The following is a 115,343-nucleotide window of genomic DNA, read 5'->3' on the forward strand; positions in this document are numbered from 1 at the left end:
TTCATTGTATTTGTTTTAGTAGTTTTTGGTATAGTTTAGAAGGATATCTACTAGCCTCTAACAAAGTTAATAAATACCTTTGGCAAAACATTATACACGTTACATGATATTTATTTCTTAATGGAATTTAGCTTCACAAATAAGAGCTGATCACTTATTAATGATAAATATTTTTCTCTACAACAACTATTGGAATTATGGAGACGCAAAAATTTAATTATGACAATACCATTGTCAGAGCATTTCTCTATGCTACTATCGCATTTGGTCTGGTCGGTTTTTTACTGGGACTTACGGCAGCACTAATGCTTTTCTACCCTGAGCTACCTGAATTTTTATTCGGAACCGATGACACAACGATTCAGAGTTTACGAAGCGGCAATATCCAGGGGCTGATCAATACACAGGGAGCAATGGGATTCGGAAGAATACGGATGCTGCATACGAGTGCCGTAATTTTTGCCTTTGTATGTAATTCATTTTTCTGTGGTGCCTATTACAGTATGCAGCGTTTACTAAAAACCAGAATGTATAGCGATACACTTTCGTGGATCCATTTCTGGTCTTGGCAGATTATGATTATCAGTGTGGTTATTACATTCCTGATGGGAATCAATACTTCAAAAGAATATGCGGAACACGAATGGCCAATTGATATATTAATTGCTTTCTCATGGATCATTTTTGGGTTCAATATGTTTGGAACCATTGCCAAAAGACGGGTACGACACCTTTATGTAGCCATCTGGTTTTATATTGCTACATGGATTGCTGTTGCCATGCTTCATATTTTTAATAACTTAGAAGTTCCGTTATCTTTCACAAGCTGGAAATCTTATTCTGTATATTCAGGAGTAAAAGATGCCCTTGTCCAGTGGTGGTATGGTCACAATGCAGTAGCATTCGTATTAACAACTCCGGTTTTAGGACTGATGTATTATTTCATGCCTAAGGCTGCTAACCGTCCTGTATTCTCATATAAACTGTCTATTATCCATTTCTGGTCTCTGATATTTGTCTACCTGTGGGCAGGTCCTCACCACCTTCAGTATACGGCACTTCCTGCATGGGCACAGGCAGTAGGAACCGGGTTCTCTATCATGCTTATCGCTCCGTCATGGGGAGGAATGCTTAACGGTCTTCTTACTTTAAGAGGAGCATGGGATAAAGTAAGAGAAAATCCTATCCTTAAGTTCTTTGTAGTCGCTGTGACCTGTTACGGAATGGCAACATTTGAAGGACCGCTTTTAGCCACAAAATCTTTAAATAAAATCGGACATTACACGGACTGGGTAATCGGGCACGTACATTTAGGTGCATTGGGATGGAATGGTTTTATGGCATTTGGAGTTATTTATTATCTGATTCCAATTATGTGGAGAACGGAACTCTGGTCTAAAAAACTGGCTAACTGGCACTTCTGGCTGGGGACTTTAGGAATTATTTTCTATGCAGTACCAATGTATATTTCAGGATTTACTCAAGGTTTGATGTGGAAACAATTCAACCCGGACGGAACCCTATTGTGGAAGAACTGGCTGGATACGGTAACTGCAATCATTCCTTATTTCAAAATGAGATTTATTGGAGGTATCCTTTACCTTTCCGGCGCCATATTAATGGTTGTGAATGTTATTAAGACCATTAAGGCCGGATCATTCCAAAGAGAAGTTCCTGCAGAAGCTCCTGCTTTAGCAAATATCGGAAGCCAGAGAAAGGAAGTTGAAGGCGCTCACCTTTGGCTTGAAAGAACACCAAAATTACTTTCTATATTGGCTTTCATTGTAATTTCAGTTGGCGGATTGGTAGAAATAGTCCCTACCCTTACCATTAAGAGCAATTTACCACAGATTACGGCAGTAAAACCTTATTCTCCTTTGGAGCTGGAAGGTAGGGATCTCTATATCCGTGAGGGATGTAATTCATGTCATTCCCAAATGATCAGGCCTTTCCGTGATGAGGTAATGAGATTTGACGGTAAAAACGGGCAATACTCTAAAGCAGGTGAGTTCGTGTATGACAGACCGTTTTTATGGGGTTCAAAAAGAACAGGACCTGATCTCCACCGGGAGGGAAGCCGAAACCCTGACTCATGGCATTTCAAACATATGTACAATCCAAGAATTACATCTGCAGGATCCATTATGCCTCGTTTTCCATGGCTGATCACCAACAAACTTGACCGCTCTGAAATGATCAGCAAGATGGAACTGATGAAAAATACTTTTGACATCCCTTACACAAAAGCGGAAATAGATTCGGCAAACCAATGGGCAGATCATCAGTCCCAGGCTATTGTAAAAAGAATTTATTCGGAGGCAACAGACGTAAGAGACCAGGTTCAGAAAGATAAAGCAGCAAAAGGCTCTGCCTTTATCCCGCTTGAACAGAGAGAAATTATAGCAATGATAGCCTATCTCCAGAGATTAGGTACTGATATTAAAACCACGGACATTAAAACAGCAAGTGCGGATTAATTATTAAATACATGTAAAAATGAAAACACGGACACCCATTTCTATATACATCATTGTAACCGTAGCATTAACAGTTATGGCATTCGAAATGTTTGCTCACGATTCCGGTTATTTCAGTTCCCCATTCTTCTGGGCATTATTACTGATTGCCACCATTCTCCTTTTGATCATGAACTCGATTGGAGATCTGGTGGAAAATGAAAAATTCAGCAGATTGAGTTCGTATGAAAAACAAGAATACCTTAGGGATAAAAGTACTCCTTATTTTCAGAAACTCTGGAATTCTGCTTTTAAAAAGCAATCACAAACTGAGGAAAAAGACATTCTCATCGATCATGGTTTCGACGGAATTACGGAACTGGATAATTCATTACCCAAATGGTGGATCGGACTATTTTATTTCGGAATTATTTTCTGTGCTGTTTATATGCTGGCTTTCGCCTTTACTGATTATGCACATCCGGATGCAGAATATGATAAAGAGACTAAAGTAATGCTGGCTTCCATTGAAGAATACGAAAAAAATGCTCCCACCATTAATCTGGAAACAGCAAAATACAGCGCTGATAACATCGCAGAAGGTGAGCAACTTTTTAAAACCAATTGTGTAACCTGCCATGGTGATGGTGGCAGAGGAGGTATTGGTCCCAATTTAACGGATACATACTGGATCAATATTAAAGAAAAAAGCCTGTTTAAAAATGTTTTCTGGATGCTTGAGAATGGTTCACCGAACAATCCAGCTATGAGGCCATTTATTAAAGAAGGGACAATTACCGGAAGGGATGCTGAAAAAATTGCCGCTTATGTTTATCACATCAATCAGGAAACCACACCCATTACTGTTACTCAGGGTGGCGCTGCATCCCAAGGTGAAGAAGTAAAATGGGAGAATAATAATCAGTAAAAATATAAACTAAACTTTTCAACTATGTCTCGCCCCCTTTTGAAAACTAACTAACATTATATTATTTTCGATACCTTTTTCATACTTGAAAATAAACAAAAGGGGGCTTTTTTAAAGAAAAAAATCAATCCTTGCTTTGGCTGTTGTCTCAATTATTCACTTCACTTCGACACAACTAAAATTCCATAAATGGCAGCCAAGGCAGGATTTTTGCATTCTCCAGAGGGTACCACACCAGGTAATTTTTTAAATAGTATTAATTATCTTTGTTCTAAACCCTATCACATTTGAAACTGAAAATCAATAAAAGAAAACTCCTAAGACGCACTGCCATTACCATTATATCGATATTGGTATTTCTTACCTTACTTATTTTAAGCTTGAGACTTCCGGCAGTTCAAAACTTCATCAAAGACAAACTTATTGTTTATCTTGAGAAAAAAATCAAAACAAAAGTAAGCCTTGAAAGGGTCTATATAGGTTTCCCTAACAGCCTGGTTATGGAAAATCTTTATTTAAAGGGGCAGAATATTGATACACTTCTTGCTGTAAAGAAACTCGATGTAGGCCTGAACATGCTTAAACTTATTAATTCTACAGCAGATATTACTTCTGTTGATCTTGAAGGGGTACAGGCCAACGTGGTAAGAAAAAAAGACGGAAAATTCAATTTTGATTATATTATCGATGCCTTTGCCACTTCTGATAAAGAAGAAAGTCCTTCGAAACCGTTTATTATTTCATTGGATAAAATCAAATTAAAAGATATCGGAGTTACTTTTAATGACCAGCAATCCCGAAACGATATTAAATTATATTTTAAATCTTTTGACACCAGGGTAAAAACTTTTGATTTAAATAAAAATAGCTACGCCGTTAATGATATCAACCTCGATGGACTGAAGCTCAAATTAAAGCAGGATATTGTAGAAGAGGTTTCAAAAAAAGTTGAAAAGAAAGTAGATTCTCTTAACCAGAAAAAATCAATGAGTATTGGATTAAGAGGAATTAAGCTGACAAATTTTGATATAGATTATGGGGATGACAATACCAAAACCTTTGCAAAAATTGTATTTAAAGAATTAAGTACTAAGGTCAATAAGCTGGATCTTGATAACAACTCTTACAACGTAGCCAATCTGTTTCTTTCCGGAGCAGATATTAATGCCAATCTTTATCTGCCGGCTCAAAACGCCAATCCCAAAAACTCAAAAGAAGAGCCTAAGCCTTCTGCGAATGCTGAAAAAGCAATGAAAATACTTTTGGGGAAGATGGTTTTGAACGATGTGAAAGTAGCATACAATAATACCGCGATTACTCCTACAAAGCAGGGAATGGATTTTAACCATCTTAATTTTTCAAAAATGAATGTGGAGGTCCGTAGTTTCAAGATGGAAAACAATACGTTTGCAGGAACTGTAAGCTCTGCGGAAATTAAGGAAAGTCGTGGGCTGGATATACAGAAATTCAATACAGATTTTGTATATGGTGAAAGACAGGCCTATCTGAAAGACCTTTATTTGCAGACTTCAAAAACAATTCTAAGGGATGAGGTTGTTTTGGAGTATAATTCAATCGAACAACTCAGTTCAAACCTAGGCGCAGTAAAAATATCAGCTAACATTAAAGATTCCAAAGTAGGATTTGCCGATATTTTAAATCTGGTTCCAACTTTAAGGACAACGGTTCCGTTTAATAAATATCCTAATGCAATACTTGCAGTTAATGCAAATGTAAAAGGAAATGTAAATGATCTGCTGATCCAGAATTTTAAATTATCAGGGCTTGATCAACTAAGGGTTTCGGCATCAGGAAGAATTAAAAACGCCATGAATCCCGATCAGTTATATTATGATCTGAAAATTGGCGAACTGTCATCTTCTGCAAAAACAATCTTTAACCTGGTACCTAAAAATACTATTCCATCAAATATTTCCCTTCCATCAAATTTCAGCATCAAAGGGGCAGCGAAAGGAACCACGAAGATGGTTGATACCAACCTCAACCTGTATTCCACTCTCGGAAATGCTGCAGTTATTGCCAAGGTGGATATGCGCAGAAAAAATCAGGAACTCTATGATGTAAAGGCTAATTTGCAGGGAATACAGGTGGGAAAAATTATACAGAATAAGGACATTGGCTCGGTTACAGCACAAATCTCTGCAAAAGGAGAAAGTTTTGACTTCAAAAAAGCAAAAGCAGATCTTAAAGGACATGTTGCTTCAGCAACCTACAAAGGATACCAGTACCGAGATATGAACCTGACCGGAAAAATTGATAATGGAGCTTATAATATCCTATTGGATTCTAATGATCCTAATGCCAACCTGAAATTAACAGCCTCTGGAATATATAATGAAAAAAATCCTACGGTAAAGGTTAATGGAAATATTATCAAAGTAGATCTCAATAAACTAGGCTTCTACGATAAACAAATGATTATCGGTGGAAAAATAGAGGGTGACTTTACGAATCTGGATCCGGATCATCTTAATGGTTATCTGAATCTCCAAAATTTCGCGTTCTCGGATACCAAAGAAGTTTATCCTGTTCAGGAAGTAACGCTGAAAGCAAGTTCGGCAAATGATTCAACAAGCATTGTCCTCAATTCTCAGATTGCTGATGTCGAGCTCAAAGGAAAATACAGGTTAACGCAGATCTTCGGATCTTTGGCTCAGACCATTAACCAGTATTACCAGTTTCAGAAACCTGATAAATCTCAAAAGATCGATGCAGGGCAATATTTTACCTTTAATGCAAAAATTAAAAATGATGATCTGATCAGAAAGTTTGTTCCGGATCTTAAAAGTTTTGAAACAATCAATTTAGCTGGAAATTATAATGCTGACTCCCATAAAATTGAAATCGACGGACAAATTCCTCAATTACTATATGGTGAAAACTCCATTGAAAATGCCTCACTTAAAGTAACGAATGAAAACGAAGCCCTGCAATATAATTTGAATGTTGCCGGATTGAAAAGCTCAAGTTTTGCTTTAAATAAAATAAATATTGGCGGAGATATTTCTGACAACACTATTAATTATAACATCACGACCAAAGATCAGAAAGATGTGACGCAATTCCTGATAGCCGGAAATGCCAAATCACTGAATGACATTACAGAAATCTCGTTAAATCCAAACGGCCTCAAATTAAATTATAATGACTGGACCGTTGCGGAAGGAAATAAAATACAGATCAGTAGCAAAGGAATTGTAGCAGATAACTTCAGACTTTCCAACACGGGAAGCGAAATTTCCCTTCAGTCCGAAAGCACATCTCCTAACAGCCCTTTAAATATTTCATTAAAGGATTTCAAGATAGAAACAATCACAGAGATCGTTAAAAAGGATTCTCTACTGGCGAAGGGAACGATCAACGGTACAGCTCAGTTAAGGGATCTTACAAAGGACATGACATTTACCTCAGACCTCAACGTTTCTGATCTTTATGTATTTGGAAATCCAATCGGGAACCTTGCTGTAAAGGTTAACAGTACTTCACCTAAGCTTTTAAATGCCAATATCGCATTATCAGGCAATGATAATGATGTAAAGATCATTGGAGATTATAATACATCATCAAGCACATTTGATTTAGACATGGCTATCAATAAGCTTCAGATGAAAAGTGCCCAAGGCTTCTCAATGAATGCCATTACCAATACGGAAGGATACCTTTCCGGAAATCTTAAGATTACAGGAAGTACGGATAAGCCTAATATCCTCGGTAAGGTAAAATTTAATAATGTTGGGCTTGAGATAGCAAAGACGGGAAGTGATTTCAGAAAACTGAATGATGAGATCGATTTTACCAGCCGTGGAATTGAGTTCAATCAATTTAAAGTGAATGATAAGGATGGAAATGCACTTGTCGTAGACGGGCAGGTCCTTACACAAACCTATAGAGACTTCGGCTTCAATCTTGATGTAAACGCTAAAGATTTTAAGGTTGTAAGTTCTGAAAAATCCAATGATGCCATGATGTACGGGATTCTTGCTATCGACGCAGGACTGCATATCCGTGGTAATCTGGATCTTCCGAAAGTAGATGGAAGATTAGCCGTGGCGGATAATACTGATTTTACATTTGTCCTTCCTCAATCCAGCCCGTCATTGCAGGAAAGAGATGGAATCGTGGAGTTTGTAGATCAGGATCAGGTGGTTTTAAACAAAACAATCAAAGCTGACTCTTTGAAAGCTCAGAGCCGCATTAAAGGCATGGATGTAAGTGTCAATATCGAAGTAAGTAAAGAAGCAAAAATGTCAATTGTTATTGATAAGGCCAATGGTGATTTTGTAAAACTGCAGGGAGAGGCGGAACTCACCGGAGGCATTGATCCATCCGGAAAAACTACCCTTGTGGGTGTTTATCAGGTGGAAAAAGGATCTTATGAGCTTTCTGTAAGTGTACTTAAGAGAAAATTTGATATTCAGAAAGGGAGTACCATTACCTGGACAGGAGAGCCTACTGCAGCCATTATGGATATTACGGCCATTTATAAAACCGAAACGGCTCCGATTGACCTAGTTGAGCAACAATTCACGGGCGATGCTGCTACATTGAATCAATTCAAACAAAGAATTCCTTTCAATACGTTGTTAAAAATGAAAGGTGAATTACTGAAACCACAGATTACATTTGACATCACTACAGATAAGAAAAATAATGCTGTTTCATCTACTGTAACTGATGCAGTTGATCAGAAACTTACCCAGCTCAGAACCCAGGAATCGGAAATGAATAAACAGGTCTTCGCTTTGTTATTATTGAACCGTTTTATTGGAGAGAATCCATTCCAAAGCAGCGCAGGAATGTCTGCGGAAGCAATGGCAAGACAAAGTGTAAGTAAAATCCTTTCGCAGCAACTGAATAACCTGGCTTCAGGACTTATTAAAGGAGTTGATCTGAATTTTGGGCTGGAATCTTCCGAAGATTATTCTACCGGGCAGAAAAATACAAGAACCGACCTCAACGTAGATATTAGTAAAAAGCTACTAAACGATCGTCTTAAAGTAACGGTGGGAAGCAATTTTGGCCTGGAAGGTGATGCCAGACAAAATGAGAACACAACCAATATCGCAGGAAATGTTACTGTGGATTACAGTCTTTCCAAAGATGGCAGATATATGCTGAGGGCTTATCGTAAAGATGAATATCAGGTAGCCCTGCAAGGACAAATTATTGAAACAGGTGTCGGTTTTATTATTACATTGGATTATGACCGATTCCGGGATATTTTCAGGAAATCAAAACAGGACAAACCAAAAAAAGAAAATAAAAATAACCAAGTGGTAGAGTTTAAATAAATGGGAAATACATTCAAAATATATCTTACATCTTTATGTGCATCGGGATTCGCTGCCATTTCATTTTCGTGTAGCAATACAAAGTTTCTGAAGGAAGGACAAATGCTATACACCCGTGGTGAAGTAAAAATTGAAAATGATACCATCTCCAAAAAAGAGAAAAAAGAACTTCAGGCCGCTTTGGAAGAAAATCTGGTTCCCAAACCTAATTCAACCATTCTGGGTCTACGACCTAGGTTATATTTTTATAATATTGCCAGAGAACCTAAAAAAGAAAAAGGATTCAATTACTGGCTTAAATATAAGGTGGGTGAGAAACCTGTATTATTAGGAGACGTTGACCGTGAATTCAATAAAGACATTATTGTTAATTACTCAGAGAATAAAGGATATTTTAATGCTAAAGCCACTTATGATACCATTTCCAAGAACAAGAAAGCAAAAGTCATTTATACGTTAAAACCAGGAGCCCAATATCTGATCAGCAACGTAAAATTTCAAAAAGATTCTACTCTGGTTAATCGCGAAATTCAAAATTTAAAAGATAAAAGCTTACTGAAAAGTGGAAACCCATTCGATCTTGGTGTTATTAAGTCGGAACGTGACAGGATTGATAACGGATTGAAGGAAAAAGGATTTTATTATTTTCATCCTGATAATATTATTGTTCAGGCAGACAGTACAGTAGCCAAAAATCATAAGGTTGAGCTTAATGTAAAATTAAAAGATGATACACCTGAACTTGCAACACAACAGTTCGGTATCGATAAGGTTATTGTATTCCCCAATTATAATCTTCAGGATGTAAAGCAAGGAAAATACAGTGTCCCTATGAATCCGGATTCACTATCAAAATATGTTTATGATGATATCTACGTTATAGATCCGCAGCATAAATTCAAACCTAAGATCTTTGACAGAGCATTATATTTTAAAAAAGGAGATCTTTATAACCGGACAAATCATAACCTTTCATTAAACAGGCTGATTAGTTTAGGGGTTTTTAAGTTTGTGAAAAATGAGTTTATCGTTTCGGATTCTTTGCAACACAAATTTGATGCATATTACCTGTTAACACCTCGGGAAGTACAATCTTTACGCCTTGAGGCTTTAGGGAGAACCAATTCAGCAAGCTACGCGGGTAGTGAGCTCAACTTAAACTGGACCCACAGAAATTTTTTCAAAGGTGCTGAACAATTCAAAGCATCTGTATACGGAGCATTTGATGTACAGATGGGAGGGCAATCCGAAGCTAAGAATATGTATCGGGCGGGAGCCAATGTACAGTTGTCAATTCCTAGAATTGTCGCTCCTTTCCGCTTTAATTCTTCGAGTGCTTTTGTTCCAAGAACAAATATCAGTTTAGGATATGAATTCCAGAACCGTACGCAATATTACACATTGAACAACTTTACAGCATCTTTCGGCTATGTATGGAAGGAAAATGCTCGCAAAGAACATGATCTGAAAGTGATTGATATTACGTTGGTTTCCCCTGCCAATGTCACTGAATTATATAACACAGAGAGTGACAATTATCCTTATTTAAAAAGAGTGGTTGAAAAACAACTTATTTTTGGTCCTACCTACTCTTACACTTATACTAATACAATGTTGCCAAAAGCCAATACTATCTACTATAAAGGTACGCTAGATTTGGCGGGAAACATTACAGGTTTAGTTACCGGAGCTAATGCTAAAAAGGGTAAGCAAAAAGAAATCTTCGGTGTGCCATTCAGCCAATATGTAAAGATGGAAAATGATTTTAGATTCTATCACAAGTTCTCCGAGAAAACCAATTTTGCATCAAGAATTATTGCAGGTATAGCCTATCCTTACGGAAACTCACAGGAAATTCCATTTTCCAGACAGTTTTTTGTGGGAGGAAGTAACAGTATCAGAGCATTTAGGGCGAGAACTCTAGGTCCTGGTAGTTATGATCCAAGGAATTTAAACTCGAATTTTGCATTCGATCAGTCTGGGGATATTAAACTGGAGATGAATGCTGAGTATCGGGCTAATCTTTATAAGTTTCTAAATGTTGCAGCATTTGTAGACGCGGGAAATGTGTGGTTAATTAATGACAAAAAAAATCAGAGACCAGGAGGAAAATTCTCCAAAGATTTTTTAAGCGAAATAGCTGTAGGTGCAGGAGTTGGCCTAAGACTTGATTTCTCTATTTTAATTCTAAGGCTCGATTTAGCAATGCCGATACGTGTTCCTTATTATGAAAAGGGGGACCGATGGACTTTTAACAGAATTAATTTCGGGGACAGCAGCTGGAGAAAAGATAATCTTGTATTAAATATAGCAATCGGATATCCATTTTAATATGATCAATAATATAAAATTTTTCTGGGAAGTTTTAAAAGAAACGTTTAGTGAATGGAATAGTTCAACCGCATCAAGGGATTCGGCAAGCTTAGCTTATTACGCTATTTTTTCAATCCCGGGACTATTAATTATTATTATCTGGATAGCCGGAAACTTTTTTGGTGAAGAAGCCATCCGCGGGCAGATCAGTACTCAAATCAGCGGATTAATGGGGGAAGATGTTGCTAAAAGTGTAGAAAATATGATTGCCGGAGCATTGATCGATAAGCAGAATATTTTTATGAAAGCAGTGGGGATCGGTTCTTTGGTTTTTGGTTCTACTACTTTATTTTTTCAGCTGCAACATTCGTTAAACACTCTTTGGGATGTTCAATCAGCGCCCAAAAAAGCATTGATCAAATTCCTTCTTGATAGAGCGAACTCACTTGGAATGATCCTTATTCTTGGATTTTTATTAATGATCACGATGATTCTTTCATCAGCGATTAGCCTTTTTAATACATGGATCACCAATTATTTCGGGTTCGAGACGTATATGCTGGTTGAACTGGTCAATTTTGCCGTTGGCTTTGCACTCGTTATGCTTCTATTTGCTTTGATGTTCAAATTTCTCCCGGATGTACAGATCAGCTGGAAACCCGTATGGAAAGGTGCAATTTTAACAACTATTTTATTTACATTGGGTAAATTTTTATTAAGCCTGTACTTCAGTAATTTCAAACCGACTTCGACCTTTGGAACGGCAGGAACCGTGATCCTTATTATGATGTGGATTAATTATTCCTGTATGTTGATATTTTTCGGAGCTGAATTCACTAAAGTATACTCTTACAAAAAAGGCTATAAAATTGTTCCTTCCAAACATGCCAAATGGAGTGATGCAAAATTATATGAAGACAGTCACAGAGATGTATCAAAACAAAACCAACAAACTTAATAAAAAAGCCTCCCGAATCCGGAAGGCTTATATTTTACATTCTGTTTACGGTTCCTATTCCCAGTAACCCTAAAGATTTTTTTATAGTTTTTGCCGTCAGATCAGATAAATTTAAACGGGTTTGTTTTAAATCTCCTTCTTCAAGTTTTACAATCGGTGTACTTTGATTCTGATAAAATGAATTATAAGATTTTACCAAATCGTAAACATAATTAGCGACAAGAGCAGGACTTAATGCCTCGGCAGCTCTTTCTACAATAGTTTTATAATTCGCCAGTAACATGATTAGCTCTTTTTCAAATTCATTCAGCTCTACTGCAGGAGCTTCTTTATATTCATAGTTAGCTTTTGACAATAAGGACTGAATACGGGCATATGTATACTGAATGAATGGTCCCGTGTTTCCATTGAAATCAACACTATCCGCCGGATTAAATAGCATTTTTTTCTTTGGATCTACTTTAAGCATAAAATACTTCAATGCACCTAACCCAACAGTTTCATAAGAAGATTCTTTTTCTTGATCCGAAAGCGTTTCAAGTTTTCCTAATTCCTGAGCCTTTGATTTAGCTGTTTCGTACATTTCCTGCATCAGATCATCAGCATCCACTACAGTTCCTTCACGGGATTTCATTTTTCCTTCCGGAAGTTCCACCATTCCATATGATAAGTGGAACAGCTGATCAGCCCACACATAACCCAGTTTTTTCAATATCTTGAACAACACCTGGAAGTGATAATCCTGCTCATTCCCTACAGTATAAATTAGTTTCTGAATATCATTCTGCTTGAATCGTTCTACTGCGGTTCCCAAATCCTGAGTCATATAAACTGATGTTCCATCCGAACGCAATAAAAGCTTTTGATCCAATCCCTCATCCGTCAAGTCACACCAAACCGATCCGTCTTCTTTCTGATACAAAATCCCTTTATCAAGTCCTTCCTGAATAAGATCTTTACCTAAAATATAAGTATTGCTTTCGTATTGAACCTGGTCAAAATCAACTCCCAATCTTTTATAGGTTTCATTAAAACCTTTATAAACCCAGCTGTTCATTTCTGCCCATAAACTTCTTACCTTCTCATCACCATTTTCCCAATCCTGCAACATTTTTTGAGCTTCTTTCATCAAAGGAGCTTCTTTTTTAGCCTGATCCTCTCCTATTCCCTGTTCTACAAGATCAGAGATTTCTTTTTTATAGTTTTTATCAAATTCTACATAATAGTTTCCAACGAACTTATCTCCCTTGGTATGAGTGGTCTCAGGAGTTTCTCCATTTCCAAATTTTTCCCAAGCCAGCATTGATTTACAAATATGGATTCCCCTGTCATTAATGATCTGCGACTTGATCACATCATATCCGGCCTCCTTTAAAATCTGGGCCACAGAAAACCCTAACAAATTATTTCTGATATGCCCCAGGTGAAGAGGTTTATTGGTGTTTGGCGAAGAATATTCTACCATAACTGTAGCATTTTTCTTATCAATATTTGAAAAGTCTTCACTTATTGATTTGAACTGATCTACAAAGAATTGGTTTTTAACCTTTACGTTCAAAAATCCTTTAATAACGTTAAAGCTTTCAAACAAGTCGGTCTGTGCAGTAAGTGATTCTCCCAATTCTACTCCGATACTTTCAGGATTTTTTTTCAACTGCTTTACCAATGGAAAAGTGACAATTGTAAAATCTCCCTCATATTCAGTTTTATTTTCCTGAACTTCAAGGTTGATATCTTTCAATTGATATACATTCAAAATGACCTCCGAAAGTTTTTCCTCTATTATATCTTTAATATTCATGTAATTATTTTTATTTTTCCGCTATAATACTAGCTGTAACAAATCATGAGCAAATGAAACACTTCTGAGGTGATTCATTTCAAAATTTTGAAGTACAAATATACGGAAATAAAAAAACCGCCCGAAGGCGGCCTAACATGAATGTGAAATATATTAAGGTGTTAAAATTTATCCCAGAATAACTTTGTTTGTAACTGATCTCCTCCAATTGCAGCTGCTGCCTGATTATAATTACTTCCATTCAAAGTAGTTTCACGTACAGGATAAGTAAACCTGTTTGGCACAGGTGCTTTTGTTGCTGCAGGTAATCTTAAAGCAGGAGCATCATATTTTCTCCATACAGTCCAAGCTTCGAATCCTCTATTATACATCGCAATCCAGAATTGCTTACCAATTTTTTGCTTCCATGTGCCAGATGCTGTAGCATAATTTACATTAGCCTTAGCAAGATAAGCCGCTATATCCACAGAATCTATGCCCCAGTACTGCATATTTGCAGTAATCGCTTGTGTATAATAAGCCGCTGCAGGTAAAGGGACATTATAGCCTCTCTCTTTCGCTTCAGCAAGTAGAAATGAGATTTCGGAATAATCCATTAAATCTCCTTTAAGGTCAGGATTAAAAAAAACTTTCCCGATATGGCTGTAATCTGTATAGGTATTAAAACTTCCATAAATACCTCCAACATAAGGAGTTTTATTATTGTCAAAAAATACATTCCTTCTTGGGTCCTGTAAATCATTTAGGTAGTCTACCAAGGTATCCGCAGGAACAAAGTCCTGTCTTCCGCTTAAAACCAGATCAGCATACAATGGATTAGCATTAGCAATATTACTTTCGTACCTTAGAATAAAGTTATCCTGATTAGAAGAGATGAGCCCCTGTGTGAAAGCGGCTTCTGCTTCTGTCTTTGATAATGAAGGATCGGCATCTGCTATTCTCATAGCAAGTTTGAATCTTATTGAAGCAGCTAATTTTTTCCATTTGGTATGGTCTCCATCAAAAACAAAATCTTTTTCAAAACCAGTCGACTTAGGATCAATATCGCTATAAGCTTTTGTTATCTTTAATAACAGGTCTTTATAAATAGTAAAAGCATCATCATAAGCAGGCAAAGTTCCTTCTACCCCTTGTAATGCTTGTGAGTAAGGAACATTTCCAAATAGATCAACCAATTGCTGCCACGTATAAACCTCAATGATTGAAATGTAGGCAGTCTGATTTTTTTTCTGTCCCAATGTAAGTTTAGGATCTTTATTAATAGATTCCTTGGCTTGCTTTAAATTATAAAGAACTTTAGTATAAAGAATGTTCCAATGATTATCCGGAATACTTCTGTTTCTTATACTATAATTGGTTTCATCAACATATTGAGTCTGTGTCCATTGCTGAGCAAACAACCGGAATACATTTCGATTAACATTGGTATTACCCATTTGATCAAAAAGGCTTTTCACCCCATTTGTAAAAAGAAAACTCCCGGGAACTTCTGCTGGATTTTTCGGATCTTTATTTAAATTTTCGTAGTCTTCATTAGTACATGAAAACAGGGATAAGCTTAAGAATGAGCCTATAATTATTTTTTTCATTTTCTTAACTTTAAAATTCAACTTTTATACTTGCACCAATTTCTCTCATAGATGGATGTGCTCCATTTTGAAAACCTAATGCATTTCCTGAACTCATTAAGGCTTCGGGATCGGCGTACGGTAAATTCTTATGAATAATCCATAGATTCCGTCCAATTAAAGAAAGTGTCATGCTGTCAATGAAAGAATTTCCAAAAGTTTCTTTAGGTAATTTATAGGAAATTGTTACATTTCTAAGTTTTACAAATGAGCCATCATAAACATGCATTGCCTCTGGTCCACCATAGTAGCCATATGGATTTCTATAGTTTGTAAAGCCAGCCCTTATATCATTAGGTATTCCGTCAGCCTTCACTCCTGGCAAAATAACTCCACCTCCATTTGCAAGAGTATTTCTTAAAGGATTACCCAGATCATTAAGTCCTGCTGTTTCTTTGTACAATCCTGTAGCAAGACCAAACGCCATATCTTGCGAATACACATCACCTCCCTTCTTCACATCAATTAAAAAGCTTAAACTTAAATTTTTATACCGGATTGTATTGATAATACTTCCTCTCCAATCCGGCACTGCATCACCAATTTTTTCTTGTGGATTTGTGCTTATCATATATTTACCATTACTATCAACTACACGTTGCCCATTTAGGTAAACATAATTAGTTCCTCTGATAGTCCCAGTAGATTCTCCCAACATTGCTCCGGAAGTAACATTCCACATTGAAGCAAATGGTAAGAAATCTGTTTCTCCATAAATCTTAGTAACCTTTGATTTGTTTTTAGACCAGTTGGCAGTAACTTCCCAGGAAAATTTAGTAGTTTTTATTGGGACAACAGTTAACCTTGCTTCAATACCTCTGTTTTGAATATCACCTGCATTTATCCATCTGCTTGTAAAACCTGATGCTCCTGAAATATTGGTTGGGGTAATCAGATCCTTGGTTTTCTGTTGGTAAACCGAAACATCAAAACTTATTCTATTTTTAAAGAAACCCATTTCTAAACCTGCTTCCATCTCATCCAGCATTTCAGGTTTTAGATTTGGATTTGCCGCTACATCTCTTGCACTTGCATTGAAAGAACCGTTAAATGCAGGATTAAAAGCATAAGTATTTAATAAATTATAAGGTCCTGTATCATTCCCTACCACTGCATAATTTAATCGAACTTTACCAAAGCTAATTTTATTTTTACTAGCTAAAAGTTCAGAAAAAACAAAGCTTACAGAACCGGAAGGATACCAATATGTATTGTTACTAATCGGCAAGGTTGATGATCTATCTCTTCTAATAGATCCGTCTAAGAATAACATATTTTTATATCCTAAACTAGCCTGGGCAAAGATTCCGTCAACACTTTTATTTTCATCGAAATCGCCAACATTCACTTCTGTCAAGGGCTCCGCACTGTTTGTGATAGAATATAACCCAGGCACCTTTAGGCCTCCATTGGTTAGTCCTGAATTACCATACCTTCCGTTTCTTCTAAGATTAAAACCTACATTTCCATTCAGGCTAAAATCTGCTCCCAAATTTTTATTAATGTTTAAAATAGCATCATAATTCATTTCATAAACCTTGTGGGTCATAAAATAATATTCACCTTTACCTCCGTTACTGCGACGCCCCTGATTAGATGAACCGGTTGCTACTCTTTCCTGCCTAAGCTCGTCGAAAGTATCAAATGCATATCTTCCCATAAAACTTATCCAATCAGTAATCTTATAGTTAAATCCAAAGTTTCCGAAATATCTATTTCTTGTATCTGACTGATAATTCTGGTTTCTGTTAAAGAAATAATTATCAGTATATCCTACTTCTTGCTTTGTATAATCTTTAATATTCCAGGTTATATTTTGACCTGTAAGGTTGTAGGCTTCTCTTTGCTTATCCATGTCTACAGACATATTCCACCACTGCCTGAATCCCTGCATAGGATTTCTGGATTCATATCCTGTGTATACTCTTCCCCTCCCGTTAGTATTTATATAATTTATATTACCAAAAATATTAAGCTTCTCTGTAAAATTATAGTCCGCGGAAAAGTCAATTGTATTTTTTCTTATTTCGCTATTATCCAAAGCTCCCTCTTGTAGAAAATTGGTATACCCCAATCTATATTTTCCTTTTTCATTTCCTGCAGAAAAGGCAATGGAATTTTGATATGTTGCTGCAGTATTCCAGATCGAATTAGGATCTTTGCCTGCTACCCAGGGAGTAGGCTTAAGATATCCCGGTAATTGAGGATATTGGGAATCCCAATTATAAACATAAAGATTAGGATCAAAACGGGTTCCGAAAGAAGCATCATCATAGGTGTAAACAATATTATTCTCCACAACACCATTCCCTTTAATGTCACCACTATAAAAAGAATTCCCTGTATAGCCACCACCATATTCATGTTGATACTTTGGAAGTGTAGACTTATCTACAAATCCTAAAGTTGTTGAGCTGTTAAATTCTATTCCAATTTTTTTGCTCTTTCTTCCCTTTTTTGTCGTAATCATGACCACACCATTCATCCCCCTTGATCCGTACAAAGCACTTGCCGCCGCACCTTTCAATACATTGACACTTTCAATATCATTAGCATTAAGATCTGCTAATCCATTGGAATAATCATACCCTCCACCTCCGGAGCCAATCCCACTTTGATTAAATGTTTCATTATTAATTGGTGTTCCATCAATTACAATTAATGCCTGATTACTTGAGGTTAATGATTTAATGCCCCGTATAACCATATTGGTGGATCCTCCCATTGTGCCAGACTGAGTAATGTTTAAACCTGCAACTTGTCCTGCTAATGCATCTGAGACATTAGCTACAGGTACTGCGGAAATCTGGTCTCCCTTCACTTCCTGTGTTGAATATCCTAAGGATTTTTTCTCTCTTTTAATTCCAAGAGCGGTAACAACAACTCCTTCAATGTTTTGTGTTCTTACTGTATCACTTTTCCCTTTTTGTGCATATGATACAGCTAGGGATGAAGACAATATAAGTAAGAGAACACCAGCAGTAGTTTTCTTCATATATAATTAATTTTTTAGCCTCACAAATTTGTTAAACTTTAATTAACAAGACAAAAGAAAACGACACAAAATTACCGATTACTCAAAAACAATGAAATTAATCCATTATTTTGTTAATATTTTAAACCAAAAATTAGCAAATAAATAAATATAAGTAAGCTAAAAATTAGCATATCCCAGTAAAAAAGAATATCAAATTGGATATATACACTACAAAAAGAGCGAATATTAACATCTTTTATTTTAAAATAGTTATAATCTGGCAATATGATTTACATCTTGTATGTTTATTACTATTAATTGGTAAAAAATGAAATGGCCGGGATAAATCCCGACCATTTTGACACAAAGTATTGTTTAATATGAATCTTAAATATATTATTAAAACTTGTCCCAGAATAATTTTGTAGTTGCTTTATCGCCACCAATTTTATTCGCAGCTGCCTTCACATTTGCACCGTTTAATACATATTCCTGATCGGAATAAGGCATTCTGTATGGTACAGAAGACAAGTTTGATTTTGGAGGGTTCACAAGAATTGGATTATCTAAGCGTCTTGTAAAGTTCCAACTGGCAAATCCTTTATTAAACATGGCAATCCATGCCTGAACTCCAATCGATTGCTTCCAGTTAGCCGCATTGTAAGGATTAATTGCCAGATATGTTGCTATATTAGCAGTACTAACACCATTCTCTCTTAAAGATTCTGTAACAGCAGCTGTATAAAGATCTACTGCTGTACCCCCAGCTGAATAATGTCTGGCAGCTGCTTCCGCTTTAAGAAAAGCAACTTCTGCATAGCTCAATAAATTCGACGAAGCAGTTGCAGATCTAAAATAGGGACCTAATTGAGAAAAATTAGTATATGGATCATTTAACTCACCAAAAACACCTCCTTTATAAGCACCTGCAACTTTTGTAAACCATACATCCATTCTTGGATCTGATAAGTTTTTCATCGTATTCACTACCAATTCGCTAGGTAAGAAGTCATTTCTGTTGGAAGCCACTAAATTATCAAATACGGGATTTGAAAAAGTATTTCCATCATATTTAAACTTGTAGGCTTCATCATCTGAAGAAATAACACCACTAGCAATTGCAGATTCAACCGTAGTTTTTGATAATGTAGGATCAACATCTGCTAAATTCATCCCTAATCTTAGTTTAATAGAATTAGCAAATTTTTTCCATTTGGCCATGTTACCTCCGTAAACCAGATCAGCATAACCAGTAGATGCAGGCTTTATGGTAGCTGTAACAGCATCGATTCTGTTAATCAAATCAAGATAAATTGTTTTCGCGTCATCATATTTCGGAGTTAGAATTTCATCAGGCTTAAATGCTTCTGAATAAGGAACATCACCATATGTATCCACCAAATTTTCCCAGATAAAAATCTCTTCAATTTCCAGCGTTGCTAGTTTATTTGTTCTGATATCGTCTGTCTCCACCTCGTTTTTCAGATTCAATTTTGCTTGTCTCAGGTTATTAATACTGTAAACATACATCCTATTAAAATGGTTACGAGGCTGATTACGAGTCACTAAATTATACTGAGTTTCATCTGGATATTGAGTTTCAGCCCACTGCTGTGTAAAAAATCTGTAATTATTAAAATTTACACTTGGATTATCCATATAGTAGGAAGACTGATACATTGCAGTAGCTAGCAAATTATCAGATGGAAGAACTGAAGGATGCTTAGGATCATCGTTAAGAGACGTTAAATCACTTTGACATGAACTTAAAGTCAACCCAATACATACAGATACCAAACCTAGTTTTATAATATTTTTCATTTGTAAAGTAATTTAGAATTTAAATGTTACATTAACACCAATATCTCTTGTTGTTGGCATCGAACCGATAGACCACCCATAAGAGTTAAGGCCTCCACCTACCATCGCCTCAGGATCAGCATATGGCAAATTCTTGTGAATAATCCACAAATTCCTTCCAACTATTGAAATTTTAGCATCATAGATTTTAGTCCCTGCTAACAGAGATTTAGGAAGCATATATCCGATGCTTGCTTCTCTTAGCTTGATGAAAGATCCATCATAAACAAAGGCGCTTGCCGGTTGTGTTTTGTATCCCATAGATCCATTGTTATCAACCGGCGATAAAGCAATAGTATTTGGGCTGCCATCAGGAAGAACTCCCGGCAGAACAATAGGCTTATCCCTGTAATCTCCGACAGCTGTTTCTTTATAAAGACCTGAAGAAAGGCCGTAATACATATCCGTTGAAAATACATCACCTCCTTTTCGCATATCGATCAAGAAACTCAAGGAGAATCCTTTATAACTGAAGCTATTTCTAATTCCTCCAATCCAATCAGGTGTAGTGTTACCAATAATCTGATTAGGATTTTGTAAATATTTACCTGTTTTAGGATCAATAACTTTTTGTCCGTTTAAATATGTGTAATCAGCACCAACCAAGGTGCCCCAAGCTTCTCCTTCTCTTGCATTTAAAGAAACACCACCCTGGAAACTATTTACTAAAAGATTAGAAATTCCTGGATATATACTTACAACCTGGTTCTTATTTTTTGACCAGTTTGCATCAATATTCCATGTAAAATCTTTAGATTTTATTGGAACCAATCCTAGCTGTACTTCAACTCCACTATTATCAATTCTACCTGCATTGAATACTTTACCTAAATACCCAATAGCTGCCGATGTAGGAAGTGGTGAAAGAATCTGATTTATAGTTCTTGTTTTATAGTAAGCAAAGTCAAGCGTTATTCTATCCTTTAAAAAATGAGCTTCTGTTCCGATCTCAAATTCTTTAGCTCTTTGAGGTTGTAAATTAAGAAAAGGCTGATTGATAATCGGATTATATATTCCTATTCCAGATAAGATTCCAGAGGCTCTATAATTATTAACTAATTGATAAGGATCTGCCGTACCTCCTACCTCTGCGTAGTTTGCTCTTAATTTCCAAAAGTTCATCCAGTTTTTCGTATTAAGAATTTCCGACATGATTAAAGAGCCGGTTACTGAAGGGTAATTATATACATTATTACCAGCTAATAATGTTGAACTCTGATCTATTCTCCATGTTGCATCCACGTAGAATTTTTTATAAAAATCAAATGAAGCAGTAACGTATCCTGAATTAGTTTGTGTGGTATATTCAGTTTCATCTGATGCTAATGGTGATTTTTTGGAATTTGATAATGCATAGATCCCAGCAACGATTAATCCTCCCTCTGTTGAAGCATACACAGAATTATAGTAATTTCTTCGAATATTTCCACCCACAACCCCGGAAACATTAATATTATCAGTTATATCAAATTTATAATTTACCATTAAATCATAATTGGTCTCTGTTCTTAGCACATCACGTCTCGCGTAACCTGAACCAATAGAATTATTTGATTGCCCGAAAGCCTGTGGTAAAGATCCAACAGCTAATCTATTCTCTGCTAAAAGATTTGATCTGTCATATGAAACCTTTCCAGTAATAGAAATATTATCTAATAAATCATAATTTAACTGTGCGTAAGTAAAGTTTCTATATCTTTTATCTGATGTATAATTTTGATAGGCCTGGAAATATGGGTTATTCCAATATGCAGGTCGTCCATCAGCGGCTGATTTTCTACTCCAGGTAACATTTCCATAATTATTTGCAGCACTGGCAACACTAGGATCAACATTTGCAAAATAAGCCCTTTCTAGATCGGTCACATCTACGTTAGTTTGCCACCATTGTCTGAAACCTGTTGCTGTATTATTTGAATATCCTGTAATACTTCTACCTTTAGTATCCTGCAAAGTCATTGTAGAATAAAAAGTGGAATGCAATTTTGGAGTCAGATCGTAATTAATTTTTAGGGAAAGATTATTTTTGTTGAGATGAGAGTTAGGCATTAACCCATCGGACATCATATTTTCGTAGGTAAAGCTTATGTTTTTCCCCTTTTGTCCTTTTTCCAGTGTTACGCTATTAATGTATGTGGCAGGGTTCTCGAAAAATTTAATAGGTCCATTTTTTGCAGCCACCCATGGTGTCGCTTTTTTATAGTTAGGAGAAGTTGGATCAAAAGAATCCCATTGGTAAACCATTAGATTAGGGTCAAATTTTGGCCCCCATGATGCATCAGCTCCATAATTAGCATTATTAAGACCATCTGCTGCCTGCGATCCAAACTTTTGAGAATAACCTGCTCCATATCTTGTCTGATATTCAGGGAAGGTGGATTTATCAATAAATCCTACTTGTATAGCAGATGAAAGTGTAATTCCCCAAGACCCATCATCCTTTCCTTTTCCATTTTTGGTTGTGATAACAATAACCCCATTTAATCCTCTTTCTCCATATAATGCGGACGCTGCTGCTCCTTTTAATACATTAATCGATTCGATGTCATCCTGATTGATATCAGAAAGAGCATTACCATAATCAATATTTTTTTCCTGAGTATTGGAGTTATTAACAGGCGATCCGTCAATAACAATTAACGGGTTACCTCCTCCTAATGTTTTCATCCCTCTGATAAGCAGGTTGGAGGACCCTCCAAAATTATTATTGGTAGTAACGTTAAGACCAGCTACTTTTCCAGATAGCTGAGCTGCAATATTACCCGTATTTGTAGTACCATCGGAGAGTGCACTCGCTTTAATCTCCTGGGAAGCATACCCCAAAGACTTTTTCTCTCTCTTAATACCCAAGGCAGTCACAACGACTCCCTCAATGTCCTGGGTCTTTACCGTATCATTCTTCTTCTTTTGCTGAGCGTTTATAACAGCTAGGGATGAAGATAACACCAGTATAAGGATACCCGTAGTTACTTTCTTCATATCAAATTATTTTTAGCGTTACAAATTTGTAAAACTTTTTCTACAACACAAAAGAAATAGACGAAAAAGTAACGATTAGACAAAAATTAACAAAAATTAATGAATAGAAAAATGCCAAATATGTTAAAAACATGCATTTTAACAAAATATAGATAATTATAACATGTATTAATTACAAAAATAGAATCAGTCTATTAAAAAGCCATACTAAATCATTAATTGGTGATATTTATGTATGAAAAAATTCAAAATAAATACACAAACAACTGTATATCATATATTTAAGAAAGAACAAAAAATAAACACTAATCTTTATAAGCTATATATTAAGTACTCATTATGAAGTAATCAAACGATAATTATTATGCATTACATAATTTATTTTTCTCCCTATAACCTTAAATAATTCATCATTCTCTGAAATTTAGAATAAAAAAAACATTATAGTTTAAATCAGATCAGATGATTTGTAAAAAAAATAGCCGGAATAAATTCCAGCTATTTATCTATTGCATTTCTTAGTTTAAAATTTATCCCAGAAAAGTTTTGTTGTAAGCCTGTCACCGCCAATTGCAGCACTTGCTGCAGCGTAGTTCGTACCATTGGTTGTCGCCTCTGCAGCCGGATACTGAAGTCTTACCGGTACTTTTCCATTAGCATTTGGAATTGCAGTTGCAGGCGCAATCAACTGTGGATAATCTAATCTTCTATAGAAATTCCACGAAGTTACTGCCTGATTATACATAGCTACCCACGCCTGCTCACCAATAGACTTCTTCCAGTTGGACGCATCATAAGGATGAGCAGCTATATATGCAGCTGCGTCAGCACCCACACCCCATTCAGTAAAGGAAGCAGTGATTGCTTCACCATATAAAGTAGCAGGATTTCCTCCTATACCCCATCTTGCAGCAGCTTCAGCGAGATAGAAGGCAACCTCTGTATAGCTTAAAATAACACCAGGAGTAGTTGCAGTATAGGCAAATTCACCAGCATTCGAGAATTCAGAAAACTCACCAGGTGCCCCAATAACCTGACCTACATAATTACCATCAACATCAGTATAGTACTTAGCAATTCTCGCATCATTAGAATTATTCATATAATCTACCAACGTTTTACCTGCAATAAAGTCATCTCTTGAGCCTGTTTCTTGAAACATAGGGTTCTCATTTGGAGATGCTGCTAAATATTGAAATTTACAATCATCCAGAGAAGAAGCCAGTACTCCACCAGTAATCGCCTTGTTAACTGTTGATTGAGCCAAGGCAGGATTAACATCAGCAAGAGCAATTCCCAACTTTAAAAGCAGCGAATTTCCAAACTTTTTCCATTGCGCGTTATTCCCTTTATAAAAGATATCTCCGGAAGCAAACGAACTCCCTCCAACAACTAAATTACTTAAATCACTTTCTAATTTACTTATCAGAGAAGAATAAATATCAGATGCTTTATCATATTTAGGAAGAGGATATACATCAATATTTAAAGCTTGCGTATAAGGAATATCTCCGTAAGTATCAACCAATACCTGATAAGTATAGATCTTCATCATATCCACTATAGCTAGTTGATTTGTTTTTTTTGCAGGCCAGGTAGACAATTCCGAAGGTGGTGGTACATATGCTTTAATTATCTGCTCTGCCTGGTCTAAATTTTTCAAAACATTTACATAGTTATCAGTCCAGACATTATTGGATACATTCCGATTGGTAAAATCATAATTACTTTCATTCACATAAATCGTTTCCTGCCAATATTGCATCGTCAATCTGAAATTATTCTCATTTACACTTGGCGTATTCATGTAATCACTAAGTTCTTTTTGTGCAAAAGTAACTAAAGACTCCTGAGTCGTATTATAAGCTGCATGTGGATCCAAATTTACATCATCTCCCGTTGTACATCCTACAAATAAAAGAGCTAATATTGGTGTTATTATATATTTTTTCATATTCTTTAAAAATTAACTTTTACATTAAACGAAATGTTTCTTGTTGCTGGCATAGGACCAGATTGATACCCTTGAATATTACCTGAAGACAGCCCTGCTTCCGGATCTGAATATGGTAAATTCTTATGCATAATCCATAGATTATTCCCAATTAAACTCACTGACATTCCCTGTATAAATTTAGAATTGAAAAAATCTTTATCAAATCTATAGGTGATAGAAACCTCTCTTAATTTTATAAAGCTGGCATCATAAACAAAAGCAGCTCCCGGAAGATCTGTTCCCAGTACCTGGCTTGATTGTGATTTATCCAATCTTATTGTATTTGGAATATAGCTACCTGGGTTATTAGGATCTTGCATTACACCTGGTAGTATGACCCCTCCACCATTTGCTAAAGTATTTCGAATTGGATTTCCAAGATCATTTATTCCTACAGAATCAGGATAAACACCTGTTCCATATCCATAGAACTGATCTAATGAATATACCTTACCTCCTTTTTTCCAATCAATTAAAAAACTTAATGAAAAGTTCTTATAGCTAATTGTATTATTCAAACCTGCAGTCCACTTAGCCTGAAAACTTCCCTGATTATATGTCGGCGTATCCGTAACTAAATAAGCTCCATTTGCACCAACAATTGGTTGTCCATTCGAATCTCTCACATAATCAGAAGTCCAGATTGAGCCATAATCTCCATTTAAAGGAGCATTAATACTTACACCGCCCTGTGATCTACCCATCGTTATATTTTCAATTCCCGGGCTAAGAGCCGTAACTTTTGTCCATGGATTTGACCAGTTTAAATTAAGATCCCATGAAAAATTACTTGTTTTAAGTGGTGTTGCATTAATGGATACTTCAAAACCTTTTGTCGTTAATTCTCCTGCATTTTGAGTTTTAGCAATAGCTCCGTTTGCAAAAGATACTGGTAAAGGTAAAATTTGATCGAAGGCTTTATTACGGAACCAGGCAACATCAAAGCCTAGACGGTTTTTAAACATTCTTGCCTCAATTCCGAATTCTATATTTTTCAAACTCTGAGACCTCAATTCAAAATTTCTTAACGTTGTATTGTATGCATAAACAGGAATATCTCCATAAGAAGGCTGGCTGAAATATCTATTCAACAGTTGATCAGCTTGAGTATCTGAACCCACTTCAGCATAAGCAGCTCGAATCTTACCAAAGTTAAGCCATTTAGCATTGATAAGATTAGAAAATACAACACTGGCAGATAATGATGGATACCAGTACACTGCATCATTTTCAGGCAATGCCGTAGACTGATCTCTCCTGTATGTCCCTTCTAAATAATAGGTATTTTTATAACCTAATGAAATCTGAGCAAAAGCACCATAAACATATTTGGAAACATCTGAAATCAATGGTCTAACTGGGGAAGATGCTGAATTGGCGATTGTATAAATACCTGGAATGTATAATCCTCCTGAGGTCGATTGTTGATTTGAATATACTTTCTGAACATTAATATTTCCTCCTAACAACGCATTAATATTGAAATCATCGGTAATATTCTTTTTATAGGTACCAATGAAATCATAATTTGTTTCAGAAAATTTATATTGACTTGTGGCATAACCTGAAGGTTGATCAACAGTCCCATTGAGTCCAAAATCATTTCCAATATAAGACCCTACAGCTTTCCTATCTTCCGTTATCATTGTATAACCATCTCTTCCCATACGGAACAGTAAATTGATGTCCTTTGTAACATCATAATTTAAACTAAAATTTCCAGCAAACCTATCTCTTGAATCATTCTGATAATTCTGGTATCGCTGAAAATAAGGGTTATCCCAAAAAGCCGGAGTTAAGTCCGTAATACTTTTCATGTTCCAAGTATAATTTTTATACGATCCCATATAGAGATTTCGCAAATCATTTATATCAACATTTGTTGGCCACCACTGTCTAAAATTGGTCATAATATTATCATTATACCCCGTAGTATTACGCCCAACTGTCTTTTGAGTTACATAATTTGCATAAAAATTTGCCGTTAGCTTATCTGTGAGTTTGTATGATGCATTTCCACTAAAGTTATTTTTTATCAGTGAGCTATTAGGCATAATATCTGTGGCATCAGTATTTGCATAACTCAATCGGTAAGTTGCTTTTTCGTCACCTCCACTAAAGGAAAGGGTATTTACATAATTGGTTCCGGTATTAAAAAATTTAATAGGACCATTTTTTGCGATTTGCCAAGGGGTTCTTTGTCCTTCAGTTGGAGAACCTGGTATAAATGCACCATATTGCCAAACCATGGAACCATCATATGCTGATCCGTAAGAAGCATCATTTCCGAAAACAACCCTTGGACTTCCCTGATATAAAGCACTGCTAAAACTGTTACCTGTATAACCTTGCCCATACTGTGTTTGGTATTTAGGGAAAGTAGATCTGTCAACCGTTGACATAGTAATGGAACTTGAGAACTCCATTCCTATACCTTCCTTATTTTTCTTTCCTCTTTTAGTTGTGATAATAATAGCTCCATTTTGGGCCCTGGAACCATAAAGAGCAGTCGCTGCAGCTCCTTTAAGGACATTTAAAGTTTCTATATCATTTGGATTAATATCCGCAACTGAGCTTCCGTAATCATACCCACCGCCACCAGTCGCCTGATTGGCCGTGTTTATATTTTTATTTAAGATAGGAACCCCGTCTACAACGAAAAGAGCCTGATTATCACCTAAGAGCGATTTATAACCTCTTGTAACAACGTTTATAGACCCCCCAAAGTTTGTACTCTGTTTGATTTCCAGACCTGCTACTTTACCCGATAAGTTGTTTAGGAAGTTGGTGGTAGGATTTTTATTTACAGCATCTCCTTTTACTTCTTGAGTTGCATAACCGAGAGATTTCTTTTCTCTTTTGATACCGAGGGCTGTCACTACAACACCTTCAATATCTTGCGTTCTTACAGTGTCACTTTTCTTTTGCTGAGCATTGGCAACAGCTATAGATGAGGACAATACCATAATCAGAACACCTGATGTTATTTTCTTCATATTAAATTGATTTTTGTGATAATACAAATTTGTAAAACTTTCTTAACAACACAAAAGAAAATAGTAAAAAATTAACAATACTTCAATAATCAATAAAAATAAACATCATTAAATAGTTAATTTTTGTTAAAAATTAACTATTTAATAAAAACCACTTAACCAATAGCTCAAATAATTATTGAAATACAACAAGTCTACAAAAACACTATACTAAATCAATAAAAAGTGATATAAATGGAATAAAAACACAAGAAATACAAAATAACTATTTAATAAACAAATACTTATAAAAAAATTAGAAAAAAATAAAAAAAAGAGTAATACAATTTAAAAGATAGAAAAATAAGCAATCATACAGATCCAATGATTTGCATAATAATATTTTTTTTCAATTAATTTATTAATATTAGCATAAATTATGAAAATAATAAACTAAAAAAACCGCCAAAAGGCGGTTTTAAATATATCAAAAAATGTTCTTAAATTAATTTTGATTCCAGAATGGAGTATATTGATTCTTAACAAATACTTGTGCACTTGTAATATTTGGTACATGCGCGGAGTTTGCAGCATATTCAGAGAATGGATATACTAATCTGTAAGGCTTGTTAGGGTACTGTGCTGTTGTTGCCATTGGCGTGTACGGATATCCTGTTCTATTGTATTCAATAAACATTTCTGTAGGATTAATATTCGTTAAAGCAATCCATTTTTGCGTCATAATAGCCTCCAACTTCTGAGCATCACTACCCATCCACCCAAGTCCTGGCCTTGTACTAATGCCAGTTAAATAAGTTGCCATCTGACTAGTATTTGCTCCTAACCAGTTTGCATTTGATGTAATTGCATCAGTAAATTTAGCTTGACCTACTATTCCAGTAAAAATGGTAGGCCAACGAAGAGCTGCTTCAGCTTGCAGTAAATCACTCTCTGCTTTGGAAAAGAGTACTCCCCCTCTCGCATTATTATTAGTAAGTATCGTAAGCCAAGAAGTTGTAGCAGCAGAAGTAAAGTTACCTACTCCTAATTTAGAAGTATTAACATTATTAACTGGCACACCCGGTTGCCCAGGTATATTCCCTTGTCTAATCCCTTTTAAACCAACAAAAGGATTCCCATTTGCGTCAACAGAATTTACATTCGTAAACAATCTACTTCTTCTAGGATCTTTAAGCCCCGTAAACTTTGCATAATCACTGCTATTCAAAATAACATTTCCTTCTAATGCATTTGCCATATGCTCGGAGACAACTATAAAACTATAGTTCTGTACTGATGTATTTGCCGAAGTCCTAGCCCACGTAAGAACATAAGGATTCATTTGATCATCATTTCCAGAAGAGTATCCAGGATTAACAGTCACTTCCGATTCAATAAATCCACCATGCTGATCCGGATTCGAAGGCGAAGTTCTAGCAGCAAGCGCTTGCAATTTCTGGTTTCTATAAGTCTGCAAATCTCCCGTAACTTTAGACATCCTAATCAAAAGCCTCAGCATTACTGTATTAGAAAATCCTTTCCATTTATCCATATCTCCTTTAAAAACTATATCAGGAGCAGTTATTGGCAAAGCATCTGGATGCGCCGCATCCAGCAGAGCATTAGCTTCTTCTAGTTTAGAAATTAAGCTTTTGTAGATATCTACATCATTATCATACACTGGCGAGGTATTTACCTGTCCTTTGAAAGCCTCACTATAAGGAGCATCTCCATACAAATCTACAATATACTGCATATAGTATGCCTTCATAATTTTAGCAACAGCAATATAATTATCTTGTTTATGATCAGGATTTGCAAATTTTTCCATCTGGTCGAAATTAGCAATCCTAGGATACAATCCCCAGATTCCAGTATAAAAAGTATTATCTACACTATTAAGATTAAATTCTCTCTGAAAAGGACTGGTGAAAGTATAAGCATTTCCAGCCCAGCTGTTCATCATTAAATTACCAAACTGCACCATTGTACCAGCCTGAGTTCTATAAGCAGTACTAATAGCACCTGGAAGCATAAGTTCCGGAGTAATATCTTCCGCTTGAATTGCATTCGGATTGTCATTGACATCCAAATAATCATTGGAACAAGAGGTTGCTGTAAGACCTAATGCTGCAACTAAAAGTATTGTTAAAAATTTATTATTCTTCATGTTATTCAAAAATTAAAAAGTTACATTTAGGTTAAAACCAAAATTTCTTATACTAGGATACTGTCCATTAAGAGCAATACCAGCTGCATTTCCAGAAGTTGAAGCCGTTTCAGGATCTGAATAATTTCTGTTATCCTTAGCATAAATGAAGAAAGGATTTCTTGCATAAACACCAATTGATAGCGAATTAACAAATGTGTTGCTTAAGATTGATTTTGGAAGGTCATAACTTAAGGCAATTTCTCTTACTTTTAATGCCGTCCCATCAACAACAAATTCTTCCCCAACAGACCTGTATGGCCCAGTGAAATACGCATTTACACCAGTATATGAAGGATCATTACCTACCGGCGTTGTATTAGGAACATACTGCCCATTCACTAACTGAACAGAATTCGGAACCACATACCCTTTTGATCTGTCAAAATCAGCAGTTTTCTCCGATGAACCCATACTTCCTAATAATGACTTATTGAAAGCAACAAAGCTATTCCCAGTTCTATAATCAGCCACCGCACTCAAGGTTATTCCTTTAAATTTGAATGAAGTACTAAATCCTAAAATATAATCCGGATTTACTTTACCTAATACTTCAAAAGTAGAAGTCGCCAAAGGAGTACCGTTTGCATTTACTATAATATTTCCATTAGGATCTCTTTGATATTTAGTTCCCTTAATTACCGGGAAATTTTCTCCTTTAACAGCAAAAATACCCACACCAGGCGTTCCATAGGTTGATAATGCTACTTCATCAGCACCATCAGCCAATCCTAAGATCTTAGTTTCATAAGTAGTATAAGACCCTCTTACTTTCCATTCAAAATCTTTCGTTTTGAATGGCGTAAATCCTAAATCCAATTCAAACCCCTGGTTTCTGCTATTCCCAATATTATCTTGGAATGCTACAATACCAGAAGCTAGAGAGGTAGTAATTGTTGTAATCAAGTTATCTGTATCATTTCTATATACGGAGCCATCAAAGGTAATACGATCATTAAATAATCCTAAGGACAATGACGCCTCTTTAGATTTAAGGAATTCAGGCTGAATCCCTTGATTATATAAAGTTGTAGCTGGTAGATAAGATGATAAACTATTAAAAGGATATCCAGTCGGGAAAACCCCAACACGATCCAATCCATAAACAGGCACAGTTCCCGCGTTACCCACTTTACTATAAGATAAACTCACTTTAGCATAATTCAACACCTTTCCTTTAATGGAGGCAAACGCTTTAGTAGGAATGAATGATGCACCGAAAGAATAGTATGGGTAACCTTTATTACTAAAGCCCAATTTCTCTTTGTTAGGACCTACCGGATTTTGACTTAAAACAGAGTTTTTCTCATATCTGAAAGTAGAGTTGAAATATAAGAAATCTTTGTAGCCCAAATCCAAGTTAGCAAACCAAGCATAAGATCTTTGCTGGTTCTTACTATTATCAAGGTTATAAAATTTATCCGGCTGTAGTACATTATTAATATGATACCAACCTGGTACCTGCAAATTCTTACCCCCAACAGAAGTTATTGAAGAAGAAGTATCCTGAATATTATGCCCAACATTAAATTTCAAGTTCAGATCATCAGTAAGGTCATAATTAAAATTAGCCATCAAATCTCCATAATATCTAAAGCTAGATGCAACGCTTTTATAATATTCAGAAACAACCGGCTCCGGACCATAATCTGTAGGATGGGTTCCGTCGATAGGAGTTCCAGTTCCGTCATATAATCTATCGTATGCGAAATCATTTAAATGACTTTCCGTTACAGTAGACCCCATTACCGCAGTCCCAGCATAAGTAAAGGATACATGATCATTTAATTTATATTCTAAATTAATCAAACCAGAAAATGTTCTGTCTTTTGTATCCGTTCTATCATTTTCAATTGTCCAATATGGATTAGTTGCATATATTGTATAACTGGCATCCGGTAAAGCATTTTTAAATTGCCTTACGTCTACATTGGTAGGAGTTTGTATTAACTGACCATATAAACCCGAGGAAGTTGTTGATGTTTTCAAGTCCAGGTAATTGATATTACCATCAATTCTAAATTTACCAAGCTGCTTACCTGCTTTAAAAATAAAATTATTTCTTTTCAAATTATCACGCTCAACTACGAAGTCATTTTCCGCTCTGTTTAATGACAAGAAAGCATAAGAATCAGCTCCACCAGCTGTAACCGATAGTCCATTCTGGATCAGTACACCTGTTTTAAAAAACTTGCCAATATGATTATTCTTTGGACTAAAAGTCTCAGTCTTCCAAACATTATTAGCATCAGGCATACCCACTATTAAAGTCTGACCTCCTAATGCTGATGAATAAGCAGGCCCCCAGTTAGAGTTCTCATAAGGAGTCCAGTTTGTTCCCCCAAAATCAGTAGTGTCAAATGTATCACCAGGATACCCTTGTCCATATTGCTTTTGGTAAATAGGCAGTTTAAAAACAGAAGAAAAGTCTATTGAGTTAGTAAGACTAAATTGAAGTTTTTCTGATCTACTTCCTTTCTTGGTAGTAACAACAATTACCCCATTACTTCCTTTTTCACCATAAAGAGCTGCTCCTTGCATCCCTTTGATAATATTCATATTATCAATGATTTCAGGAGGTAAATTTTGCAATATCCCTAATGTAGAAATTACACCATCTATAACAACTAATGCCTGGTTATTTCCAGAAATTGATCTAGGCCCTCTTAAAACAACTCTAGTAGTTGAGTTTACCGAATTATTCGTTGTATTAATTTGTAAACCAGATACTTTACCTGTGAGAGATTGCACTGCATTCGGGTTATTCGCCTGTGTAATCTCCGCATTATTTACAACCTGATTAGCAGATGTAATCGCATCCTGTCTTTTCTTTAATCCAAGAGCTCCGGTCACAACGACTTCCCGTATGTCCTGAGTTCTTATAGTGTCAGTCTGCTTTTTTTGCGCGTTCACGACCATAAAAGAGGAAGTAAGAACTATAGCCAAAACACTTGTAGTTAATTTCTTCATATTTAAACTGATTATTTTTTTTATTAAATGCAAATATGTAAAACTTTCTTAAAATAACCAAATAAATTGTTAAAAAGATTTAAAATAATAAATGATCAAATACACATATGAATTATATTTAAAGATTTAATAAAATTAAGCTAAATTTAACATAAATCACTAATTCGTGTTATTTTTTAAATATGATAAAAATTTTATAACTCAACTAGAAATATTAAATAAATAAGATAAATATACTGCCATTTACACATATTGCCCCAAAATATATTTTTCTTTATTTTTACAAAATATTATAGTGTTTTATATATTATTTTAATGGATTTATTACAAAGTTGGTCAGAGAGTTACATAGAAGCAGGATGTGATGAAGTTGGAAGGGGGTGCTTGTCAGGGCCTGTGGTTGCTGCAGCTGTCATCTTAGACCACAGCTTCAAACAAAGCTTAGTAAATGATTCTAAAAAATTGAATTTTAAAACCAGAATGGATCTGGATAATTATATAAAAGATAATGTTAAAGATTATGCTATCGCAGAATTACCTCCAGCATTCATTGACTTACACAACATTCTTAATGCCAGCATCCATGCAATGCATCTGGCATTAGATAAATTAACAACAAGACCGGAACTAATTCTGGTGGACGGAAACAAGTTCCATCCTTATAATTATATTCCACATCAGTGCATCATTAAAGGAGATTCTAAAATCCTTTCAATTGCTGCAGCTTCTATCTTAGCTAAAAATTACAGAGACCAGCTGATGATTAAATTACATGATGAGTTTCCCGAATACGGATGGGATACTAATTTTGGATATGCTACTAAAAAACATCAGGACGCACTTATAAAATTTGGCCCCACAGTACACCACAGGCAATCTTTCAGACTTAAATATGATTAAAGAGGTGCAATAAAAAAGAGGTGCAAATAATTTGCACCTCTTTTTTATTATCATGATAAGATTATTTCTTCTTATTTCTCTGTTGTTCCTGAGCTCTTTGTTGTTCCTGAGCCTTCTCCATCATCTCCCGCATTCTTTTCTGGAATTTACCTTCAGTTTTTGGTTTTTCCTTATTCGCCTGGATCTGGGCATGAATTTTCTTTTCATCCAGGATCACATATTTAATAACAAGGATAATCAAGATGTTAATTGCATTGGATACAAAGTAATACCATGAAAGACCAGATGCAGAAGTATTCAGGAAAAATAAAAATGTAATTGGGAAAATGTACATTAATACTTTCATATTTGGCATTCCCTCCTGTTGAGGTTGCTGGATATTTCCTGATGTCATGATAGTATAGATTAAAATTACCACCGTACACGCTAAAGCAAAAACACTCAAATGATCTCCCAGGAAAGGAACTTTAAATGGTAATCTGATTAAATCATCATAAGCGGTCAAATCTTTTGCAAACCAGAAACCTTTTCCTCTTAAATCAATAAAGTTCGGGAAGAAACGGAATAATGCATAGAAAATAGGAATCTGTACCAACGCCGGCAAACAACCCGCCATTTGATTAACACCAGCCTTTCTGTAAATTTCCATTGTAGCTTGTTGCTTCTTCATCGGATCCGCATCCTTTAACTTCGCATTAGCCTCATCAATTTCAGGACGAATTACCCTCATCATAGCACTCAATTTATGTTGCTTGTACATAATTGGCGATAGGATAAGTTTAACAATGATCGTCATAAAGAAGATCACCCAGCCTGCTGTTAATCCCCAAGATGCAATAATATTATACATTGGCATGAAGAAATAGCGGTTCATCCCACCGATAAATGACCAACCCAAAGGTAATATCTCATCAAAGTTTTTATCATATGATTTTAATAATGGTAAATCTAATGGCATAAAATACCATGTAAAATCCTGATTCAATTCACTCCCTGTCATCTGAACAAATCCTTCATAGTTGAATTTCTTCAAATATTCACCCTCTTCTATTGATTCCTGATTTCCTTTACTTTGTGTAAATCCGTTTTTAGCTTCAATCACAGAAGAGAAGAATTGCTGTTTTACACCAATCCAGTTAAGAGTTTCTTTCTCTTCTTCCATGGTCGTTCTTCCATCATAATCATAGCTCTTATAGTTATTAAATGCATAAGAAAATTCTGAGTGGGATTGTTCCTGAGCTCTACCTTTTTCTAAATTTCTCACATTATAATTCCAAAGAAAATCAGCCTTGGTATCAGAAGTTACTGAAGCCAACCCCTGAGTTCTTACTTTAAAGTCTAATGTATATTTAGGAAGTAATGTATAAATAAACTGAATAACAGCACCATTGTAATTAGCTGTCATCGTTACAGCATTTCCATTCACTGTCGGAGAGAAAACCAGGTCTTTCGTATTAATAACCTTACCCGTTTTATCCTTAAACTGAAAACCGTAGTTTGAGTTATTCTTATTGATTAAATAAAGAGGGAGATCAGCCTGATCACTTTTGTGATCATACGCTTTGTATTTTAAAAGTTCTACTTTAGAAACTTGCCCTCCCAAGCTGGAAAATTCCAATTTCAATTCATTATTTCCTAAAGTAGAAACCTGAATAGCGTTAGGAGTTACATTTGGATTGATATTACTTGCCTGAGTTTGTTTTACGGCAGTTTTTACCTGTTCAGTTTTTTGTTGCTGAGCTTTCAACTGTTCCTCTTTCTGCTGTTTATTCTGAAAATAAAACATGAATCCGAAGAGAACCAAACATAAAACCGCAAAACTAATCATTTGACTTTTATCGAGTCCGTTGTTCTGTTGCATTTTGATTTTATTAAAATTATTTTTTCATAATCCACCGTAAAATTCAACATTAAATTCCACCCTGGATTTCGAGCTGACAAAAATACTGATTTTTTATCAAAACTCTATCTTTTACTCTATTACAATATGATAAACTCAGGCTGATAATAATCAACCTGAGTTTAAATATGACGTTTAATCGATATAAATTCCTTTATTTCTTCTCACATGCTTTAATAAAAGCTCTGAATAACGGATGCGGTGTTGCAACCGTACTCTTATATTCAGGATGATACTGCACTCCTACATAGAACGGATGATCATTAAGCTCAAGAGCTTCAACCAGTCCGGTTTCAGGATTAGTACCTGTTGCAAAGAATCCGTTTTTTTCAAATTCTTGTAAATAATCACTGTTGAATTCATAACGGTGACGGTGTCTTTCAGCTATATTCTTACTTCCATAGATATTGGAAAGTTTAGAGTTATTCTTCACAGAACACTTCCAAGAACCAAGACGCATCGTTCCTCCTTTATCAACAACATTCTTTTGCTCTTCCATTAAAGAAATCACAGGATGCTCTGTAGCAGTATCAAATTCCATAGAATTTGCTTTAGAATACCCTAAAATATTTCGTGCAAATTCAATAGTCATAATCTGCATTCCTAAACAAATTCCCAACATAGGAATTTTATTTTCTCTTGCATATTGAGCTGTCAATACTTTACCTTCAATACCTCTGTCTCCAAAACCAGGAGCAATAAGAATTCCATTAACTCCTTTTAAAGTTTCTTTGATATTTTCCTGGGTGATATCCCCACTATAAACCCATCTCACTTTTACTTCCGTCTCAAGATCTGCTCCGGCATGCTTAAATGCTTCAGCGATAGAAATGTAAGAATCCTGAAGAGAAACATATTTACCTACTAAAGCAATTTCAACAGTCTTTTTTGGATTCTGGAATTTCTTAAGGAAACTCTTCCAATCTTTAAGATCCGCTTCTTTATCACTCTTAAGATCCAATTCTTTTAGAACTACATCATCAAAGTTCTGTTTCTGAAGGTACATAGGGACTTCATAAATAGTTTCCAAATCTTTGCACTCAATTACATTATCCAAAGGAACATTACAGAACTGAGCTAATTTAGCTCTCTGATCTTTTGGTATTTTATGCTCTGTTCTGCAAACCAAAACATCTGCCATAATTCCGCTTTCCATCAATTGACGTACGGAATGCTGAGATGGTTTTGTCTTTAATTCTCCACTGGAAGCCAGATATGGCAACAGGGTTAAGTGAATTACCATAGAATTCTTTTCTCCCAATTCCCATTTTAGCTGACGTACAGTTTCAATGTATGGCAAAGATTCGATATCCCCTACAGTTCCTCCGATTTCAGTAATAATGATATCGTAGTTCTGCTTGGATAAAATTTTAATCCTACGTTTGATTTCGTTAGTGATATGAGGAATTACCTGAACTGTTTTTCCTAAAAAGTCGCCTTTTCTTTCTTTTTCAATTACAGTCTGGTAGATTTTTCCTGTAGTAACGTTGTTGTTTTGAGAAGTGGGAGCATCTAAGTATCGCTCGTAATGACCTAAATCCAGATCCGTCTCCGCACCATCTTCGGTTACATAGCATTCTCCGTGTTCATAAGGATTCAAAGTTCCTGGGTCAATATTAATATAAGGATCTAGTTTTTGGATCGTTACATTAAAACCGCGTGATTTCAGCAATAGTCCCAGAGAAGCAGAAACAATTCCTTTTCCCAAAGATGAAGTTACACCTCCTGTCACAAAGATGTATTTAGTATTCTTTTTACTCATTAGATTAGGTTTGTGCAAAGTTATGGGAAAAAGAAATACGAGGCAATTTATTTGCTAAGAAATAAAAAAAAGGTTCCTCAAAATTACTTGAGAAACCTGTAACCAAACCAAATTATATTTAAAAAAATTATTGCTTTATTAATTCAAAATACAAATTAACATCTACATCCTTTGCAACACCCGCTCCTGTTGGATCATATTTAATATTATAATCTAAACGGTTTACTGTAAATTTTGTTTGAAAGCCTAAAATTTCTTTCCCTTGCTGATTTTTTGTTACACCACCATACGTTACCGGAATGCTGATTTCTTTTGTCACATCTTTAATGGTAAGTTTTCCTTTAAGGATGTAGGTATTATTTTTATCTTTCGTAATAGATCCGCTTTCGAATGTCATGGTCGGAAATTTCTCTGCATCGAAGAAGTCTGCACTTTTCAAATGCTTATCTCTCATTTCAACGCCTGTGTTTACCGATCCGGTTACCACATTAAAATTGAAGGTTGCCTTATCCAGATCTTTCCCTGAAGAAACCACTGTACCATCGAATTTATCAAATCTTCCTTGCACAAAACTAATCCCCATATGCTTGATATTGAAGTTAACTGAAGAATGCATAGGATCTACTTTCCAGGTTGATTGTGCAAAGCCTGCGATGCTTAAAAAAGCAAACATAAAAGCTAATAGTATCTTTTTCATTGTAATATATTTTATTTTTTACCCATCAAAGATAAAGTGATAAACCCATTCATCTCTTGACCTATGATAATTTTTTCTTTGATTTTATTTTCACATACATAAAATGAATAGCAATAACAATCAGAAAAACGACAACTGCATTCATATACAAAAGTACATTCAGAAGTTTCGCGTTTGTTTTTTCAGAAAAATAAGTGAAAGGATTAGTTCCTGATATCATCAGCATAAAAAGATAGAGTACTTCAAATAAAATAGCAATCCTAACCACCGATTGATATGTGCTTTTAAATAGGATAACCGTTACAAGTCCCACTCCGCTGCTTATTATACACCCAATAAGAACAGCCAACGAAAGCATTCCAAAATCACCGCCGGGTAAATGCAAATATCCTACGAGCCAATCTGCAAGCCATGTAGTAAGGATTGTCATTATAAAGAATATAACCACGCTTTTTATTAAAATATTTTTCATACTAGAAAATTAACCAAAAATTCAGAAGTAAAATTCAAAAAAAATTTTGAACTTCGCAGTATGGCAAAACTTAAAACAGCATATTTCTGTCAAAACTGCGGAACCCAATACTCACAATGGATGGGTCAATGCAAAAACTGCGGGCAATGGAATACATTAGTTGAAGAGGTCGTGGAAAAGGTATCCAGCAGAAGTCTTCCTTCCTCGAAAACAAAGCAACACGTCATTAATATCATTGAAGTTGAAGCAATTGAAGAACCCAGGATTAAAACACCCTCCGAGGAGCTCAACCGGGTAATGGGAGGTGGAATTGTTTTAGGTTCTGTTACTTTGATCGGAGGAGAGCCGGGAATCGGAAAATCGACATTGCTTTTACAGCTGGCATTAAAAATGAAGAAGAAAATATTTTATGTTTCAGGAGAAGAAAGCGCCTCACAGATTAAAATGAGAGCAGACCGGTTATCTGAAGTTCAAAACCCAAATTGCTTCCTTTACACCGAAACTTCACTGGAAAAAATATTACATGAAGCCAAAAAATTAGAGCCTGATTTTATCATTATCGACTCCATTCAAACTTTACAGTCCCAATTGATAGAAAGCTCACCGGGAACCGTTTCCCAAATCAGAGAATGTTCGAATGAGATCATTAAATATGCTAAAGAGAACAATACTCCAGTTTTTCTGGTAGGTCATATTACTAAAGACGGACAGATTGCCGGTCCAAAGGTTTTGGAACATATGGTAGATGTAGTTTTAAATTTCGATGGGGATAGAAATCATCTTTTCAGATTATTACGGGCTAATAAAAACCGTTTTGGCTCCACCTCGGAAATTGGAATCTATGAAATGATTTCCCAGGGTTTAAAAGAGATCAAAAATCCATCTGAAATTTTAATTACAAAAAAATTCGAGGAGCTTTCCGGAAACTCCGTAGCTGTAACGCTTGAGGGAAATCGCCCTATGTTATTGGAGATTCAGGCACTGGTAAGCACGGCTGTTTATGGAACACCTCAGAGGAGTTCTACCGGATTTGATGCTAAAAGATTGAATATGTTGCTTGCCGTATTGGAGAAGAGAGCCGGATTTCAGCTTGGTGCTAAAGACGTTTTTCTCAACATTACAGGAGGAATAAAGACAGATGACCCGGCCCTTGATCTCGCTGTAGTAGCCTCTATCCTTTCATCTAATGAAGACATTGCAATATCCGAACATTTTTGTTTTGCCGGGGAAATCGGACTTAGCGGCGAAATCAGACCTGTTGCTCAAATTGAACAACGCATCTCGGAAGCTGAAAAATTGGGATATGAAAAGATCTTTGTCTCCAACCTCAACAAAATACCTAAAAGAAAATTCGGGATTAAAATTGAGGAAGTCAGTAAAATTGAAGATTTCCATGAACGAATCTTTTAATTAAAAGACAGTCCTAAAACATCCTTATTTAAATTTACCAAGAAAACGTACTAGTTTCCAATTTATCGCCAAAATCCAGGCAGGGATTAAATAAACATCATCACTCTTTATCAATATGAATATTCGATAGAGAGTGATGATGTTATTAAAAACAATCTTCAACCGTGGTTTCTTAGATCAATTTAATAGCAACAAAGCGCTGAAATTAAATATTTCGCAGAAATTTCTATCATCCATTGAAAAAAAATCACCACATGTTGATATTTTATATATATTTGTATATCACCATACTAAATCACATAAAATGAAAACAAAATTCACTATTTTCGTGTTGTTTTGCGCCGGCATGCTATTTGGGCAAAACAAAATTTTTCAAACAGCTATTAATGAGAATAATTTAAAAAGTAACCAAAAAGTAAGCAGGGAGCTATCCTCTTCTTATTTAGTTACAAAATACTATTCCCAAGCTCCCTTTAATTTAAAATCCGATTTACAAATCAACCTCCCGACCGGTAAAGAGATCACAGCCAAATTCAGCCGTTCTTTAACGTACAGCAATAAGAGTGAATCTTATATTTACACTATTGAAAATGATCCCAGAGCCGAACTTGTACTTTCACAATATGATCGCGTGGTAACAGGAATGTACGCTTCAGGCACAGGTGAAAAAGTAATATTCCACCAAACTGATGCAAACGTTTTTGCATTATCCGAAGTGAGCGATTCGACAATCCTCAATCAGGACTCGATTGATGATTATGTAATGGACAAAAACGAAAACTTTAATAAAGCAAATTCCAACGTTTGCTTATCAACAACCCCTGTATGCTCTGCTACCAGAGTAGATGTGATGGTAGTTTTCACTACCGCAGCAAAAAACGCATGGGGCGGGCTTTCACAGAGTAATTCGTTTGTAGCAACTGCTATCACCAATTTCAATACTGCATTAACCAATTCCGGGGTTTCCAATGTCACCATTAATCTTGTATACTCAGGAGAGATCAGCTACACTGAATCCGGAAGTTTGAGTACGGATCTTCCAAGGCTCAGAAATAATAATGATGGGTATATGGATGATGTACATACACTAAGAACCACCTATGGAGCGGATCTATGCGCTTTAGTTACCTCAACACCAACTAACACTTGCGGCTTAGGCTATGTAAATACAAGTTCTACCAACTACAGCAGTAATTCAGGGTTTTGTGTAAGCCTATACAATTGTGCTGTATCCAACTACTCACTTGCCCACGAACTTGGACACAATATGGGATTAAGACATGACTGGTACGTAGACACCAGCACCACACCATGTGATCATCATCATGGATACACCAATAAAAAAGCAATAGATCTTGGAACTTCGAGCACTTCTTCTCAAAGATGGAGAACTATAATGGCTTATAATGATGAATGTTCCTCTAAAGGATTCAACTGCACCAGAATCAACAGGTGGGCAAATCCGGACATTAACTACAATAGTGATCCTACGGGGGTAGCAATAGGAAACACCAAGCCGGCTAATGAAGCTTTTGGATTTGCACGTTTCGCTTGTGTCGTTTCTAATTTTATGCCTGAAACACAATCTTTCCTCGCCACAAAGGAAGCTATTCATGAAACACAAGAGTTCTTACTATATCCTAATCCTGCTCATGATATGATTCAGATTTCAGGAAACAGAACCGGCAAGTATTCTTTTAAAGTATACAATTCTGCAGGCCAAAACGTAATATCAACTACGGAAACTACCATCCACCTCAAAGGATTAACTTCCGGAGAGTACTTCCTAAGTATTTATGATGACAAAAATTCTTTGATAGAAAGTAAAAAGTTTATTGTTAGATAATTTCTTTTAAATAGTTAGTTTATAAACCTTCAAATACCTTAACTTTATTTGAAGGTTTTATTTTTATAACCTGATATCCTATGAATTATTTAGCACATTCTTTTCTCTCTTTTACAGATCAGCAAATTGTCGGACAGTTTCTCGAAGATTTCATCAGAAACAAAGAGCGGTTCTCATTTCCAAAAGAAATTCAGGATGGGATTACCTTACACCGAGCTATCGATACCTTTACAGACTCCCATCCGGCTATTCATGAAGCTAAAAAAATATTCAGCCCTTTGGTTAGACTATATGCAGGAGCATTTGTAGATGTATCTATGGATCATTTTCTGGCTAATGACTTTACTCTTAACTCACTGCAAGGCTGGAAAAACCATTCCCTCCGGGTTTACAAGGCTCTTAATGAAAATCAAGAATGGCTTCCTGAAAATTTTAAGAGAATGTTAGTAAAGATGGAAACAGAAGATTGGCTATATAATTACAGAGAAGATTGGGGAATAAAATTCAGCATTCAAAATGTTCTTAATAAAGCACAATATCTGGAGAAAGATATTCCTGTATTCGAAGCATTTTTAAAAAATAAAGATCTTCTTCAGGAATGTTACAATAATTTTTTTCCGGATTTGCTTGAGCACACAAGAGGAATCAATACCCTATTACAAATAGACAAATAACGCTTAAAATAAAAAAGCACTTACGTGAGTAAGCGCTTAATAATCTTCTGTATTTCGCTAAAAATAATTTGATATGAAGATTATATTTTAATTAGTCAATTTTATTGCCAAAATGTTACAAACAAACATTTGTTAGTTACAAAATAAAAACATTTATCCCATTTATGCAAAGAAAAACTAATATTGAAATCCATACAAAAAAGCACTTACCATTAAGATAAGCGCTATATATATGTCGAATTTGTGTTGTTAGAATTTTTTGTGCCTGATCCTATCCGGAGTTTGTGGGAACTATTTCTCCAAATAGCAATAAAATAAAAATATAATGTTCTGTTTTACTATTTCCAATTTTTATAATTACGTTGAATCCATCGATAGCCCAATTGTGTCATTTGGAGGATTACCTATTTTCAGAATCCGGGTTAAATAATCTTTTGCTTCATCTGCATAAAAAACACCTGATGTCTTTATTGTATTAACCCCTACTTGTTCTTTAATTAAAGTACATGCGGGATAAAAATGCAAGAAAAAATTACTTTCTTTATTTTCCATATGCAATATTGTTATTTCTAACAACTAAGAATTAATACAATTTTTAAAACTTCTTTAAATCCAATGCAAAATATATAATATATATAATTTTATAAAAAATTAACATATCTAAACCCTATCAAATATAAAAAAAATTATTTAATAAACACACATAAAGATCAAATATTAAAAAATATTAATAATATTAATTAGTCACTATTAATAGATTTAACAAAATATAGAAAATCCTTAATTTGCAAATATTTAAGACCTTTAAATATCTAAAATAAATGTTAAAAAAAATAAAAATCCTTTATTTTAATATTTCTCAAATATATAAATTTAATATTTATCACGCAATGGTGTATTAATTTTCATCAAAAAAGAATATTATTAGAAAAAATACACATGTACAATTACATATACACTTGAAAGCGTATTAAATACATCATTGGAACTGTTGATACAGATATCGATTGGGATAGGATAATTTTTCACTTTTCCTTTTCCCATTCAAAATAATATGGACAATGTTGATCTGATCATCAAACAGATTATACAAAAAACTAACTGCAGCTTCAACTTTCTTAGGCATATTAACAGATTCCGTTTCCAAAAAAATATTCACAGACTCATTATCCTCTTCATATCCCAGATAATTTACCCTTAAGAACTTACCGTCGGACTTTAGTTTCAGATATTCTGCACTATAATTTTTTAAAGCGTCATCTAACTGAACCTTATAATTCGGATCATTAAAGTGGAAAGACTTGTTGTATTTTTTACCTAGGGCATTTTCCAGATCATCCAGAAAAAAACGCCCGGTAACCTCGAATGTCTTTGATTTTGTATTATAATTGATTTCAACGGAACCTACATGATAGGGATGCTTTATAATAGTAAAAGAATACAAAAAAACAAGAGGAATAAACAGTATCCACAAACCTTTCATAAAAACAGACTTAATTATTTTTCGAAATTAATCATTATTTTCGTACGTTTTACAGTACATTATATCATGCAGGACTTTTTATTCTATTTAAAACTTGGTTGGGAACATATCATTTCTTTAGATGCGCTTGATCACCAACTTTTTGTTTTAGCTTTAATTGCGGTTTATTCTTATAAGGATCTCAAGAAAATTCTAATCCTGGTGACAGCATTCACAATAGGTCATTCCATAACATTAGCATTAAGTATCCTTGATATAGTAAGAGTGCCTTCAAATTGGGTAGAGTTTTTAATTCCGCTAACAATAGTCCTTACAGCATTAGGTAATATTATTATGAAGAATAAAAAGCAGGCCCTGGACAAAACAAATTATTACCTGGCTTTATTTTTCGGACTTATTCACGGAATGGGATTTGCCAATACTGCAAGAGTGATGATTGCAAAAAGCCAGAGTATTGCGATTCCTCTTTTAGGATTTAATATTGGTTTGGAAGTAGGACAGATTGTAATTGTTTGTGCTATTTTAATCTTGCTGTTTATTGCATTAACATTATTCAAAATTAATAGAAAAGATTGGATACTCTTTATATCGTCCGGTGTTTTTGCCCTGGCATTAAAAATGACAATAGAAAGAATTCCATTTTAAGACTTATTGATTGATATTTTTTCAAGTAGTTATTGTTATATTTGAAAATTATTAAATCATTTCGGTCATGAGACTAAAAGTAACCCTACTTTCTGTATTCACATTTGCAGGTTTAGCAGCCCAAAATATTCAAAATAACCCGGGAAGTAATCACGGAAATAAGTTTGAACAATTAGGAACCATTTTACCTACTCCAAATATTTATAGAACTGCTTCCGGATCTCCGGGACATGGTTACTGGCAAAACAGAGCAGATTATAATATTTCCGCCTATCTGGACGAGGATAAAAGAAACCTGAAGGGCTCCGAAACGATTACTTATTATAACAATTCTCCTGACGACTTAGATTATATATGGTTACAATTGGACGAGAACGAGGCATCAAGTATCAACAAAGCCAATTATCCTACTTCTACAACCCTTCCTAAAACCATAAATGACCAGAAGTTAAAGATAACGGAACTTCCGGAAAAGGACAATGGTTACGGCGTTCATCTGGAAAAAGTAACCGACGAAACCGGTAATGCATTACGGTATACTGTAAACAAAACCATGATGCGTATTGATTTGCCTAAAATCCTGAAAAAAGGAGAAAAATTCACGTTAAAAATAGACTGGAATTACAATATCACCAACAGAATTAAAATGGGTGGCCGTGGTGGTTATGAAAACTTTCCTGAAGATGGAAATGATTTGTACACAATGACACAATGGTATCCAAGGATGTGTGTGTACAGTGATTTTCATGGATGGCAGAATCACCAGTTTACAGGAAGAGGAGAATTCGCCCTGGCCTTTGGAAATTTTAAAGTTTCAATGAATGTTCCTGCAGATCATGTTGTAGGAGGTACCGGAGAGTGTAAGAATTATGAACAGGTATTATCTTCAGACCAACTATCCCGATATAGAAAAGCCCAAAGCTCATCAGAGCCTGTAGAAATTGTAACGCTCGATGAAGCGAAGAAAGCAGAAAAAAACAGATCGAAACAAAGAAAAACCTGGGTTTTTGAAGCCAATAATGTAAGGGATTTCGCATGGACGTCATCCCGAAAGTTCATCTGGGATGGAATGGGCGTGGTAATACCGGAAAACAATAATAAGGTAATGGCTATGAGCTTCTATGGAAAAGAGGCTTACGGACTTTACAGAAAATTCTCTACAAAAGCTGTTGCACACACAATAAAAACTTATTCGGAATTCACTATCCCCTACCCTTATCCGGTTGCTCAGTCTGTAGAAGCGGCAAATGGTATGGAATATCCTATGATCTGTTTCAATTTTGGAAGAACTGAGAAAGATGGAACTTACTCAGAAGGAACAAAAAATGGTATGATCGGAGTAATCATCCATGAGGTGGGACATAATTTCTTCCCCATGATCATTAACTCGGATGAAAGACAGTGGACCTGGATGGACGAAGGATTGAACACCTTCACAGAATATCTTACGGAAGAAAGATGGGATAACAAGTTCCCTTCAAAACGTGGACCGGCGTGGACTATTGTGGATTACATGAAATTACCAAAAGATCAGCTGGAGCCTATTATGAGTAACTCTGAAAACATTGTTCAGTTTGGCCCTAATGCCTACTCAAAACCGGCAACTGGCCTGAATATCCTTCGTGAAACCATTATGGGCAGAGAACTTTTTGATAAGGCCTATAAAACTTATGCAAAAAGATGGGCTTTTAAACACCCGGAACCTGCCGATTTCTTCAGAACAATGGAGGATGCAAGCGGAGAAGATCTGGATTGGTTCTGGAGAGGATGGTTTTACGGGACAGATCCTGTTGACATAGCTATTGATAAGGTAACTATTGCCACTCCCGATTTAGAGGCCGTACCTGCACCTAAAGAAGTAAAGTACAAAGTCGACAAGGCTCTTGTTAATGACTTTGAAGACCTTTCCAAAATCAGAAACAGAGAAGATAAAAATATTACGTTCTATGTAGACAAGGATAAAGAAGCTCAGGATTTCTACTATCGTTACGATCGTGGCCAGGAAAAAGTGGATCAGAATAAAGAATATTCCCTTACACAGGACAATGATATGGCTCTTGATAAACAGCAAAAAGAAAAGTTCAAAAACATTCAAGCTTATCAAATTGACTTCATAAACAAAGGAGGACTGGTGATGCCAATCATTCTGGAATTTACTTTTGAAGATGGAACGAAATTATACGATAAATCTTCCGCTCAGATCTGGAGGCTCAACGAACAAAAGGCCACAAAGACTTATTATTTTGAGAAAAAATTAAAATCTATTCAGCTGGACCCAATGCGTGAAACAGCAGATATTGACACTTCAAATAATTTCTGGAGCAATGATGGTAGTACGTCTGAGACTTCCAGATTCCAGGTATTCAAACAAAAACATGAAGGGGCAGTAAGAGGCGGTGCCAATGGAAAAGTAAATCCGATGCAGGCCGCAGGAAAAAATAAAAAACCGCTTTAAAAGCGGTTTTTTATTTTCCCAAATGCTCTTTCAGTATCTTTTTATAAGTTCTTCCCAGAGGAATTTTATCTCCATTTTTAAGGTAGACGCTTTTCACATCATAAGATTCAATATGAGAAGCCAATATGATATAAGATTTATGCACTCTGATAAATCCAAAAGCCTGAAATTTTTCTTCAAAATTTGACATCCTGTCGAGGATCATATATTTTTTCAAAGAGGTTACTAAAATAATATACTCCCCAAATCCCTGTACCCAAAGAATATCTTTAAGAAAAACCTTATTCATGATATAATTGGATTTAAACATGATGAAATCTTCTTTTTCTGAGTGTTCTGCAGAATTTTTAAACTGTAAAAAATCTTTGGCTTTGTTGATGGCTTTCCTGAAGGTTTCAAAATCTACAGGCTTTACAAGATAATGCACAACATCAAGCTCAAAAGCTTTTACCGCATGTTGGGTCTCCAGGGTCATAAAAATACAGAGAGGTTTATAAGGAAGCTGTTGCAATAGCTCTACTCCATTAATACCCGGCATATTAATATCAAAAATAACAAGATCCACCACATTCTCTTTTAAATATTCCAATGCCTTCTCCGGTTCCTGAAAAGAGCTTTGGAGATCTACACCTTCTATTTGATCACAATATTGCCGGACAAGTTGCAACGCAGGATATTCATCATCCACATTAATCACGGAAAGATTAGCCATTCAGATCAATTTTTAAAGTTGTTTTGTATCTGTTATTTTCAATCATTTCTGAGGAAAGGGTATATTTTCCCGGATAGTATTTTTCCAGTATCTGGGTGATTGCTTCATTTCCCAACCCGTAATATCCGGTTTCTCCCAAAGCTTTTTTTTCCGGAACAGAGTTGATCATTTCGAAGAACAAATCACGGTCGTTAATAGCATATATAACTTTTATGAAGCTATTGGGATCCAGACCGATTCCTGAATGTTTCAAAGCATTTTCAAAGAAAGTCAAAAAAACGGAAGGTGGAATTTCAATTAATTCCAGTGTTTCCTCATTCCGGATATCAAAATCTATATTCAGTTGGTTATCATATTTCAACTGGTACAACATGGTAAGAGAATGAATCGACGAAAATTCCTGGGCCAGACTAATCCTTTCTTTTCCGCTGTCATAGATAATATATTGAAGGAGCTTACTGAGCTGCAGGATGGAATCTGAAGTTTTTCCCGATGGGATAAAACTGTTCGCATATATATTATTTAAAGTATTCAATAAGAAATGAGGATTCATCTTTGATTTTAAAAGATCAAAATAAAGCTGTTCTTTTTGCTCCCCAAGATCCACAACATTCTGCTCTATAAGGAATTTATCTTTTGTAATCCCTAAAAAGGAGGCAACAAGAATCACAATTCCCTGCGCCGTATATACATTAAAAAGGAAATTGGTGTTGGAAAGAGTTTCACTAAAATTCATTTTAAAAATGGTAGGCTGTAACAAAATCCTGAAAAGACTTGACATCAAAAAACAGATCAAGGCATACAGGATAAACTCCGGATATTTATTCGATAGGTAAAAGTGAGGAACCAGATAATAATACACCAGATAATAAATCCCAATATTAAAAATCATTACAGATAAAACACTCCAAATAAGCTCCGGGGTATCAAGAAAGTAATTTTCCGTAAAAAAAGTGATTAAAATAAAGACAAAAAAGAAGAAAACATGCTGAAACCTCAAAAGAAAACCCCAACGGTAGTCCATCAGTTTTTTCAGAATCTTATCACTAAATAAAACCCTGAAAAACAACAGTATAAGTATAATATTTACAATTAAAAACATTCTAAAAACGTGATTTCTTGGGTTCTCAAATATAAGATGTTTTTTAACAGAAAATGCAGTTCGCTGATAAAATAGGTCATTGATTGAAAAATTAAAAACCCGGTAAATCGAATAAATATATTTGAGAAGTAACAATATTAACCCAATATTATATGAAAATTAAGAGAAAATTAATTTTTATTTTTTTATTAGTGCTTCATCATTTTTATCAAGGTCAAAGCACTGATACCTACAATATGTGGTTCCAATATATCATGACTGCCAAGGTGTCTGACAAAAGTACTTTAACAGCCCTTACACAATACCGTTCTTTTGACCTGGCTTACGACAAAAGACTCTTCCTCGTCAATGCATATATGGATTATGAAGTAACCAAAGGAGTAAGACCTGCCGTAGGAGGTATGTTTCTCATTTTGGATTCCTACCAGACAGAAGATCAGAAAAAGACCCGCTATGAGAAAAGAGCCTTTCAACAGGTAACCCTGGACCATGATATCGGCAGATCTTCCGTTTCCAGCAGATTCCGTGTAGAAGAGCGTTTCCTGAATAATCCTGACGAATTTGTATTAAGGGTCCGGTATCTCATCTCTATGAGAATCCCTTTCAACAGAAAGGGTGAAAAAGAAAGGCTGTATGGAATTCTAAAAAATGAGATAAGGATGAACATCAAAAAGGAAGACCCTTTCGACAGTAACCGTATCACCGCAGGGCTTGGAATAAAAACAGGGAAAAACTCGGCAATTGAACTTGCTTTCATTAATCAGTTATCTCCGGGCAGAACCAGTAATTACGGATACATAGGGTTCAGAAACAGTTTTGATTGGAGAAAAAAACAAAAATAACCAGACATCAATTTAAAAAATTTAATATTTAATATAATGCTATGCTAACATTTCTTGGGTTTCTGATGATCTTTATTTTCATGGTTCTCATCATGAATAAAAAAATGACACCACTTACTGCTTTGGTAATTGTTCCAGTAGTGATTGCTCTTATTGCAGGATTTGGCGATGAGCTGGGTGACATGATGAAAAATGGGGTTAAAGAAATCGCACTTACAGGCGTAATGCTGATTTTTGCAATTCTCTATTTTAGTTTAATGATCGATACCGGATTATTTCAGCCTTTAGTTAACCTTATTTTAAAAGCAGTCGGAGATAACCCAATCAAAACAACCATCGGAACAGCGATCCTTACAACATTAGTTTCTCTGGATGGAGATGGCTCTTCTACTTATATTATCGTAGTGGCAGCCATGCTTCCCCTATATAAAAAACAGGGACTGAATCCCCTGATCCTTACCTGTATCATAATGCTTGCAGGAGGTATCATGAATATCCTTCCATGGGGAGGCCCCACAGCAAGGGTTATGAGTTCCCTCAAACTGGGTCACACAGAGATTTTCGTTCCCATGATTCCGATTATGGTCCTTGGTATTTGCTGGGTAATCTTTGTGGCTTATATTTTAGGACTGAAAGAAAAAAAGCGTATTGCAAAATATGGAAAATACACAAAGTACAGCAATAGCGATATCGCAGGTGAAACGGATCCGGCCCTTCTTCGCCCTAAACTGATCTGGATTAATCTTGTCCTTACCATTGTATTGCTAACGGTAATGATTTTAGATATTGTTCCTTTGGGAATTGCTTTTATGATTGCTTTCTGCATAGCATCTGTTATCAATTACCCTAAATTAAAAGACCAGCAGAAACTCATGTCCAAACATGCGGGAAATGCATTATCTGTAGCAGGAATGATCTTTGGAGCAGGGATTTTCACAGGGATCCTCAATGGATCGGGTATTATGCAGGCTATGGGAAATAGTATGATAGAAATTGTTCCGAAAAGCATGGCAGGCTCTTTAAATATTATTACTGCTGTCTTCAGTGTTCCCCTTACCTTTTTCCTGACTAATGATGCTTATTATTTCGGGATATTACCCATTATTGCAGCAACCGGACAACAACTGGGAATCCCACCTGATATTCTGGGAAGAGCAAGTCTTGTCGGACAGGCTTCTCATCTTCTGAGCCCATTGGTTCCGTCAACTTACCTATTGGTCTCTCTCGCCGGTGTGGAATTTTCTGATCATTTGAAATACACATTGAAATGGGCTATCGGATCTTCCATTATCATGTTATTAGGAGCTTTGCTTCTTGGGATAATATAAAATTTATATATATTTATATTGAATTGTCCGTTTATCCAGCGAAAAAAAACTCAAATGAATCTTTTCCATACAAAAAAAACATTCACCAGCCGATATTTAAAGAATCTTTCTTTGTATGTTTTCGTGGCTATTATCTGTGGTGTTTTTACAGGACAATACCTTCCCGAGATAAGCAGTAAATTAGGGATAATCAGCCAGTATTTTTTTTGGGTTCTGGAGTCTATCATCCTGCCTATTATTTTTATGGCAGTTATTTACGGGATCTGTCACCTGGCAGATATAAAAAATGCAGGGAGCATTGTATGGCAAACAATTCTCTACTTTTTTATCATCAGCTCTGTGGCTATTACCATAGGATTTATTTTTGGACTTGCCATTCAGCCCGGTTCCCATACGGGAATTCAGATCGTTAAAACAAAAGTAATTCTTCCCAGTAGGTTTGAAATCAATGACCCCTCCCTATCTTCTGTAATGTATCGCAACAGGTACGCTATTTTCCTTATAGCTTCAATCATTATCGGCATATGCATGAACCTTTCAAAAAGACGAAAGAGTTTCCTGAATATCCTTGATAAAGGACTTGTTGTTTTTTATCATATTATTAAATATTTATATATCATTCTTCCGGTTATCATTTTCTGTAACATTGCTTACGGTATTTCTGTATATGGAATTAATACCCTGCTGCCATTAAGCAAAGTTGTGGGAACCGTATACCTTGCCGATATTGCTTTTATCTTCGGAGTTTTAGGACTGGTTTCTTATATCTTTAAATTCAATTTGCTCAAATTTTTGGTAAGCATTAAAGAAGAGATCATTTTGGTTATAACCACTTCTTCTTCCAAAACAGCTTTTCCGATCATTTTTGACAAGATGGAATCTGAGGGATACAGCAAAAAAATTTTAAGATTTATTATTCCCCTGGGGTACAATTTCAACCTCGCAGGTGCCTGCATTTATATTTCTGTAGCCTGCTGTTTTCTGATTCAGTTTTATAATATTTCATTAAGCCTCAATGATTACTTATGGCTTTTTGTTATCATTTCTGTTACATCTAAAACAGCTTCCGGGGTTCCGGGATCAGGTTTTCTTGCTCTTATTTTTACTTTGAACAGGTTTGGAAAGATCCCTGCGAATGATATTGCATTGCTTTATAGCGTAGACCGTTTCATGAACGAGGCGAGGTCAGTAACCAATTTTATTGGTATTGCCGTTTCCGGAGCCATTATTTCAAAAATAAATCAGCCCGTAGAAAAAAACGCCCCATAAAAATGAAGCGTTTTTTATATTAGTTGTGTTTTGTTTTTTCAAGCTGATTCTTTCAATTTCCCCAATTATTTCTTGCCCAGATCACAAGTGCCGGCAACATATCTCCCCCTGAAGCCACAGAATGAAGATCAGATCCGAAAAGTTCCCAGTCGGTTTCATTGCCATGATGAACGCCTATGGCATACATCTGTCCATTGGTGAACCAGCTATATAACGGTGATCCAGATGCACCACTTGCCTCGTCTGCATAGCTTTCTATCTGTGTACTATCCACACTATTTCCATCCGGAAGCTTTACATCATCTCCGTCATCATCATCCACAACACTGATGCTGCTCTGATAAGTAGGTCGGTTTTCTCCTTTATCATAAGGATATCCCGTCATGGTCCACACATTCATATCTTCCCAATCGTCGTTATAACTTTTTGCCCCGAAATAACCTGTTGTATCTCCGATATTATCATACAGTTTCACCACCATAATATCATTTCCCACGTCACTTTGGTAAGCCACATAGCTTTCTCCATAAGTATAAAATGAATTTCCATAAATGGATCGTCCATCGTAATATGCAGGAATCACTTTGATCATCCATGATGCATAAGGCTTTTGAGGCCTCATATGTCCGGAGGTCATTAGAATTTTTCTGCCTACCATAAATCCGGTTCCCCTGCCCTGATAATTCCATGATGAGGCACTGGTTAATTTGGTATATACTTCTACCCTGCACACACAGCATTCCGGATAGGTATTAGGATAAATATTTACCCTGTCATCATTTCCGAAAATAGTTACGTGATTGGCACTTTTCGTAACCAATCTGTTCAAACGGTTTCTCTTCACAGACTTCGTATTCGGAAAAACCACTTTAGGATGAAGTCCCAGTATATGAGTTTCCGGCACAAAAGCTTCAGCTTCGGTCACTTTTATTTTCTTAGTTTTAATTGTAGCACGAAGCTTTTCTACGGTAATGATCTCTTCGGATTTCCCGGGAATACCCCAGTCAAAAGGTGAAATCTGGTCCAGCTGGTAAAATTCCCGGTTCAGCTTTGATACTGAGATTTTTGCTGAGTCTTTTTTTCCGGTTAGTCTGAAGTTTTTGGCAGAATCCGTAATAAATAAATTGCGATCCGGTTCTTTAGTCGGAAGCGGATTCTCATACTCCAATAGCAATTCCCGGGGAACCGGTGAATCAGCCGGAGCATCCCGAAAGATTTTTTTTAATTTTTCCATTGTTTCAGTTTTTATGATATTTGGTCTCACAAAGTTGAAGGAATGCATCACCAAATACCATAGTAATATCCCTGTTTTTGCACAGTATTAACCCTGCTGCCCTTTACAGTATAATCCACTGGTTATCAAAATACAAAATACCAAAAACTATCTACAAACAACATCATTTTGATTGAATAAAAAGCTTATATTTGATCATGTCAAAAACTCCTGATTGACAATAAATGTTCAGGAACATCAGAAAAACAAAATATTAACTTATGAAAAATGCTAAATTATTAAGCAGAGATGCTCAGAAAACCATCCACGGTGGAGCTGCAAGACTTGTTTGCTGCGAACGTGATGAAAACGGAAAATGTACATTATGGATCGGACCGGGACAATATTGTCCTTAGTCTCATAAATTGATCAGTAAAGTAAGCCGGAATTTTTCCGGCTTTATTTTTTTAATCTGCCAAAATTTCACACCAAAAATAAAATTCTGCCATTTTTAACCATGAAGCATCGCCTGACAAGTACCAACCTCATTTGGCACACATTTAGAGAATTTGAAAGCAGAAATAATTAAAAAAACAGATATATTATGTCAGTAAACTTTAAACCATTAGCAGACAGAGTTTTGATCGAACCCATCGCTGCAGAAACTAAAACAGCTTCAGGTATTATTATTCCGGACACAGCAAAAGAAAAACCACAAGAAGGTACAGTAGTAGCAGTAGGTCCTGGAAAAAAAGATGAGCCTACAACTGTGAAAGTAGGTGACAAAGTTCTTTATGGAAAATATTCAGGTTCCGAATTGAAATTGGAAGGAAAAGATTACTTAATCGTAAAAGAAGGAGACTTACTGGGAATTATCGGATAAGATTCCAGATATAAGACACCAGATTTCAGATTTAAAACTGAATAAAAAATAATTTTCAAATAATGCTTGGCGTCTAACATCTGACGTCTAACATCTAATATCTAAATAAAATGGCAAAAGAAATAAAATTCGATATCGAGTCAAGAGACGCTTTAAAAAGAGGGGTTGATGCATTAGCAAATGCAGTAAAGGTAACTTTAGGACCAAAAGGTAGAAACGTAGTGATCGAAAAATCTTTCGGTGCTCCACACGTAACGAAGGATGGTGTTTCTGTAGCGAAAGAAATCGAACTTGAAGACAAGGTAGAAAATATGGGAGCTCAAATGGTAAAAGAAGTAGCTTCCAAAACTAATGATATTGCAGGAGATGGTACAACTACCGCTACTGTATTGGCACAGGCTATCGTAAGAGAAGGTCTTAAGAACGTAGCTGCAGGTGCCAACCCAATGGATCTTAAAAGAGGGATCGACAAAGCAGTAACTGCAGTTGTTGAAAACCTAAAATCCCAGTCTCAGGAAGTGGGAGATTCTACAGATAAAGTGAAGCAGGTTGCTTCTGTATCTGCCAACAACGACGAAACTATCGGTGCTTTGATCGCTGAAGCTTTCGGAAAAGTAGGTAAAGAAGGTGTAATCACTGTAGAAGAAGCTAAAGGTATCGATACAACGGTAGATGTTGTAGAAGGTATGCAGTTCGACAGAGGATACCAGTCTCCTTACTTCGTGACTAACCCTGAGAAAATGGTAGCTGAAGTAGAAAACCCATATATCCTTTTAGTAGAGAAGAAAATCTCTTCAATGAAAGAATTGCTTCCTGTTCTTGAGCCAATCGCACAAGGTGGTAAGTCTCTATTGATTATCTCTGAGGAAGTGGAAGGCGAAGCTTTAGCAACTTTAGTGGTAAACAAACTAAGAGGTTCTCTTAAAATTGCTGCTGTAAAAGCTCCTGGATTCGGAGACAGAAGAAAAGCAATGTTAGAAGATATCGCGATCCTTACAGGTGGTCAGGTAATTTCTGAGGAGCAAGGTTTCACTATGGAAAACATCTCTCTAGATATGTTGGGAACTGCTGAGAAAGTAACAATCGATAAAGACAACACAACAATCGTAAACGGTGGTGGTGACGAAGCGAAAATTAAAGGAAGAGTAGCTCAGATCAAAGCTCAGATGGAAACTACAACTTCTGACTACGACAGAGAGAAACTTCAGGAAAGATTAGCTAAGTTAGCTGGTGGTGTTGCAGTTCTTTACGTAGGAGCAGCTTCTGAAGTGGAAATGAAAGAGAAAAAAGACAGAGTTGATGATGCACTTCACGCTACAAGAGCAGCTGTTGAAGAAGGTATCGTAGCTGGTGGTGGTGTTGCTTTAGTAAGAGCCATCTCCGCTTTAGAAAACCTTTCAGGAATCAACGCTGACGAAACTACAGGGATCAAAATCGTAAAAAGAGCGATCGAAGAGCCATTAAGACAAATCGTTGCCAACGCAGGGGGTGAAGGTTCTGTAATCGTTGCTAAAGTAGCAGAAGGTTCCGGAGACTTCGGATACAATGCTAAAACTGACGAGTATGTAAACATGCTTGAAGCAGGAATCATCGACCCTACGAAAGTAACAAGAGTTGCCCTTGAAAATGCAGCTTCTGTATCTGGAATGCTTTTAACAACTGAGTGTGTAATCACTGAAGTGAAAAAAGACGAACCTGCTATGCCAATGGGAGGTGGAATGCCAGGAATGATGTAACAACGTGTCGTTGAGACAATTTAATATACTAACCGTTCTACTTTGTAGGGCGGTTTTTTTATACAGAAAATCCAAGGAACTTCTCATTGAAATTTTATTTGCAATTGTATACATGGTATATGGATGTAATATGTAAATTTGGATCTTAGTGGCAATCCGATGAACCAATGACAGACAAAACTTAATAATGAATTGAATGATAAAAAAAATAGTAATCTTGGTAATAATCTGGTTAGTTTTTGTTTTTGTCGACTACTTTTATCTTCCCTATTTTATTCAACCCTTTTCTTGGTTTTTAGTATGTATAATCTTGCTAATTTTAACAGTAAGACAAATAATAAAATTAATTAGGGAAAGAAAGTACATAAAGACAAATAGAATAGTAAATCTTTCAGTAACATTAATTTTATTAGTTCTAACGTCTTACAATTTCAACAAAATCCCAAACTCCATTATTGAAAAAATTGACTGGCGTATTTCATATAATAAGCGCAATCAAATAGTAAAAGAAGTTTTGACAGAAAAATTGAAACCAAATACAAAAACGAATAATGGTATCTATAAACTTTCATTTGACTTCCCGATTATTTCAAATGGAGGAAATGATATTTGGATTTATCAGAATAAAACTGAAGGCACAAAAACTATCAAATTTTGGATTTCTCGTGGCTTTTTCGAATCACCACAAACTTATTTTATATTCACAAATGATAAGGAGACACAAAAGCAATATGAAGAACTAATAAAAGTAAAACCAGAATATAATTGGAAATTAGAAAAAAACTGGTACCGGATAATGGAAAGGGATTAAAATTTCTTTCTTACAGATAAAATTATATTGGACAATTTATATACATCGTTCTACTTTGTAGAACGGTTTTTTGTTTCTCGAAAATAACATTGTTAGTATAATTAAACGTACATAATATTTCTGTAATTCGTAGATTTGGACCATCTACAATATCATGAAAAAAATATTCCTCATAAGCATTATTCTATTTTTAGCACAATTACAGGTATTTGCCCAAAATAAATTACCCAAAAACTTAAAACAAGTTGTAATGTATTTAGATAAAGACTGCCCGGATAGTATTAAAATACAAATTAAAAATACTCATCAAGACAGTTTAATTTATACTGTTTATCCATTTGCAAAAACAAAACCGTATAAAAACTATGAAACAATTTTTAATTGGACAAGTGAAAATGGTAATCCAAAAATCACTAAATATTTAGATAAAAAAGGAATTTTTGATCATCACTCTCAAGTCTTGCTATATAGTTTTAAGCAATATCTTGTAAATGGTAAAATCAAAGAAAAAGATATTCTTAACAAGTATATTAAACTTCAAAAACAACTAGATGATAAAAACAAGATAAAATATATTACAGACACCATTGACAAAGTTTACATTCCCAAAGACTTGGAGGATTGCTTTGCTCAGATCAATACATTTTGGAATGATAGTATAAAAGCAAAAGTTAAAACCTTGGAAGAAAAAGAGTTTACCGGTAAAGTTCATTTAGGATTTGGAATGTGGATGAGGAATAACTGGCAGCTTTGGGGAGGCTCAAGACTATCAAAATATTTTAATGATTTAAATATTTATCATCCGGATAATATGTCGGGAATTATTTTGGTAAGTTATCACAGACATTTAAACAATAGAGAGATTAGGCTCGAAGAGCAGGTAAAATACTATCAGGATTATTGGGAGAATGCTAAAAAGACCGAATTGAAAGGAAAAACAGAAAGCTTTTCAAAATATAAAATTGGTGATACAATTAAGTTCAACTATCAAAAAGGATTTGTGAGTAAGGAACAGGAAGATAAATATGATAATGATATTTGTATTGCAACAGGAATAATTACCGAACGTAATGAAAAGGACTTTCTCATTAAAGTAAAAATCATTGAAACTTGCGACAAAAAAGGAATCATCTATTATGACAATGATGGAGATATGATATATGATCCAAAAACCAAAAGGTCAAGCAGACCTTCAAAAAGAATTATTAAAAAAATTAAACGTAATAAAGAACAATGGTTTGACTATAAAAGTTGGGAACCCTTTGAATAATAAAAGCACCATAAATAATAAGTCTTTGCATTCATTTTCTCTATAGAAGAGTATGTTCACATTCTTGAAGCAAGGATCATTGACCCAACTAAAGTAACGAGAGTTGTCCTTGAAAAAGCAGCTTCTCCCGCAACTTTACTTATATTTGTTTCGAAACCACATTAAATATACATAACCTGAAGATTAATGGAATGAGAAAAATATTTTGGGTGTTAATTGTTGTTCTTTTTACGGTGAGCTGCTCCAAAAGTAAAAAACAAGAAGAAACAGAACTAAACAAAATAGTGAGTGCTGTTTTGAAATACGAATCCAATCGTAATCCTTCAAAAGAGAATCCCTATTTAGTTGATCCTAAATTGCTACAATTAAAAATCTACACTCCCAGTCCAAAAGAAATGCTGGGAGAAGAGCCGGGACCGCCACCGTTTTTTAATAAAAGTGTTGTTCACTTACTTGATTTAAAAAATAGTAAATCAGGAGAAAGAAAATCTGATTCGCTGCATTTATTAATACAAAATAAATATATCCTGGATTCTTTGAAGATTGATGATAAAATAAATTCCAATATAAGGCTTGCTCATAAGGAAGAGGTTGATCATCCTATAAAACTGTATCAATTCTCAAATCCGTTATATTTCAATGATAGATTTGCTTACATAGAATATAAGTATCATGACACTTCTTTTGTAATTGGTTTTGGTTATCTGCTGGAAAAGCAAAAAGATGGAAGCTGGGAAGTAAAAAGGGTAACTAATACTTTTATGACGTAAAAGGCTGCAACCATCCCGAAAACAACTCTGCCATTCTAATACATTTACTCTTACCCCAGACTTATGAAATTCAAATTTTTAGTTCTATTTCTAATCATATCTATAAAAATTTTTGCAACTGGCCAGCAGTCTAATTTTATCACAATAGACGGAAAAAACCATAAATTACTGAATGATCCTTTAGAAGGATATTTTGTGAAACATCCAGAAGATCATCCTGTTTATGGAGAAAAGTTTGTAAGAAAGAATGAAAACGGAGATGAAACATTTTTAATGACTACCTCAAACCATCGTGGGTATATTGCCTATTTTGAAATAATAGATAATGAGTTATTCCTGATTGATCTTACAATAGCAGATCCGGACAGTGATTCAGAAACACAAATTTCTGTATTCAATAAAATCTTTCCTGATAAAAAAACTAAATTGAATTATTCAGGAATTCTTACCGTACCGAATGGAGATTTTATTGATTCTGATAATTTTGGTTTTTCAAGCTACTATTCAAGTTATCTGATTCTTACTTTAAGTAATGATATTTTAATCAAAAGCAAAGAGTTACAAAAAGAGGATTACATAAAGTTTAAAATAAATCAGTTCAAAGCATTTCAAAAAACCGAGGAATATAGAATTGAATATAAAAACTATCTCAAGCGTCACAAAGAAGACAAAGAATGGGATCTATCCCATGAAAACACAAAAGAATTATCAAAAGAGGAAATTAGACAAATAAGGAAACAGTATGCAAAAGAACCTTCAAAAGATGAGATTGATGGTTTCTTATTTATGATGTCGAATTTGGAAAAAATATATGTTGATTATTAATTAACTTCATAGCATGAAAACAAAATTATTACTTCTTTCATTTTTTGGCTCATTGCTAACGCATGCACAAATGCTCAATTTTAAAAATCTCAGGAATATGTCCATTGGCAGAGGTGCTATAACCAGTGTAATCGTGAATGATAATATTTATGTAAGCAATGGGTATCAGGAAAAAGCAAGCGATGCCAAGTATATTGAGAAATACAATATTACCGATAACAAATGGAGTGTTTTCAATTCTACCCTACTTCCTAAAAGATTTGCTAATTCAGAAACTTACAATAATAAAATTTATATTTTTAACGGTTGGGGAAATAGCCATCTTGAAATTGTAGATCTTGACACCAATACCATCACGAAGGGTGCGACCAATCGTTCCTATACAGGAAATTCAGGTTCTGCAATCTATAATGGCAAAATATATGTGTTTGGTGGCAGCGGATTAAACGGAGCCGCAACCACTGTATTTTCTAATAAATTCCAGTATTATGATATTGCTTCAAACACCTGGAATTCATTACCCAATATGCCTACGGCCAGGGAAACAAAGGGGAAAATTGTTAATGATAAGCTGTATGTAATTGGCGGTTTTAATGGCACTCCATCCCGCCTGATCAATGTTTACGATCTCAAGACTAACCGTTGGATCGATCAATATACGATGCCTGTTGGTATATCCGGACATTCACTAGCTGTATCCGGCAATAAAATTTTTATTGTTGGGGGCTATAATTATCAAAATTTCATTGCCTATTTTGACACGACAACCAATAAAATCCATCGGTTATCCTCCAATATGATTCCGAGAAGACATGCTACAGCGGAAGTATATAATAATAAATTATATATAATCGGTGGAAGTACAACGTCTCTAACCAGTTCAGCTATTAAAAGCATACAAGTGGCAGATATTAGTGAAAATATACTTTCTGGAGATACACCTGCGGAAGATCAGGCATTGAAAACAAAAGCCTATGTCAATTCTTATAGAGACGGCTTTATAATCAGTAATAAAAATAATAGCAATCAATTTGAATACTCCATTTTCTCAATAGATGGAAAATTAATCTCTAAAGGTTTTACCAACTATAATCAAAATATAGATTTATCAAAGTTCCGAAAGGGAAATTATATTTTCCGTTTTAAAAATGAAAAAGGGGAGTTAGAAAGCATTAAAATTGTGAGATAATGGATCTTTGCTGAAAACCTCTCGATTTGAAAATGCCATTAAAATAGTAAATAGAGAAATTTATTCTGAACATTAATAGTGCAAACAATTAAAAAAACAATTAAGAGCATTGTATTAGGTTTCTTTACTACAACAGTTGAATTAAAGGATTATAATACATTTAACTATGAGTTTTCCGGAGATTTGCAGCACACTGAACTTACCGGCGTTTATGAGGTAAAAGGAAACGATCTTTATTTAAGATTCAATAAGAATAAAGGAGAGGTAGAATCCGAAATTGATTCATTAGCAATAACAGATATATTGTCGGGTAATTATCATAATTATGATTTAAAAACTGATAACAATATTAATTATCATTTAAAATATAAAATTAAAGGAAACAAATTGTTTTCTTATAGGATTAATAATACAGGACTCGTTAAAAAAGCAAAAGTATATGGTACCCAAAAGAAATTTTTGTTTTTTGGTACCAGGTGGAAAAATAAAAGAAGCTATCTTAAAAAATTTAATTAATTGAATTCCTGGCTATTCATACTTTATCACTATGAAATATTTTACAATTATTTTAATGCTCGTATTAGCAAGTTGCAATAAAACAACGACTCAGCCTATTGTTGATTATAGTACCAATCATGCAGAAAATGAGCGCATGCTTTCGTTTTTGAAGGAACTTAAAAGGCAAAATAAACACACCTTAGTGCTTATAAATCAAAAAGAATCTGATCTCAAAAGGCTGACAGATCTTATTCAGAGGGATAAGATAAACAACGTTAAGGTAATAAAGGACAGCTCAGAAATAAAACGATTGAATTACTCCTACAACACAATAAAGACCATAATTTTCGCTACAAAAAAATAAGAAGGATTATATAAAAAAAGATACTGCTTAAAAAACCCGATCTCATTAATCATCCTGATTTTCAGAACAGTTTTTCTTGTCCTTTTAAATTTATGAATGTATTATTGCAAATAAATTATTATCATGTACATTCAGGTTTCTGAGGATTTCAAAAAGAAAAGTAAATCTGCTGTTTCAGCCATTGTTGTATTCATCCTCATATATCTTCTCATGTTCCTTTTTACCATAGCCTTGGCAGTAGGATGCATTATCGGAGGGATCGGATTAATTGCTGTAAAACCCATGTTTATTACCATCATGCTGGGAGCAGGGCTTGCAGGCACAGGAGTTTTCGTATTCTTTTTTATTATTAAATTTTTATTTAAGAAACACATTAACGACAGAAGCTTTCTGACTGAAATCAGAAGATCAGATGAACCTGAGCTTTTTAAAATGATCGATGAAATTGTAAAGGAGGCTGAAACTGATTTTCCTAAAAAAATATATTTAGCATACGATGTCAATGCAAGTGTTTTCTATGACTCCAGCTTTTGGAGTATGTTCTATCCTATTAAGAAAAATCTGACCATCGGACTTGGGCTGATTAATACTTCGACAAAACAGGAATTGAAAGCTGTCCTTTCCCATGAGTTTGGGCATTTTTCCCAACGCTCGATGAAAGTTGGAAGTTATGTGTATAATGTGAATCAAATTATCTTTAATCTGGTTAATGATGATGAATCGTACCGTAACTCTATTGAGAAATGGGCAAATATGAGTGGTTACTTCTCAATTTTTGCAGCATTAGCACTTTTTATCACAAATAAAATCCAGTGGGTGCTCACCAAAATGTATTCTTTTGTGAACATCAGACATATGGCACTTTCAAGAGAGATGGAGTTTCATGCAGATGAAGTAGCCGCGAATATTGCAGGATCACTGGCTTTGGAGGAGTCTTTATTAAGAATGGAACTGGCTCATAATTCATACCAGAATGTTATCAATTTTTATGACGCAAAGGTTTCAAAGAACCAGGCAAGTCCAAATATTTACAAAGAACAATTTTTTGTAATGAATTTCCTCGCAAAACAAAGTGAACTCGAAACCCAATATGGGCTTCCTTATGTAAAACTTTCTGAATCCGGACTTTTCAACAAGTCAAAACTGAATATTGAAAATCAGTGGGCTTCACATCCCTCCAACGAAGACAGAATCATAAGGCTTAGAAATCTTAATATCATAAAAGATAATGAGAGTACACCGGCTAAAAACCTTTTCAGGGATTTTGAAAAAACAGAAGAAAAGTTGACCGCAAAACTTTTTTCCAGAGTAAAGTACCAGAAGGAAAGAACCGAACTTAATTTTGAAACATTTACTACAGAATTTGAAGAACAATATAACAGAGATTCCTTTGATAAAATCTTCAATGGTTATTATGATAATAAAAACCCTGATTTCACTGTTACGGAAAATTCCAATGACAATCTTTCTTTCGAAGAGCTTTTTTCAAAAGACAAAGTAGAACTTGTTTATACTTTGCTTGCTTTGGAAAATGATAAAAAAACAATAGAAGCCATCGCTAAAAAAGAAATCATTCTAAAGACTTTTGATTATGACGGGAAAAAATATAATTCCGGAGAAGCAGGAAAACTTGTTCCACAATTGAATGATACCATCTCTGAAATCAAACAACAAATCCACCAGAATGACTCGGATATTTACACCTACTTCCTGAAATCTTCCACTGTTCTTAACAGAAAAAATGAATTTGAAAATGGCTACCGTAATTTTGAAGAATATGATGGTAAATATGAAGATAAATATATCTTATATTCTGAATTAATCAATGCAACATCATTTATTAATGAAAAAACTCAATTTGAACAAATCAAAAAGAATTTTACCAACCTGAAACCTCTTGAAACAAAATTAAAAAATGAAATTCTCCCATATTTAGAGAATACACAAGTAGTTGATGATATTGAAGAACAAACCTTAAAAGATCTTAAGTATTACATCGAGAATGAACTCGTCTATTTCAGCAGCGATCAGTATATCACGGCTAATTTGCAACTATTAATAACGGCAATAAACATACTTCCTTACTTTCTCCATAGACAATATTTTCTGATAAAAAAGGAATTCCTGACGGTTATAAAGGATATTGAAACTATCAAATCAGTTTCAGAACCAATCACTATATCAACCACTTCCAATTTTGCCCCGTAAATTAATGTTCATACAATGCTCTTAAGTCTTCAGACTTCAAAGAGGATTATTTATTCAATCTAAAACCGCCTTGTTTTTTCAAAGTGGTTTTTTTATTTACAAAATTAATTTATCTTTGTAACTAAGATATTTAGCAAATAAGAATAATGGAAATTAGTGAAGAAGCAATTCAACTGAGAAAACTTAGTCAACAGTTTGCCTATACTTCGATCCAAATGCACGAAAGTATCGGTAGAAAAATAGGCCTTAGCGGAACCGATCATAAGTATCTGGGATTTCTTGTGCAAAAGGGATCAATGACTGCCGGAGAACTGGCTGTCATCACAGGATTGACAACAGGTGCCATCACGGGCCTGATCGACAGGTTTGAAAAGAAAAAACTCGTCCGCCGCCAACCGGATAAGGATGACAGGCGAAAAATAATCATTGTCCCGGACAACGCCAGAATAGCCCAACTTATTATTCCTCAATATCAGGATTTCCAGGATAATACAGATCAGCTTTTTGCCTCTTTTTCACCGGAAGAATTAAAAACCCTGGAAAAATATTTCCGGAGTGCCCTGGAAATAATGAATACCAAAATTGAAAAAATAAAATCTTAAGTAAAATATGAGTATCATGGAAATGAATAATAAAGAACCTGAAAATAAAGTTTTAGACAAAGGGCCGTTTTATCATGGAACAAAGGCGGATCTGAAAACTGGAGACCTGCTGACCGCCGGATTCGCATCTAATTACTATCCGGAAATTATTATGAATCACATTTATTTTACCGCTTTAAAAAACGGAGCAGGACTTGCCGCCGCATTGGCAAATGGAGATGGTAGTGAAAGGATATACATTGTGGAGCCAACCGGTGAATTTGAAAACGACCCTAATGTAACAGACAAAAAATTTCCAGGTAATCCTACCCGTTCTTACCGCAGCAAGGAACCTTTAAAGATTATCGGCGAAGTAAAAGAATGGATCAAACTAACAGATGATGAACTTCAGAGATGGCGTGAAAACATTGCAAAAATCCGTGAGAACCCTGATGCAGAAATTATAAACTGACAAGCAGCACTACTTGATCTTTGACTTCAGGTCATCACTTAACTCGCGGATAACACCTATTTTGTCCTGTTGGATTTTTTTCCCCAGCTCTTTTCGCGGGCAGTTGGCATTGTATTTTGCTCCCCAATCCATCAGTTCAATGACGATTGGTAACAAATCTGCCCCTTTTTTTGTGAGGCTGTAGATAAATTTTGATTTGTTGAGCGGTGATACTTCCTTAACAAGGATTTTCTCTGCTTCCAGAACACTCAATCTGTTAACCAGTATATTTGATGCTATCCGCTCTTCAGAATGTAAAAATTCGCTGTACGACATTTTACCTCTCAGCATAACATCCCTGATGATTAAAAGTGACCACTTATCCCCGAAAATATCAAGGGAACAACTAATTGGGCAATCTGATCTCTGTTTATCCATATAAAAATAAGTTATTGCAAAATGCAATAACTTTTATATCTTTGTTATTGCATTTTGCAACAACAAAGATAATCACAAATTTTAATACAATGGAAAATCAAACAAACACAAGGCAACTTCTTGAAACTTATTACAAGGGATTTGCAGCAAAAGCCAATTGGGAAAGTACATTAGCCGACGATTTCGAATATACAGGCGGTGACATGACCAACACAACTCCTGTTGTTGGAAAGCAGGCTTATATTGAAATTATAAAGCGGTTTTCACAACGTTTTGAAGCCATGAGAGTGAAACAAATGGTAATTGAAGATGATAAAGCCAGTGTCATCGGAAATTATGATTTCCAATTCCCGAACGGTGCTAAAATTAATGGTAATGTTTCTGAAAACTGGACCGTGAAAAATGGGAAATTACAATCTCTAACCCTGTATTTTGATACCTTAACTTTTATGGAGAATATGAAGCCATAAACCATCCGGCTTTCATGGATATTTTATATCAAAAAAAAACCATTCTATTTTCAGGAGTGGTTTTTTGTTATATTTATCGTTGTTAAAAAGAGACCAATGAATGTAAAATTTGATACCTTGATCTTATATGTTCAGAACATTCCATTGATAAAAAAATTTTATACTGAAAATTTTAATCTCCCAGTGATTGAGGAAGACGCCAGCTGGCTGCTCCTTAATGCAGGATCGGTCCAAATCGGATTTCATAAAATTGGAGACCGTTATCTGGAAAAAATTAATGCAGGTCATCAATTCGATAATAATACAAAGATCGTTTTTGAAATTGACACAGACATCGAACAGGCAAGAGATGAGTTCGTATCGAAAAATATCCTGATGAAAGAAATTAAAACCTTTGAAAACTATGATTATTGGTTATGTGACGGAACTGATCCTGAAGGAAATGTATTCCAGCTAAAGTCTAAACAGTAATTACACAACCTCTTTAAATTCTCCGCTTTCATGAAAACAATAATCATCATGTGCTGTCTTGTTGTACTGTGGGTTTATATGTATTATCCGGTTTTTGACAGTGAAGGGATATCTTATTTTATCATTTTTTCCTGTTTTACAGTTCTTTGTTTTTCCATTGCTAAAATATATTCTTCTGACACTAAGACAGATTATGAATCAATTGAAAAGGAAACCGACAGATTAGAGAAATTAGATGGGAATTTTAAATACACTGCAGATGGTTTTTACCATAAGCACAAAAATCAGCCAGAATTTATCCGATGGGATGAAATTGTTTCTGTCTATTCATTCAGCATCCCTTTTTTTGACGACAGACAGACAGGCCTTGAAATCATAACCGACAAAAATCAGTATGAATTCGATCAGGAAATACCCGGAATCACAAAACTGACGCACATGCTCGAGCAAAACCTTCCGGATTGGGATTCAAATGCACCGACTCTTAGGATCAATAATTACGGGCTTGAAAAAGCAAAGCTATACGAACGGAAGATATAGTTGTAAAATAAGAAATAAGAAATAATAACATCACATGGATAAATATATCCCGGCATCTTTGATCTCCTGATTTTCACGTATATTTATCAAAGCATCATCAATCACAAAATGTACTATGAAAAATATTGTAGCAGTATCAGTTATTTTATTAATGCTATCCTGTGAAAGCAAGGAAGCAAAAAAAGAAAGGATTTTTAAAGAGTTCCAGGAAGAGGCAAAGGCCATGAAGAAAAATCAGATCGATCTGTTTGTGGGTTCAAAGCCCATACCTTTTTCAGCTAAAACGATCAGTGGGACTTCTTTTAATTCACGGGATTACCTGGGGAAAAACCTTGTTATTTTTATTTACGATAAATCTTATCTGAAAAAGAGCGAATCCTATGATATGGCGGAAGAATTTAATGCTTTATACAGTAAATACAATAAGGAAGCTCATTTTATTGGTATTGTAGAAGGGTTTGTGGAAAATGAAAAAGAGTTTAAAGATTACCTTGCCCACTCGAATGTTCTTTTTGAACAAATTGACAATACAAAGTCGTACAATAAATCTGAGAAATTAAATTATAATGTATTTTGCAATCCGGCAAAAGTACTTATTGGCATAGATGGCAAAGTCCTCCATTCTTCATGCGGAGGAGGAAATATTTCGGCTATTGCCCAAAAACTTGACAGCATAAAAAGCCAATAAGAAATAAGCTCATTGATGAATCAATAAAACAAAAAGATGGAAAACACAAATTACGAAAGGGTTTACAACATGTCGTTCGCCGGGGTTTATCCTCACTATATTACCAAAGCAGAAAAGAAAGGGCGCACAAAAGAAGAAGTACATGAAATTATTTTTTGGCTGACGGGCTATACTGAAAAAGATCTTCAGGAAATAATTAAGAATAAAACTAATTTCAGGGATTTTTTCGAACAAGCCCCACAAATTAATCCCAGTGTTACTTTGATAAAAGGAGTTATTTGCGGATACCGTGTGGAAGATATTGAAGATGACCTCATGAGAAAAATCCGTTATCTCGACAAGCTGATTGATGAGCTCGCCAAGGGAAAAGCAATGGACAAAATTTTAAGAAAATAATTATCTTAAAAGTCTTAACTCCACTTTAAGCTACTATAAAATTTTAATTTCTCCATAAAATAATCTACATTTGCATTATAATTAAATGAATATTCATTTAATTATAATGAGCTGAAAATAAATAAAATGAGAAACAGGGATCTTACTAAAGAAAATACAATTAAACAAAAAGCAATAGAAATTATTGTACAAGATGGATTGGACGGCTTTACAATTAATAAACTCGCAAAAGCATGCAACATTTCTGTGGGAACACCTTATGTATATTATAAAGATAAAGATGATCTCATTGTAAAATTGGTTATTGAGGAAGGAAACAAAATGGAAACCCTCATCAATGAAGGATTCGATCCTAAATCCAGTCTGGAAGAAGGGTTGCGCGTACAATGGGCAAACAGATACAACTATGCTATTAAAAACCCTTTGCTCCTACCCTTCTTTGAGCAAATCAATAATTCTCATTACAGTCAGCAATTTGCTCAAATGTTTAATGAGAAACCGGGAATGTTTATGAGTGAATTTAAAAATAACCTTTTGAACTTTATTTCAAATACGATACAGCGGGGAGAGATTGATGATACCCCATTTGAAATTTATTGGTCAATTGCATTTGCTCCTCTGTATAATTTACTACGTTTTCATCAACAGGGAAAAAGCATCAGCGGATTACCTTTTGCTCTCACAGATGAAATGGTATGGACAACTTTTCATAAAGTGTGTAAAGCTTTAAAAAAATAATTAAATCAAATAATAATTACAATGACACATTCATTTTTAATGATAGGTCAGTCTAATATGGCCGGACGTGGATTTCTAAAAGATGTTCCTCCAATCCTTGATGAAAAAATTAAAATGCTAAGAAATGGGAGGTGGCAAATGATGGCAGAACCTATCAATTTTGACAGACCAACTTCAGGAATCAGCCTGGCTACAACATTTGCTTCATCATGGCGGTTATTCCATAATCAGGAAGATGATATCGGATTGATTCCTTGTGCTGATGGCGGAACAAGCCTGGATGACTGGTCAGTGGAGGGAGCATTATTTCAAAATGCTATTTTTCAAGCTAAAGCGGCACAAAAAATCAGCACATTAAGTGGCATTCTTTGGCATCAGGGGGAAAGTGACAGTCATGGACAAAAATACAGGTCATATACCGAAAAATTAAGCTACATCATAAATACTTTGAGAGAAGAGCTTAATACTCCGGAAATTCCATTGATCGTTGGAGGATTAGGAAGCTTTTTAACGGAAGGTATGTATGGACAATACTTTAGTGAATACAGTAAAATTAATGAGGCTTTAGTTCAATATGCGAAAGATAACGAGCATGCCTATTTTGTATCTGCAGAAGGTTTAACAGGTAATCCGGACAATATCCACTTTGATGCTGTTTCTCAAAGAAAATTGGGCATCAGATATTTTAAAGCCTTTCAGCAAAAAAACAATATTATAGGAATATTGTCTGATGAAGAGCAGATAATGAACAAGATTCACAATCGTCCGTTAACAAAAAATGAAAAATACGAATTGCTTCAATATGATTTTGCAATGGGATTGGTGAGTGCGAATGAATTTCAGGTACAATTTGCCCAACTTAAGTAACATTACTTTTTAGCTATCATAAAAATGGAACCGGTTTTTTAACCGGTTTTTCAATTTGAAAAAATTCAATCAGTATTTTACTTATTTTTAGTGCTTAATTATACAGTAAAAAAACACCATAACAATAAAACAATAATTATGAGCTTAAAAACATTAGTCACGAAAAGTGTTCAGTACAACAACTGGGTGGTGAACAAATATATTGACTGGCTTTCTACCAAATCGGATGAACAGCTTAATCAGGAAACGATTTCCAGTTTCCCTACCATCCTGAAGACCCTGCATCATATCTGGCAAACTCAGGAATATTGGTGGAGCCATATCAATGAAAATAATGACTTTGATTTCGCTAAAATTTCCAACACCAATACTAAAGATGAAGTTTTCAGTGCAATCAAAAATAACTCTCAGAAACTTGTAGATTATGTAGAAAGCCTATCCGAAGAGGATTTAGCAAAAAATGTAAAAATAGAGTCTCAATGGTTTCAATGTGATTTCTCTAAATATGAGTATATCCAGCATGCAGTTATCCATGGAACTTACCATAGAGGACAGATTGTAACCATGGGAAGGAACATAGGTATCACAGACGCCCCCATGACAGATTATAATTACTGGAATATTTATAAAGATCAGCAATAATTTCAACCTTAGCATATTTAAAATTATTATGTCATTCAATTTAGATAAAGCAACAGAAATTCTTGAACGTACCCCCGATGTTTTAACCTCATTACTGGAGGGATTAAGTGATGAATGGATCTATACCAACGAAGGAGAAGAAACATGGAGCCCTTTTGATATAATCGGCCACTTGATCCACGGAGAAAAAACAGATTGGATGATCCGGGCAGAAATAACCCTATCTGACGGACCGGAGAAAACTTTTACTCCGTTTGACAGATTTGCACAGTTTGAAGAGAGCAAAGGCAAAACACTATCCCAATTACTGACAGAGTTCCGTGATCTGAGAAAGAAAAACCTCATCACTTTACAATCTAAGAATATAACTGATGAAGATCTTGACAAAACCGGAATTCACCCGGCATTTGGTGATACAACTTTAAGACAGTTGTTATCAACATGGGTTGCTCATGATCTTGGCCATATTGCACAAATATCAAGGGTAATGGCAAAACAATACAAGTATGACGTTGGCCCATGGAGAAACTATCTGCCTATATTGGACCGGTAATATCGGATAGTATTTGGAAATATATTACCATTAATAAACTGTCAATACATTACAATGGAAATCATCAGAAAGTTGTTGACTTCAAATAAAATTTATAAAATCACAAACCCATAATATGGAAAAATATGCATCATCATCGGATGGACAAAAAATTCATTACAAAGAAACAGGCACCGGAGATACAGCCTTAATCCTGGTTCACGGATGGCTGGGAAATGCGGAATGGTGGGAAAACCAGAAGGAATATTTTAAAAATAAATACCGTATTGTTCAGATGGACCTTGCAGGCCATGGAAAATCTGACAAATCCAGAAAAAACTGGTCGAGTGAGCAATATGCAGAAGATATTAAAGCCGTTGCCAGCCAGATCGATTCAAAAGACATTATATTAGTTGGCCACTCAATGTCGGGAGCGTATGTTCTGGAAGCTGCCCTGAAAATTCCCAATTTAAAGTCAGTGATTTTGGTGGATACCATAAAAAACCTGGACGAAACTTTCCCAATGGAACAGGTGGAAGAGGTTCTATTTGTTCATTACCGGAATGATTTTAAAAATGCGGTCGAAAATATTCTTCCCCAATTCCTTTTTGTGGAAAAAACTCCGGAAACAGTAAAGGAAAGAGTACAAAAAGAATTTCTTCAGAATACGGGAGAGATGGCAATAGAACTGCTCATTCCCTTATACAAAACCGATTTCCGGAAAGCCGCATCGCAGATTAAAGTGCCCGTAAGAGCAATCAACTCCGATGCTTCACCTACAAATGCTGATGCCAACCGCCAATACTTACAGGATTTCGATTATGTAAATATAAGTGATGTAGGCCACTACCCTATGCTTGAAAAGCCTCAGGAATTTAATATACTCTTGGAAAATATATTGGAACAAACAAACTGAGCATCAAAATTAATACTAAAAGATCACTAACAATCCATTCAAATAAAGTCTTGAATGGATTGTAATTTTAGAGCACAGAACGCGCTACAGAAACAAGTTCTACCCTATGAAATACCATTTGTAAGCATTCTTTAATTAGCAATCGAAAAGTAGTAGCGTTCCTTATAGGATGATCTGTCCTAAAAAAAAATCTTTTCCATTCAAAAAGGACCGATTTATACAATTTTCAATGTCCTCTATGAAATAATTTTGTTTCATAATACCATACTTTATTATGAAGCTTTTTATTTTATATCTCTACATCATGATCGGAAGCGGAATATTATTTGTTAACCTTTACAATTCCCTTGTCGATGCCCCGAACTGGGGTAGAAACATTCCCGATTCCCTTGAAACGGCAAAAAATTATTTTCAGCAGAAAACACCGGCAAATTTCTTTAAAATAACAGGACCTCTCCACCACCTCATCGGATTAGCGGTGATCATTTTTTTGTGGAATCCATATCCTCAGATCCGGGGGTATATAATTTCGGCATTCATCCTTTTTGTTCTTGCTGATGTATTTACAGTAATGTATTTCTTTCCGAGAAACAATATTCTTTTCGGACAAAAACCTGTCGATCCCAAAATTGCTTTGCAAACGTGGAAAGAATGGAGCCACATGAATTGGATCCGTTCATTGATACTTCTTTCCGGAGTTGTAATTGCGTGCATTTCTCTATATAAAATATACCGGTAAAACATCCTGATACTCTTAATTAATTTCAAAAATCATTTCCCATTTCAAAAAACTTCCCGAAATTAGCAGCCTGTGCGTTAAATACTAATTAATGAATTAAAAACAAGTAAACAAGACATACAGTAAAACTTAGCATAAGTTTTCTTCGGGGCAGGGTGAAATTCCCTACCGGCGGTTATAGTCCGCGACTCCTTTTTCATTAAAGGACTGATTTGGTGAAATTCCAAAACCGACAGTTAAAGTCTGGATGGGAGAAGAAAATGAAACGATCAATAAGCTTGCCTTATGGACTTATTGGTGCGTATTTCATTTCCATGTACCGAAGTGTATTTTAACTTTTAAAGTAAAATAACATGGAAAAATTATTAGAAAAATTCGGAGTTTCCTCCAGAGAACGTGTAGAAAATGCACTTTTAAAATTACAACAGGGCAAAGGCATCCTTCTTGTGGATGACGAGAATCGCGAAAACGAAGGCGATATCATCTTCCCTGCCTCTACCATTACAGAACAGGATATGGCACTTTTGATCCGCGAATGCAGCGGAATTGTTTGTTTATGCATTTCGGAAGAGAAAAGCAAACATCTTAATCTGCGACCAATGGTAGAGACCAACAACAGTAAAAATCAAACCGCATTTACCATTTCCATTGAAGCAAAAGAAGGAGTGGAATCCGGTGTTTCTGCAAAGGATCGGGTAACCACGATCAGAACTGCCATAGCAGAAAATGCTTTGGCGGACCATATTGCAAGCCCGGGACACGTCTTTCCTCTTGTTGCCAAAAAAGGAGGCGTCTTTGAAAGAAGGGGTCATACGGAAGGAAGTGTTGATCTGGTAAAGATGGCAAATCTTGGGGATGATGCGGTTCTTTGTGAACTCACCAATGAAGACGGCTCTATGGCAAGACTACCCGAAATTGTAGATTTCGCGGAAAAAAAAGGAATGAGTGTAGTCACTATTGAAGACATTCATGCTTATCGCAGAATGATCGCGCAAAATTAAAACAGAAAATATTTAACGTACAGAAAACAGCTCCGGATTCTCCGGAGCTGTTCTTATGATAAAAATATGCATGATTAAAAAGTAGCCGCAGGAGCTGTAGAATTATTAAGTTTTTTCTGCATATCCGTTTTCTTTCCTTTTGAGAAATCATAGCTGAAGCCCAGAACAAACATCGACTTATTATTCATAATCTGGCTATTTCGTGAATAGTTGACCACGCTTTCAGGAAGACTTTTTGTCTTGTATTCCGAAGGCATTCCTATCCAGTACAATCCTGTAGAGAATGTCCAGTCTTTGTGTTTATAATTGACGAAAACATGATTCGCATTCTCATTGGTATTGAGAAATGCACCACTAAGTAAATACACAGGAATATTGACCTGATATTGTAGTGAGAATGATTTGTACTCCGAAGATAATTCCAGATTATTGGCGATATAATTATTTTTGATCAATGCGCCCTTGCTCGTTCTTACGGTTTCAGATGAAGGAGCAACCATAGCTTTGATCACAAGAAGATTATTCCCAAAAGGCTTATAGGATCCCGTAAGCTGCAGCCCATATTGTTTCGAGCTTTTTGCATTTTCGTAGGTAAGGGCATATCCTCCAAAAGTATCGTCCATCACATAAAACTGGTTGATCGTACGTCGGGTATCTGAATAAAATAAATTAGCATTAAAATCAAAATACTTATTGTTCAGTGAATAGATCAGGTTATTTCCCCATGTCAGCTGTGACTTAAGAAATGGATTTCCTTTTTGCACAATGTTCGGTGCCATCTGTACCACATTACTACTTAATGCAGCACTCCATGGACTCTTTGGTTTATAGCTGCTTGTAAAACGAAGACTCTGATTTCCTTTCAGCTGATATCCTAAAATAACTTTTGGAGTAATAGACCATTCATCAAAAGTAGTTTCAGCACTTTTATTATGAATGTTGGTAAGGCCTGCACCAACACGGTATGTAAACTTTTCAATTTTACCGGAAAATTCTGTGTAGAAATATTGCTCTAAATAATTCACTTTGTACTGTGAAAATCCTGCAAGGTTTTGGAGATCATTGGAAATAGAGGTGTTCGAGATACGATACCCTGAAGAAAGTTTTCCACCTTCAAAATCATGAGTATGGGCAATCTCTCCAACAAAACCCGTCTGTTTAGCTGTAAGATTCATATCATTATCAAAAACTGAATTCCCTGAAGAGGTGATCCATTCCTTTGTAAATTCTGAAGTATCTGTGGTAAAATGGGAACCCACGACATTCAAACTTAATTCATCTTTTTTACTCAGTTTTTTTGAAAAGTAAAGATCAAGTGTCGGTGTTACGTAATCCGTCCCTCCCCTTTTCATCATGGTATGCCCTTCCGTAACATCATCTTTTGTGAAAGTACTTTCTCCCTTACCATTCACGAAAGTATGAAGGATATCCATATTCAGTTTTGCCTGAAATGAATAATTATCAGGCACCATACGGGTATACCTTAAAGCAATATTTTGAGAGGTATATCCAAAATGATCTTTCTTCTTTTCATCGGAAAGATAATGTGAATTATCAAGCTGATAGTCATAGATACTGCGTACTCTCCGGTTGTCATAATCTCTTAAATTCATGGAATATTCCAAACCGAAATTATTTTTGCCTTTTGTAAAATTGGCATATGCTGATCCATTTACGAATCCTGTATTCAATGCGGTCATTACATCGGTTCCAAAAACATATCCTGTCTCTGTAGACCGTGTAATCACATTAATAACCGTATCCGCTCTTGTTGCCCACCTTGCGGGTGGAATATCATAGTATTCAACTTTTACTACTTCACTGGGTGCTATACTCCGGATCTGCATATCCGTTGCTTCAATTCCATTAATAAGAAATAAAGAAGTTCCTCCTTTCGTACTTTTCAAAGTATTCGAAACAGGATCCAACTGTAATTCCGGTAATGTCTTTAATAGGTCCTTTGCGTAACGGGCCTTTTCTAACGCTGCTTTATCAAAAGTATATACTGCTTTGTCTGCAAACTGTTTTTTACGTTGGGACTTTATAATCACCTCCTGGATTTCTGCCGTCTTTGTTTGATCAATAGTATCGCTTTTGATGTTTTCCTGCGAAAACACAAAAACTCCACAAAGAAAAAGGGCGGCACATACTGTTTTTTTCATGTCAGAAATTGAATAATATAAAATAGGACAAGCAGAATCTGATATGTATTACATGGTATACGGATTCAAGTCATCAATAAATTCCTAACTAACTTTATATAAATAGTTTATTTTTCATTTAATTATTCATTTCTATACACTATTGCCCATTTTTTGCTGCTATTATTATAAACTCCAGTATTAAATTTAGAATCATGAAAAAATATCTCCTGCTTATCCTCCCTTTTCTTTTTTCGAAAGTCTGTTCACAGGAGGTCACTCCTGTTTCTGAAGAAAAAATGAATATCATTAAAACCAATGTCACAGCATATGCATTCAGGAACATTAATTTGTCATATGAAAGAGCCTTCAATCAGTGGTTCTCTGTGAATGTAGGATTTGGAACAATGCCTGAAGGAAAGGTTCCGTTCATTAATGCATTTTTAAAAGATAAAGATGAAGAGCGGTTTCAGAATTTAAGGATTAAAGCAACTAATTTTACTTTCGAGCCTCGTTTCTATTTAGGAGCAGGATACGGAAAAGGCTTTTACGTAGCCCCGTATTACAGATATTCAAAAGTAAGTTCTAATACTTTTGATTTCTATTATGATTTTAAACCCACCAATGGAGTTACTTATCAGATTCCATTGAAAGGATCAGGAGATACCAATGGTAATAGTGGTGGATTAATGGTCGGGGTACAATTCTTTCTTACCAAAAGCCAAAATCTTGTTTTAGATCTCTGGATTGCCGGTGCACATTATGGTAGTGGAAAAGGTGACTTTACGCTGACAAGTGATTATCTGCTGACCCCTGAAATGCAACAACAGCTAAAAAAAGAGATCGAAAATCTGGACATCCCGTTTGTAAAATATACCGTAGAAACCAATCCCAATGGAGCCCGGATAAAAGTAGATGGTCCCTGGGCAGGCTTCAGAAGCGGATTATCATTAGGATATCGTTTTTAAAACCTGGATACATAAAAAATGATTGATCAGGTAGTGTTCTGAAAATTAGAACACTTTTTTTATATCTTTAAGCCCTAATAATGTATTTCGGATTATAATTTTATGAAAATCCTTATCATCGAAGACCATAAAGATCTTGCTTCCAACATCACAGATTATCTTAAAAAAGAAGACTATGTTTGTGAAGTGGCGACTAATGCAAAAGAAGCTTTAGAAAAAATTGAGCTTTTCGAATATGATTGCATCCTACTTGATCTGATGCTTCCGGATGGAAATGGATTGGAAATCCTGAAACATATTAAAAATGATGCTCCGGAATCCAGCATCATCATTGTATCCGCCAAAGACTCCCTGGATACCAAACTGACAGGTTTGGACGAAGGAGCCGATGATTATATGACCAAACCTTTCTCATTACCGGAACTGCATTCCAGAATAAAAGCCGTGCTCAGGAGAAAAACACCGGAAACCAACCGCATCTTAAGTTTCAATGAATTTACTATTGATCTGGAATCAAAAGAGTGTAAAGTGAATGAGCGACTACTGAATCTCACCAAAAAAGAACTCAACCTGCTGATCTATTTTATTAATAATCAAAACAGAATGCTTTCCAAACAGGCTATAGCAAGTCACCTGTGGGGAGATTATACTTATAGTGTGGATAATATAGATTTTGTATACCAGCATTTGAAAAATCTGCGAAAAAAGATTATTGACGGAGGAGGCAAAGATTATCTGCAGACTGTTTATGGGTTGGGTTATAAATGGATTGATAAATGAATTTAAGCTTTCGTTTTGCCAGAGCATTTACTATCCTGGTTTTCTTTGTCCTTACCACAGGCTTTACGATTTTGTATTTTGCCTTTGAAAGGGCAACGATGCGTTCAGCGATCCTCAAACTTGAAGATCTTAATGCTTATGTGGCCAATAAGTTGGCACAAGATTCCACATACGATTATCTTACCATACACCACAGACAAACCCAGGTTAAGATCCTACCGTCCGATTACAAGAATACCAAAGAAAAAATTATTGAAGAAAAGTACATCTGGAATAAAAGTGTACAGTCTTACATCAATAAAATTACCGTTATTACCTACCCTGTCATTCATAAAAAAAGATATGCCATAACCAGCGTAAGATACATCACCATCATTGAAAACCATTTTCTGATAAGTATTATTATGGTGGTTGCCTGGATCATGGTGTTCCTTATTATTCTTACGATCATTGTCGGGGTCCTGGTTTCAAAGAAGATTCTTGAACCGTTCTATCATGCCATAGAAGAGATCAAAAAATTCAGTCTTAAGAATAACAGGCCTATGAGCCTTATGAAAACAGAGACCGAAGAATTTAAATCCTTAAACAGGTTTTTGCTAAAAATGTCCGAGAGTTCAAAAAAGGACTATCATTTATTAGAAGAACTTTCGGAAAACACTTCCCACGAGCTCCAAACTCCACTGGCTTCCATTAAAGGAAAGATCGAGTTACTGATGGACAGTGATCTCTCAGAAAAACAACTGCTTACCCTCTCCTCGATGAACGATGAACTGGACAGGCTCTCTTCTATTAATCAATCCCTTATTCTATTAGCTAAGCTGGAGCATTTTGAAAAAAGCGAATCGAATCATATCAACTTTTCAGAGCTGCTTAGTGAACGACTTCAGTATTTCGAGGATATCTTTGAAATTCAGAACCTATCATTAACCAGAAATATCCGGGAAGAGGTTTACCTTAATTTCGATGAGAATTTGGCTATTATTGTGATCAATAACCTCATCAATAACGCAAAAAGGCATAATATCGAAAATGGAAAGATCAGAGTAACTCTTACCGAAGATTATTTTGAGATTTCCAATACCGGAAATCCTCCAACTATTCCTACGGAAGAATTGTTCAAAAGATTCAAGCGCGGAAACCCTGATCAAAACTCAATTGGGATCGGTTTGGCACTCGTGAAGAAGATTTTGGAGATTTATGACACTGAAATTACTTATCATTTTGAAAACAATTTTCATACTTTAAAGATCAATTTCATAAAATAAAAGATTGAAATTCAAAAACATAACAACAAATATTCAATTCTGATCAAAACTTCAGAAAAACTTCAGAATTTATGTATTGTTTAGGTGCAAATAATAGCATCAATGAAAAAACTTTTCATCATTTTCGGCCTGGCTGCCTTACAATTACTATACAGCCAGGATACTGCAAAGGTCAGTACAAATCCTGAAGAAGTTATATCAGAAAAGAATCCTTTAGATATCGGAGAGCTTAAAATCAACCTGAATCCCAAAGGAGACAAATGGCTGAAATTCGGTATTTCCAGTCAGATCTGGTTGCGAAGTATTGACAATAATCCGGGAACACTCGTGAATGGCGTTCCCCAGCAGCAAACATATGATGCAGGAATCCGAAGAATGAGGCTAACTATTCAGAGTCAGCTTACACCATTTTATTCAGTTTTTCTACAAATGGGAATTAATAACCAGTCTTTTATTTCCGGAGGAGGATCGGGAACAGGAAATAATGGAGCCGGAAAGAAAGCCCCTTTTTTCTTTCATGATGCTTATAATGAGCTGGCTATTATACCACGAAATGATTTTCAGACCGGAAAACCCAATAAAAACAATTTGTATCTGGGTGCCGGGCTTCACTCCTGGAATGGCGTAAGCAGATTGACTAATGCAAGTACTACAAAAATGCTTGCCGGTGACATCCCTGTTTTCAATTTTCCGGCCATCGAAATTGCAGATCAGTTTTCAAGACAGTTCGGTATTTTTGTACATGGAGAATTTGATCGGTTAAATTACAGATTCAGTGTCAACAAGCCTTTTGCTACTAATCTGAAGCCCGTTGTAGGAGGACCTGCTGTGGATAATAACCAAAGCGGAAAGCTATCTTACTCAGGTTATGCATTCTATCAGTTTTTCAATAAAGAAACAACGGTAACTTCTTTTCTACCGGGTAATAATCTGGCTGCCAGAAAAGTTTTGAATATCGGAACGGGTTTTTACAGTACTAAAGATGCAACACAATCTCAACCCTCAGAAAATGTTTTCGAGTCTCATGCTGCCAATGTCTTCGGAGCAGATATCTACTCGGAGCTGCCTTTGGGAAATAAAAGTAAGGAAATGGGACTGACCTTGTATTCTGTATTCTATAATTATAATTACGGACCCAACTATTTAAGAGTAAGCGGACTCCTGAACCCAGGAACTCCTGATCCACAATTTACAGGGCAAAAAGCACTGGAAGGTGCCGGAAACAACAGGATTTTGATGGGTACGGGAAATATCTGGTTTTCACAGGTAGGATTCGTTCTTCCTAAATTCAGTAAAATACTGAAGGTTCAGCCTTTCTTCAATTATGCTTTAAAGGACATGAAAGCATTAAATCAGAACGGCAGCTATTATGACGTGGGAGCAAATTTTTACTTATACGGCCAAAATGCCAGAATTGTTGTACAATACAGCAGCAGACCACTCTATGATCTCGTTTCCAAAACAATTTTTGACAGAAAAGGAGAATTTTTACTATCACTTCAGATTATACTTTAAAAATTTAATATATTACCCCTATGAATACTACTCAAATTACAACAGCCCAAAGGATTAAAGCCATTGTGGGTGGTTCTATCGGAAATCTAGTGGAATGGTACGATTGGTATGCTTATGCTGCCTTTGCCATCTATTTTTCCAATTCATTTTTTCCTGATTCGGATCTTAATGCACAACTGATGAATACTGCCGGAATATTTGCAGTTGGATTCCTGATGAGACCTATCGGCGGATGGTTATTCGGAAGTATTGCAGATAAAATAGGGAGAAAAAGAGCGATGACCCTGTCAGTTTTACTAATGTCATTCGGATCTTTACTTATTGCCCTTACGCCTACTTATGAAACTATAGGAATTCTGGCTCCGATTCTTCTTTTAATTGCAAGGCTACTGCAGGGATTGAGTGTAGGTGGAGAATATGGTGTTTCAGCCACCTATCTCAGTGAAATGGCGACAGAAGACAGAAGAGGGTTTTACTCAAGCTTTCAATATGTAACCCTGATCGGAGGGCAGTTAATTGCATTGGGGATCCAGTTGGTTCTACAAAAGGTACTTCTTACAGAGGCACAGCTGGAAGACTGGGGCTGGAGGATTCCTTTTATTATCGGCGCAGCCCTTTCCGTTATTGCATTATATCTGAGGGCTAACCTTCATGAAACGGAAGCTTTTGAAAACAAAAAGGAAATGAGTGAGAAGAAAAAAGGAACTATAAAAGAATTGCTTAAACATCCTAAAGCCCTTCTCACCGTAGTAGGTTTAACATTAGGCGGAACGTTGGCTTTTTACACGTATACCACCTATATGCAGAAATTTTTAGTAAATACGGTTCATCTGACAAAAGAACAGTCTACCCTTATCTCTTTCGTATCATTATTTATTTTTGCCTGTCTTCAACCTGTTTTTGGTGGATTATCAGACAGAATAGGAAGAAGACCTTTGCTTCTGGGATTTGGAATTTTAGGAACTCTTTGCACAGTACCTTTGCTTACAGCATTAAGCACAACAACCTCAATGTGGGGAGCCTTCTTTTTAATTATGGCAGCATTGATTATTGTAAGTGGATATACTTCCATTAATGCAGTTGTTAAGGCAGAACTTTTTCCTTCGGAAGTAAGGGCACTTGGTGTTGGCTTACCTTATGCTTTAACAGTAGCTATTTTTGGAGGTACGGCGGAATATATTGCCCTTTGGCTTAAGCAGGCCGATATGGAACCTTATTTCTATTGGTATATTACAGCATGTATCTTCTTTTCGCTGATTGTTTACGCCAGAATGAAAGATACCAAAGAAACATCAGCATTAAATAAGGATTAAAAAATATACTGACCCTGAATGAAACGCGCCGCAGAAATCTGCGGCGCGTCTTTTATTTTAGCTATAAGCTTGTCTGAATTTCACAATAAGATCATCCAGATTATGACGCTGTACATAAATTGTTTTCACCTCTTCATATCTTGGCGATTTGTAGAAAACCTCATGAAAGTCCATGCTTCCGTTTCCTACTTTTACTACTTTCTTTACTTCAATATTCAATTTTCTTAGCTCGTCCTTCAGAACTTGAAATTCATCTTGTATATTATTCATTGGTATTTTGGATTTAATTAAAAAACTACGATTTTATCTCCAACACCCCTATCATTATAAGGGGCAATTGTAAATATTTATTAAATTTAGTGAATTTTCGAATACAAACAACAGGCTTCACAAAATTTTTATTAATTTCTATAGTCTGCAAAAACCGTACCTATTATAATAAGTAATGCATAATATTTTAAAAAAAATAACCGATAACCTCCACAAAATGAGGACCAACCGCAAATTCAAGGGTTTAATCTGATTTCTTTCAATTTAAAATACCCTTTATTAAAGGGGTATTCCGGAAATTATTCATAAGATTTAAAATTATTTTAAAAATTTTGTAACATTTTTTTCAGGCCTGTATCTAAAAGGTAAATTAACCATTAAATCTTAAATGAAATGAAAAAATTGACATTCCTTGCCGTGATATTATTATTTTTAGCTCTATGTGCTAATGTGTTCGGACAAACAAAATCCTATCCTTTTGAAGTTAAAAAATCAGGAAGTGGGAAACAAGCCCTGATTTTGATCCCCGGTTTTGCCTCTTCCGGAGATGTATGGAATGAAACGACCCTAAAGTTTGATAAGAATTTTACTTGCTATACTTTAACAATGGCAGGATTCGCAGGTGCAAAGCCTCAGCCCGGCGCCAGCTTTAAAAACTGGGAAAACAAAATTGCAGAATTCATCAGTGACCAGAGAATTGACAAGCCTGTTATCATCGGGCACAGTATGGGTGGAGGCCTTGCCCTCGCTCTGGCTGCAGATCATCCACAATTAGTGGGTAAGATTATCGTTGTAGATGCTTTGCCGTGCTTATCGGCATTAATGAATCCTTCTTTTACATCTAAGGAAAACAATGATTGCTCTGCTACCATCAATAAAATGACAGCCATGACAGATGATCAATTTCGTCAGATGCAGCTGAAATCTATCCCCCAGCTTTTGGCGGATACTTCCATGCAGGAAACTGTGATCGGATGGAGTCAGCAATCAGACCGTAAGACTTTTGCAGAAATGTATTGTGACTTCTCGAATACTGACCTCCGGGAAAAAATAAAAAATATACAATGTCCTTCACTTATATTATTAGAGTCTTATTTTACTAATTTTAAACCAGCCATGGAAGATCAATATAAGAATATGAAAAATGCAAATTTACAATATGCTACTAAAGGTTTACACTTCATCATGTATGATGATAAGGAATGGTATTTCAACCAGTTGAATAACTTCTTATCTGCAAAATAATGGTATTTGAGGAAATCTACGAAGTATACTGGCAAAAAATATTCCGCCTGTGTATGGGATATGTAAACAATTCCGAATGGGCACAGGACATTGCTCAAGAAACATTTGTCATTGTATGGCAACAACTTCCTAAATTCAGAAATGAATCTTCTGTGGGAACCTGGATTTTCAGGATCGCCTCCAATAATTGCCTGAGACAGATTGAAAGGGAGAAAAGATTCACAAAAGCTGATTTACCAGGTAATTTAGAGGAAAAGAAACAGGAATCCATGGAATCTGAGATACAACTTCTTTATAAATTCATCTCCGAATTGCCGGAAACAGACCGTATTATTATTTCTTTAGAACTGGAAGAATTAAAACAGGCCGAAATAGCCAATATCGTGGGATTATCAGAATCCAATGTCAGGGTAAAAATCCACAGAATAAAAGAAAAATTAACTCAAAAATTCAGGGAACATGGAACCTACTAATATAGATTTTAAAAATATCTGGCAACAACAAAAAGTAAATAAGCCCGACCTTAAAGATTTGCTTGCTAAACTGGAGTCCTATAAAAGCAAAAATCTGAAAAAGCTTATATTAACCAATATAATGCTACTTTTAACCAGTATATTTATAGGTCTGATATGGTATCACTATCAACCTCAGCTAGTCACCACAAAAATCGGAATCGTACTGATTATTCTGGCAATGGTAATTTTCCTGTTTGCTTACAACAGGCTGTTTACATTCTTTTATAAAACCAACACCGACCAATCCAACAGTGAATATTTGCATAGCCTGTATGTTTTGAAAAGCAAACAGGGTTTTGTACAAACGTTCATGACCAATCTTTACTTCACTATGTTATTGGCAGGAATCAGTCTCTATATGTATGAATACACTTCAAGGATGACAACATTTATGGCTGTTTTTGCCTATTCATTAACTTTTATATGGATTGCCTTTAACTGGTTTTACATAAGACCTAAAACCATAAGGAAAGAACAGTCAAAACTCCATGAGCTTATTAAAAAATTCGAAGAAATCAACAAACAGCTGGTTGAATAAAAATAAATCAATTAAAATATTTTCTTTCATCAGGTCTTTTGTAATTTAGCCCTGCTAAAAACAACACTCCTTATGGATTTGTCAAAGAATAAAAATCACTGGGATATAGTATACGAGACAAAAAGTCCTGATCAGGTAAGCTGGACGCAGGAAAAACCTGAAATATCACTGGATTTCATTGCATCATTTGACTTAAAAAAAGACGCTAAAATAATAGATATTGGCGGAGGTGAAAGTCGTCTTGTAGATATTTTGATTGACAAAGGATATCAGGATATCACGGTGCTGGACATTTCTGCGAATGCATTGGAAAAGACAAAAAAGCGTTTAGGAAAGAAATCCGAAAAAGTGAAATTTATTGTTACGGACATTACTAAATTCGAACCTGAATTCCAATATGATCTTTGGCACGACAGGGCCACATTTCATTTTTTAACCGAAGAAGAACAAATCTCCAGCTATCTGGATATTGCAGGGAAAAGCATAAAAGAATTTATGGTGTTAGGAACTTTTTCAAAAAACGGACCTACAAAATGCAGTGGTCTGGAGATTAAGCAATACGATGAGGAGTCCATGGAAAAGCAGTTCGCCAACCATTTCGAAAAGATACAGTGTATTTCATCAGATCATACAACTCCTTTTGACACGATTCAAAATTTCACATTCTGTAGTTTTAAAAAAAAGATCCCCTATTGAAATCCTTAATAGACCCGATCGTCTTTTTTGCTAATTTGAAGTAAGCCTATTAAAATGAAAAATTTCCTCACTGTCTTTCTTATATGTATATTTTGTTTATTTTCTGCACAAGACACCATAAAGAAAATGCCTCCCATGACAAAAGACACAAAGTTTGGGTTAGCGCTTAGCGGAGGTGGTGCCAAGGGCTTTGCACATCTGGGAATTTTAAAAACAATAGATTCACTAGGGATTAAAATAGATTATATTACCGGGACCAGTATGGGTGGAATTCTTGGTGGATTATATGCTATGGGATATAATGGTGAAGAATTGAAAAAAATGGTGTATGGCATGAACTGGAAAAGGATCCTAAGTAACAAAATCCCCTACAACAAGGTCAATATCAGCGAAAAAGATGAGTACAATAAATATATTCTTGAATTTCCGGTAAACGATGGCCGGCCTTCCCTACCGGGATCCTTTATAGAAGGGCAATACATGGGTGAAGTTCTCAATACATTAACGTTTCCTGCAAAACATATCAACGACTTTAGTAAACTTCCTATTCCTGTTCAACTTACATCATCCGATATTGTGAATGGTGGATTGGTTATGCAGAAAAAAGGTTCTCTTGCACTGGCGATTCGTTCTACCTTAGCCATACCTGCCGCTTTCGCACCGGTCTATATTGATGGAAAACTTCTTGTAGACGGTGGCCTCGACCGTAATTTTCCGGTAAAGGAAGTAAAAGATATGGGAGCTGATTATATTATCGGAGGCTATACAGGATTCAGGCTTTTCACAAAAGATGAGATCAAAAATCCGATGAAAATGATCTATCAGACACATGCATTCCATTCCGTACAGGATTTCAATGAACAAAAGAAGATGTCGGATATCATGGTGGATTTTGTAACTCCGCTTAATGATTACACCACTAAAGACTTCAGAAAATACAAGGAAATCATAAAAATAGGAGAAGCAGAAGCTAAAAGACACCTTCCGGAATTTATAGCCTTAGCCAACGAGCAACGCAGACTGGGAATTATTTATAAGCACAAACTTGTTGAAGAGGTTAAAAAACCGACCATACAGTTTACTTATAGTGAAGATAATGGTACACCGATCACTAATCCGTCCGAGATTGAAACTATTAAAAACCTGATGGGATTAAAGGAGGGTGTATATTACGATGCCAAAACTGTAAATGCTGCTATCGACAAGGTTTTTGGAATTCGACAGTATGACAGGGTGTATTATACTTACACAGATTCGGAAAACGGTTTAATTATGAACATTTTCGTAAAGAGATCCACACCAAGCATGCTTAAATTAGCCCTACACTATGATAATGAACAATCCGTAGGGATCATCCTGAATTATACCTACCGGGATTATGCAGAAGCAAAATTCCGGGCCATAGCAACTGTAGATATTTCGGAACGTTTCAAGGCCCGTTTGCAGTTTCAGAAATTTCTGGATACGGATTACCGCTGGTGGTTAAGTACAGAAGGAAATATTTCTTTTCTTAAAAGTAATGACCTCCTGTTGAGATTCTCAGAAAACAATGATGTTGAAAATAATTTATTTTTCCCCAACTATATTTACAGAAGCATTAAAGCGAATACAGCGGTCAATTATTCGATTCATCCGAATACAATGGCTTCATTCGGCTTAGAGTTCAACGCTGAAAAATTAAACCGGTCTGTAGACAGGATTAGCCAGACCTTTACAGACTTGTACAGCAAAAAGGTATATTATCATACCAATCTTGACCTGTATTTTAAATTCAATCAAAATAACTTCAATACCAGATATTATCCTACTTCAGGAAACAATTTTCAGTTCATCACGAAGTATTATTTTGGAGATCAATACAACCTTTATGATCTGAAAGAAATACAACCTACACTCTATGAATACTTAAATCCCGGGGCTGAAGGATATTATAAACCCAAGAATCTGATCACATTAGCGCTCAATGAAAATTATATTATTCCAATCAATAAAAAGGTATCTGTTAAGGCAAATGCTTTTTTAGGAACAAACTTCTCTCCTCAAACTCTTGGATCTTCAGAGGGTATCCCTTATCTTTTTCTCAATCAGAAATTCAATCTGGGAGGAAGTGAATATAATTTTGACGGAATGAATCCTGAATTTAACGGGTTCAGGCAAAAAGAAGTTCCTATAAATTCAGTTGCCAAGCTAGGACTTGAGGTTCAGTACCGGATTTATCACAGGATTTTCCTCACTCCCTCTTTTCACTATGCTGCAATAAGTGACGAGCTATCCCCTTTCAAGAGCAATTCCAAACTTATTGGTTATGGACTTAATCTGGGATATGAATCAATTTTAGGTCCCATTAACGTAAATATATCCAGAAACGATGCACTTAATTTCTGGCGGGCTTATTTTAGTATCGGATTTAAATTCTGATTTGTATCCACAAAATAATGGACGATGAAATTAAAGAAATAGGCTATTGTGAAATATTCAATATCATCTTTTTCGAATCCTTCAAGGTCTTTATAAAAGCATTAAATTATTTCCCACACTATTGATATTTTTGTTTATTTTTAATATGAATATATTAAAACCACTAACAATTATATTATGAAAAAACTACTATTAGCTATTATTTTAGGCTCTTCATGCAGCCAGTTTTACGCTCAAAAAACTGAATTAATAGAATGCGGTACCGACGAATTAATGCGAAAACATTATGAACGGCATCCCGAAGAAAAGGCTCGGGATGATGCTTTTAACTTAGAGTTATCCAAACTGATTAAAAGTGGAAAACTAGCATCTACCCTTAATAAGAATCAGGTATATGAAATTCCCGTTGTTGTCCATGTTGTAGGGGACGGAAGCGCGGTCGGAACAGTAAACAACAAGTCGGATGCCGACATTATTGCATGGGTTAATTACACTAACGGAGTATTTTCCGGAAGTTCTTCAAGCGGCATGTCATCATCCAGTGCCATACTCCCTGTAAAATTTGTTTTTGCGAAAATCAGTCCCACCTGTACAGCGACCAACGGGATCAACAGGATCAATGCTTCCCATCTTCCAAAATATGTAAGCGGTGGTGTAAACAATGATAATACGACCAATGCTGTAACGGCATCCGAAATTACAGCCCTTGGAATGTGGGATACCAGTAAGTATTATAATATTTATGTGGTAAAAAAGTTAGCCTCTAATTCAGGAACCCTTAATGGCTTTGCCTATTACCCGGGTGGCAGCAATGATTATGCATTTATGTCTACAAGCGCATCATCTGTAAACGCGCAAACACTGGCACATGAATTCGGACATGCGTTAGGACTCCGTCACACCCATGAAGGATTCAACGACTCTACCGGGGCCTGTCCTGCTAATACCGATTGTACATTACAAGGAGACCTGGTATGCGATACAGAACCAATGAAAAGCCTTTACCACTCTTCCGTTCCCTATACATGTCAGACCGGTCAGATCAACCCATGTACAAGCGTTACCTATGCAGGAGGTGAAAGAAATGTAATGTCTTATACTTTCTGTTTCAGAGATCTCTTTACCCCGGGACAATCCGACAGAGCTACAGCCCAGCTTTTACAGTACAGACAATCTTTAATCAATTCTCCGGTCGCAAGTAGCACTACACCTAACAACAATACATCTTTAACCACAGCTTGCACCCCAACAACAATAACGAATCCAGGAAATTACAACATAGGAATCACTTCTGTCAAATTTGGAAGCATTAATAATTATTCAACCAATTACAAGGCTGCCACTAATAATTTCTACGAAAATTTTACGGGAAATTATTGTCTGGGAATTTCCAAAACCACAATACCTTCAGGCACCTCAACGACCCTTACCATTACTCCCGGAACAAACAATCCTCATATTATAAAAGCATACATCGATTACAACAACGATGGACAATTTAATGAAACAACGGAGCTGGTTCTGAACCAAAGCAATATAGCAGCAGGTTCCACTGCAACAGCATCAGTAACTCCACCTTCAAATGCTGTAGCCAATACTCCTTTAAGAATGAGGGTAATTGGTGAATATAACGGAACAACCGTTACCGCTTGTTATACTCCTAAATACGGACAGATAGAAGATTATTCAGTGATCATTGAACCAAGAACCCTGTCCGCTAAAAATGCAATTGAAAACAAAACCTTTATTACACAGGCAGAAAATTCAGTGTACATAAAAAGTGACCTGCAAATTACCTCGCTGGTAATCTATGATGCCTCAGGAAGAATTCTGGTGAACCAAACCAATATGAAATCTACAGAAATTACCGCTCCATTAAATGTCAAAAATGTAGTAGTAACAGTCCGGGCAACATTGGAAAACGGAAAAGTGATCACCCAAAAACTAAAATTCTAAAAACAAAAAAGAGAGCAACTTCAGCTCTCTTTTTTATTTCTGTTATCTATGACGATTATTATTTTGACGCCCGGTTTTCTTCTTCCATTTCTACTTCATGTCTCAGCTGTGCTTTATACAATGTGGAATAATACCCATTTTGATCAAGCAACTCCAAATGCTTTCCTTCTTCTACAATTTTACCATGTTCCATTACGATAATCTTATCCGCTTTTTCAATGGTTGAAAGCCTGTGTGCAATAATAATCGAAGTCCTGTTTTTCGTGATTTTCTCCGTAGCCCTCTGAATCAGTTTTTCACTTTCATGATCAATTGAAGAGGTAGCTTCATCGAGGATCAAAATTTTCGGATCGGACAGATAAGCTCTCAAGAAAGACAATAACTGCCTTTGCCCTAATGAGATCGACGAGCCTCTTTCACTGACTACATAATCATAACCACCCGGAAGCTGCTGAATGAATTCATCTACTTCAATTTCTCTGGCCCCTGCTTTTATTTTATCCAGGGTAATACTTTCATCTCCAAAAGAGAGATTTTCAAAGATACTTCCATGGAAAAGGAAAACATCTTGTAATACCACCCCAATATGACTTCTGAGATTATATAATTCATAATCTTTCAGCTCTACATTATCAATAAAAATCTCCCCGGAATTGATATCATACAGCCTCGTGATCAGACTGATGATCGTAGATTTACCTGCTCCTGTAGCTCCGACAATAGCAACTGTTTCTCCCGGATTCACTTTGAAATTGATTCCTTTCAGTACTTCCTGCTTTTCATCGTAAGCAAAACGAACATCCCTGAATTCAATTTTACCATTGAAGTGATCTTTTTTTACTGTTCCGTGATTAGGCATCGCATAATCCTCATCCATTAATCCCAGTACCCTTTCTGCACCTACAATTCCACGCTGGATATTATTAAATCGGTCTGCGATCTGGCGTAAAGGTCTGATCAGCATTGAAATATACTGGATAAAAGCAATAACCACCCCCGCACTAATGGTAATATATCCTCCATAGAAAAGGATAAACCCAATAAATAGGGATGAGATAAGTTCTACTACAGGAAAAAATAATGAAAAGATAAAAACGGTTTTCAGCAATGCAGCCTTTAGGGTAATATTGATATCATCAAATTTTTTAAATTCAGCTTCCTGTCTGTTGAACACCTGTATAATTGGCATTCCGGCTAATCTTTCCTGAACAAAGGAATTCTGATTCGCCGTCCAGGTTCTTTCATCTCCAAATGCTTTTTTCAGCCTCTTTTGAAAAAAACGGGTAATAACCACCATCAAAGGAAGTATAGCCAGTGTAATATAGCTCAGATGAACATTAGTACTGAACATCATCACTAATACAAAGACGATTCTCAAAATATCCCCGAAAACCATAAGGAATCCGTCCGTATAAACTGTAGCAATGGTTTCCACATCCCCAACGGCACGTGTTACCAGTTGTCCTATAGGTGTTTTATCAAAAAATGATGTCCTGAAATAAATAAGTTTAGAATACAACCTCTCTCTGATATCCCTGATTACATTCTGAGAAATATAATTGGAGAAATAGACCAGGAAAAAGTTTAAAACAGTTTCTGCAACAACCAATCCTACCAAAATGTAGATATGCTTCATCATCAGAGCTTTATCCTGCAGCCTGGTGATATCATTATCTACAACTTCCATGGTAAGGTAAGGTCTGTAAGTAGAAACGATGGAAAGTAAAACGGAAATGATTAAAGTAAGGATAAACCAGGACCGGAATTTCATTCCGATAAAGAAAAGCCTTTTAATAATTCCCCAGGTATCTTGTTTTTTCATTGTACAAATTGAAAGAAAGAATTAAATAAATTCCATGCAAAAATAACACTTTATAATTTGAAAGCGAGAACAACTTATCCAAATACCAATAGAAAATAACGGATATCAATTATTTAAAATATGAATATCCTATTGTTATGCATTTTCCTTACTCCCTATCTCCTCAATTTCCAGGCTTGGTTTATGGATGGTTTCTTTTGTAAACTTTTTTTCAAGAAACTGGTAAATTCCCCACACAACAGCTATTGCACATAGCCAGCTTATTACATTCACAAGGCTATATCCGGTATAATCGTTATCATGTAAAGAACCTGGGTTAGTAAGTGCGATATAGAAACCATAGCAAAATAAAAACGCAACCTGAAACCCCAGATAGATCCCTATACCCAACAGTCCAAAATGCCATTTGGTTTTCCCAAATCTTTCTGCCAGTGCAGCATAGTATCTGTACGCTCCAATCAGGATAAAAATAGACATCATAATGATTATAGTTTTTTGTTTTTTAAAATTCGTAGCCTACATCTACGAGAAATAATCCTTGTGCCGGAGCAGAAGTGCCGGCCGAGTTACGGTTTTTATTTTCAATAACTTTTCTCAGATCTTCGGGCTTCATTTTTCCTGCACCGATTTCCACCATTGTCCCCACGATTGCCCGTACCATATTCCTGAGAAAACGGTTGGCAGAAACGGTAAATTTAAGTTCGCTTCCTTCCTGTTCCCACTCTGCTTTGTAAATGTGGCAGATATTGGTCTTATTATCTGTTTTCAATTTGGCAAAACTCGTAAAATCCTTATACTCGAATAAAATTTTACAGGCTTCATTCATTGCATCGATGCTCAAAGGTCTTTTCCAATGTTGCCATGCAGATTCCAGTGTAAATGGATTTTTTTCTAAAGAAATATAATATTCGTATGTTCTGTAGGTGGCATCAAACCGGGCATGAAAATCATCTTTTACAGGAAAAATCCTCTTAACAGCAATATCAGGCGGAAGAAAGCTGTTCAGCCTGTGACTGAGCTGATCATTAAAAGCCACCTGGGTATCAAAGTGGGCGAATATTTTTTTTGCATGAACACCGGTGTCCGTCCTTCCGGCTCCTGTAATTTTAATCTCTTCCCGTAAAATAGTGGATAGTGCTTTTTCCAATTCTTCCTGTACAGAATTGGCGTCCGGCTGGATCTGATAACCGAAATAATTTTTACCGTTGTAAGAAAACTCTATAAAGTACCTCAATGTAGTATAATAACTCCACAAAAATACTTTAATTTTATGAAATATTTGTTGAAAAGTCATTGAGAATATTCAGCCAAATCCTCTTAAAAATTACTATTTTTGCAATCGTATGAAAAGATGGTACCTTTATCCCTTCTCTGTAGGTTATCATTTGGTAACGGGTATCCGAAACACAATGTATGATCTGGGGATCTTTAAATCTACGAAATTCAAAACGCCGATCATCAATGTCGGCAATTTGTCCGTTGGCGGAAGTGGAAAATCGCCAATGGTGATGTACCTTGCTCAGTTTTTATCCAAACATTACAGAACCGGTGTCCTTTCCCGAGGTTACGGAAGACTTACAAAAGGTTATGAGGTGACCAATTATGACAGCAACTACAAAATGGTAGGTGATGAAGCGATGCAGCTTTTTGAACGTTTTAAGAACCGTTTCGTTATTGCAGTTTCTGAGGAAAGAGTGCCTGGAGCCAAAAAAGTCATTGATGACATGGACCTGGATGTTCTTGTACTGGACGATGCTTTTCAGCATAGGGCGATCAAAGCAGGATTTAATATTCTGATGACGGATTTTAATGACCCGTATTTTAGGGACCACCTTCTTCCGGCAGGGGATCTCAGGGAATCAAGAGCCGGGGTAAAAAGAGCCGATCTTATTATGGTCAGCAAATGTCCTGATGAACTGACGGAGGAGACCAAACAGTATTATATTTCCAGAATAAGACCTGAGCGTCACCAGAAAGTATTCTTTTCATCTATCGGATATGACGAAAATGTATACGGAAGAGAAAAAATGCTTCCTGACAACAACCTGAATTATTATGACATTCTTTTAATTACAGGGATTGCCAATCCAAAACCATTGCTGGAGCATCTGGCAAAATTTTCACATAGAGTAAAACACCTTAAATTCAGGGATCATCATAATTTTTCCGACGAAGACATCAAAAAAATAATTGCTGAATATAAGAAACTGGGCGAATATAAATTGATCTTAACAACCGAGAAAGATTATGTTCGTTTAAAAACCTTTGACTATCTTAGAGATATTGTTTATTACTGGCCTATCAATGTAATCATTGACAAAAAGGAAGAGTTTAATCAAATCATCTCGGATTATGTTAGGAAAAATTAAAGAAACCGCAGCCTTCATCAAAAACATCATTCAGGATACGCCTGATTTTGCAATCGTATTAGGATCCGGCCTGGGAAAACTGAAAGATGAAGTTCAGCCAATACACATATTGGAATACAAAGACATTCCTAACTTTCCTCAAACAACAGTGGCTGGTCATGGAGGTCAGCTGATATATGGTATTTTAGAAGGTAAAAAGGTATTGATAATGAGTGGACGCTTTCATTATTATGAAGGCCATTCTATCGAAACTGTGGTATTTCCTGTAAGGATTTTTCATCTGATCGGTATTAAAAACCTACTTCTTTCAAATGCCTGCGGAGGAGTAAATCCTGAATTCAGGGTCGCCGACATTGTTATTCTGAAAGATCACATCAATATGATGCCTGAACATCCTCTTCGTGGTAAGAATATAGAAGAACTAGGCCCGAGGTTTGTCGATATGAGCGAGCCTTATAATAAAAAAATGATCAGTATCGCAGAACGCACTGCTTCAGAAAATAACATTAGAATTCACCAGGGAATCTATGTCGCATTACAGGGACCTACCTTTGAAACACCCGCAGAATATGGAATGATAAAAGCTATAGGTGGTGATATGGTAGGAATGAGTACTGTTCCGGAAGTTATTGTTGCCCGTCATATGGATATGGATGTTTTTTGTATTTCAGTTATTACGGATCTTGGCGGACCCGATATTGCATTAGCCGTTTCTCACGAAGAAGTTCTTAATGCAGCCAATAAAGCAATGCCCAACGTAATCACGGTAGTAAAAGGTCTGGTTAAAAATTATCAGTAGTTCTTTTTTATCGAATTTTTCGATTTCTTAAATTTTTGCCAATTAATCCAAAAAGCAATTCATAACTTCGTTTCATTGTTTAGATTTGTAAAAAATGAAATTGAAAATGAAAAAGCTATTCATATTTTTTATGCTTGGAACATTTGGGACATTTTATTCTCAGGAAGTTCCTAAAGTACTTAAAACCAGTTTTTCCAAAGAAGCTTTACAACAAAAGCTTGAAAATGAAGAGGGAAAGAGCATTACTATGCAGGAAATTCTTAACCAGCACAAAGGAAAAGTGGTGGTCATTGATTTTTGGGCCGGTTGGTGCAGAGATTGCCTGAAGGCACTTCCAAAAGCACAGGAACTCGAAAAAAATAATCCGAACATAGACTTTGTATTTCTTTCTCTGGAAAGATCGAAAGAAGGTTTCGATAAAAGCCTTGAAAGATTTGATATGAAAGACAAAGATAATTATTGGTTTGCATCAGGATGGAAAAATGACTTTAATAATTATATTGACCTCAACTGGATTCCGAGATACATGGTGATCGACCAGAAATCAGCTATTGCAAAATACTACGCCATCTCACCGGAAGATCCTGAAATACAAGCCACCATCAATAAACTTTTACAATAATATGGTAACTTTAAGAGAAGCAACAAAAGAAGACCTGAAAACTCTTCTTGAATTCGAACAAGGTGTAGTTACTGCAGAAAGGCCCTATAATCCAACCCTTATTAACGGTACCATTCATTATTATGATTTAGTTTCTTTGATTGAGTCTGAAGATGCTACCCTTATTGTAGCGGAAAAGGATCATGAAATCGTTGCGTCGGGATATGCGATGATTAAAAAAGCGGAAAAGGATTATTTTAATTTCAAAGAGTATGCATATCTGGGGTTTATGTATGTAAAACCGGAACACAGGGGACAGGGAATCAATCAATCCGTTATAGATAGACTCATAAAGTGGTCAGAAGAAAGGGGAATGAAAGAAATAAGATTAGATGTTTATGATCAGAATGAATCTGCTGTAAAAGCTTATGAAAAAGTAGGATTTGAACCTGTGCTCCTTACCATGAGATTGAAAAAATGATATTAATTTATTGAAATATAGAAATAAATGAATCCATATCTTTGTGATATGGATTTTTCTTTTCCCATTCGCAAGATTATACATGTAGATATGGATGCATTTTATGCTTCTGTGGAGCAGCATGATAATCCTGCGCTTAGAGGAAAACCAATTGCCGTGGGAGGAGAGCATCGGGGTGTAGTTTCAGCTGCCAGTTATGAAGCAAGAAAATTCGGTGTCCGTTCTGCCATGCCAAGTAAAACAGCAAAAGAAAAATGCCCGCATCTCATTTTTGTTCCTCCCCGCTTCGCCCGTTACAAAGAAATTTCCAGAAAGATAAGAGAGATCTTTCATGAGTATACCGACCTGGTAGAGCCATTGTCCCTGGATGAAGCTTATCTGGATGTGACTGAAAACAAAAAAGGAATAGAATCCGCCAATGATATTGCGAGAGAAATCCGCAAAAAAATCTTTGAACAAACAGGTCTTACTGCCTCAGCCGGTATTTCAGTTAATAAATTTTTAGCAAAGGTAGCTTCGGATATCAATAAACCGAACGGACAAAAAACCATTCACCCCGACAAAATTGAAAGTTTTCTGGAAGAACTACCCGTTGAAAAATTCTACGGGGTAGGAAAAGTTACGGCCAACAAAATGTTTACGCTGGGGATTTTCAAGGGAAAAGATTTAAAGAAAAAAACATTACAGGAATTAGTAAGCCTGTTCGGAAAATCCGGAAACTACTATTACAATGTTGTTCGTGGAATTCATCATTCAGAAGTTAAACCTCATCGCATCCAGAAAAGTGTAGCTGTAGAAAGGACTTTTTTTGAAGATCTCTATGATGAACAGCAAATCAATGAGAAACTGGAAAGCTTAAGTGCAGAACTACATCAAAGGTTACAAAAAAATAATATTCTGGGCAGATCCCTCACTTTAAAAATAAAGTATAAAGATTTTTCACTGTTTACCAGGAGCATGACAAAAGAAGATTACTATGTTTCTGAAGAAGAATACTACAAAACCTCCAAAAAGCTTTGGGAATTAAGACCCTTTGATAAACCTGTCAGGTTATTAGGCTTATCCCTTGCCCACCTTAATACTGAGGAAAAAAAGCAGGTTTCTGTTCAACTAAAAATACCGTTTCAGGAGTTTGGGCATTAATAATTAGAAATTTTCACTACATTGTAGTAACCAAATTCTATAATGTATGAACCCAACGATGATTCAGTTTTTCCACTGGTACTCAGACGGAAACCAAACACTCTGGAAGGAGGCTCAAAAACAATCTGCTTATTTAGCCGAACTTGGTATAACTTCAGTTTGGTTCCCACCCGCTTACAAGGGAACTAGTGGAGGTTATTCAACAGGATATGATGCTTATGACCTTTTTGACCTGGGAGAATTCGACCAGAAAGGAAGTATTCCCACAAAGTATGGAACCAAAGATGATTACTTAAAAGCAATAAAGGCTTTAAAGGAACAAAATATCCAGGTTATTGTAGATGTTGTATTAGGGCATAAAGCCGGTGGCGACGAGCTGGAAACAATGAAAGCAGTAAAAGTGGATGAAAATAACAGGGAAAAGGTAATTTCAGATGTTATCGAAATACAGTCCTATACCAAGTTTACTTTCCCTGGAAGAAATAAAAAATATTCTGACTTTGAATGGAATGCAACTTGTTTCAGCGGCGTAGATTATGCCGAAGGAATGGATTCGCATATCTTCAAAATACAGTCCGAATATGGAAACGACTGGGAAGAGATGATTGATGATGAAAAAGGCAATTATGATTATCTGATGTATAATGATATTGAGCATCGCAATCCATTTGTTCGTGAAGAACTCAACGCATGGGCCAAATGGTATTTTGATCAGACCGACTTTGATGGTGTAAGGCTGGATGCTTTAAAACATATTTCTTTTGATTTTTATAAAGAATGGCTAACACTTATCCGGTCCAATTCAGGCAAAAATATCTTTGCTGTTGGAGAATACTGGGCACCTGGATATTTGAATTTACTCCAAAAATATATTGAAGTTACGGAAGGGTGCATGAGCTTATTTGACAGCTCTCTTCAAAACAATTTCCACAATGCTTCCAAAGAGGGAGGATCTTATGATCTGAGAAGGATTTTTGATGGCACTCTCACTCAGGCTGACCCGCTGCATTCCGTAAGTCTTGTTGATAATCATGATACCCAGCCTTTACAAGACCTTGAAGCTCCTGTAGAAGAGTGGTTCAAACCTCTTGCCTATGCTTTGATCCTCCTCAGGGAAGACGGCTATCCTTGTGTATTTTATCCCGATTTGTACGGAGCCCATTACGTAGATAAGGACCGGGAGGGAAATGATCAGGAAATTTTCCTGAATAAAGTAAATGGAATTGAAGAACTGCTAAAGGCGCGAAAAGAACATGCCTATGGAATCCAGAAAGATTATTTTGAAGATGCTAACTGCTTGGGATGGGTTCGTGAAGGAGATGACGAGCACACGGGCTGTGCTGTTGTCCTAAGTAATAAAGATGCTTACAATAAACCCATGGAAATGGGGGAAAAGTATTCGGGGCAAAGTTTCTATGATCTGCTTGGAAGATTCGAAGACAGAGTAGTTATTGATGAAAAAGGCTGGGGAAATTTTCCTGTTCCTGCTGGAAATGTAAGCGTCTGGGTCCCTGAATAGATACAATTAAATTAAATGTACATAACCAGGAAAGCATCATCCGGTTATGTACATTTGAAATGTCTTTATACTATTGGCTTTTAGCAGTAGAAATATCTGCAATTCCATATATCACTTGCCCATTCACAGCATTGGTTGTCTTCATTTGAAGTACAGCATACTCTGTCACGGATAATTCCTCCGGCTTTTAAAGCTTTAAGTTCCTGCCGCTCTATTTTTCTTATACGGCCTGCTGGTAAATTAGTTTTTTTCATTTTGTAAAATATTTGATTAAGTTTAGTCACTAAAACAAGTATATGGACATGGATCAGAAGTTACATACGAGTAAGTTCCGCAGTAACAGGTATGCGTTGGACCTGTCGGCCCTCCTCCTGTTCCACCTCCGGTACTTCCGCCACCGGAAGGGTTATAAGGAACACACTTCCCATTCTCACAGATATAACCCGGGTTGCATCCTCCTTCTCCCGGACCCGTATCCGAAACACAATAAGCAGGTTCCCCAGGAGATCCAGCCAGTAAGTTTTTGAGTACTTCCCGGCTCAATTCATTCCATTGAAATTTTGTTTTCATAATTGCTTGGTTTTATATGGTTAAAAGATTTTAGTCTTTAATTGTCTCTCTCACCGCCTTACCGTTTCAGCATTTATTTTATTAATAATTTGTGAAAATATTTTCCATAATTATTACATTCCAGGGATTAATAACTCAAATATAACAAAATAACACACACAATATTGAATAAAAAATACCAAATACTGGATTTCACATATGAAAACACAAAACCAAAGCAATAAAAATAAGTGGTAACAAGGAATGAAGTAGCCATACCCCCGCCTTACATAATTTTCACATAGATAAAAAAAATTGAGCACCTAAATGATAAAAATATTTAGTGATACGAAGGTCGGAACCAAACTATATTTTTCTCAATGCCAAAATATCGGGTTTCAATGATTCTCCGGATATCCTTCCAGTTCTTGAAAACTCTGCCCACACAGCTCTTAATTTTCTTCCATTATGATGGATATACTCCCAGGGAATGTTTTTTATAAGCCCTGCAGACTGCCATGCTTCTTCATTTCCAAAAAGCAAAGGAAGATCAATACTGTGCGCAGCTCCTATTTCATTATCCGTAATTCTGGAATAGATCCTGAACAAATAAACATTACCTCCGGCTTTAGCATAATTTTCAGCAAAAAGTTCTGCAGGTTTCCCATAGATTTTTTCTGTAGTCAGCTGAACTGTTTTATTAATGATCTTCTGACCAAAACCTTTACCAAAATAAGTATTGAGTGCTTCGGAAGTTTTTAGATAGAATGCAGTTTCATCATTATTGAGTCCAATTAAAACATCAATTTTTCCAGCACTCGCTTTCCATCTTTCCTCTGACTCATCTTCATTGCATAAAGGAGGAAATCCATATTGAATACCAAAAGGCATCACTGCTTTTAATCCGTATTTAATAACAGAAGGAATCCTTTTTTTGTATTCTTCCATCATCTTTAAGACATCGGTTTCATGTTTTATTGAATCCGTATTTTTAAGAAATTCGGCTGACATTTTTTGTCTTTTGTGGCGAAGACCTAACGGTGCACTTTGAATGATCACCCTTTTGAAAAGGCCTTCAACACCTTCTGAAATCATCAGATGGGCGATCGCATCTCCGCCGGATGATTGCCCCAGAAGTGTAATATTTTCAGGGTTTCCTCCAAAGCTTTCTATATTCGTTTGAATCCATTTTAATGCTTCAATAATATCAAATAACCCAAGATTAGCAGGCCTTTCTTCATCGCCTCCTAAAAAACCGAACAACCCCAGGCGATAGGAAACCGACACTACAATGATATCTTGTTCCTTCACCCAATTGCTCGCATCTGATGTGGAAAGATCCCCACACCCTATTTCATGAGAGCCTCCATGTATCCAAACAATCACAGGCAAGCTGGTATGCTCATTATCGGGACGAATAACAGAAAGAAATTGAGTAGATTCTTCAATCTCAAAACCATTAAGATCCGTGGGGCCAATCATTTTTTCAATTAAAGGGCTTATACTTTGTGGACAGACCGGTGTTTTATCCGGAAAAAGAAGTTCCGAGGATGACGGCTGTACAGGAATAGGTTTTTGAAATCTTACAGACCTGGCATAGCGAATACCTTTGGCTTTAATTACACCATTTTCTTTTAAAGCAATAATTTTCGCAAACGGGGTTTGAAAAATATGAGTACCGATATTCTGCTGTGATTTCATTATCCGGAAATTTCTTCCTTTAAAAATAATTCACTTTTCTGAAAAACCCGAATCTATTTGAAAGAAATTACCTATTCTCACGATTCGTTTAAACGCAAATGATAGAAATCTATAAATAAACTTCGACGATAATTCAATCAATTTAAAGTTTTGTATTCACTTGGTGATACTCCGACTTTTGCCTTAAACAACCTTGTAAAATGCTGGGGATACTTAAAACCCAGGTCATAAGAAATCTGGCTGATTGATTTCGATGGATTATAAATTTCCTCTTTTGCAACATCAATCAGTTTATTATGGATAAATTCCTGGGCAGAAACTCCTAATTCTTTTTTAATTAAATCACCAAAATAATTCGCCGAAAGATTAAGTTGTTCAGCAAAATAATTGACCATTGGAAATCCAATATTCTTGGGTTTATCGGATTTCAGGTAATCATTCAGAAGATTTTCAAACTTCCCGATAACGCCTTGATTTACATGATCACGGGTAATAAACTGGCGATCATAAAAGCGCATACAATAGTTGAGAAATAATTCGATATTGTTTACGATAAGGGATTTACTGTGTTTATCAATGGATTGCTCCAGTTCAAGCCTTATATTTTTAAAGCATTCCAGGATAATTTCTCTTTCTTTTTCGGAAAGGTGTAAAGCTTCATGAACATCATAAGAAAAGAAAGAATAATCTTTAATATTTTTCCCCAGATTAGTTCCTTTTATAAGATCGGGATGAAATATCAGAGCATATCCTCCTGGTTGCACATAGGTCCCGTCATTACTCATCCCATACACTTGCCCCGGTGCTATAAAAACCAGCGTCCCTTCCTGATAATCGTAGTTATTCTTTCCGTAATACATATCTCCACACATTACATCTTTCAGAAATACGGTATAAAAACCATAGCTCCTTCTATATTGGGAAATAGGATTGGACTTAGAGAAGTCAATAATGCTCACCAAAGGATGCAAGGTTTCATGATTCATCATTTTATTATATTCCGAAACACTGTTGATTATTTTAATATCCTGATTTTCCATAGCATCCGTTTTAAATCTTATTCAAAATTACCACTTTCTGTTTTACTTTTAATAGAGTCTGTAATATTGGTAAATGTTTCTGTAATCTGTATAAGTGCTGTTTAACGAAAAGAATCGACTTTTGCATTGTAATGATAACATTCGAAAACAAAAGATGTTTGCCGGATAAGAAAGTCAATTGGATACTTTCCCCGAGGAATTAACCGGGTACGTATCTTAAACAGTTATACCAGACCGAAAAGGTAATGCAAAGAAATAACGACATTCTTATGCCTGAGACTGATCTTAATAACAAGAAACTTTCTATCATCCTGAAAAAGGATAGTATGTATGGATTTCTGAACCCTGAGGCTATCATCAACATTCTTCCAGGTAGTTACTAGTCCGGAAAGTAAATGTACAAATAGTACCATCAACCCGAATACTCCAAACGGTATTATTAAATATACGGATCCGGTGACTGAGAAGAATACAATTTATGAACAAAAACACTAACTTAAAATTTAAAAACAAATGAGCACATTCACAGTAAAAGCGTACGGAGCAGAGTCTACCACAGCGGACCTGAAAGAAATGAATATTGAAAGAAGGGAACCAACTCCTAATGATGTGGAGATTGAAATACTCTATTGCGGAGTTTGCCACTCTGACCTTCACACAGCAAGAAACGACTGGGGAGGAACGATCTACCCTGCAGTTCCCGGACATGAAATTATAGGGAGAATTACTAAAATCGGAAATGAAGTTACAAAATTCAAAGTCGGAGACCTTGCAGGTGTTGGATGTATTGTGGATTCATGTGGGACATGCGAGAGCTGTAAACATGATCTTGAACAATATTGTTTAAATGGTTTTACAGGAACTTATAATGGAAAAGACAAACATTTGGGAGGACATACTTTTGGTGGTTATTCACAGAAAGTGGTTGTAGATTCCGACCACGTTTTAAGAATTCCTGAAAATCTTGATCTAGCAGCAGTGGCTCCGCTTCTTTGCGCAGGAATTACAACATGGTCTCCACTAAGACATTGGAATGTAGGACCAGGATCAAAAGTTGCTGTTATCGGATTGGGAGGATTAGGACATATGGCAATTAAACTGGCTAAAGGATTAGGGGCTGAAGTAACTCTTTTCTCAAGAACTCCCGGAAAAACAGAAGATGCCAAACAATTAGGAGCTGATCATGTGGTTATTTCTACAGAGCAGGCAGAAATGGATTCTGTAAAGGGAAAATTTGATGTGATCATCGATACCGTTCCTTATGTTCATGACGTTAACCCTTATATTACAACATTAAATATCAGCGGAACATTGGTTCTTGTAGGATATCTCGGAGGTCTTGAACCTATCCTTCAAACAGTTCCAATGATCATGGGGAGAAAATCTGTAGCAGGCTCTGTAATTGGGGGAATTGCTGAGACACAGGAGATGCTTGATTTCTGCGGGAAACATAATATTGTTTCTGAAATTGAAATCATCAAAATGAACGAAATCAACGAAGCTTATGAAAGGATGTTAAAAAGCGACGTAAGATACCGCTTTGTGATTGATATGCAGACTTTATAATTCTTCGGATATTTTTTTAATAGAAAGGCCCTTCAGATGAAGGGCTTTTTGTTATGTTGTATTTTAAAATATGTATTAAACAGGTTTCCAGTTATGCTGTCCCTTCATATCCTGAAAAGCCCAGTCTGCCATAGCATCGATTACAGGAGCAAGCTTATTCCCTGCTTCACTAAGTTCATAGGTCACATGAGGAGGCACCACAGGCTTTGCAGTTCTGATGATCAAACCATCCGCTTCCAATTGTTTTAAATGCTGGATGAGCATTTTTTCTGTGACTTCCGGGATTGCCCTTTTTAACTCACTGTAACGTTTCCCTCCTGTAGACAACTGAAATAATATAATTGGTTTCCAGAAACCTCCGATTTTTTCCATAACGTACATTACCGGGCACTGGTCCAGTATATTCTTTTTGTTTTCCTGAATTGTAGAACTTTCTTTAATTGCTGTCATGACACATACTTTAGGGTAAGTACTTGTATAAAAGTAAGTACAAATATAACTTTGTTCTCAGAAATAAAAAAATACAAACAATAAAAAATTTACATATGAAAATCATCATCACAGGTTCATTAGGAAATGTTGCCCAACCATTAGCTCAGCAACTTATTGCTGAAGGGCATGATATTACCGTTATCAGCAGCAGCGAATCTAAAAAAAATGGAATACAATCCTTAGGAGCAAAAGCAGCCATCGGATCCATTACAGATCTGGACTTTTTAATTAAAACATTTGAAGGTGCAGATGCCGTATTTGTAATGACCCCGCCTAATTTGGGAGCTACTCAAATCGTTGAAGATACAATCAGTGTTGGAAAAAACTATACAGAAGCCATCAAAAAAACAAATGTGAAACACGTTGTTATGCTAAGCAGTGTAGGTGCAGCTTCTCCGATAGAAAATGGTCCGATTAAAGGTCTCCATCAGATTGAAAATCTTTATAACGGATTAGAAAACACATCGGTAACATTCGTTCGTGCTGGTTATTTTTATAATAACTTCTTTAATGATATTCCATTGATACAAAACGCAGGAATTATAGGAGGAAATTATCCTGAAAATACAAATATTCCTGTAGTTCACCCGGTTGATATTGCAAAAATAGCTGCTGAAGAACTGGTTAAAAATACCGATGGTAAAAAAATAAGATATGCCGTAAGTGATATCCGTCCAGGTTCTGACTTTGCCTCTGTTTTAGGCTCAGCCATAGGAAAGCCTGAATTGCCGTGGGTAGAATTTACAGATGAAGAGTATTTGAACGGAGCGCTACAAGGAGGCCTTCCTCAGGAAATGGCAGAATTATATACTGAAATGGGAAGAGGAATACGAACAGGAGTTGTCCAAAAAGATTTTGTTGAACACGGCTCGCCTGTCACGGGAGGAACTAAATTAGAAGAGTTTGCTAAAGAGTTTGCAACTCAATTTAATTTTTAAAATTAACTTTTCAGAAAATGATGCGGAAGAATCACAATCTGAATCATAGAAAAAGTTTCGGCGCACCAAAGGTGCGCCGAAACTTTTTATTAAGAAGTAAACTCTAATTATCTTTTAAAGTTCCTTTCAGAACTTTTAGTTTTCCGTCAATTGGCTGATCATTTTTTAAACCCAAGATTTCTGCTACTAAAGGATAAACATGAACATTTGCAAATTCATCAATCACCACATTACTTTTAAATTGCGGCCCCCAGGCTAAAAATGTTGCTTTCATTTCTGGTACAAGCCTTGGATTATATCCATGCTTTCCAACGGAAGTCGTTTTTCCTTTTTCCAAAAATATCTTGGGTGCTTTTGGTATCAAAAGAATCTGTCCGATTCTATGGTATTGATCATCTCTGGTTCCAAAATGCAGGTATTTTGGAAGCCTTTTATCTAAATACACGTCATAGTCGTCTGTCTTACCGGCTTTGAGTTCATTGTAAACAGTTTTAGTTTCTTCAGGATTCTTTACCACAACCCTCAATAACGTCTGGGAATTATAGAAATCAAACCTACTTTTATCGAACAGCATTTTAGGAATTTCCAAAGGGGTTCCCCTATCTACTTTGATCATTCCATGGTCTGAAACAAAAATGAAATTCACATTTTTCAGTCCTAAGTTATTTACTTTCTGAACAAGCTCTCCGATGGCTTTATCTATAAAATGCACGGCACCTTCAGTTTCTTTTGAATCCGGTCCGAAATGATGGCCGCTCCCGTCTACTTCAGGGAAATACAATGTAATAAAATGAGGTCTTTTATCCATGGGTAATTTCAGCCAGTTCACCACCTTATCTACTTTTTCAGAAGGAGTAAATTGGTCGTGATAAGCATAATAATAAGTAGGTCTTTCTCCACCGGCATCACTTGCTGAGCCTACCCACATCATTGTCGCAGAAATCATTCCCTGTTTTTCTGCCAGCCCCCAAAGAGGAAGCCCTCCATACCAGCTCCCGTCTTCAGCATTTTTCTTGTCACTCATTGCATAAAATTCCTTTCTCTTGTAATCATAGAAGAAGTTATCAATCAATCCATGATGGGCAGGATATAATCCTGTGATCAGGCTCCAATGGTTAGGAAATGTGATACTCGGATAACTTGGAATCATTGCTTTTGCCTGAACCCCGTTATTGGATAAGTTTAAAAGATTTTCAGCATGATATTTTTTAGCATAATCATATCGGAAACCATCTGTAGAAATCATGATCACATATGGTTTGGTTTGAGCATCAACGCTGTTGTATCGGTTTGGAGTTATGATCTGCGTGGTATCAACAGGAGCTTTCTGAGCCCACCCTATCATAGAAATAAACAGAAGTAAAATTTGTATTCCGCGCTTCATTATAAAAATTTTCCGCAAAGTTACACCCTATCTTCTTCCCGGGAAAGTTTAATGGATTAAAACTATATTAAAGAAATTGAAAACTCACGAAAATTATACACAATAATTAAAAAGTTGACTATTCTCCATCTCAAACTGCGACACCCAATTTTCAAGCCCCACCGCATTAAGAAATTTAGTAGTAGATTCAGAAGAATCATCAACATTATTTATACTTATTATCTTTCCTTCACTCTTCTCAGCAATGCCCCTTAAAAGATCCGTTCCAATTCTATTTCTCCTATACTCTTTACTTACTGCTATCTGATATACTTTTCCGGTTACAGGATTAAAAATAGAGTACCCTATTAACTCATCTTTTTTATATGCACCGAGAATTATCAAGTCTTCACGCATTTTTTCAAGTACCATGACGGAACTTTGCCAGGAAGGTTGAATATCCCAGAAAGACTTAAATACTTCCCATTGAAAACTGTTCAACTGCTGTATAGTAATATCAGGTCCTATCTCTGCAGGCTTTATATTTCCTTTATAACAATCTAATCTTCGGGTAATCTTGAATCCCAGATGAGTATAGGCACGGATAGCAGGCTCATTTCCATTAATGACTTCAAGCATTATCAGATCTGTTTTTCTTTCCTGAAGTACAGGAAGAATATAATCATACATTTGTTTCACCAATCCTTTTCCGCGAAAATCAGGTACAACTCCGGTTCCGGCATTGTATATCATCCGCTTTCCATCTTCTGTTTTTTCGGCATGCAGAATAAAAGCTACGATCTGCCCTTCATTAAAGGTACCTACTGAAAGAGTCATGTCTATTTTCTCCACATGAATCTTTGAAGAGAGCTGCTCTTGTGTTAAGTGGAAAGGAACAAGGTAATCAGAAAAAGAAAGATTAAATACATCTAAAAGGTCCGTAAAAGTAAGGTCTGCTAAATTTCTGAATTCCATTGATTTTATTTTATGGGTACTAAAATTATTGAAATAATCTGAATTCGAAGCAGGCTTTCTATATAGTAAAAATACCTCTAGAAATAGAGGTATTTTTAAGCTTTAATTTTTTCTTATTCCTTGATCAGTTTTTCAAAAGATAAAGTCCCGTCTTTCAATGTAATTTCAAAATAATAGTTTCCGGATTTTAAATCAGAAACACTGATATTCTCACCGTTTAATTTTACAGATCTTACTTTTCTTCCCGTTGCTTCATAAATATCGACCGATTTTATTTTATCAGCATTTTTGAAGTTTACAGTTTCTTTTGCAGGATTAGGATAAAGAACCACCTTATTATTTTGAGCAATAACCTCACCGGTTGATAAGGCTCCAGCCATGTTTAATGTTGCATAACCTCTGTTTGTACCACCGTGGTAACTCAAGTTCAACGTGTTATTTCCTTTTGCGTAAAAAATGTTAATCGAACCCGCAGCATTTGAAATAGCAAAATCTTCCGCTCCTCCTGTTAGAGATCTGGTAGCAACAACAGTTCTTACACCACCACTTGTCGTATTGGATGTCATTGTCCAATTCTGTGTAGCATCCGGAGAAATAGAGCCAATTCCACCAAAGGTATAATCTAAATTTGTGTTCGCTGTAGAATTTGCATTATAAACAAACCCGTCAGCCCCATTAGCCATACCAACGTTTCCAAAACCTATTCCCAAAAAAGTTGTATCCGGTCCCTTTAGGGTTATTGTAACCAAACTTGGTGAAGTATCTAATTTTACACTCATTCCGGTTGATCCCAGGTTTACAGTACCTGATGAGAAAAACTGTGCCGAGACCATACTCGCCATTATAAGGCCTAATGTTAGTAAAACTTTTTTCATATTCTTAATTTTTTAAAAGGTTAATGATGTCTTTATTGTTTGTTTGTAAGGCATATTCAAATGGTGTCATCCCCATTGAATCTTTGATTTGTTTATCAGCTTTATGCTTTAATAATAATTCTATTAGTTCTTTATTTCCGAATTTTACGGCCCAGAAAAGAGGCGTTGATCCGGTTGAATCCTGGATATTAGGATCTGCATTTTTCTTTAATAAAAGCGCTACCAATTCCTTATTATATTTAACAGAAAGACCCGCAAGGGCCGTTCCTTCCCGGCTCTTATAATTAACATCTTTTACATTTTCAATGAGGAATTTAGCTACTTCAAGATTACCTCTGTAACAAGCTAAAATAAGAGGAGAAAAACCGCTTTCATTTGTCTTATTAATAACATCCGGGTCTTGCTTCATCAGCTCTTTAACCTCAGCAACAGTTCCGCTTCTGGCAATATCAAAAATTGATTTTGCTTTTTCCTGGGCAGATGTCAATGAAAAGCTCAGGAACATACTTACAATCAGAATTAAGTTTTTCATTGTTTTACCAGGATATAATTGTATTCAACATTAATATTCTCAGCAATCTTTTTGGTCACCATCTTTGGAATGGTCACATTAAAATCAGCGGGTCTTGCTACAAATGTCCCCTGCATATATATTTTCCCGTCCTTGGAAGAAATACTTGCTGTGGAAGTAACAGGTTTATTAACTCCATGAAAGTTTAATGTTCCCTGTACTGTATATTTCTGTGGGGTTGCAGAAAGTTTGCTTTTATCAAAATTTGCAATTTTTCCGGTAAAGGTTGTCTTTGGATATTTGGCTGTTTCGGCATAGCTTTCATTAAAGTGTTCTTCCATAAGCTTTACTTTGAAATGAAAGTTCTTTACAACCGAAATGGATGCTATATCCCCGGTGTCTGCATTGATTACTGCTACATTATTATCATCCTGGGCATATACATCTTCAAATAACGGTACCGATGCTTCAAAGGTTACCTTACCCGTTTTAGAGCTGTATTTCTGAGCCAGAACAAGGTTGCCGGATAGCAAGGCAATTATTAATACTACTAATTTTTTCATTTTTTTTAATTTTAATTTTCGACAAGCCCATCAGCTTTCCATTTGATAAATAAATTAATCTGAGTCGCGGAAAGTGATCCGCCCTGTGGCATCTTCCCGGGATCTCCGTTAGGTCTCTGTATTCGGTCTATTATTTTATCAATATTATTCTTCACCTGATTATAATTGGTTAGAGGCTGAAAAGAGCCCGGCCCGTTTGCAGAATGACAACTAATACAGTTGGCATCGATAATCGGTTTTATATCGGCTGTAAACTTTACATGTTGTGTAATAGGCGTATGGTCTGAAATCTCATCATAGGTTCTGCTTTCACACGAGATCAGTAAAACGGCCGAGGATACGATGTATAATAATATCTTCATCTTAAAAAACTCTGTAAAGATTAAACCCAAAATAAATATGCCCTTTGCCCCAATTTCCCACAGCATTGGAAAGGTAGCCTATATCAGAATTAAGTTGCGAATTACTGAATAAAAGCTGAAATACATGACCTCCGGTCTCTATATCCATCCCTACCGATAAAGGATTTTTATAAAAACTATGGTTATCAAAATTCACGAAATATTCAGCATTTACAGAGATTCTTTTAGAGATCTTATAACGTCCCCCAAGCCCCGTTAAGAATTGATTTTTATCTTCAATATTCTGGTCATAAAGATTTTTATGGATATAAGAAGGAGTAAGCTGAAGAGACAAACGGTCATCAAATCTTCTCGAAATCAACGCCTGAGTAAGATAAGAAAGCCTGTCGCTAAAACGAAGATTTGGATAATTATCCTTATCCAAATCCGTATTCAAAGCCAAAACATTATATCCTACGACATCGACCGGAAAGTTTTCATTTTGCTTGAGAAGCTTATATTTCGCCCCAACCTCAAATGTTTTTTGGTTCGTTTCTCTTGAAAGGTTTAAAGATAACCAATCAGTTACACCATAGATTGCTCCCAATTTTGTAGAAGCATCATCTAGGCCAAAGAAGTTTTTAAACCCGGTACTGATGTCACCGAAACGGTGCGCGACTACAATATACCATTCGTTTTTAGCAGCAAGTTTTGTGGACTGTCCTGTGACAATCTGGAGCGCCTTAAAGGCGGGTTGAGAATTTTCAGTATTTGTTTTAATGGTGTCAATGTCCTTCAACAAATCTTCCTGTGAATAGGCAAGAGTTGAAGCTAACACTGACAAAAATAGGAGAGTTTTTGTCATACAATTCTTAATAAAATATTAGTATGGCAAACTTATAGAGTTACGATTTTAAAAGTAGGTGATAAAAGTCACCTAACAAATTGTATTTATCAATTACTTTATTAAAAATAACTATTAAAAACAATTATTATTAGAATTGGCTAACATTTTCATTAACGGCAACACGTATCCCATCTTTTCCCTGCAGTATTTCTCCTTCGTTTTCAATTTTCTTAAGAACCCTGCTCACCACTTCTCTGGATGTTCCAAGATTGTTGGCAATTTCCTTATGCGTTAATTTGATAGGATGACTTCCCGTTATTGCAATTTGTTGTTTGATATAATTTAACACCCTCTTATCCAACCGATGGAAAACAGCCTCATTCACCATATTCATTACGTCAATAAACCGTTTGTCATACTCCTGATAAAAAACCCTGTTAATTGCCGGAAAACGAATTAGCCATTCGTGCATTATGGCAACAGGAATCAGCAATACCTCTGAATCTTCTTCCGTAATAGCATAAATCTTACTGATATAGTTACTGAAAATAGATGAAAAAGTCATTACACAGCTTTCATTACGTCTTACGTAGTAGTAGATCAGTTCACGGCCATCGTTAAGGCAATATACTTTTACAGAACCTGAAATCATGAAAGGAATAAATTTGATTTTCTCCCCCTCACTGATCAGTTCAGTTTTTGCTTTGATCTTATCTGTGATGCCATGTTGATGAACTTCATTTATAAAATCATTGCCTAAAAACCCGAATTTATTATTAATAAATTGATGATCTATCATATTTTATATCAAATTATATAAGAAAGCAAATATATAAAATGAATTCCTTAATAAATGTTAATTTTTTATCATTTGTATTTAAATTGTGAATAATTTACTTTATTTAAAGTCGTGATAAATAAAAATTCCTTTATTGATTTAATTTAAATGAATTGGCTATTTATTTCTGAGAATCATAATCATGCGAATATTTTCACTTAAAATAAGGCATAAAAAAATGCCTCAATACATTGAGGCATCTTGTTGTTTTATGTAAGAAAAATCTTATGCTTGTACATTGTTACCACCTAATACGAAAGGCTCAACTTCTTTGATTTCTCCGAATTGCTGCTCATAGTTAGCAATGTTCTGTTGAAGAGCAGATAATACTCTTTTAGCGTGAAGTGGAGCAAGAATGATTCTTGATCTTACTTTAGCTTGCTGAACACCTGGCATTAACTGGATGAAATCCACTACAAATTCAGATGGAGAGTGGTTTACTAATGCTAAGTTAGCATAGATTCCAGCCGCTACCATTTCATTTAGTTCGATGTTGATGTTTCCGTCCTGTGGATTTTGATTTTGATTGTCCATGTTTTCTTTAAATATTTTTGTTTAAAAAGTTTCAGGCCTCTAATTTAGAATTTAAACTTGAATCCTGAAACTTTTATATACATTTTAGTTAATATCTTCGAATTCTTTTTTAGAACCTACGATAACATTCTGATACTCTTTAAGACCAGTACCTGCAGGAATTCTGTGTCCTACAATTACATTCTCTTTAAGACCGCTTAGGAAATCAATTTTCCCAGCAACTGCTGCTTCGTTAAGAACCTTAGTGGTTTCCTGGAACGATGCTGCAGACATGAATGACTTAGTTTGTAGAGCCGCTCTTGTGATCCCTTGCAATACTGGCGTAGCCGTAGCAGGAAGTGCTTCTCTCACTTCAACAAGATTTTGATCTTCACGCTTCAATTTAGAGTTTTCATCTCTCAATTCTCTCGCTGTAATCATCTGACCTGGTCTGAATTCTTTAGAATCACCAGCATCAACAACTACTTTAAGACCAAATACTCTGTTGTTTTCCTCTAAGAAATCGTATTTATGCTCCAAAGCTCCTTCAAGGAATTGAGTATCACCTCCATCAACAATAGATACTTTTGTCATCATCTGTCTAACGATAATTTCAAAGTGTTTATCATCGATTTTCACCCCTTGCAGACGGTAAACTTCCTGAATTTCATTTACAAGATATTCCTGAACCGCTGTTGGACCTTTAATTCTTAAGATATCGTCCGGAGTGATTGATCCGTCAGAAAGTGGTGAACCAGCTCTTACGAAGTCATTCTCCTGAACAAGGATCTGATTGGAAAGTTTTACTAAATAAATCTTTCTTTCTCCAGTCTTAGCCTCTACAATAAGTTCACGGTTACCTCTCTTGATTTTTCCGTAAGAAACTACTCCATCGATTTCTGTAACAACCGCTGGGTTTGAAGGGTTTCTTGCTTCGAATAATTCGGTTACCCTTGGAAGACCTCCGGTGATATCCCCTGCTTTTGCAGATTTTCTTGGGATCTTGATCAAGACTTTACCAGCCTTAATTTTCTCACCATCATTAACCATTAAGTGGGCTCCTACCGGTAAGTTATAAGCTCTTTGCTCAACACCTTTAGAATCTACCACCTTCAAGGTAGGTACGGCTTTCTTATTTCTGGATTCAGAGATTACTTTCTCTTCGAATCCTGTTTGTTCGTCAATTTCAAGTTGGAATGAAATACCCTGGATAATATCTTCATATTCTACTTTACCGGATGTTTCCGCAATGATAACCGCGTTATACGGATCCCATTTACAGATCACATCACCTTTCTTCACTTTATCACCAGGTTTTACAGCCAATACTGAACCGTAAGGTACGTTAGCAACCATTAAAGGAGTTCTGGATTCGTTGTCAGCAACCAATCTGAATTCCGTAGAACGAGATACTACAACTTCAGCTGTATTTCCGTTTTCATCTTCAGAAGTAATTGTTCTTACTTCATCCATTTCAACGATACCATCTCTTCTTGCTACGATTGATGGGTTTTCTGATACGTTACCCGCAGTACCCCCTTGGTGGAAGGTTCTCAATGTTAACTGAGTTCCCGGTTCCCCAATAGATTGTGCTGCAATTACACCTACCGCTTCACCCATGTGGATTATTTTACCTGTAGCAAGATTTCTACCATAACATTTAGCACAGATACCTTTCTTCGCTTCACAAGTTAATGGTGAACGAACTTCAACCGCTTCCAGTCCTGCATCTTCAATTCTTCTCGCTAACTGCTCGTTGATTACCTGATCTGCTTCAGCAATTAATTCATCTGTTTCAGGATCATAGATGTTATGAAGAGAAACTCTACCTAAAATTCTTTCAGAGATTTTCTCAACGATCTCATCATTTTTCTTAAGAGCAGTAACTTCAGTACCTCTTAAAGTACCACAATCTACTTCTGTAACGATAACATCCTGAGCTACGTCTACCAATCTTCTTGTTAAGTAACCGGCATCGGCCGTTTTAAGAGCCGTATCTGCAAGACCTTTACGTGCACCGTGGGTAGAGATAAAGTACTCAAGGATCGAAAGACCTTCTTTAAAGTTTGCAAGGATCGGGTTTTCGATGATTTCCGCACCGGTAGAACCTGCTTTTTGCGGTTTTGCCATCAAACCTCTCATCCCTGATAACTGACGGATCTGTTCTTTAGAACCCCTCGCACCAGAATCAAGCATCATGTATACAGAGTTGAAACCACCTTGGTCGGTTTTCATTCTGCTCATGATCATTTCAGTTAATCCTGCGTTGGTATTCGTCCAAACGTCAATTACCTGATTATAACGTTCTGTATCTGTGATAAGACCCATGTTATAGTTGGCTCTAATCTCATCTACAGTTCCGATTGCCTGCGCAACCATCTGCTTCTTCTCAGCAGGAACCACAATATCCCCAAGTGAGAACGAAAGACCTCCTTTAAATGCGTTAGAATAACCTAAGTCTTTCATTGCATCAAGGAATTTAACCGTTGTAGGGAAGTCTGTATCGGCAAGAATTTTACCAATAACATTTCTCAATGACTTTTTAGTTAAAAGTTCATTGATATAACCAACCTGTTTAGGTACGATCTGGTTGAATAAAATTCTACCAACAGATGTTTCAATTAATCTTGTAACCAATTCTCCATTTTCTTTAACTGGTAATCTACATCTTACCTTAGCATTTAAAGAAACTTTTCCTTCTGCATAAGCAATTTCTGCTTCCTCCGGAGAATAGAATGCTAAACCTTCACCTTTCACTTTCATATCTTCAGTAGAGCTCAATTCTTTAGTCATGAAATAAAGACCAAGAACCATGTCCTGAGAAGGTACCGTGATTGGAGAACCGTTAGCCGGGTTCAAAATATTCTGAGAACCTAACATTAATAACTGAGCTTCAAGGATTGCTTCAGGGCCTAACGGTAAATGTACCGCCATCTGGTCACCATCGAAATCGGCATTGAAGGCCGTTGTTACTAACGGGTGTAGCTGGATTGCCTTACCTTCGATCATCTTAGGTTGGAAAGCCTGGATACCCAGTCTGTGAAGCGTAGGTGCTCTGTTCAGTAGAACAGGGTGACCTTTCATCACATTTTCAAGGATATCATAAACTACAGGTTCTTTTCTATCAATAATTCTTTTTGCAGATTTTACTGTTTTTACAATCCCTCTTTCAATTAGTTTTCTAATGATAAACGGTTTGTAAAGTTCCGCAGCCATATCTTTAGGAATACCACACTCGTGAAGTTGTAAGTTTGGACCTACAACAATTACGGAACGTGCAGAGTAATCTACCCTTTTTCCTAATAAGTTCTGACGGAAACGACCTTGCTTACCTTTCAATGAATCAGAAAGTGATTTTAATGGTCTGTTTGATTCAGATTTTACCGCAGAAGATTTTCTTGTATTATCGAATAATGAATCTACTGATTCCTGAAGCATACGCTTCTCGTTTCTTAAGATTACTTCCGGAGCTTTGATCTCTAAAAGTCTCTTTAAACGGTTATTTCTGATAATAACTCTTCTATAAAGGTCATTCAAATCGGAAGTAGCGAAACGTCCACCATCCAATGGAACCAAAGGTCTTAACTCTGGTGGGATTACCGGAAGTACACGCATGATCATCCACTCAGGTCTGTTGATCATTCTTGTATTAGCACCTCTCAATGCTTCTACAACATTTAATCTTTTCAGAGCCTCAGTTCTTCTTTGCTTAGAACCTTCATTGTGAGCTTTGTGTCTCAGATCGAAAGATAATGCATCAAGATCGATTCTTTTTAATAAT

General features: G+C 35.8%; 98 protein-coding genes and 1 riboswitch (2 of these 99 only partly in view). Of the genes, 58 read left to right on the top strand and 40 right to left on the bottom strand.

The window, feature by feature from the left end; genetic code table 11:
- A protein-coding gene (locus ACNFU2_RS10725) for a helix-turn-helix domain-containing protein (RefSeq protein ID WP_172280476.1) crosses the window boundary here: on the bottom strand, positions 1-5 show its 5' end (the start). It extends 289 nt beyond the left edge of the window; only the first 5 of its 294 coding nucleotides appear in the window; its start codon is at positions 3-5; its stop codon lies off the left edge, out of view.
- Between the two features lie 192 nt (positions 6-197).
- Between ACNFU2_RS10725 and ccoN the strand changes: the two genes are divergently transcribed.
- The 5 genes from ccoN to ACNFU2_RS10750 all read left to right on the top strand — a co-directional run bounded on the left by ccoN (position 198) and on the right by ACNFU2_RS10750 (position 11,967).
- Positions 198-2,477: a cytochrome-c oxidase, cbb3-type subunit I gene (gene ccoN / locus ACNFU2_RS10730; protein ID WP_418124876.1), complete on the top strand. Its 2,280-nt coding sequence runs from the start codon at positions 198-200 to the stop codon at positions 2,475-2,477.
- Positions 2,478-2,496: 19 nt separating this feature from the next.
- Positions 2,497-3,384, top strand: coding sequence for a cbb3-type cytochrome c oxidase N-terminal domain-containing protein (locus tag ACNFU2_RS10735; protein ID WP_273649443.1), 888 nt, complete (start codon positions 2,497-2,499; stop codon positions 3,382-3,384).
- Positions 3,385-3,671: 287 nt separating this feature from the next.
- Positions 3,672-8,696, top strand: coding sequence for a translocation/assembly module TamB domain-containing protein (locus tag ACNFU2_RS10740; protein ID WP_306614138.1), 5,025 nt, complete (start codon positions 3,672-3,674; stop codon positions 8,694-8,696).
- Positions 8,697-11,027 (top strand): BamA/TamA family outer membrane protein, encoded by a 2,331-nt coding sequence (locus tag ACNFU2_RS10745; RefSeq protein WP_273649446.1) that lies wholly within the window; start codon positions 8,697-8,699, stop codon positions 11,025-11,027.
- Position 11,028: 1 nt separating this feature from the next.
- A complete protein-coding gene (locus ACNFU2_RS10750) occupies positions 11,029-11,967 on the top strand; it encodes a YihY/virulence factor BrkB family protein (protein WP_172280484.1) in 939 nt (312 codons plus the stop codon).
- Positions 11,968-12,001: 34 nt separating this feature from the next.
- Here the strand turns inward: ACNFU2_RS10750 and argS are convergent, their stop codons facing one another.
- From argS to ACNFU2_RS10795, 9 genes are all read right to left on the bottom strand, one after another.
- Positions 12,002-13,768 carry an arginine--tRNA ligase gene (gene argS / locus ACNFU2_RS10755; RefSeq protein ID WP_418124880.1) on the bottom strand — a complete coding sequence of 589 codons (1,767 nt, stop codon included), beginning with the start codon at positions 13,766-13,768 and terminating at the stop codon, positions 12,002-12,004.
- Positions 13,769-13,929: 161 nt separating this feature from the next.
- Positions 13,930-15,357, bottom strand: coding sequence for a SusD/RagB family nutrient-binding outer membrane lipoprotein (locus ACNFU2_RS10760; protein WP_273649450.1), 1,428 nt, complete (start codon positions 15,355-15,357; stop codon positions 13,930-13,932).
- A gap of 10 nt (positions 15,358-15,367) precedes the next feature.
- Positions 15,368-18,391, bottom strand: coding sequence for a SusC/RagA family TonB-linked outer membrane protein (locus tag ACNFU2_RS10765; RefSeq protein ID WP_306614142.1), 3,024 nt, complete (start codon positions 18,389-18,391; stop codon positions 15,368-15,370).
- A 381-nt stretch (positions 18,392-18,772) separates the two neighbouring features.
- Positions 18,773-20,194 (bottom strand): SusD/RagB family nutrient-binding outer membrane lipoprotein, encoded by a 1,422-nt coding sequence (locus ACNFU2_RS10770; protein WP_418124882.1) that lies wholly within the window; start codon positions 20,192-20,194, stop codon positions 18,773-18,775.
- 12 nt (positions 20,195-20,206) lie between these two features.
- Positions 20,207-23,212, bottom strand: a complete 3,006-nt coding sequence (locus tag ACNFU2_RS10775; RefSeq protein ID WP_172280494.1) for a SusC/RagA family TonB-linked outer membrane protein — start codon at positions 23,210-23,212, stop codon at positions 20,207-20,209.
- A gap of 523 nt (positions 23,213-23,735) precedes the next feature.
- Positions 23,736-25,166, bottom strand: coding sequence for a SusD/RagB family nutrient-binding outer membrane lipoprotein (locus tag ACNFU2_RS10780; protein ID WP_273649455.1), 1,431 nt, complete (start codon positions 25,164-25,166; stop codon positions 23,736-23,738).
- Between the two features lie 5 nt (positions 25,167-25,171).
- Positions 25,172-28,204, bottom strand: coding sequence for a SusC/RagA family TonB-linked outer membrane protein (locus ACNFU2_RS10785; RefSeq protein WP_306614149.1), 3,033 nt, complete (start codon positions 28,202-28,204; stop codon positions 25,172-25,174).
- A 484-nt stretch (positions 28,205-28,688) separates the two neighbouring features.
- Entirely contained in the window at positions 28,689-30,353 is a 1,665-nt protein-coding gene (locus ACNFU2_RS10790) for a SusD/RagB family nutrient-binding outer membrane lipoprotein (RefSeq protein ID WP_273649460.1), read from the bottom strand.
- Positions 30,354-30,365: 12 nt separating this feature from the next.
- Positions 30,366-33,362 carry a SusC/RagA family TonB-linked outer membrane protein gene (locus ACNFU2_RS10795; protein WP_273649462.1) on the bottom strand — a complete coding sequence of 999 codons (2,997 nt, stop codon included), beginning with the start codon at positions 33,360-33,362 and terminating at the stop codon, positions 30,366-30,368.
- A 315-nt stretch (positions 33,363-33,677) separates the two neighbouring features.
- Between ACNFU2_RS10795 and ACNFU2_RS10800 the strand changes: the two genes are divergently transcribed.
- Positions 33,678-34,262, top strand: a complete 585-nt coding sequence (locus ACNFU2_RS10800) for a ribonuclease HII (protein ID WP_273649464.1) — start codon at positions 33,678-33,680, stop codon at positions 34,260-34,262.
- Positions 34,263-34,323: 61 nt separating this feature from the next.
- On the opposite strand, the gene yidC is transcribed toward ACNFU2_RS10800, so the two are convergent.
- The 4 genes from yidC to ACNFU2_RS10820 all read right to left on the bottom strand — a co-directional run bounded on the left by yidC (position 34,324) and on the right by ACNFU2_RS10820 (position 39,093).
- Entirely contained in the window at positions 34,324-36,123 is a 1,800-nt protein-coding gene (gene yidC, locus ACNFU2_RS10805) for a membrane protein insertase YidC (protein WP_172280506.1), read from the bottom strand.
- Positions 36,124-36,316: 193 nt separating this feature from the next.
- Complete coding sequence (locus ACNFU2_RS10810; protein ID WP_273649467.1) at positions 36,317-37,924, bottom strand: CTP synthase; 1,608 nt, start codon at positions 37,922-37,924, stop codon at positions 36,317-36,319.
- A gap of 127 nt (positions 37,925-38,051) precedes the next feature.
- The gene (locus ACNFU2_RS10815; protein ID WP_273649469.1) at positions 38,052-38,621 is read right to left on the bottom strand and encodes a YceI family protein; all 570 of its coding nucleotides are present in this window, start codon (positions 38,619-38,621) and stop codon (positions 38,052-38,054) included.
- A 61-nt stretch (positions 38,622-38,682) separates the two neighbouring features.
- The gene (locus ACNFU2_RS10820) at positions 38,683-39,093 is read right to left on the bottom strand and encodes a hypothetical protein (protein ID WP_273649470.1); all 411 of its coding nucleotides are present in this window, start codon (positions 39,091-39,093) and stop codon (positions 38,683-38,685) included.
- 60 nt (positions 39,094-39,153) lie between these two features.
- On the opposite strand from ACNFU2_RS10820, the gene radA reads away from it, so the two are divergent.
- The 3 genes from radA (at position 39,154) to ACNFU2_RS10835 (ending at position 43,023) form a co-directional block, all read left to right on the top strand.
- A complete protein-coding gene (gene radA / locus ACNFU2_RS10825) occupies positions 39,154-40,503 on the top strand; it encodes a DNA repair protein RadA (RefSeq protein ID WP_172280513.1) in 1,350 nt (449 codons plus the stop codon).
- A gap of 304 nt (positions 40,504-40,807) precedes the next feature.
- A complete protein-coding gene (locus ACNFU2_RS10830) occupies positions 40,808-42,349 on the top strand; it encodes a M12 family metallo-peptidase (protein WP_418121657.1) in 1,542 nt (513 codons plus the stop codon).
- A gap of 80 nt (positions 42,350-42,429) precedes the next feature.
- On the top strand, positions 42,430-43,023 hold the full coding sequence (locus ACNFU2_RS10835) for an ACP phosphodiesterase (protein WP_273649472.1): 594 nt from the start codon (positions 42,430-42,432) through the stop codon (positions 43,021-43,023).
- Between the two features lie 357 nt (positions 43,024-43,380).
- Here the strand turns inward: ACNFU2_RS10835 and ACNFU2_RS10840 are convergent, their stop codons facing one another.
- Both ACNFU2_RS10840 and ACNFU2_RS10845 read right to left on the bottom strand, forming a co-directional pair.
- Complete coding sequence (locus ACNFU2_RS10840; RefSeq protein WP_273649473.1) at positions 43,381-43,575, bottom strand: hypothetical protein; 195 nt, start codon at positions 43,573-43,575, stop codon at positions 43,381-43,383.
- Between the two features lie 427 nt (positions 43,576-44,002).
- Entirely contained in the window at positions 44,003-44,506 is a 504-nt protein-coding gene (locus ACNFU2_RS10845; RefSeq protein WP_306614157.1) for a DUF6702 family protein, read from the bottom strand.
- A gap of 66 nt (positions 44,507-44,572) precedes the next feature.
- Between ACNFU2_RS10845 and ACNFU2_RS10850 the strand changes: the two genes are divergently transcribed.
- Positions 44,573-45,151 (top strand): HupE/UreJ family protein, encoded by a 579-nt coding sequence (locus ACNFU2_RS10850; protein ID WP_172280522.1) that lies wholly within the window; start codon positions 44,573-44,575, stop codon positions 45,149-45,151.
- A gap of 67 nt (positions 45,152-45,218) precedes the next feature.
- Positions 45,219-47,606 carry a M1 family metallopeptidase gene (locus ACNFU2_RS10855; protein ID WP_306614159.1) on the top strand — a complete coding sequence of 796 codons (2,388 nt, stop codon included), beginning with the start codon at positions 45,219-45,221 and terminating at the stop codon, positions 47,604-47,606.
- A 10-nt stretch (positions 47,607-47,616) separates the two neighbouring features.
- On the opposite strand, the gene ACNFU2_RS10860 is transcribed toward ACNFU2_RS10855, so the two are convergent.
- Together ACNFU2_RS10860 and ACNFU2_RS10865 are read right to left on the bottom strand one after the other, a co-directional pair.
- Positions 47,617-48,318: a LytR/AlgR family response regulator transcription factor gene (locus ACNFU2_RS10860; RefSeq protein ID WP_273649476.1), complete on the bottom strand. Its 702-nt coding sequence runs from the start codon at positions 48,316-48,318 to the stop codon at positions 47,617-47,619.
- A complete protein-coding gene (locus tag ACNFU2_RS10865; RefSeq protein WP_273649477.1) occupies positions 48,311-49,342 on the bottom strand; it encodes a sensor histidine kinase in 1,032 nt (343 codons plus the stop codon). Before ACNFU2_RS10865 ends, ACNFU2_RS10860 begins: the two co-directional genes overlap by 8 nt.
- A 230-nt stretch (positions 49,343-49,572) precedes the next feature.
- Between ACNFU2_RS10865 and ACNFU2_RS10870 the strand changes: the two genes are divergently transcribed.
- Genes ACNFU2_RS10870 through ACNFU2_RS10880 form a run of 3 tightly spaced genes read left to right on the top strand, consistent with a single transcriptional unit; the run spans position 49,573 to position 52,859 of the window.
- Complete coding sequence (locus ACNFU2_RS10870; RefSeq protein ID WP_273649479.1) at positions 49,573-50,262, top strand: DUF2490 domain-containing protein; 690 nt, start codon at positions 49,573-49,575, stop codon at positions 50,260-50,262.
- A 41-nt stretch (positions 50,263-50,303) separates the two neighbouring features.
- Positions 50,304-51,590 (top strand): CitMHS family transporter, encoded by a 1,287-nt coding sequence (locus ACNFU2_RS10875; RefSeq protein ID WP_273649481.1) that lies wholly within the window; start codon positions 50,304-50,306, stop codon positions 51,588-51,590.
- Positions 51,591-51,644: 54 nt separating this feature from the next.
- Positions 51,645-52,859: a cation:dicarboxylate symporter family transporter gene (locus ACNFU2_RS10880; protein WP_273649482.1), complete on the top strand. Its 1,215-nt coding sequence runs from the start codon at positions 51,645-51,647 to the stop codon at positions 52,857-52,859.
- 52 nt (positions 52,860-52,911) lie between these two features.
- Here ACNFU2_RS10880 and ACNFU2_RS10885 read toward each other — a convergent pair whose 3' ends face one another.
- On the bottom strand, positions 52,912-54,093 hold the full coding sequence (locus ACNFU2_RS10885) for a trypsin-like serine peptidase (RefSeq protein WP_273649483.1): 1,182 nt from the start codon (positions 54,091-54,093) through the stop codon (positions 52,912-52,914).
- Positions 54,094-54,353: 260 nt separating this feature from the next.
- Here ACNFU2_RS10885 and ACNFU2_RS10890 point away from each other — a divergent pair, with 260 nt between their 5' ends.
- The 12 genes from ACNFU2_RS10890 to arr all read left to right on the top strand — a co-directional run bounded on the left by ACNFU2_RS10890 (position 54,354) and on the right by arr (position 65,679).
- Positions 54,354-54,488 carry a hypothetical protein gene (locus ACNFU2_RS10890; protein ID WP_262888827.1) on the top strand — a complete coding sequence of 45 codons (135 nt, stop codon included), beginning with the start codon at positions 54,354-54,356 and terminating at the stop codon, positions 54,486-54,488.
- A 188-nt stretch (positions 54,489-54,676) separates the two neighbouring features.
- Positions 54,677-54,955 carry a co-chaperone GroES gene (locus tag ACNFU2_RS10895; RefSeq protein WP_029295711.1) on the top strand — a complete coding sequence of 93 codons (279 nt, stop codon included), beginning with the start codon at positions 54,677-54,679 and terminating at the stop codon, positions 54,953-54,955.
- Between the two features lie 110 nt (positions 54,956-55,065).
- On the top strand, positions 55,066-56,691 hold the full coding sequence (gene groL, locus ACNFU2_RS10900) for a chaperonin GroEL (RefSeq protein ID WP_172280536.1): 1,626 nt from the start codon (positions 55,066-55,068) through the stop codon (positions 56,689-56,691).
- Positions 56,692-56,887: 196 nt separating this feature from the next.
- Positions 56,888-57,502, top strand: coding sequence for a hypothetical protein (locus tag ACNFU2_RS10905; protein ID WP_273649484.1), 615 nt, complete (start codon positions 56,888-56,890; stop codon positions 57,500-57,502).
- A 154-nt stretch (positions 57,503-57,656) separates the two neighbouring features.
- A complete protein-coding gene (locus ACNFU2_RS10910; protein WP_273649486.1) occupies positions 57,657-58,772 on the top strand; it encodes a DUF6794 domain-containing protein in 1,116 nt (371 codons plus the stop codon).
- Between the two features lie 191 nt (positions 58,773-58,963).
- The gene (locus ACNFU2_RS10915; RefSeq protein WP_273649488.1) at positions 58,964-59,542 is read left to right on the top strand and encodes a hypothetical protein; all 579 of its coding nucleotides are present in this window, start codon (positions 58,964-58,966) and stop codon (positions 59,540-59,542) included.
- A gap of 63 nt (positions 59,543-59,605) precedes the next feature.
- Complete coding sequence (locus tag ACNFU2_RS10920; protein WP_273649490.1) at positions 59,606-60,367, top strand: hypothetical protein; 762 nt, start codon at positions 59,606-59,608, stop codon at positions 60,365-60,367.
- Positions 60,368-60,380: 13 nt separating this feature from the next.
- Positions 60,381-61,556, top strand: coding sequence for a T9SS C-terminal target domain-containing protein (locus ACNFU2_RS10925; RefSeq protein ID WP_306614169.1), 1,176 nt, complete (start codon positions 60,381-60,383; stop codon positions 61,554-61,556).
- A 78-nt stretch (positions 61,557-61,634) separates the two neighbouring features.
- Positions 61,635-62,072, top strand: coding sequence for a hypothetical protein (locus ACNFU2_RS10930; RefSeq protein WP_306614171.1), 438 nt, complete (start codon positions 61,635-61,637; stop codon positions 62,070-62,072).
- 469 nt (positions 62,073-62,541) lie between these two features.
- A complete protein-coding gene (locus ACNFU2_RS10935) occupies positions 62,542-64,626 on the top strand; it encodes a M48 family metallopeptidase (RefSeq protein ID WP_306614173.1) in 2,085 nt (694 codons plus the stop codon).
- A 146-nt stretch (positions 64,627-64,772) separates the two neighbouring features.
- Complete coding sequence (locus ACNFU2_RS10940) at positions 64,773-65,228, top strand: MarR family winged helix-turn-helix transcriptional regulator (RefSeq protein WP_306614175.1); 456 nt, start codon at positions 64,773-64,775, stop codon at positions 65,226-65,228.
- A gap of 16 nt (positions 65,229-65,244) precedes the next feature.
- Positions 65,245-65,679 (top strand): NAD(+)--rifampin ADP-ribosyltransferase, encoded by a 435-nt coding sequence (gene arr / locus ACNFU2_RS10945; RefSeq protein WP_228456995.1) that lies wholly within the window; start codon positions 65,245-65,247, stop codon positions 65,677-65,679.
- A gap of 9 nt (positions 65,680-65,688) precedes the next feature.
- Here arr and ACNFU2_RS10950 read toward each other — a convergent pair whose 3' ends face one another.
- Positions 65,689-66,096, bottom strand: a complete 408-nt coding sequence (locus ACNFU2_RS10950; protein WP_273649500.1) for a winged helix-turn-helix transcriptional regulator — start codon at positions 66,094-66,096, stop codon at positions 65,689-65,691.
- Between the two features lie 89 nt (positions 66,097-66,185).
- Between ACNFU2_RS10950 and ACNFU2_RS10955 the strand changes: the two genes are divergently transcribed.
- From ACNFU2_RS10955 to ribB, 12 genes are all read left to right on the top strand, one after another.
- On the top strand, positions 66,186-66,566 hold the full coding sequence (locus tag ACNFU2_RS10955; protein WP_273649502.1) for a nuclear transport factor 2 family protein: 381 nt from the start codon (positions 66,186-66,188) through the stop codon (positions 66,564-66,566).
- 96 nt (positions 66,567-66,662) lie between these two features.
- The gene (locus tag ACNFU2_RS10960) at positions 66,663-67,037 is read left to right on the top strand and encodes a VOC family protein (protein ID WP_273649504.1); all 375 of its coding nucleotides are present in this window, start codon (positions 66,663-66,665) and stop codon (positions 67,035-67,037) included.
- A 30-nt stretch (positions 67,038-67,067) separates the two neighbouring features.
- Entirely contained in the window at positions 67,068-67,577 is a 510-nt protein-coding gene (locus ACNFU2_RS10965; protein ID WP_273649506.1) for a hypothetical protein, read from the top strand.
- 115 nt (positions 67,578-67,692) lie between these two features.
- Complete coding sequence (locus ACNFU2_RS10970) at positions 67,693-68,265, top strand: peroxiredoxin family protein (protein WP_273649508.1); 573 nt, start codon at positions 67,693-67,695, stop codon at positions 68,263-68,265.
- A 36-nt stretch (positions 68,266-68,301) separates the two neighbouring features.
- Entirely contained in the window at positions 68,302-68,661 is a 360-nt protein-coding gene (locus tag ACNFU2_RS10975) for a DUF2200 domain-containing protein (RefSeq protein WP_273649510.1), read from the top strand.
- A 126-nt stretch (positions 68,662-68,787) separates the two neighbouring features.
- On the top strand, positions 68,788-69,399 hold the full coding sequence (locus tag ACNFU2_RS10980; protein ID WP_273649511.1) for a TetR/AcrR family transcriptional regulator: 612 nt from the start codon (positions 68,788-68,790) through the stop codon (positions 69,397-69,399).
- A 21-nt stretch (positions 69,400-69,420) separates the two neighbouring features.
- A complete protein-coding gene (locus tag ACNFU2_RS10985) occupies positions 69,421-70,266 on the top strand; it encodes a sialate O-acetylesterase (protein ID WP_273649513.1) in 846 nt (281 codons plus the stop codon).
- Positions 70,267-70,404: 138 nt separating this feature from the next.
- The gene (locus tag ACNFU2_RS10990) at positions 70,405-70,908 is read left to right on the top strand and encodes a DinB family protein (RefSeq protein WP_273649515.1); all 504 of its coding nucleotides are present in this window, start codon (positions 70,405-70,407) and stop codon (positions 70,906-70,908) included.
- A 28-nt stretch (positions 70,909-70,936) separates the two neighbouring features.
- On the top strand, positions 70,937-71,461 hold the full coding sequence (locus ACNFU2_RS10995) for a DinB family protein (RefSeq protein WP_273649517.1): 525 nt from the start codon (positions 70,937-70,939) through the stop codon (positions 71,459-71,461).
- Between the two features lie 115 nt (positions 71,462-71,576).
- Entirely contained in the window at positions 71,577-72,356 is a 780-nt protein-coding gene (locus tag ACNFU2_RS11000) for an alpha/beta fold hydrolase (protein ID WP_273649519.1), read from the top strand.
- A 274-nt stretch (positions 72,357-72,630) separates the two neighbouring features.
- Complete coding sequence (locus ACNFU2_RS11005; RefSeq protein WP_273649521.1) at positions 72,631-73,095, top strand: DUF1772 domain-containing protein; 465 nt, start codon at positions 72,631-72,633, stop codon at positions 73,093-73,095.
- A 137-nt stretch (positions 73,096-73,232) separates the two neighbouring features.
- A riboswitch (FMN riboswitch) is annotated at positions 73,233-73,358 on the top strand.
- A 90-nt stretch (positions 73,359-73,448) separates the two neighbouring features.
- Positions 73,449-74,096, top strand: coding sequence for a 3,4-dihydroxy-2-butanone-4-phosphate synthase (gene ribB, locus ACNFU2_RS11010; protein WP_172280579.1), 648 nt, complete (start codon positions 73,449-73,451; stop codon positions 74,094-74,096).
- 74 nt (positions 74,097-74,170) lie between these two features.
- On the opposite strand, the gene ACNFU2_RS11015 is transcribed toward ribB, so the two are convergent.
- The gene (locus ACNFU2_RS11015) at positions 74,171-76,258 is read right to left on the bottom strand and encodes an outer membrane beta-barrel protein (RefSeq protein WP_273649523.1); all 2,088 of its coding nucleotides are present in this window, start codon (positions 76,256-76,258) and stop codon (positions 74,171-74,173) included.
- A gap of 194 nt (positions 76,259-76,452) precedes the next feature.
- Between ACNFU2_RS11015 and ACNFU2_RS11020 the strand changes: the two genes are divergently transcribed.
- The 5 genes from ACNFU2_RS11020 (at position 76,453) to ACNFU2_RS11040 (ending at position 82,078) form a co-directional block, all read left to right on the top strand.
- Entirely contained in the window at positions 76,453-77,205 is a 753-nt protein-coding gene (locus ACNFU2_RS11020) for a DUF3575 domain-containing protein (protein ID WP_273649525.1), read from the top strand.
- Positions 77,206-77,307: 102 nt separating this feature from the next.
- On the top strand, positions 77,308-77,985 hold the full coding sequence (locus ACNFU2_RS11025) for a response regulator transcription factor (protein WP_172280585.1): 678 nt from the start codon (positions 77,308-77,310) through the stop codon (positions 77,983-77,985).
- Positions 77,982-79,250: a sensor histidine kinase gene (locus ACNFU2_RS11030; RefSeq protein ID WP_273649527.1), complete on the top strand. Its 1,269-nt coding sequence runs from the start codon at positions 77,982-77,984 to the stop codon at positions 79,248-79,250. Before ACNFU2_RS11025 ends, ACNFU2_RS11030 begins: the two co-directional genes overlap by 4 nt.
- A gap of 102 nt (positions 79,251-79,352) precedes the next feature.
- A complete protein-coding gene (locus ACNFU2_RS11035; protein ID WP_273649529.1) occupies positions 79,353-80,765 on the top strand; it encodes a porin in 1,413 nt (470 codons plus the stop codon).
- 20 nt (positions 80,766-80,785) lie between these two features.
- Complete coding sequence (locus ACNFU2_RS11040) at positions 80,786-82,078, top strand: MFS transporter (RefSeq protein ID WP_273649531.1); 1,293 nt, start codon at positions 80,786-80,788, stop codon at positions 82,076-82,078.
- 57 nt (positions 82,079-82,135) lie between these two features.
- On the opposite strand, the gene ACNFU2_RS11045 is transcribed toward ACNFU2_RS11040, so the two are convergent.
- Positions 82,136-82,348, bottom strand: a complete 213-nt coding sequence (locus ACNFU2_RS11045) for a hypothetical protein (protein ID WP_089027820.1) — start codon at positions 82,346-82,348, stop codon at positions 82,136-82,138.
- 393 nt (positions 82,349-82,741) lie between these two features.
- Here ACNFU2_RS11045 and ACNFU2_RS11050 point away from each other — a divergent pair, with 393 nt between their 5' ends.
- The 6 genes from ACNFU2_RS11050 (at position 82,742) to ACNFU2_RS11075 (ending at position 89,716) form a co-directional block, all read left to right on the top strand.
- A complete protein-coding gene (locus ACNFU2_RS11050; RefSeq protein ID WP_273649533.1) occupies positions 82,742-83,593 on the top strand; it encodes an alpha/beta fold hydrolase in 852 nt (283 codons plus the stop codon).
- Positions 83,593-84,066 carry an RNA polymerase sigma factor gene (locus ACNFU2_RS11055; RefSeq protein WP_273649535.1) on the top strand — a complete coding sequence of 158 codons (474 nt, stop codon included), beginning with the start codon at positions 83,593-83,595 and terminating at the stop codon, positions 84,064-84,066. Before ACNFU2_RS11050 ends, ACNFU2_RS11055 begins: the two co-directional genes overlap by 1 nt.
- The gene (locus ACNFU2_RS11060; protein WP_273649536.1) at positions 84,053-84,646 is read left to right on the top strand and encodes a hypothetical protein; all 594 of its coding nucleotides are present in this window, start codon (positions 84,053-84,055) and stop codon (positions 84,644-84,646) included. The genes ACNFU2_RS11055 and ACNFU2_RS11060 overlap by 14 nt, the downstream gene beginning before the upstream one ends.
- Positions 84,647-84,718: 72 nt before the next feature.
- Entirely contained in the window at positions 84,719-85,342 is a 624-nt protein-coding gene (locus ACNFU2_RS11065) for a class I SAM-dependent methyltransferase (protein WP_273649538.1), read from the top strand.
- Positions 85,343-85,477: 135 nt separating this feature from the next.
- Positions 85,478-87,760: a patatin-like phospholipase family protein gene (locus ACNFU2_RS11070; RefSeq protein ID WP_273649540.1), complete on the top strand. Its 2,283-nt coding sequence runs from the start codon at positions 85,478-85,480 to the stop codon at positions 87,758-87,760.
- 177 nt (positions 87,761-87,937) lie between these two features.
- Complete coding sequence (locus ACNFU2_RS11075) at positions 87,938-89,716, top strand: GEVED domain-containing protein (protein WP_273649542.1); 1,779 nt, start codon at positions 87,938-87,940, stop codon at positions 89,714-89,716.
- Positions 89,717-89,774: 58 nt separating this feature from the next.
- Here the strand turns inward: ACNFU2_RS11075 and ACNFU2_RS11080 are convergent, their stop codons facing one another.
- The 3 genes from ACNFU2_RS11080 to truA form a co-directional block, all read right to left on the bottom strand.
- The gene (locus ACNFU2_RS11080; protein WP_418121671.1) at positions 89,775-91,538 is read right to left on the bottom strand and encodes an ABC transporter ATP-binding protein; all 1,764 of its coding nucleotides are present in this window, start codon (positions 91,536-91,538) and stop codon (positions 89,775-89,777) included.
- Positions 91,539-91,673: 135 nt separating this feature from the next.
- Complete coding sequence (locus tag ACNFU2_RS11085; protein WP_273649544.1) at positions 91,674-92,018, bottom strand: hypothetical protein; 345 nt, start codon at positions 92,016-92,018, stop codon at positions 91,674-91,676.
- A gap of 22 nt (positions 92,019-92,040) precedes the next feature.
- Complete coding sequence (truA, locus tag ACNFU2_RS11090; protein ID WP_273649546.1) at positions 92,041-92,832, bottom strand: tRNA pseudouridine(38-40) synthase TruA; 792 nt, start codon at positions 92,830-92,832, stop codon at positions 92,041-92,043.
- Between the two features lie 49 nt (positions 92,833-92,881).
- On the opposite strand from truA, the gene lpxK reads away from it, so the two are divergent.
- The 6 genes from lpxK to ACNFU2_RS11120 all read left to right on the top strand — a co-directional run bounded on the left by lpxK (position 92,882) and on the right by ACNFU2_RS11120 (position 98,450).
- Positions 92,882-93,907, top strand: a complete 1,026-nt coding sequence (gene lpxK / locus ACNFU2_RS11095; protein ID WP_172280609.1) for a tetraacyldisaccharide 4'-kinase — start codon at positions 92,882-92,884, stop codon at positions 93,905-93,907.
- Positions 93,891-94,706, top strand: a complete 816-nt coding sequence (locus ACNFU2_RS11100) for a purine-nucleoside phosphorylase (RefSeq protein ID WP_172280611.1) — start codon at positions 93,891-93,893, stop codon at positions 94,704-94,706. Before lpxK ends, ACNFU2_RS11100 begins: the two co-directional genes overlap by 17 nt.
- A 106-nt stretch (positions 94,707-94,812) precedes the next feature.
- On the top strand, positions 94,813-95,328 hold the full coding sequence (locus ACNFU2_RS11105; RefSeq protein ID WP_273649548.1) for a TlpA family protein disulfide reductase: 516 nt from the start codon (positions 94,813-94,815) through the stop codon (positions 95,326-95,328).
- A 1-nt stretch (position 95,329) separates the two neighbouring features.
- Positions 95,330-95,788 (top strand): GNAT family N-acetyltransferase, encoded by a 459-nt coding sequence (locus ACNFU2_RS11110; RefSeq protein WP_172280615.1) that lies wholly within the window; start codon positions 95,330-95,332, stop codon positions 95,786-95,788.
- A 48-nt stretch (positions 95,789-95,836) separates the two neighbouring features.
- The gene (gene dinB / locus ACNFU2_RS11115) at positions 95,837-96,931 is read left to right on the top strand and encodes a DNA polymerase IV (RefSeq protein ID WP_273651062.1); all 1,095 of its coding nucleotides are present in this window, start codon (positions 95,837-95,839) and stop codon (positions 96,929-96,931) included.
- A 46-nt stretch (positions 96,932-96,977) separates the two neighbouring features.
- On the top strand, positions 96,978-98,450 hold the full coding sequence (locus ACNFU2_RS11120) for an alpha-amylase (protein ID WP_273649551.1): 1,473 nt from the start codon (positions 96,978-96,980) through the stop codon (positions 98,448-98,450).
- Between the two features lie 80 nt (positions 98,451-98,530).
- Here the strand turns inward: ACNFU2_RS11120 and ACNFU2_RS11125 are convergent, their stop codons facing one another.
- From ACNFU2_RS11125 to ACNFU2_RS11140, 4 genes are all read right to left on the bottom strand, one after another.
- Positions 98,531-98,704, bottom strand: a complete 174-nt coding sequence (locus tag ACNFU2_RS11125; RefSeq protein ID WP_418121676.1) for a hypothetical protein — start codon at positions 98,702-98,704, stop codon at positions 98,531-98,533.
- A 22-nt stretch (positions 98,705-98,726) separates the two neighbouring features.
- Positions 98,727-99,020 (bottom strand): hypothetical protein, encoded by a 294-nt coding sequence (locus ACNFU2_RS11130; protein ID WP_172280621.1) that lies wholly within the window; start codon positions 99,018-99,020, stop codon positions 98,727-98,729.
- Positions 99,021-99,365: 345 nt separating this feature from the next.
- Complete coding sequence (locus ACNFU2_RS11135; RefSeq protein ID WP_273649553.1) at positions 99,366-100,700, bottom strand: carboxylesterase family protein; 1,335 nt, start codon at positions 100,698-100,700, stop codon at positions 99,366-99,368.
- Positions 100,701-100,837: 137 nt separating this feature from the next.
- Positions 100,838-101,740, bottom strand: coding sequence for a helix-turn-helix domain-containing protein (locus tag ACNFU2_RS11140; RefSeq protein ID WP_172280624.1), 903 nt, complete (start codon positions 101,738-101,740; stop codon positions 100,838-100,840).
- A gap of 245 nt (positions 101,741-101,985) precedes the next feature.
- Here ACNFU2_RS11140 and ACNFU2_RS11145 point away from each other — a divergent pair, with 245 nt between their 5' ends.
- Together ACNFU2_RS11145 and ACNFU2_RS11150 are read left to right on the top strand one after the other, a co-directional pair.
- Positions 101,986-102,123: a hypothetical protein gene (locus ACNFU2_RS11145; RefSeq protein WP_172280626.1), complete on the top strand. Its 138-nt coding sequence runs from the start codon at positions 101,986-101,988 to the stop codon at positions 102,121-102,123.
- A gap of 130 nt (positions 102,124-102,253) precedes the next feature.
- Positions 102,254-103,306, top strand: a complete 1,053-nt coding sequence (locus tag ACNFU2_RS11150) for an NAD(P)-dependent alcohol dehydrogenase (protein ID WP_172280628.1) — start codon at positions 102,254-102,256, stop codon at positions 103,304-103,306.
- Between the two features lie 75 nt (positions 103,307-103,381).
- Here ACNFU2_RS11150 and ACNFU2_RS11155 read toward each other — a convergent pair whose 3' ends face one another.
- Entirely contained in the window at positions 103,382-103,756 is a 375-nt protein-coding gene (locus ACNFU2_RS11155; RefSeq protein WP_273649558.1) for a winged helix-turn-helix transcriptional regulator, read from the bottom strand.
- Between the two features lie 95 nt (positions 103,757-103,851).
- Here ACNFU2_RS11155 and ACNFU2_RS11160 point away from each other — a divergent pair, with 95 nt between their 5' ends.
- A complete protein-coding gene (locus ACNFU2_RS11160) occupies positions 103,852-104,736 on the top strand; it encodes an NAD(P)H-binding protein (protein ID WP_273649560.1) in 885 nt (294 codons plus the stop codon).
- 103 nt (positions 104,737-104,839) lie between these two features.
- Here ACNFU2_RS11160 and ACNFU2_RS11165 read toward each other — a convergent pair whose 3' ends face one another.
- From ACNFU2_RS11165 to rpoC, 10 genes are all read right to left on the bottom strand, one after another.
- Positions 104,840-106,120 (bottom strand): ectonucleotide pyrophosphatase/phosphodiesterase, encoded by a 1,281-nt coding sequence (locus tag ACNFU2_RS11165; protein WP_418121680.1) that lies wholly within the window; start codon positions 106,118-106,120, stop codon positions 104,840-104,842.
- 93 nt (positions 106,121-106,213) lie between these two features.
- Positions 106,214-107,074 (bottom strand): GNAT family N-acetyltransferase, encoded by an 861-nt coding sequence (locus tag ACNFU2_RS11170; protein WP_418121682.1) that lies wholly within the window; start codon positions 107,072-107,074, stop codon positions 106,214-106,216.
- Between the two features lie 113 nt (positions 107,075-107,187).
- The gene (locus ACNFU2_RS11175) at positions 107,188-107,949 is read right to left on the bottom strand and encodes a T9SS type A sorting domain-containing protein (protein ID WP_418121684.1); all 762 of its coding nucleotides are present in this window, start codon (positions 107,947-107,949) and stop codon (positions 107,188-107,190) included.
- A gap of 4 nt (positions 107,950-107,953) precedes the next feature.
- A complete protein-coding gene (locus tag ACNFU2_RS11180; RefSeq protein WP_273649568.1) occupies positions 107,954-108,481 on the bottom strand; it encodes an ankyrin repeat domain-containing protein in 528 nt (175 codons plus the stop codon).
- Positions 108,478-109,023, bottom strand: coding sequence for a YceI family protein (locus tag ACNFU2_RS11185; protein WP_172280649.1), 546 nt, complete (start codon positions 109,021-109,023; stop codon positions 108,478-108,480). The genes ACNFU2_RS11180 and ACNFU2_RS11185 overlap by 4 nt, the downstream gene beginning before the upstream one ends.
- An 11-nt stretch (positions 109,024-109,034) precedes the next feature.
- Positions 109,035-109,385 (bottom strand): c-type cytochrome, encoded by a 351-nt coding sequence (locus ACNFU2_RS11190; protein ID WP_418121688.1) that lies wholly within the window; start codon positions 109,383-109,385, stop codon positions 109,035-109,037.
- 1 nt (position 109,386) lies between these two features.
- A complete protein-coding gene (locus ACNFU2_RS11195; RefSeq protein WP_418121690.1) occupies positions 109,387-110,229 on the bottom strand; it encodes a DUF5777 family beta-barrel protein in 843 nt (280 codons plus the stop codon).
- A gap of 130 nt (positions 110,230-110,359) precedes the next feature.
- A complete protein-coding gene (locus tag ACNFU2_RS11200) occupies positions 110,360-111,010 on the bottom strand; it encodes a Crp/Fnr family transcriptional regulator (RefSeq protein ID WP_172280657.1) in 651 nt (216 codons plus the stop codon).
- A gap of 264 nt (positions 111,011-111,274) precedes the next feature.
- Positions 111,275-111,583, bottom strand: coding sequence for a DUF3467 domain-containing protein (locus ACNFU2_RS11205; protein WP_089027859.1), 309 nt, complete (start codon positions 111,581-111,583; stop codon positions 111,275-111,277).
- Between the two features lie 84 nt (positions 111,584-111,667).
- On the bottom strand, positions 111,668-115,343 hold the 3' portion of the coding sequence (gene rpoC, locus ACNFU2_RS11210) for a DNA-directed RNA polymerase subunit beta' (protein WP_172280659.1). It continues 590 nt past the right edge of the window; only the last 3,676 of its 4,266 coding nucleotides appear in the window; its start codon lies beyond the right edge, outside the window; its stop codon occupies positions 111,668-111,670.

This window comes from Chryseobacterium sp. PTM-20240506 (genome assembly GCF_048296755.1).
Taxonomy (GTDB): domain Bacteria; phylum Bacteroidota; class Bacteroidia; order Flavobacteriales; family Weeksellaceae; genus Chryseobacterium; species Chryseobacterium proteolyticum.

Coding starts and splice junctions, on each gene's coding strand:
- ccoN (WP_418124876.1), top strand. CDS start 198: ATGGAGACGCAAAAATTTAATTATGACAATACCATTGTCAGAGCATTT.
- ACNFU2_RS10735 (WP_273649443.1), top strand. CDS start 2,497: ATGAAAACACGGACACCCATTTCTATATACATCATTGTAACCGTAGCA.
- ACNFU2_RS10745 (WP_273649446.1), top strand. CDS start 8,697: ATGGGAAATACATTCAAAATATATCTTACATCTTTATGTGCATCGGGA.
- ACNFU2_RS10750 (WP_172280484.1), top strand. CDS start 11,029: ATGATCAATAATATAAAATTTTTCTGGGAAGTTTTAAAAGAAACGTTT.
- argS (WP_418124880.1), bottom strand. CDS start 13,768: ATGAATATTAAAGATATAATAGAGGAAAAACTTTCGGAGGTCATTTTG.
- ACNFU2_RS10760 (WP_273649450.1), bottom strand. CDS start 15,357: ATGAAAAAAATAATTATAGGCTCATTCTTAAGCTTATCCCTGTTTTCA.
- ACNFU2_RS10765 (WP_306614142.1), bottom strand. CDS start 18,391: ATGAAGAAAACTACTGCTGGTGTTCTCTTACTTATATTGTCTTCATCC.
- ACNFU2_RS10770 (WP_418124882.1), bottom strand. CDS start 20,194: ATGAAAAATATTATAAAACTAGGTTTGGTATCTGTATGTATTGGGTTG.
- ACNFU2_RS10775 (WP_172280494.1), bottom strand. CDS start 23,212: ATGAAGAAAGTAACTACGGGTATCCTTATACTGGTGTTATCTTCATCC.
- ACNFU2_RS10780 (WP_273649455.1), bottom strand. CDS start 25,166: ATGAAAAAATATATAATAACACCAATATTAGCTCTTTTATTTGTAGGA.
- ACNFU2_RS10785 (WP_306614149.1), bottom strand. CDS start 28,204: ATGAAGAAAATAACATCAGGTGTTCTGATTATGGTATTGTCCTCATCT.
- ACNFU2_RS10790 (WP_273649460.1), bottom strand. CDS start 30,353: ATGAAGAATAATAAATTTTTAACAATACTTTTAGTTGCAGCATTAGGT.
- ACNFU2_RS10795 (WP_273649462.1), bottom strand. CDS start 33,362: ATGAAGAAATTAACTACAAGTGTTTTGGCTATAGTTCTTACTTCCTCT.
- ACNFU2_RS10800 (WP_273649464.1), top strand. CDS start 33,678: ATGGATTTATTACAAAGTTGGTCAGAGAGTTACATAGAAGCAGGATGT.
- yidC (WP_172280506.1), bottom strand. CDS start 36,123: ATGCAACAGAACAACGGACTCGATAAAAGTCAAATGATTAGTTTTGCG.
- ACNFU2_RS10810 (WP_273649467.1), bottom strand. CDS start 37,924: ATGAGTAAAAAGAATACTAAATACATCTTTGTGACAGGAGGTGTAACT.
- ACNFU2_RS10815 (WP_273649469.1), bottom strand. CDS start 38,621: ATGAAAAAGATACTATTAGCTTTTATGTTTGCTTTTTTAAGCATCGCA.
- ACNFU2_RS10820 (WP_273649470.1), bottom strand. CDS start 39,093: ATGAAAAATATTTTAATAAAAAGCGTGGTTATATTCTTTATAATGACA.
- radA (WP_172280513.1), top strand. CDS start 39,154: ATGGCAAAACTTAAAACAGCATATTTCTGTCAAAACTGCGGAACCCAA.
- ACNFU2_RS10830 (WP_418121657.1), top strand. CDS start 40,808: ATGAAAACAAAATTCACTATTTTCGTGTTGTTTTGCGCCGGCATGCTA.
- ACNFU2_RS10835 (WP_273649472.1), top strand. CDS start 42,430: ATGAATTATTTAGCACATTCTTTTCTCTCTTTTACAGATCAGCAAATT.
- ACNFU2_RS10840 (WP_273649473.1), bottom strand. CDS start 43,575: ATGGAAAATAAAGAAAGTAATTTTTTCTTGCATTTTTATCCCGCATGT.
- ACNFU2_RS10845 (WP_306614157.1), bottom strand. CDS start 44,506: ATGAAAGGTTTGTGGATACTGTTTATTCCTCTTGTTTTTTTGTATTCT.
- ACNFU2_RS10850 (WP_172280522.1), top strand. CDS start 44,573: ATGCAGGACTTTTTATTCTATTTAAAACTTGGTTGGGAACATATCATT.
- ACNFU2_RS10855 (WP_306614159.1), top strand. CDS start 45,219: ATGAGACTAAAAGTAACCCTACTTTCTGTATTCACATTTGCAGGTTTA.
- ACNFU2_RS10860 (WP_273649476.1), bottom strand. CDS start 48,318: ATGGCTAATCTTTCCGTGATTAATGTGGATGATGAATATCCTGCGTTG.
- ACNFU2_RS10865 (WP_273649477.1), bottom strand. CDS start 49,342: ATGGACTACCGTTGGGGTTTTCTTTTGAGGTTTCAGCATGTTTTCTTC.
- ACNFU2_RS10870 (WP_273649479.1), top strand. CDS start 49,573: ATGAAAATTAAGAGAAAATTAATTTTTATTTTTTTATTAGTGCTTCAT.
- ACNFU2_RS10875 (WP_273649481.1), top strand. CDS start 50,304: ATGCTAACATTTCTTGGGTTTCTGATGATCTTTATTTTCATGGTTCTC.
- ACNFU2_RS10880 (WP_273649482.1), top strand. CDS start 51,645: ATGAATCTTTTCCATACAAAAAAAACATTCACCAGCCGATATTTAAAG.
- ACNFU2_RS10885 (WP_273649483.1), bottom strand. CDS start 54,093: ATGGAAAAATTAAAAAAAATCTTTCGGGATGCTCCGGCTGATTCACCG.
- ACNFU2_RS10890 (WP_262888827.1), top strand. CDS start 54,354: ATGAAAAATGCTAAATTATTAAGCAGAGATGCTCAGAAAACCATCCAC.
- ACNFU2_RS10895 (WP_029295711.1), top strand. CDS start 54,677: ATGTCAGTAAACTTTAAACCATTAGCAGACAGAGTTTTGATCGAACCC.
- groL (WP_172280536.1), top strand. CDS start 55,066: ATGGCAAAAGAAATAAAATTCGATATCGAGTCAAGAGACGCTTTAAAA.
- ACNFU2_RS10905 (WP_273649484.1), top strand. CDS start 56,888: ATGATAAAAAAAATAGTAATCTTGGTAATAATCTGGTTAGTTTTTGTT.
- ACNFU2_RS10910 (WP_273649486.1), top strand. CDS start 57,657: ATGAAAAAAATATTCCTCATAAGCATTATTCTATTTTTAGCACAATTA.
- ACNFU2_RS10915 (WP_273649488.1), top strand. CDS start 58,964: ATGAGAAAAATATTTTGGGTGTTAATTGTTGTTCTTTTTACGGTGAGC.
- ACNFU2_RS10920 (WP_273649490.1), top strand. CDS start 59,606: ATGAAATTCAAATTTTTAGTTCTATTTCTAATCATATCTATAAAAATT.
- ACNFU2_RS10925 (WP_306614169.1), top strand. CDS start 60,381: ATGAAAACAAAATTATTACTTCTTTCATTTTTTGGCTCATTGCTAACG.
- ACNFU2_RS10935 (WP_306614173.1), top strand. CDS start 62,542: ATGTACATTCAGGTTTCTGAGGATTTCAAAAAGAAAAGTAAATCTGCT.
- ACNFU2_RS10940 (WP_306614175.1), top strand. CDS start 64,773: ATGGAAATTAGTGAAGAAGCAATTCAACTGAGAAAACTTAGTCAACAG.
- arr (WP_228456995.1), top strand. CDS start 65,245: ATGGAAATGAATAATAAAGAACCTGAAAATAAAGTTTTAGACAAAGGG.
- ACNFU2_RS10950 (WP_273649500.1), bottom strand. CDS start 66,096: ATGGATAAACAGAGATCAGATTGCCCAATTAGTTGTTCCCTTGATATT.
- ACNFU2_RS10955 (WP_273649502.1), top strand. CDS start 66,186: ATGGAAAATCAAACAAACACAAGGCAACTTCTTGAAACTTATTACAAG.
- ACNFU2_RS10960 (WP_273649504.1), top strand. CDS start 66,663: ATGAATGTAAAATTTGATACCTTGATCTTATATGTTCAGAACATTCCA.
- ACNFU2_RS10965 (WP_273649506.1), top strand. CDS start 67,068: ATGAAAACAATAATCATCATGTGCTGTCTTGTTGTACTGTGGGTTTAT.
- ACNFU2_RS10970 (WP_273649508.1), top strand. CDS start 67,693: ATGAAAAATATTGTAGCAGTATCAGTTATTTTATTAATGCTATCCTGT.
- ACNFU2_RS10975 (WP_273649510.1), top strand. CDS start 68,302: ATGGAAAACACAAATTACGAAAGGGTTTACAACATGTCGTTCGCCGGG.
- ACNFU2_RS10980 (WP_273649511.1), top strand. CDS start 68,788: ATGAGAAACAGGGATCTTACTAAAGAAAATACAATTAAACAAAAAGCA.
- ACNFU2_RS10985 (WP_273649513.1), top strand. CDS start 69,421: ATGACACATTCATTTTTAATGATAGGTCAGTCTAATATGGCCGGACGT.
- ACNFU2_RS10990 (WP_273649515.1), top strand. CDS start 70,405: ATGAGCTTAAAAACATTAGTCACGAAAAGTGTTCAGTACAACAACTGG.
- ACNFU2_RS10995 (WP_273649517.1), top strand. CDS start 70,937: ATGTCATTCAATTTAGATAAAGCAACAGAAATTCTTGAACGTACCCCC.
- ACNFU2_RS11000 (WP_273649519.1), top strand. CDS start 71,577: ATGGAAAAATATGCATCATCATCGGATGGACAAAAAATTCATTACAAA.
- ACNFU2_RS11005 (WP_273649521.1), top strand. CDS start 72,631: ATGAAGCTTTTTATTTTATATCTCTACATCATGATCGGAAGCGGAATA.
- ribB (WP_172280579.1), top strand. CDS start 73,449: ATGGAAAAATTATTAGAAAAATTCGGAGTTTCCTCCAGAGAACGTGTA.
- ACNFU2_RS11015 (WP_273649523.1), bottom strand. CDS start 76,258: ATGAAAAAAACAGTATGTGCCGCCCTTTTTCTTTGTGGAGTTTTTGTG.
- ACNFU2_RS11020 (WP_273649525.1), top strand. CDS start 76,453: ATGAAAAAATATCTCCTGCTTATCCTCCCTTTTCTTTTTTCGAAAGTC.
- ACNFU2_RS11025 (WP_172280585.1), top strand. CDS start 77,308: ATGAAAATCCTTATCATCGAAGACCATAAAGATCTTGCTTCCAACATC.
- ACNFU2_RS11030 (WP_273649527.1), top strand. CDS start 77,982: ATGAATTTAAGCTTTCGTTTTGCCAGAGCATTTACTATCCTGGTTTTC.
- ACNFU2_RS11035 (WP_273649529.1), top strand. CDS start 79,353: ATGAAAAAACTTTTCATCATTTTCGGCCTGGCTGCCTTACAATTACTA.
- ACNFU2_RS11040 (WP_273649531.1), top strand. CDS start 80,786: ATGAATACTACTCAAATTACAACAGCCCAAAGGATTAAAGCCATTGTG.
- ACNFU2_RS11045 (WP_089027820.1), bottom strand. CDS start 82,348: ATGAATAATATACAAGATGAATTTCAAGTTCTGAAGGACGAGCTAAGA.
- ACNFU2_RS11050 (WP_273649533.1), top strand. CDS start 82,742: ATGAAAAAATTGACATTCCTTGCCGTGATATTATTATTTTTAGCTCTA.
- ACNFU2_RS11055 (WP_273649535.1), top strand. CDS start 83,593: ATGGTATTTGAGGAAATCTACGAAGTATACTGGCAAAAAATATTCCGC.
- ACNFU2_RS11060 (WP_273649536.1), top strand. CDS start 84,053: ATGGAACCTACTAATATAGATTTTAAAAATATCTGGCAACAACAAAAA.
- ACNFU2_RS11065 (WP_273649538.1), top strand. CDS start 84,719: ATGGATTTGTCAAAGAATAAAAATCACTGGGATATAGTATACGAGACA.
- ACNFU2_RS11070 (WP_273649540.1), top strand. CDS start 85,478: ATGACAAAAGACACAAAGTTTGGGTTAGCGCTTAGCGGAGGTGGTGCC.
- ACNFU2_RS11075 (WP_273649542.1), top strand. CDS start 87,938: ATGAAAAAACTACTATTAGCTATTATTTTAGGCTCTTCATGCAGCCAG.
- ACNFU2_RS11080 (WP_418121671.1), bottom strand. CDS start 91,538: ATGAAAAAACAAGATACCTGGGGAATTATTAAAAGGCTTTTCTTTATC.
- ACNFU2_RS11085 (WP_273649544.1), bottom strand. CDS start 92,018: ATGATGTCTATTTTTATCCTGATTGGAGCGTACAGATACTATGCTGCA.
- truA (WP_273649546.1), bottom strand. CDS start 92,832: ATGACTTTTCAACAAATATTTCATAAAATTAAAGTATTTTTGTGGAGT.
- lpxK (WP_172280609.1), top strand. CDS start 92,882: ATGAAAAGATGGTACCTTTATCCCTTCTCTGTAGGTTATCATTTGGTA.
- ACNFU2_RS11100 (WP_172280611.1), top strand. CDS start 93,891: ATGTTAGGAAAAATTAAAGAAACCGCAGCCTTCATCAAAAACATCATT.
- ACNFU2_RS11105 (WP_273649548.1), top strand. CDS start 94,813: ATGAAAAAGCTATTCATATTTTTTATGCTTGGAACATTTGGGACATTT.
- ACNFU2_RS11110 (WP_172280615.1), top strand. CDS start 95,330: ATGGTAACTTTAAGAGAAGCAACAAAAGAAGACCTGAAAACTCTTCTT.
- dinB (WP_273651062.1), top strand. CDS start 95,837: ATGGATTTTTCTTTTCCCATTCGCAAGATTATACATGTAGATATGGAT.
- ACNFU2_RS11120 (WP_273649551.1), top strand. CDS start 96,978: ATGAACCCAACGATGATTCAGTTTTTCCACTGGTACTCAGACGGAAAC.
- ACNFU2_RS11125 (WP_418121676.1), bottom strand. CDS start 98,704: ATGAAAAAAACTAATTTACCAGCAGGCCGTATAAGAAAAATAGAGCGG.
- ACNFU2_RS11130 (WP_172280621.1), bottom strand. CDS start 99,020: ATGAAAACAAAATTTCAATGGAATGAATTGAGCCGGGAAGTACTCAAA.
- ACNFU2_RS11135 (WP_273649553.1), bottom strand. CDS start 100,700: ATGAAATCACAGCAGAATATCGGTACTCATATTTTTCAAACCCCGTTT.
- ACNFU2_RS11140 (WP_172280624.1), bottom strand. CDS start 101,740: ATGGAAAATCAGGATATTAAAATAATCAACAGTGTTTCGGAATATAAT.
- ACNFU2_RS11145 (WP_172280626.1), top strand. CDS start 101,986: ATGCAAAGAAATAACGACATTCTTATGCCTGAGACTGATCTTAATAAC.
- ACNFU2_RS11150 (WP_172280628.1), top strand. CDS start 102,254: ATGAGCACATTCACAGTAAAAGCGTACGGAGCAGAGTCTACCACAGCG.
- ACNFU2_RS11155 (WP_273649558.1), bottom strand. CDS start 103,756: ATGACAGCAATTAAAGAAAGTTCTACAATTCAGGAAAACAAAAAGAAT.
- ACNFU2_RS11160 (WP_273649560.1), top strand. CDS start 103,852: ATGAAAATCATCATCACAGGTTCATTAGGAAATGTTGCCCAACCATTA.
- ACNFU2_RS11165 (WP_418121680.1), bottom strand. CDS start 106,120: ATGAAGCGCGGAATACAAATTTTACTTCTGTTTATTTCTATGATAGGG.
- ACNFU2_RS11170 (WP_418121682.1), bottom strand. CDS start 107,074: ATGGAATTCAGAAATTTAGCAGACCTTACTTTTACGGACCTTTTAGAT.
- ACNFU2_RS11175 (WP_418121684.1), bottom strand. CDS start 107,949: ATGAAAAAAGTTTTACTAACATTAGGCCTTATAATGGCGAGTATGGTC.
- ACNFU2_RS11180 (WP_273649568.1), bottom strand. CDS start 108,481: ATGAAAAACTTAATTCTGATTGTAAGTATGTTCCTGAGCTTTTCATTG.
- ACNFU2_RS11185 (WP_172280649.1), bottom strand. CDS start 109,023: ATGAAAAAATTAGTAGTATTAATAATTGCCTTGCTATCCGGCAACCTT.
- ACNFU2_RS11190 (WP_418121688.1), bottom strand. CDS start 109,385: ATGAAGATATTATTATACATCGTATCCTCGGCCGTTTTACTGATCTCG.
- ACNFU2_RS11195 (WP_418121690.1), bottom strand. CDS start 110,229: ATGACAAAAACTCTCCTATTTTTGTCAGTGTTAGCTTCAACTCTTGCC.
- ACNFU2_RS11200 (WP_172280657.1), bottom strand. CDS start 111,010: ATGATAGATCATCAATTTATTAATAATAAATTCGGGTTTTTAGGCAAT.
- ACNFU2_RS11205 (WP_089027859.1), bottom strand. CDS start 111,583: ATGGACAATCAAAATCAAAATCCACAGGACGGAAACATCAACATCGAA.